Raw genomic sequence first — 96,885 nt, 5'->3', positions numbered from 1 at the left:
GGCGCCCTTTCCTGCCTTGGTTGCGGACTGCTTGGCTTCGGCCTTGGCGAGTTCCACTTCCTGGCGCATCAGGGTGGACAGGTCCCGGGTCACATCACCCAGCAGCTCACCCAGCGACGCGATATCCGCCTTCTGATGCGCCTCACTCGGAGGAGGCTCCGGAATCTGACTACTCATCAGAGCCCGCCTGACTGGCCGCCTGCGCGACGGTCGCGGGTCAGGGGATCGTTGGTCATCGGCTCGTCGGCGAGATCGCGGTCTCCCAAGGGGTCATTGGCGACCTGGTTTCCCGACCACGGTTCCTCGACCAGTTGCGGGCTGTCCAGCCCACTGGCCGGGCGCGCGGCCTCACCGTAGACGCTGCCGGGAGCGCCGCCGTCGAACCCTGCCGTGGTGGTAGCCGGGCCAGGGAGCTGAACCGGCGGGGGCGGGACGGTGCCACCGGCCGGTACGTAGGATTCGCTGTACTGGTCGCCGTAGGGGGTGCCGGAGTACTGTCCTGCCAGCCCGGCTGTGCGGGGCGTGGTGGTGGAGCTCTCCTGGGCGCCTGCGGTGAGTCCGCGGGTGAGGCGGCCAGCCAGGATGCCGGCTCCTGCTGCAAGGAGCAGGAAGGTGCCGGGGCGATTCCGTGCGAAGCGCTGGACCTCGCCGAGCAGGTCGCCCGGCTGCCTGTTCTCAAGCCAGGAAGCCATGGACTCGCTGCGCTCCGCGGCCTGCCGGATGAGGTCACTGGCCACGCCCTGCTGCTCAGGAGCATTAGCCATACTCTGCAGCTGGCTGGAAATGGTGCGAATGCCCTCGGCCGCCTTCTGCTGCTGGGTGCCGGCCTGGCTGCTCAGCCCGGACTTGGCCTGGTTGAGGAGATCCTTTGCGCTGTTCTTCGCTTCGTACGCAACGTTGGCCGCCTCTTCCTTGGCTGTTTGCGCCACATTCTGGGCGGAGCCTTTTGCCGTGCGGGCTACGTCTGCTGCTTCTTCCTTTGCCGCATCCTTTCGGGACGCCCCGGAGGTGTCACCGGTCTGTGTAACCCCGGTCTGTGTAACTCCTGTCTGAGGAGTAGCGGCGGGTGGAAAGGTGGAGGCAGTCCGCTCGCCCGGAATTCCCGTAGAGGCCGGGGGAGCCGTGTAAGCGGGATCCTCGGGCCATTGGTTCTCTGTCATCTTCGCTCTCTCTTTCCAAGAAGGCCGGTTGTTGATCAAGAACCAGCAATACTGGCCGTAAAATAATAAGCATGATTACTAATAAAAGGTAAGTACCCTTGCTAAGCGAGTTATAACGGTTCCAGAAGTCAGCCGGAATGGCGCAGGCCTGCACGGTCACATCGAGTGGAAAGTGGTGGGTAATTTGGAAACAGCTCCATGGGTTTGGGTGGTCGTCGCCATTGTTGTAGTGGTGCTGATTGTGCTGCTGCTGTTAACCGGAAGGCGCCGGAAGGCGTTGCAGCAAAAGCGCGATGAAGCGCACCGGGAAAAGGCTGCAGAAATTCGCCGCGAGGCGGAAAAGATGGAACTGGACGCCCGGGAGCGCGAGGCCAAGGCCACCCGTGCGCGTGCTGATGCGGAACAGGCCCAGGTGGACGCTGCGCGGCTCCGGCAGGAAGCAGAGTCGACCGCCAGGGAAGCCCAGTCTCTTCGCGCTGACGTGGCCAGCCATACCCGCAAGGCGGACGAAGTGGATCCCGATGTCCAGAAGGACGGCAGCAGGAGGAGTGCCGCCACCCGTGACGACGCTGTCAGGGACGCCGCAACGAACAGGGATGCAGGAACCGGCCCGGGTGCCGGAGTCGGCGGCGCCCTGGGCGGGGGGCTGCACGCTGACCGTGGCCGGATGGATGACGACAATGCCCGCCGCGGCGACGCTGCACGCCAGGACGGGCCCCCGGCTGAAACTGACGGGCGCAATCCGATCCGCAGCGACGCTGCCCGTGCCGAGGCTGCGCGGGAGGAAGCCGCCCGCAGGGACAGGGAAAACCCGCGAAATGGTATCTAGTCGCCGGTATCAGGCTTTCGTAGGGCCGGCCTGGCGCCGCTGAGGCCGTCAGGGCCGGCGCGGCTTGAGGAGGGGGGAAGGGCTGACACCCTTCCCCTTTCCCATGCCCTCGAGGACTTCCTTGACCGCATCGACGGATGAGGTTTTCGCTTCCCATCCCAGGATGCGGCGGGCCCGGCTGGTGTCCATGATGGGAGCCCCTGCCGCCATTTCCACCCATCCGGAGTCTGTAGGCTGCAGCCGCAATCTCCACGCGATGTCCACAACCGCATGGAGCAGTCCCATGGGGACGGGGAGAATCCTCCGTGCCCCCACGATCCGGGCGAGTTCCTGGGGTGTCAGTACAGGCTCGGCAGCAATGTTGAAGGCTCCTGACGCGCGCTGGTCGATGGCCCGCCAATAGGCCTCCGCCACGTCGTCGGCATGGACCGCCTGGAAGATCAGGTTGTCCGGGGCCGGCAGCAGCGGAACCCTAAGTTTGCCGGGCAAGAGCCGGGGTATGACCCGGCCCAGGAAGTACCTGCCGATCTCGCTCCCAGCCTCGCTTTGGAAGATGAGGCCCGGGCGGAGCCTTGCCACAGCAATGCCGGGCTCTGCTTCCGCAAAACGGTCCAGGATCTCTTCCTGCTCTGCCTTGTGCCGGCTGTAATGCGAGCCGGCCATGCCCCCTGCCGGCCACGACTCGTCGACGCGCCGGTCCTTGGGGGCTTTGCTGTAGGCGCCCACGGAGGAAGCACAGACGATCTGCTTGACGCCCGCGGTCCTGGCCGCTTCCAATACGCGCCTGGTGCCGTTGACGTTGGTCCGGTACAGCTGCTCCAGGTCCCGGTTGGGCTGGATCTGCCAGGCCAGGTGCACTACGGCATCCACTCCGGCCAGTGCCGACTCCAACAGTGGCCTGTCGCCATCAACGCCGATATCCAGGGTGTGCCACTCAACGCCCGCGTAGGGTTCCCGGGAGGTGTCGGGGAGCCTGCGGCTGATCCCGGTCAGCTGCAGGCTTCCGGGCTTTTTGGCCAGCTGGCCCTGAAGGTTGCGGAGAAGTGCGGTTCCTGCATTTCCACTGGCTCCGGTAATGGCGATGCGCATGAAAAATACTCCTTGGCGGGGTGGGTATTTCCGCTGACATGCCGAGCCTATAGCCAGGAAGGATTGTTTTATAAGCAGGCTTATGATTTCCTACTGCTAAGTCTTGCCGCAGGCTTTCGGAACCAGACCGGAGGTACCAACGACAATGCCCGACTCTCTTGCCGCACTTGCCGTGGATGTTACGCCAGTCCGCCAACAACAACCAGAACTTACGCACAGGAATGCTTCGACCGCCTCTTCGGGCCGGTTGCGGCAGGCCTTCGAGAACGACCTTGTCCTGGGCTACCTGGACCTCGCGGAGGCCCTTGCCGCGCGGTTTGAAGCCCGCGGCCGCGAACGCGCAGACCTGAACCAGGTGGCCTACCTGGGGCTGGTGAAGGCAGCCCGCGGCTTTGACCAGTCCAAGGGTGAAAGCTTTCCTGCCTATGCAGCCCCCACCATCACCGGTGAGCTGAAGAGGTACCTGCGCGACCGCACGTGGGTGGTCCGTCCTCCACGCCACATCCAGGACCTGAGAACCCGCATGTTCCGCGCAGAGCCGGAGCTGACCCAGGCGCTGGGAAGGAACCCCAGCGTGGAGGAGTTGGCCGGGGAGCTCGGGACGGACCCGGCGGAAGTGCAGGAGGCAATCTCGGCCTCCAGCAGCATGCACCCGGATTCGCTGGACGCCGTCAATCCGCACTCGGACGCGCCGTCCATCGGGGAATTGCTGGCGTGTCCGGATACTCCGCTCGAACGGCTGGAAGAGCTGGCCTGCCTGCGCGACGCGATGCAGGACCTGGACGCGGAGGACAGGGAACTGCTCTATCGCCGCTACTTCTGCGAGGAGACCCAGGTGCAACTGGGAAAGCGGCTGGGCATGTCGCAGATGCAGGTTTCACGGAGGCTGGCGCGTGTGCTGGTGGAACTCCAGCGGCGGCTTGAGAGCAGCTCGCGGCTTGGTGGAACTGCCGGTGACCACGGTGGCGGCGGAGGAGCGCGGCTCAGTGCCGGCGCTGGCCGTGCCGCCGGCTCCACGGGTTCCTGCCGGTCCGTCCGGAGTGTGAATGCCGGCGCAGCAGATGACGTTCCGGTCCGCCGGATCGGAGCCAGGGCAAGGACCAGGTAGCGGCCGGCAAGCCGCATTCCGCACGCCAAACCGCCCCCCGAAACCACCCCCGCGTACACCGCCCGAGCGGCCCTGAAGGAGCAGCAGCAGTCCCGTAATTCCTATCTTGCCTGTTCAACGGCTCGGAACTTCTCTGTCCGAAAGCCGAGAAAAGCGTCCGGCCCTGTTTAGGAGCAGGAGCAGTGGGGAACAGTGTGGATATGGGAAGCTCCGTAACCTCCAAGCTCCGGGCTGTCCTGTTCGACCGGGACGGGACCCTTGTGCTCGATGTGCCCTATAACGGGGACCCCGCGTTGGTCAGGCCGATGCCGGGCGCCAAAGCCGTGCTGGACAGCCTCCGGGCTGAAGGCATAGCAACCGGCGTCATCAGCAACCAGTCGGGTATTGCGCGCGGCCTGATCACGGAAGCCGACGTGGCAGGGGTCAACGCCAGGGTGGAAGAACTCCTGGGACCCTTTGATGTGTGGGAAGTGTGCCCGCACTCCGAGCAGGACGGCTGTACCTGCCGCAAGCCGGCACCCGGCATGGTCCACAGTGCCTGCAGGAAACTCGGCATCCGTGAATCGGAGGCAGCGCTGATCGGCGACATCGGGGCGGACGTCGGCGCTGCGGAAGCCGCCGGAGCAACAGGCGTGCTGGTTCCCACGCCGGTGACCCGGGCTGAGGAGGTGGCCGCAGCGCGGCTGGTCGCACCGGACCTGGCGGCCGCCGTCGGCCTGTTGCGGGGGACGCCCTGATGGGCCGGGTCCTGGTGGCGCGCCTGGACAGCATGGGCGATGTCCTCCTGGCGGGGCCTGCTGTCCGGGCCGTGGCGAACGGCCGGATCCCTGACGGCAGCGGTGCCAACCACGTGGTGATGCTGTGCGGCAGGCAAGGCGAGGCCGCCGCGGGATTGCTGCCCGGGGTGGCGGAGCTCTACAGCTGGGACAGCCCCTGGATCATGAATCCCGCGCCGAAGATGACCGGCCCGCACGCCGACAGGCTCATCGAATATGTCCGCAATTCCAGGATCACCGAAGCCGTCATCCTGACCTCCTTCCACCAGTCCCCGCTGCCGCTGGCACTGCTGCTCCGGCTGGCCGGCGTTCAACGGATCACCGGGGCGTCCACCGACTACGCCGGATCCCTGCTGGACGTCCGGCTCAAGCCGGGGGAAGACTTTCCGGAAGACCAGCCCGAGGCGGAGCGTGCCCTGGGCATCGCCGAGGCCGCAGGGTTCCGGCTGCCGGCGGGCGACGACGGCAAGCTCCGCGTGGCATCCGTCCCCGACGTCCGGGACCTCGTGGGACACGAACCCTACGTGGTGGTCCATCCCGGGGCTGCCGTCCCGGCCAGGGCCTGGCCGCCGCTGCACCACGCGGCCGCCGTCGAACTCCTCCAGGGTTCGGGCCACCGGGTGGTGGTGACCGGCGGACCGAATGAAACCTCCCTCACCGCAACCGTTGCCGGCCCCTCGGCCCTGGACCTTGGCGGGCGTACTGACCTCCAGACGATGGCCGGTGTCATGGCGGGGGCTGAGGCCGTGGTCACCGGGAACACCGGCCCGGCGCACCTTGCCGCCGCCGTGGGGACCCCCGTCGTCTGTCTCTTTTCACCCGTGGTGCCGGCCATCCGCTGGGCACCCTACGGGGTGCCGCTGGAGCTCCTCGGCGACCAGAATGCGCCCTGCCGGATGACCCGTGCCCGCGTCTGCCCCGTCCCGGGCCACCCCTGCCTTGACTCCGTATCCCCTGAGGAAGTGGTGGCAGCCGTGGAACGGCTGATGGGCGGAGTGAGCTCCTTCAGCACCCACGTCAGCACCCGTAGAAAGGCCCGCAACAGATGAAAATCCTGCTCTGGCATGTCCACGGTTCCTGGACGGACGCCTTCGTCCGCGGCCGTCATGAGTACCTGCTTCCAGTCTTGCCGGAAGGCGGTGCCTGGGGACTTGGTCGTGCCGGCAGGGACTGGCCGGCATCCGTGCGGGAGGTGGACCTGGCGACGCTCGACGCGGACGCTGTTGACGCCGTCGTCCTCCAACGCCCCGAGGAGATAGGGGAGGTCACCCGGATACTCGGCCGCACCCCCGGGCTGGACCTCCCGGCGGTGTACGTGGAGCACAACACGCCGAAGGGTGACTTCCCGTTCACCACCCACCCGCTCGCTGACCAGCACAACATCCCGATCGTCCACGTGACCCACTTCAACAGGCTGGCCTGGGACAACGGTTCCGCGTCCAGCACGGTCATCGAACACGGCATCCCGGACCCAGGGCAGCTTTACACCGGTGAGCTGGCGGAGCTGGGGGTTGTGGTCAACGAACCGGTCCGCCGCGGCCGCGTCACAGGCACCGACCTGCTGCCGGCATTCGCCTCGGTGGCCCCGCTGCAGGTCTTCGGCATGAAGACGGACGGGCTTGCCGCCGCCACCGGGATCGCGGAGACCCGCCTGACGGCGCGGGGAGACCTGCGGACGCAGGAACTCCACCGCGAACTGGCGCGCTGCCGCGTCTACGTACACCCGATGCGCTGGACTTCCCTGGGCCTGTCCCTCCTGGAAGCCATGCATCTGGGAATGCCGGTGGTGGCCCTGGCCACCACCGAAGCGCCGCGGGCGGTGCCGCCGGAGGCCGGCGCCGTTTCCGCCGATGTTGATGAGCTGCTCCGTTGTGCGCGGCGGCTGATCGCCAATCCGGATGAAGCCCGACGGCGGGGCGTTGCCGCGCGTGAGGCGGCACTGGAACGTTACGGCCTGGGCAAGTTCCAGGACCGCTGGGATGGGCTCCTGGCGGACCTGCGCAGCCTGCCCCGGCACTCCGTCAACGAGCACCCGGACGAGCGGATCCTTGTCCCGGCGCGAGAGAGGAAGACACCATGAAGATCGCCATGATTTCCGAGCACGCCAGTCCGCTGGCGGCGCTGGGCGGGGTGGATGCCGGGGGGCAGAACGTCCATGTTGCCGCGCTCTCCGAGGCGCTTGCCAAGCGGGGCCACCACGTCACCGTTTATACCCGCAGGGACGCGACGGGGCTTCCCTCCCGGGTCCGGGTGGGGCGCCGGTTCGAGGTGGTCCACGTCGATGCAGGCCCTGCCTGCCATGTTCCGAAGGATGAGCTGCTGCCGTACATGGGCGAGCTCGCGGACGGCGTGGCCGGGGACTGGGGCCAGCGGCCGCCGGATGTGGTGCACGGCCACTTCTGGATGTCCGGGCTGGCCGCACTGGACGCAGCAAGGCGGCCCGACGCCGGTTACCGCGTCCCGGTCATCCAGACCTTCCACGCCCTGGGCACCGTCAAGCGGCGCCACCAGGGCGCCGAGGACACCAGCCCGCAGGAACGCCGCTGGCTGGAACCGGGTGTGGGCCGCTCCGCGGACAGGATCATTGCCACCTGCTCGGACGAGGTCTTTGAGCTCAAAGCCATGGGCATCACCACCGGCAAGGTTTCCATCGCGCCCTGCGGCGTGGACCTCGGCTTCTTCTCCGCGGACGGCCCCATCGCCGCCAGGAATCGCCGCCACCGCATCCTTTCCGTGGGCCGGCTGGTGCCGCGGAAAGGCGTTGACCTGGTGATCCGCGCCCTGCCGTACCTGCGCGAGGCAGGGTTCGACGACGTCGAGCTGCTGATTGTGGGCGGCGGCGGGGACTCGGGGGCACTGCACGCCGACCCGGAGGTCCGGCGCCTGCTGGACCTGGCCGCCGAGCTGGGAGTCTCGGACCAGGTGTCCCTCCAGGGCCAGGTTTCCCGGGGCGAGATGCCGGGGATCTTCCGCAGCGCCGATGCCGTGGTGTGCGCGCCCTGGTACGAGCCCTTCGGCATCGTCCCCCTGGAGGCCATGGCCTGCGGCGTTCCCGTGGTGGCCGCCGCCGTGGGTGGCCTGCGGGACACGGTGGTGGACCACACCACCGGGCTGCATGTGCCGCCGCGTGACCCGGAAGCCATCGCGTCGGCGCTCACCTTGTTGCTCGGGAACCCGTCCCTGCGGGCTGAGCTCGGCAAGGCCGGCCAGCAACGTGCCCGGACCCGGTATTCCTGGGACCGCGTGGCCGCCGAAACCGAAAAGGCCTACCAGCTGGCAGTGGCGGAGGCCCCGGCCGGCGTGGTTCCCATGGAAGGAGCAGTGCTGTGACTGCTGAATGGTCCTTGAAGGAAGCCGACCTGCGGGCACTGGCCACCCCGCCTGCCCTGCCCGCTGCGATGCCTGGTGCCGCCTTTGTGGACCCGGCCAGTGCCGACGCCGTCCGCATCCACCTGGACAACGTGCTTCCGGCTCTGGATTCCCTGCGCAGCCAGTCCGGCAGGCTCGCCGCCTGGGGCGTGGAGCTGGCCCAGCGCCTGCTCCGCGGCCAGCGGCTCCTCGCTGCCGGCAACGGCGGTTCGGCTGCCGAGGCGCAGCACCTCACCGCGGAACTGGTGGGCCGGTTCGACGGCGAGCGCGTCCCGTTCTCCGCGATCTCCCTGCACGCCGAGTCCTCGGCCGTGACCGCAATCGCCAACGATTACGGCTACGACGACGTCTTTGCCCGGCAGGTGCGGGCTCATGCCCGCTCCGGGGACGTGCTGATGCTGTTGTCCACCAGCGGCAAGAGCCCCAACCTGCTGCGCGCTGCCGAGGTGGCGTCCCGCCTCAACGTGACCACCTGGGCACTGACCGGCGCGGGGCCCAACCCGCTGGCCGACGCCTGCGATCAGGCCGTGATGATTGACGCCCTCAACGCAAATGCTCAGGAGGGGCACCTGATCGCGCTGCACGCACTGTGCCGTGCCTTTGACATGGAGGTAGGCCGCCGCAGCCCCGCCGTTCCCGCCGGAGTTCCGGCATCGGGAATGCCCAAAGCCGGGCTGCCGGCAACCGGACTGCCCCAGGGAGGTGGCCGGCCATGAGGATCGTGGTGGTGGGCGACGTCATGCTGGATGTGGACCTCTCCGGGGAGGCCACACGGCTCAGCCCGGATGCCCCGGTGCCGGTAGTGGATGTCTCGGACGTCCGGCGTCGCGCAGGGGGCGCCGGGCTGGTGGCCCGGATGCTGGCTGAGGACGGCTGGCCCGTCACGCTGGTGACGGTGCTGGGCGACGACGACGCCGGGCGGCAGCTCCAGGAGCATCTCGCCGGAGTGCGCCTGGTGGCAGGGCCCAGTGGCTACCCGTCGCCGGTCAAGACCAGGGTCAGGGCCGGATCCCATCCCGTGGTCCGCTTTGACCAAGGATGCGAAAAGACGCCTGTTCCCGAGGTCAGCCCCGCCATGCTCCGTGCCGTGGAAGAGGCTGGAGTGATTATCGTCGCCGACTACGGCAGGGGAGTGGCGGCCAACCCCCGGCTGCGGGATCTCCTGGCCCGGCTTGCCGATGAGGTTCCCATCATCTGGGACCCGCACCCCGCCGGGCCGGATCCCGTCCCCGGCGTCGCCGTGGTCACGCCGAACCTGTCCGAAGCCGTCAGGGCCGCCCAGTCCCGGGCCCCGAAAGATGCTCGGACCGTAACGAACAAGCCCGAAGCGCACAGGCCCGAAGCACACAAGGACCAGACGCCGCAAGACCAGGCGCCGCAGGACCAGGCCGTCGAGGCCGGCCGGATCCTGTTGAACCACTGGCGCAGCAAGGCAGTCCTTGTCACCAAGGGCGAACAGGGCGCAGTCCTGCTGCAGGACCACAATGCAACACCGCACCCCGTTCCGGCCCCCCGGGTGGAGGCGGGCGATCCGTGCGGAGCCGGCGACCGCCTGGCGGCCGGGCTGGCCGTGCACCTCCTGGCTGGCCGGTCCCTCGAGGAAGCCGCGGAACTGGCAGTCCACGAGGCAGCGGATTTCCTGGCCGCGGGCGGCGTCTCAGCCCTCCCGGACCGCACCACAGAGCCTGCCGGCCGGAACAACGAATCCCCGGCGGCAGCCCGGCGCCGCTCCACCGAACCGCTGCTGCTTGCCCGTTCGATCCGGCAGGGCGGCGGCACGGTGGTGGCCACCGGCGGCTGCTTCGACCTGCTGCACGCCGGTCACGTCCGGTCCCTGACCGCGGCCCGCGAGCTGGGGGACTGCCTGATCGTCTGCCTGAACTCGGATGATTCGGTGCGGCGGCTAAAGGGCCCCGAACGCCCCATCATCGGCCAGCACGACAGGGCCGAACTGCTGCTCGCCATGGAATGCGTGGACGCGGTGCTGGTTTTCGACGAAGACACACCGGAAGCCGCCCTGGAGCGGCTGCGCCCGGACATCTGGGTCAAGGGCGGCGACTACAAGGGCGCCCGGCTCCCCGAAACGGAACTCGTGGAAAGCTGGGGCGGCCGCTGCCTCACCGTCCCCTACCACCCGGCACGTTCCACCACCGGACTGGCCGACGCGCTCGCCAAGGTGAGCTGACCTTTTTCCCATCCCGATCGACTTGTATTCCCCATCGAAAGGAACACCATGACTTCAGATTCCACAACACTTGGCCGCGTCCTCGTGACGGGAGGTGCCTCGGGACTGGGCGCCGCCGTCGTCGACGCCGTCCTGCAGGCGGGCGGCACTCCGGTGGTGCTGGACCGCGACATCAGCAGCGTGTCTGCCGTGAAGGCCTTTGAAGTGGACGTTGCCGACCGCCTGGCCGTGGAAAAGGCGGTGCGGGAAGCGGCCGAAACCATGGGTGGCCTGGACGCGGTGGTGACCGCGGCCGGCATCGACCGGTGCGGCAAGCTCGCCGACGTCGAAGCCACGGAATGGGAAAAGGTCATCGGGGTGAACCTCATGGGCACCGTGTCCGTGGTGCGCGCCGCCCTGCCCTACCTCAAGACCAGCCACGGCCGGGTTGTCACCGTAGCCTCCACGCTGGGCAAACGGGCGGTGGCCGACGCAACGGCGTACTGCGCCTCGAAGTTCGGTGTGGTGGGCTTCAGCCACGCGCTCGCCGCGGAGACCGGCGGCGAAATCGGCGTCACCACCATGATCCCCGGCGGCATGAAGACGCGCTTCTTTGACGACCGCACCGAGCAGTACAAGCCGCAGGACGATTCCCGCCTCAACGACCCCGGCAACGTGGCGCAGGCCATCCTGTTCGCGCTGCGGCAGCCCACCGGGTGCGAGGTCCGCGAGATGCTGATCTGCCACGAGGAAGAGGGCTCCTGGCCCTAAGCCCGCAAACGGACTAGAACGGAATCGTCGGGAGGAAAACCATGCCTACAACCGCCACCGAAGTGACCACAAGACGGGACCCAGCAGAAGGCTCCGGCATCACCATCCGGGACCCGCGCACCGGTGAGGTGCTGTGGACCGTACCGGAAGCAGAACCCGGCGCGGTGCACCATGCCGTGGAGGTGGCCCGCCGCGCCGCCGGTGAATGGGCCGCCACGGCACCGGCCGAGCGGGGCGCCGCGCTCCGCACAGCGGCCAAGGCGCTCGAGGCAGCAGCGCAGGAACTGGCGGGGCTCAACGCCAGCGAGACGGGCCGTCCGGTCGGGGAAGCACTGGCGGGAATCGCCGCCGGTGTGTCCACCCTTGAGCAGTACGCCGAACTGGGCCCCGTCCACCGCGGCCACAGCCTCCGCGGCAACCGGCTTGCCTCTGACTACACGGTGGCCGAACCGCGGGGCGTGGCAGTCCTCCTGACTCCGTGGAATGATCCGGTTGCGGTGGCCTGCGGCCTGATAGGCGCGGCACTGGTCACGGGCAACACCGTCATCCACAAACCCAGCGAGCGGTGCCCGCGCCTGGGTGAAGCGCTGGGTGAAGTCCTGGCGCCTGCCTTCCCGCCGGGCGTTTTCCTGACCATTTCCGGCGGAGCGGACGTTGGTGCCCTTCTATCCGAGGCGGACGTGGATGTGCTGGCGCACGTCGGTTCCAGTGCCTCCGGTGCCCGGATTGCCAGGGCGGGTGCGCTGACCGGTGCCCACGTCATCCGCGAAAACGGCGGCAACGATCCCCTGCTGGTGGACCGCGACGTGGATCCCGCCTGGGCAGCTGAACAGGCTGCCATCGGCGCCTTCAGCAACAGCGGGCAGATCTGCACCTCCGTGGAACGGATCTACGTCCACCAGGACATCGCCGCCGAATTCTGCGCCGCCCTTGAAGCCGAAGCGGCAGCGCGGAACAGCAACGGATCCGTGGCACCGCTGGTGGACCTGCGCATGCGGGACGAGGTGCACGCCCACGTCACGGCCGCCCTCAACCAGGGCGCGCGGGCGGTGGAGGGTGGTGTCCTGCCGGACGGGCCGGGCTCCTTCTACCCGGCCACGGTGCTGCTCGGCTGCACGGAGGGGATGCAGGTGATGACGGAGGAGACGTTCGGTCCCGTCGCCCCGGTGCAGGTGGTCGAAACGTTCGACGACGGCCTGCGCCTGGCGTGCAGCGGAAAGTACGGCCTCGCGGCCACAGTCCTGAGCGGCAACATTGCCCATATCCAGCAGGCTGTGGCGTCCCTGCCCGTGGGAACGGTCAAGGTCAACGAAGTGTTCGGCGGCGCCCCCGGCGGCGCTGCCCAGCCGCGCGGCGAGAGCGGCCACGGGTTCGGTTACGGCCCCGAACTGCTGGATGAGTTCAGCCAGGTCAAGGTGGTGCACATCGCGGCGCCGCCCGCCGGTGCCATGCGTTACGCCGGACCGGCTACGGAAGAACGGGCCGCTGAAGAACGCGCCGCTGAAGGGCAGGACCAGCCATGAGCATCTCTCCCGACGCCGTGGACCTCTCCACCCAGCGGGCCCTGTCCGAGTGGCTGCCCGGACGGCTCGCGGCTGAAGAACCGCGCATCCTGGTGATCGGCGACGTGATGCTGGACGGCTGGTGGAGCGGCAGCATCGAGCGGCTGTGCCGGGAGGCCCCGGCCCCGGTGGTGGACCTCCAGGCCCGCGACTCCGCGCCCGGCGGCGCCGCCAACACCGCCATGAACCTGGCCGCCCTGGGAGCCCGGGTTTCCGTGGCCGGGATCATCGGAACAGACGACGCCGGGGTGGACCTGAAAAACCAGCTCGTGGCCGCCGGCATCGACGTCCGGCACCTGCACTCCCACCCGGACATGGTGACCACCACCAAGATCCGGATCAGCAGCGGAGGACAGGTAATGCTCCGCCTCGACGACTCAGCCAAGACCGTCCCGGCCGACGCACTTGCCGCGCTCGCCGCCTCGGTGCGCGCCGCCGTCGAACGCCAGGACGCCGTGCTCGTGTGCGACTACGGCACCGGAGTGCTGGCAGACCCGGTGCGTGCCGGACTGGTGGAGGCGCTCGCCGCCGCGGAACAGGGGGACCGGGAAACGCGCCGGCAGATGGTGGTGGTCGATGCGCACGACCCGCGCCCCTGGGCGCCGCTGCACCCGGACCTGGTCACGCCCAACGCGCAGGAAACCGCGCGGCTGCTGGACCGCCGGCTCCCGGACGGCCAGGAACGGGTGGACGCCGTGGGTGGGCAGGCGGACGCGCTGCTGGCGGCCACCGGTGCCCGGGCCGTGGTGGTCACGCTGGACCGCGACGGTACAGTGCTCCTGACCCCCGACGGCGTGCGGCACCGGACGTGGGCACGCCCGGCCGCCGAGAAGCAGGCATCCGGTGCAGGCGACACGTTCGTGGCGGCACTCACGCTGGCCCGCTCGGCCGGCCTGCCGCTCACGGCCAGCCTGGACCTGGCGCAGTCCGCAGCGGACGTTGTGGTGCACCAGCCGGGCACATCGGTTTGCAGCACGGAACAGCTCAGCCGCTATTTGCGGGCATTCGCGGACACGGCGCTGGGCGCGGACGAACTGGAACGCCAGCTCACGGTGCACAGGGCACAGGGCCAGCAGATCGTCCTCACCAACGGCTGCTTCGACGTACTGCACAGCGGCCACACCCGCTACCTCAACCAGGCCAAGCAGCTGGGCGACATCCTGGTGGTGGCCCTCAACAGCGACGATTCCGTCCGCCGGCTCAAGGGCGCGGGCCGGCCCATCAACGGCGTTGCCGACCGGGCAGCCGTGGTGGCCGCCCTCAGCTGCGTGGACTACGTGACGGTCTTCGATACCCCCACCGCCGCGCCGCTGATCAAGCAGCTCCGGCCCGAGGTCTACGCCAAGGGCGGGGACTACACCCCCGAGATGCTGGCCGAGACCCCGGCGGTGGAGGAGTACGGCGGCCGGGTGGCAATCCTGGACTACGTGGCGGAGCGCTCCACCACCGCCGTAGTGAAGCGCATCCGCGAAGGCGAAGGAGCGGTGCCTACCAACTAGGGTTGAAGCATGACTGAAGCGGGGCACGGGTAATGGCGAAACGCGGAAGGTCAGGAGGCCGAGGCGGCCGTTCGACGGCGGGAGTCGTGGACGTGCCGAAGGGAACCAGGCCGGACGGTCCCGTGGAGGGCGTGTATTACATCGACACCGGTGACTGCGAGCTGATCGCGGACCAGGACAACTCCACCGGCTGGCTCCTGAAGATCAACGGCGTCATGAGCTCGCACATCGACCTCGCGGACCCGCTGTTCCTGGACTTCGAGTACATGCGCTGGATGGCGGCGCTCATCGAGTCCCGCTGGCCGCCGTCGTCCGCCTCTCCTGCCGGGCCCCCGCGGCTGCGCGGCCTCCACCTGGGTGGCGGCGCCTGCTCCCTGGCGCGCTACTTTGCCGCCGTCTACCCGGACGCGCGGCAGGTGGTGGTGGAGCTCGACGGGAAGCTCGCGGAATACGTGCGCGGCTGGTTCGACCTGCCCAAAGCGCCCCTGCTGCGGCTGCGGGTGGGGGAGGCGCGTGAGGTGACGGAGTCCCTCACGGCGGACACCCGGGACTTCATCATCCGGGACGTCTTTGCCGGCGCCCTGACCCCGCGCTCCCTGACCACCGCGGAATTCAACCAGCATGTGCGGCGGGTCCTGGCACCGGGCGGGCTCTATGTGGTGAACTCCGGCGATGCGCCGGACCTGAAGAACGCCCGGGAGGACGCCGCCACCATCGCGGCCGCGTTCGAACACACCGTGATCATCGCGGACCCCGCCATGCTGAAGGGCCGGCGCTACGGAAACATGGTGATGGCCGGCAGCGACGTTCCCTTCGGGGAGGACCCCCAGCTTGCGCGCCGGCTCCTCGGCGGTGCCGTTCCCGCGCACCTGTGGAACGACGCCCAGGTCCGCGCCTTCGCCGCCGGATCCCCGGTCCGCCACGATCCCGCGGCACCATCGATTGCTCCGTAACGGCCGTTTTCGAGCCCCAAAAAGGCCGTTACGGAGCACTCGATGAGGTTTTGCCCCTCCCCATAAGCGCTTCGTGGTGGGCTGCCATCTGTTCGCGCAGCGCCCCCACAACAGCGGCGACGGCCGGGCGCCGCAGTGAATCCGGCCGGAGCACCATCCAGTAGGGGAGCAGTTCGGCGATCTCGGTGGGTAGCAGCCGGACCAGGTCATCGTGGAGGTCGCCCATAAAGCAGGGCAGGAAGCCGATGCCCGCACCGGCCCGGGTTGCCTCCACGTGGACAAAGACGTTGGTGGACGTCAGCCCGTCCCGCATGGCCGGCACCAGCCGCCGCGGCGCATCGAGGTCGTCCACCTGCAGCATCGAGTCCACGAAGTACACCAGCGGGTGCTCATTGATTTCGGCGACCGTTGCCGGGGTACCGTGCTCGGCCAGGTAGGCCCGCGAGGCGTACATGCCCAGCATGTAGTCGCCCAGCCGGACGGCCTCGGCGCGGTGCACCTGCGGCTCGCCCACCACCACCTCGATGTCCAGCCCGGAACGCTGCTGCAGTGCCCGCCGGGTCATGGTCACCACTTCAACGCTCAGTCCCGGGTGCTCACGCCGCAGCCGGGCCACCGCCGGGGCGGCGATGTAGGCGCTGAAGCCGTCCGTCGCAGTCATGCGCACGACGCCGGCAATGGGGTCGTGTGCCTTGCCCGCCGGTCCCAGCGTGCCCAGCACCTCCTCCACCTGCTCGGCGACGCGCACGGCCTGTTCGCCCAGTTCCGTCAGTTCCCAGCCGCCCGTTGCCCGGGCCAGGACCCGTCCGCCCAGCGCCTTCTCCAGCGCGGCGATCCGGCGGGAAACGGTGGTGTGGTTCAGGCCCAACGCCTGGGCCGCCGTCGTAAATTTGGCGGAGCGGGAGACTGCGAGCAGCACCAGCAGGTCATCCGGGTTGGTGTTCATATCTGCAATTCTGCACACGTTTGGTGCCGGTTTGGTCATTGAAGCCGCAGGTTTGTGCAGCAATACTCAGGGTAGTCGTCAGTGCTGTGGATCACAGCACGTGTCAATGTGGACACCAAGGAGAAACAGTGAGCGTAGAGCAACGCCCGGCAGGCAACAATGCCGGGTCCGCAGCCAAAGGGTCGGGGCTGAAGAAGATCGTCGCCGCCTCCATGGTGGGCACGGTGGTGGAGTGGTACGAATTCTTCCTCTACGCCACCGCAGCCACCCTGGTTTTCGGAAAGTACTTCTTCCCGGCTACCGGCAACGAGCTGGACGGCATCATCCAGGCCTTCATCACCTACGCCGTCGGATTCGTGGCACGTCCGCTCGGCGGCATCGTGTTCGGCCAGATCGGTGACAAGCTGGGCCGCAAGCCCACGCTGCAGCTGACCATCGTCATTGTGGGCGTGGCAACGTTCCTGATGGGCTGCCTCCCCGGCTTCGCGGAGATTGGCTACCTGGCGCCCACCCTGCTGGTTGCACTGCGCTTCATCCAGGGCTTCGCACTGGGCGGCGAATGGGGCGGTGCCGTGCTGCTGGTTGCCGAACACAGCCCCAACAAGTCCCGCGGCTTCTGGTCCAGCTGGCCGCAGGCGGCAGTACCCGTCGGCAACCTGTTGGCCACGCTGGTGCTGTTCATCATGTCCTCCACCCTGAGCCCCGAGGCATTCTTGGGCTGGGGCTGGCGCGTGGCGTTCTGGCTGTCCGCGGTGATCGTTTTTGTTGGTTACTACATCCGGACCCACGTCACGGAGGCCCCCATCTTCCTCGAGGCCAAGGCCCTGGTGGAGAAGGAGCAGGCCGTCAGCTACGGCGTGTTTGAAGTGGTCCGCAAGTACCCCAAGGGCATCCTGCAGGCCATGGGCCTGCGCTTCGCCGAGAACATCATGTACTACCTCGTGGTGAGCTTCTCCATCGTCTACCTCAAGAGCGTTCACCAGTACGACACATCCTCGCTCCTGCTGGCGCTGCTGATCGCCCACGTCATCCACTTCCTGGTCATCCCGCAGGTGGGACGGCTCGTGGACACGCTGGGACGCAAGCCGGTGTACCTGATCGGTGCCATCTCCGGTGCCGCCTGGCCGTTTTTCGCGTTCCCCATGTTCGACACGCGCAGCGCCGTGATTATCGTCGCCGCCGTCACCATCGGCTTGTGCCTGCATGCCTTTATGTACGCTGGCCAGCCCGCCATCATGGCGGAACTGTTCCCCACCCGGATGCGGTACTCCGGTGTGTCGCTCGGTTCCCAGGTGACGTCCATTTTCGCCGGCTCGCTCGCCCCGCTGCTGGCCACGCAGTGGCTGAAGGACACCGGTTCCTGGGTGCCCACCGCCCTGTACCTGGTGGTTGCCTGCATCGTCACCTCCATTGCCGTGCTGAGCCTGAGGGAGACCAAGGGCATTGCCCTGGAGGACGTGGACAAGGCCGACGCCGCCCGCGAGGGACTGCTCCCGGCGGCCCGGCGCGGAGCTGCTTGAGCCGTTGGACAGCCAGTTGACTATGCATACGATGGGAAAAGTGATGGAACACGATTTGAACGGCCGGAAGGCACTTGTCACCGGCGGGGCCAGCGGCATCGGTGCCGCCTGCGTGCGGGAACTCGCCTCCCGCGGGGCAAAGGTAGTGGTGGCCGACGTCGACTCCGCCGGGGCCGCGGCCCTCGCCGATGAGGTGGGCGGCACGGCCTGGGTGGTGGATCTGCTGGACGTGGACTCGCTGGCCACCCTGAGCCTGGATTGCGACATTTTGGTGAACAACGCCGGGATCCAGCGCGTCAGCCCCATCGAGGAATTCGATCCACTCCAATTCCGGCGGATCCTCACCCTGATGCTGGAAGCCCCGTTCCTGCTGATCCGGGCAGCGCTGCCGCACATGTACGCCAACAACTTCGGCCGCATCATCAACGTGTCATCCGTGCACGGCATCCGGGCCTCGCCTTTCAAGAGCGCCTATGTTTCCGCGAAGCACGGCCTTGAGGGGCTGAGCAAGGTGACGGCATTGGAGGGCGGTGAGCATGGCGTGACGTCCAACTGCATCAACCCCGGCTACGTCCGCACCCCACTGGTGGAGAAGCAGCTTGCGGACCAGGCCCAGGTGCACGGTATCCCCGAGTCCGAAGTCCTGGCCAAAGTGATGCTCACCGAGTCCGCCATCAAGCGCCTGGTGGAGCCTGAAGAGGTGGCCTCCCTGGTGGGATGGCTGGCATCCGGCCATGCCGGCATGGTCACCGGCGCCAGCTACACCATGGATGGCGGCTGGTCGGCCCGCTAGCACTCTTTGGCAATCCGAGAGCTGGACTGGCCGCCTTCAGCGGCTAGTCCAGCTTCTTGAGTTGCCGGTGGTCGTAGAAGAAAACGCCCTCGGCGGTATCCACGCCCGCGGACAAGCCCTGCAGGAACACCACCACTCCCTCGCGGCGGCCCTTGAAGGGATCGTCCGCCACCACGGCGTCACCGATCCTGTAGGGGGACCGCGGCGCGAAGGGCCTCGCAATGCGGCTCCACGCCTGCGCCGCGACCGAGCCCAGGCTCACCGGTTTACCCATGCTCGACAGGTCCTGGACATATGCTTTCACCATGCGTACCAACTCCTTGCGGCGGCAGTGAGCCGCACACTGTCGGTGCAGGTAACCGGAACGCTCCCAGCGCGAGGACGGCCCTCCAATTCCGGCTGGCACCGTACGCCAAAGCTATTCACTATTCACATCAGTCACACCAGTAACATGTACTCAGATTAAAAATCGGCACTACTTGCTTTTAGTGCCGGGGACTTGCCCCGCGGTCCACCCATGCACCGGTCAGCGCTTGCCGAAGATGATTTCGTCGGCGTTGTCGAACGCCCACCCCACCAGCGGAACAAGCAGGCCGCTCAGCTCATAGCCCTTGTCGGTCAGGCTGTAATCCACCCGCGGCGGTATGACCGGCTGGGCCTTCCTGCTGACCAGGCCGTCCCGTTCAAGCGTCTTCAGCGTCTGGGCGAGCATCTTTTCGCTGATGCCCTCGGCCCGCCGTCGTAATTCGCTCCACCGCTGCTCACCTTCGGACAGGGACAGCAGGATCAGTACGCCCCACTTGCTGGTGATGTGGTCCAGCAGGGTCCGGCTGGGGCACCCGGCCGGGAAGACGCCGTCGGCAAAGCTCATGGGCAGGGGGAGCGGACGCGTGATTGCTTCCATGCTTCCACCTTACCGCTAGGTCAGTACCTTACTTCAAAGTGCGTACTCTCTTCTGGGAAGTAATCCGTCAGGGCGCTGGTTGTGCCTTTCGACAACCCAGTACTTCCCGAAAGGATTCATCGTGAGCATCGTTGTAACAGGAGCCACCGGACAGCTCGGCCGCCACGTCGTCGAGGCCCTGCTGGAGCGCAACGTTCCTGCAGGGGACATTGTGGCCACCGGACGTTCCATCGAGAAACTGGCGGACTTCGCCGCGCAGGGCGTCGATGTCCGCGCCATCGACTATGCCGACGCCGCCTCGGTGGCTGCTGCCCTCCAGGGTGCCCGCCGCGTGCTGCTGATCTCCGGCAGCGAGGTGGGCCAGCGGGTGGAGCAGCACCGTACTGTCATCGAGGTTGCCAAGGCTGAAGGCGTGGAGCTGCTGGCCTACACCAGCATTGCCAACGCCGACACCACCGGCATGAAGCTGGCGGCGGAGCACAAGGAGACCGAAGCCATCCTCCGCGAATCCGGCGTCCCCTTCGTCCTGCTGCGCAACGGCTGGTACCTGGAAAACTACACCGAGCAGCTGCCCGGAACCCTGGCGCAGGGTGCGATCGCGGGCAGCGCCGGAGACGGCAAGGTCAGCGGCGCGGCGCGGGCCGACTACGCGCACGCCGCCGTGGCGGTGCTGGTAGCTGAGGGCCAGGCCGGCAAGGTCTACGAGTTGGGTGGAGACGAGGCGTTCACCATGGCGGACCTCGCGGCCGAAATCACCGCAGCAACCGGCAAGGACATCAGCTACAACAACCTGCCCGCCGAGGACTACGCCGGACTGCTGAAGGGTGTTGGTGTTCCCGAGGCCTTTGCCGAGATCCTGGCTGATTCGGATCTGGGTATTGCCAGGGGTGATCTCCTGGTCAGCACAGGCGACCTGCGGACGCTGATCGGCCGCCCGGCCACGTCGCTCGCCCAAGCGGTACGCTCCGCCGCGGCTTCCGCCTAGTTTTCATGGAAAGTGCCCGGTTCCCTGGTGGGACCGGGCACTTTCTGTCTCTGGGATCGGCGGCACTGCCGCGGGCTCGGCCCTGAGGGCTGGTTCTCAGGACTTGCTGCCGGTGAGGGCGAGGGTGCCGCCGAGTCCGATCATCAGGGCTCCGCCGGTTGCCTCCACGGCTGAAACCCGCCGGGGCGAGCGGGCAAACCATTGCCTGGCCGTCCCTGCGGCGATGGCCCACATGCTGTCCGAGACCAGGGCGATCACCAGGAACACCGAACCGAGCAGTCCCAGCTGGAACGGGATGGCACCCGACGCGTAGTCCACGAACTGCGGCAGCACGGCAACAAAGAAAACCACGGACTTCGGGTTGGTGGCTCCAACCACTGCGCCCTCTCCCACCAGCCGCCAGGGCCTGGCATGGGCTGGTTGGTTTTCGGCCTCGATGCGGCTGTGGCGGTGCCTGATGGCTTGGATCCCCAGGTAAACGAGGTAAGCGGCACCGGCAAACTTCACCACGCTGAAGAGGATCACGGATTGTGCCACCACAATGCCCAGGCCCAGGGCCACTGCTGCCACCTGGACCAGTTGGCCGGTCGCATTGCCCAGGACGGTGAGGACTCCGCCCTTCCAGCCGAGAGCCAGCGAGCGGCCGATCACGAACAGGACGCTCGGCCCCGGCACGGCGATCAACACCACTGAAGCCAACGAAAACGCCAGCAGGTTGGAGAGGGGAACCATGCCTGATCTTAGCCCCGGAAGGACCGGGCGGGCTGGGTCTGGCCGCAGCCGCCCGATCGGGACCTAATCGCCGCCGCGGACCGCCGTGACCGCCGGCAGCGGTGAGGTCTCGTCCACAAGTTCGGCCCGCCGTCGTCCGTCACCCTTGATCCACAGCCGGTAGGCAAGGACCAGAGCAACCAGCCACGCGCCGCCCACGTAGAGCGCGATCCTCGTGTCCTCAAACGCGCCCAGGACGGCGATGACCAGTGCCATAAAGGCAATGGTGAGGACAGAGGCCGCCGGCCACCAGGGCGAGGGGAATTCCGACGCCGGCAGGCCGGTCCGTGCGATCTCCCGCTTCATTGCCACATGGGACGCGAGGATCATGATCCACACCCACACGGTGGCGAAGGTGGCGATGGAGGCGATGAGGATGAAGACATCCTTGGGAATGACAGCGTTCAGGACCACACCCACCAGAAGGATGGCCGTCATCATGACCACCGTCATCCAGGGGACCCCATGCCGGGACACCTTGCCGAAGACGGCCGGGGCGTGGCCCTGCCTGGACAGCCCGAAGAGGATCCGCCCGGCACCGAAGATATCGCTGTTGATCGCGGAAAGGGCGGCCGTTATGACGACGGCGTTGAGGATGTGCGGCGCCGCAGGGATGCCGAGTCCGCTGAAGATCTGCACGAACGGGCTGCCGTTGCTGCCGATCTCGTTCCAGGGGAAGAGGCTCATGAGGACACCCAGGGTCAGGACGTAGAACAACAGGACGCGCACCGGCACGGTGTTGACGGCCTTGGGGATGACCTTCTTCGGGTCTGCGGCCTCGCCGGCGGTAATGCCCAGGGTCTCGATCCCGCCGAAGGCGAACATGACCACGGCGAAGGATGCCAGGAGCCCTTCGAAGCCATGCGGGAACATGCCGCCGTGCTCAACGAGGTTTCCCAGTCCCGGCGCGACGCTGGAACCGCCCGCCTGGAAGCCGAAGGCGATGATCGCGGCACCGCCGGCGATCATGGCGATAATGGCGGCCACCTTGATCAGTGAAAACCAGAACTCCAGCTCCCCGAAGACCTTGACGCTGAGGAGGTTCAGGGCAGCCAGGAAGCAGATGATGGCCAGGATCCAGATCCACCGGTCCACCTGGGGGAACCAGAAGCCCATGTAGATACTGAAGGCTGTCACGTCCGCGATGGCGACAATTGCCATCTCAAAGACGTAGGTCCAGCCGGTGACAAAGCCGGCCAGGGGGCCAAGGTAACGGCTTGCATACTGTCCGAAGGAGCCGGAGACGGGGTGCCTCACGGCCATTTCGCCCAGTGCCCGCATCACCATGAACACGGCGGCGCCGCCGATGATGTAGGCCAGCAGGACGGCCGGTCCGGCTTTTTGGATGGCCGAGGCGGACCCGTAGAAGAGGCCGGTGCCGATGGCCGAGCCCAGGGCCATGAACCGGATGTGGCGGACGTTCAGTCCTCGGTTAAGGACGCTCCCGACGGCGGCTGCTGGGGTTCGCTGTCCGGCCGGACTTTCGTTCCTGGTGGGGTTTGGTGCTGCTTGCATGCAAATACCTTCTCGTCATTGGGAGGGGAACCGGTAACCAGCAGACCACTTTCGAGTGCGGGGTGATGAGCCTCACGGGAGGTTGGTGTCTTTTATCGCAGACTGGCTGGTTCTTCCCTGCTTCTTTCTGCTCGCTGGTACAGAACTATTGACGCGGTGTCGGGTTCTCTTTACGTTGGTGACGCCGCGCGGGTGGGGGTCACCCGCCAGACGTCATTGCCATCGAACAGGGCCGGTATTCGCCGTCGCTGGAGATGGCCTTCCAGATCGCCCACGTGCTCGGCGTATCGCTTGAGGACGTGTTCCAGTACCCGCAGCCAGAAGGAGATCAGCCATGGAAGCTATCGTGCAGGACGTTTATGGAGCGGCGGACGTGCTTCATTTGCGGGAGATTGCGCGGCCAGTGCCGGGTGATGGTGAGGTCCTTATCCGGGTGCGGGCCGCCGGCGTCGACCAGGGGGTCTGGCACCTGATGACGGGGCTGCCTTATCTGATCAGGCTCTTCGGTTACGGACTGGGGAAGCCCAAGACGCCTGTGCGGGGCCGGGAGGTGGCCGGCGTTGTGGAGGCTGTGGGAGCCGATGTTGACCGCTTCCGGGTGGGCGACGAAGTTTATGGAACCTGCGAGGGGTCCTTTGCGGAATACGTCTGCGGGAGGAAGGACAAGCTGGCGCGGAAGCCCGTGAACCTCTCATTCGAGGAGGCGGCGGCAGCTCCCATTTCCGGTGTTACGGCCCTTCAGGCTGTCCGCGACGCCGGCGAGGTCACCGTTGGGCAAAAGGTGCTGGTCATTGGGGCGGGCGGGGGAGTGGGCTCCTTCGCCGTGCAACTGGTCAAGGCCTTCGGGGCGGAGGTCACCGGGGTCTGCAGTACCGGCAAGATGGACCTCGTCCGGTCCCTCGGGGCCGATGCAGTTATCGACTATACGAATTCTGATATTGCCAGTGGCGGAAAGCTGTACGACGTCATCCTGGATACCGCCGGCAACCGGCCCCTGTCCGTCCTCCGGCGGGTGCTCGCGCCACAGGGAACGCTGGTGATCGTCGGAGGCGAAGGGGGCGGCAAGCTGACCGGCGGCTTTGAGCGGTCGATTGGGGCGCCCTTTGCTTCACTTTTCTCGCGCCAGAAATTCAAGGGGCTTGTCTCAAAGGAGACAAACCTGGACCTGGAAGCACTCTCATCGCTCATTGAAGCAGGCAGCGTGAAGCCTGCCGTCGACAAGGTCTTCCCCCTTGAGGAAGCTCCGGCCGCTGTCAGATACCTGCACGAGGGGCGGAGCCGGGGCAAGGTAGTGGTCGGGGTTTCATAACGCCAGAAATCCCGCGCTCTGACCCGGTCAAGCCACCGGGGCTGGTCCTGACTGCATTGTGCCGTCAGACGTCTCGGCACTATCTGGTATCCCGGACAGTGCCTAGGCTTACGCAGTGCTTCCGGGGGAACGAAGGGCGCAAGCTTAAGTACGGGATTCCGGATAGTGCCGGGCCGCACATGAGAAATGGAGGAGTTCCGGTGTTAGTTACGGAAGCGAGGCCGCTGGCCGGCAGCACATCAAAGGCGGCGTCCAAGGTTCCCGCCGCCGAAAACACCCTGCGCATCCTCAAACTGCTGGCCTCCCGCCGCGGTCCCATGGCAGCCTCGCAAATTGCTTCTTCCCTGGGCCTGCCGAGGTCCAGCGTTTACCACCTGCTGGGAGTGATGGAGGCCAACGGGTTTGTGCTCCACCTCCATGAAGAACAGCGGTACGGTCTGGGGATCAGCGCCTTTGAGCTCAGTTCTGCGTATTCCAGGCAGGAACCGTTGTCGCGGCTGGGCCGCCCTCTTCTTGCTTCCCTCGTGGACGCGCTGGGGGAGAGCGCGCACCTGGCCGTGCTGCACGGGCGGGATGTCCTCTACATTGTTGAGGAGCGGGCCAAGAACCGCCCGTCGCTGGTGACCGACGTCGGCGTCCGGCTCCCCAGCCACCTCACCGCCAGCGGGCGCGCCATCCTTGCCGCCCTGCCCAAATCCCAGGTCCGCGCGCTGTACCCGAATGCAGCCGCATTTACGGCCCGGCACGAGACCGAGTCGCCCATCATGAAGTACTCCGCCTTGTCCTCACACCTGGACCGGGTCCGGCAAAGGGGTTACGCCACTGAACACGGCGAGGTCACCCCCGGCTTCGGCTCCATCGCCGCCGCCGTGACCGACCACCTTGGCTGGCCCACCGCGGCCGTGGCGGTCACATTCCTTGAGGACAAATTGCAGCCGGAAGAGTGGCCCGTCCTGGCGGCGCGTGTCCAAAAGGTCGCAGACGAGCTCTCGGTCCGCATCCACGGCCGACCGGTCAAATAATCCTCGTTGCTCCATCACCTAAGGCTGCTAAAACCCCGGAGTGGAAGCCTTGAGTGATAGAGCAACCCGGCCCGCCGGGCTTGTCTGGAATGCCGGACAGCACCCACCCAAAACCCCTATAAAGCCTCTTCGTAACGGGCTTTAGTTGATACAGAACTTCTTCCACGCACAGACGCACAATGAAAAGGAGCCACCATGGCACCCGCCGATTTCACCACCGGTGCCCGCCCGGTCAAAGCAGCCCGCGGCACCGAGCTCACCGCCAAGAGCTGGCAGACCGAAGCGCCGCTGCGCATGCTCATGAACAACCTGGACCCCGAAGTGGCCGAGCGTCCGGATGACCTGGTGGTCTACGGCGGCACCGGCCGGGCCGTGCGCTCCTGGGCAGCGTTCGACGCCATTACCCGCACCCTCGAAACCATGGAGAAGGACGAGACCCTCCTGGTCCAGTCCGGCAAGCCCGTGGGCGTCTTCCGCACCAACGAATGGGCACCCCGGGTTCTCCTGGCCAACTCCAACCTGGTGGGCGACTGGGCCAACTGGCCCGAGTTCCGCCGCCTCGAGGCCGAGGGCCTGATGATGTACGGCCAGATGACGGCCGGGTCCTGGATCTACATCGGCACCCAGGGCATCCTGCAGGGCACCTTCGAGACGTTCGCGGCGATCGCCCGCAAGCTCACCAAAGATGAGAACGGCACCCTCGCCGGGACACTCACCCTGACCGGCGGCTGCGGCGGCATGGGCGGCGCGCAGCCGCTCGCGGTCACGCTGAACGAGGGCGCCTGCCTGATCGTCGACGTCGACGAGACCCGCCTGCGCCGCCGTGCCGGCAAGCGGTACCTGGACGAGGTGGAAACGGACCTCGACGCCGCCATCGCCAAGGTGCTCAAGGCCAAGGAAGAGCGCCGCGGCTGGTCCGTGGGCTACGTGGGAAACGCAGCGGAAGTTTTCCCGGAGATCCTGCGCCGCCACAAAGCCGGTGAGTTCACCGTGGACATCGTCACCGACCAGACCTCCGCCCACGATCCGCTGTCCTACCTGCCCGAGGGCATCTCCGTCGAAGAGTGGCACCGCGAAGCCGACGCGGACCCGGAAGGCTTCACCAAAAAGGCCCAGGCCTCGATGGCACGCCACGTCCAGGCCATGGTGGAATTCCAGGACGCCGGCGCCGAGGTCTTTGACTACGGCAACTCCATCCGCGACGAGGCCCGCAAGGGCGGCTACACCCGGGCGTTCGAGTTCCCGGGCTTCGTCCCCGCCTACATCCGGCCGCTGTTCTGCGAGGGTCTGGGCCCGTTCCGCTGGGTGGCACTCTCCGGAGACCCCGAAGACATCCGCGTCACCGACGAGGCCATCAAGGAACTCTTCCCCGGGAACAAGCACCTGCACCGCTGGATCGACGCAGCGCAGGAACGGGTTGAATTCGAAGGACTGCCGGCCCGGATCTGCTGGCTGGGCTACGGCGAGCGCGCCAAAGCCGGGCTGCTTTTCAACCAGCTTGTCAAGGAAGGCAAGGTCAAGGCGCCCATCGTGATCGGCCGCGACCACCTGGACTCCGGCTCCGTCGCCTCCCCCTACCGCGAAACCGAGGCCATGGCCGACGGCTCGGACGCGATCGCCGACTGGCCCATGCTCAACGCCCTGCTCAACACCGCTTCCGGCGCCACCTGGGTGTCGCTGCACCACGGCGGCGGTGTGGGCATCGGCCGCTCCATCCACGCCGGCCAGGTCTCCGTCGCCGACGGCACCGACCTCGCCGCCGAAAAGCTCGAACGCCTCCTCACCAACGACCCCGGCATGGGCGTCATCCGCCACGCCGACGCCGGCTACAGCCGGGCCCTCGACGTCGCCAAAGAACGCGGCGTCCGCATCCCGATGAACGAATCTTCAGGGACCAACTAGTCCATCGACTGCTCCGTAACTGTCGTTTAGAGCCCCGAAAACGACAGTTATGGAGCAATCGATCCCCGCACACCACAAAAAGTAGGAATCATGACATTGATAACCCACGAACCGCTGACCATCACCCTTGGCTCCAGCGGCGTCACGCCCGAGGATGTTGTCGCCGTCGCGCGCCACGACGCCAAGGTGGCCATCGCCCCGGAAGCCCTCGAAACAGTCGCCAAGGTCCGCGCCCACATCGACGGCCTCGCCTCCAGCGACGTCCCGGCCTACGGCATCTCCACCGGCTTCGGGGCCCTCGCCAACCGCCACATCCCCACCGAGCTGCGCACCCAGCTCCAGAAGAGCCTGATCCGCAGCCACGCCGCGGGCATGGGGCCCGAGGTGGAGCGCGAGGTGGTGCGCGGCATCATGTTCCTGCGCGCCAAGACCCTGGCGTCGGGCCGCACCGGGGTCCGGCCCGTGGTCCTGCAGACCATGGTGGACGTCCTCAACGCCGGCATCACGCCGGTGGTGCGCGAATTCGGCTCGCTCGGCTGCTCCGGTGATCTCGCCCCGCTGTCGCACTGCGCGCTGGTGCTCATGGGTGAGGGCGAGGCGGAAGGGCCCGACGGCGAACTGGTTGGCGCCGCCGGGCAGCGCACCGTTGCGGAGCTGCTCGCCGATCACGGCATCGAGCCGGTCACCCTCGCCGAAAAGGAAGGCCTGGCCCTGGTCAACGGCACCGAGGGCATGCTGGGCATGCTCCTGATGGCCATCGCTGACCTTCGCCGGCTGCTGACGACGGCGGACATTACCGCGGCGCTCAGCGTCGAGGCGCTGCTGGGCACCGACCAGGTGTTCCTGCCGGAGCTCCATGCCGCGCTGCGCCCGCACCCCGGCCAGGCTGCCAGCGCGGACAACATGCTCCGCGTCCTGTCCAACTCGCCCATCGTTGCTTCCCACCGGGTGGGCGATTCACGGGTGCAGGACGCCTACTCCCTCCGCTGTGCACCGCAGGTGGCCGGCGCCGTCAGGGACACTATCGACCATGCTGAACTGGTGGCGTCGCGCGAGCTGGCCGCTGCCATCGACAACCCCGTGGTGCTGCCGGATGGCCGGGTCAGCTCCAACGGGAACTTCCATGGCGCCCCGGTGGCTTACGTGCTGGACTTCCTGGCCATCGCCGTCGCGGACCTGAGTTCCATCGCGGAGCGCCGGACGGACCGGATGCTGGATCCTGCCCGATCGCACGGCCTCCCCGCTTTCCTTGCGGCGGATCCTGGTGTGGATTCCGGGCTCATGATCGCCCAGTACACCCAGGCGGGCCTGGTGTCCGACAACAAGCGGCTGGCGGTCCCCGCATCCGTGGACTCCATCCCCAGCTCGGCCATGCAGGAAGACCACGTGTCCATGGGCTGGCATGCAGCCCGGAAGCTGCGCAAGGCCGTCGAGAACCTGCGCCGCGTCCTGGCCATTGAGCTGGTTACCTCGGCCCGGGCCCTGGACATCCGGAGCCAGCTGTCCGGCGGCGTCCTGACGCCGGGGCCCGCGGGCTCCGCCGTCGTCGCTGCCCTGCGTGACGTCGTCGAGGGGCCGGGAACGGACCGCTTCCTCTCACCCGAGCTGGAAGCGGCGGACCGGCTGGTGGCGTCCGGGGAGGTGCGGAGGGCGGCCGAATCAGCAGTAGGCCCGCTTGCCTGACATCGAAGAATCTTCAGTATGCGGACAGCTCCTGTCCAAGGGGCGGAATTTTCGGCGACACGGCCAACCGTGGGCGGAAGAGTGTAGTAGAACTGAAGATGTAGTGAAAGTCACATCAACGAGGCTGTGGCGCAGAACGTATACAAAGGGGTAGAAGTTCAAATGAAAGCACGTGGGGCAGTCTTATCGAGGCGCAATGCCCATTCCGCTGTGGTATCCAACTGGAAGAGCCTTTCGGTTGGTGACCATGTCGAGATCATCAAGCATGCGCATGTGGTAGCGGCCGGGGAGGTGGAAGAGGTGTCGCAGAGCGGAAACGTCCTGTGGCTTGTGCCGGCGGGCCCGGCAGAAAAGCAGCTCTTCCTGAAGTCCGACGGCGTACAGGTCCGCCGCGGCTAGGAGCCCCAGCAGATACAGCAAATCCCCGCACTGCCGAAAGGCAGGGCGGGGATTTGTGCGTTTTGGCTTTCCGCGATGGGAAAATCAGGCTGCGAACGCCTCGTAGGTTTCCCCGAACGGTACTGATTCGTCCAGGGCTACGGTGTAGCGTCCCGGGTGGAGCCTCGTCACCAGGATGCCGCAGGCTGCATCCTTTGCCGCCACCTCGATCAGCTCTGCAACGGCCTCTTCCAGGCCGGCGTGTACTTCGCGGGCGCTGGAAAATTCCAGGTCGATGGACCGGCTCGCATGTGCTTCTGCGGAGTCCGCGGCGTCCGGGCGGCGCTCCAACGTGGCTGTAGTCATGTGCTGAACTTTCTGTGTTTCCTGCCTGAGGGCCCACCCAGTCTACCGGCCGCTCCGGGAGATGTCAGATGACTGCTGAATCCCCAGCACTCTACGGCCGCCGGACGAGCAAGCACAGAAGACTGCACGGCAGCCTGGCTCCGGTCACAATCGGTGCGTTTTGCGGCCGGAGGTGCCGCCGCGCCACGATAGGAAACAGTCCTCCACTCATCCCGGATCGAAGGAGATTCACCATGAAAATCATGCGCCTGGGCGAGGCCGGGAAGGAACAGCCGGCCGTGATGGTTCCTGCCGGCGATGGTTCCTCCCGGTACTTCAGCCTGCTGCCCCTGACGCGGGATGTGGACGGCGCCTTCCTGGCATCAGGAGGCCTCGACCGGGCGCGTGAGGCGCTGGCAGCGGGAACCCTTCCCGTCCTTGAGAACGCAGAAACGTTGCGCGTGGGAGCTCCCGTGGCCCGGCCGGGAACAGTGGTGGGCATCGGCATGAATTATGCGGCCCATGCAGCGGAGTCCGGTTCTGCGCCGCCGGAGATCCCTGTCATGTTCCTCAAGCCCAGCAACACAGTGGCCGGGCCCTACGACGCCGCCCCCGTTCCGCCCCTCTCCAGCAAGTACGACTGGGAGGTGGAATTGGGCATCGTTATCGGCCGGGAAGCCAGCTACCTCGCAACCACAGATGAAGCGGCCGCCTGCATCGCCGGGTACGTCGCGGCGAACGACCTCTCGGAGCGTGAGTACCAGCTGCCCGGGGCCGCCGGGCAGTGGACAAAGGGCAAAACGCTGCCAGGGTCAACACCCCTGGGTCCGTGGCTTGTCCCTGCGGAAGACGTCGACAGCGGGAACCTCCGGCTGCGCAGCTGGGTCAATGGGGAACCGCGGCAGGACTCCACCACATCAGAGCTCATTTTCGACGCTGCCACCCTGGTCCACCACTGCAGCCAGTACATGCGGCTGGAGCCCGGTGATGTCATCATCACCGGGACTCCGGAAGGGGTGGCCCTCAGCGGCCGCTTCCCCTACCTCCAGCCGGGCGATGTGGTGGAGGTAGAGGTGGAAGGGCTGGGCCGCCAGCGCCAGGAACTGTACCGAGCGGGATCCGGCGTACTAGCCGGCCTTCACCGCCAGGACGGGGCAGTCGGCCTCCAGCAGGATGCGCTGTGACACGCTGCCCATGATGAGCTTGCCCACCGGAGTGCGGCGCCGCAGGCCGATCACGATCAGCTCGGCGTTGTTCTCCTCCGCGGCGTCCAGGACCTCGGCGGCGGCATCGTGGCCACGGACCGGCTGCTTGATCACATGGTCGATGCCCTGGGTGGCCAGGCGGTCCTCGATGCTTTGGATGTCCGAATCCTGGGCGTAGCGGTTGTCCACCAAAGCGTCGCCCTTGGATGAGTTGATGACCAAAAGTTTGGTGTTGCTCTTCCGGGCTTCGTGGATGGCCTGGGTCAGGGCTGCTTCGCCCTCGGGTGTCGGGACGTATCCCACCACAATGGTCATGGTCGCTCCTTAATTGTGATGAATGTCGGTTAGTGATGGGCGGGCGGCGGCCCGGGAAGGTTGTCCTAGCCGTCGCCCTCGCCGTCGGCCATTCCGTCGGCGCGGTGGCTGCCGTGGCTCACGCTGCCGCCGGCCTCCCTCGGCACGGTTGCCCCGGAGTTGGCGGGGATCGCGGTGGTGGACGCCGGGCGGTTGCGCCGGATGAGTTTGAAGATGAACGGCCACACCAGGATGATGGCCACGATGATGTAGATGACGACGGCGATCGGCTCGCTGAACAGGCCGGCCGGGTCACCGGCGCTGAGCTGCAGCGTCTGCCGCAGTTGCTTCTCGATGCGCGGGCCCAGGATGACGCCGAGGATCAGCGGCAGGACCGGAAGGCCGAAACGCCGCATCATGAAGCCCAGCGCGCCGAGCGCCAGCAGGAGCACCAGGTCAAACGCCTGCAGGTTCACCGAGTAGGCGCCCAGGGTGGCGAAGAACAGGATGCCGGCGTACAGGTACGGGCGCGGGATCTGCAGGAGCTTCGCCCACATCGGTGCCAGCGGCAGGTTGATCAGCAGCAGCAGCAGGTTGCCGATGAAGAGGCTGGCGATCAGCGCCCACACCAGGGGGCCCTGGCTCGAGAAGAGCTGGGGACCGGGCTGGATGCCGTAGCTGGTGAACGCTGCGAGCATCACCGCGGCGGTGGCGTTGGTCGGCAGGCCCAGGGCAAGCATGGGGGTCAGGGTGCCGGCAGCTGCAGCGTTGTTGGCAGCTTCCGGACCGGCCACGCCTTCGATGGCGCCCTTGCCGAACTCCTCGGGGTGCTTGCTGAGGCGCTTCTCGGTGACGTAGGAGAGGAACGTGGGGATCTCGGCGCCGCCGGCGGGCAGTGCACCGAAGGGGAAGCCGTAGGCGGTCCCGCGGAGCCAGGGCTTCCAGGACCGCTTCCAGTCCTGCTTACCCATCCACGGGCGGCCCACGGGAATGATCTGCAGGGGGTTGCGGCGCAGGTGGGCGGCCACCCAGAGGGCTTCACCGACGGCGAAGATCGCCACCGCCACCACCACAATGTCCAGACCGTCGGCCAGGAGCGGCACGCCGAACGTGAGCCGGGCCTGGCCCGTGACCACGTCCAGGCCTACCAGGCCGATGGCGAGGCCAAGGCCCAGCGATGCGAAGCCGCGAAGGCGGGAGGAACCGAGGACCGCGGTGACGGCCAGCAGGGCCAGCACCATGATCGAGAAGTAGCTCGGCGCGCCCAGGCTGACGGCGAATTCCACCACGACCGGGGCGCAGACTGCCAGGAGGGCGGTACCGATGGTGCCGGCAACGAAGGAGCCGATGGCCGCCGTCGCAAGCGCCTGTGCCGCACGCCCCGCCTTGGCCATTTTGTTGCCTTCGATCGCCGTCACCACCGACGACGACTCGCCGGGTGTGTTCAGCAGGATGGAGGTGGTGGAGCCGCCGTACATGCCGCCGTAGTAGATGCCGGCGAACATAATGAAGGCGCTGGTGGGTTCCAGGGCGTAGGTGACCGGGAGCAGCAGGGCAACGGTCATGGCCGGGCCCAGGCCCGGAAGGACGCCGACGGCGGTGCCCAGGAGTACGCCGATCACGGCGTAGAGGAAGTTCATGGGGGTCAGGGCGGTGGCGAAACCGTCCATCAGTGAGGACCAGACGTCCATCAGAGGATTCCTTCCAGGAGTCCGGCCGGCAGTGCGATGCCGAGGCCGAGGTAGAAGCCGTAGAAGGTGAGCAGGGCCAGGGCCAGGGAAATGATCCCGTCACGGATGTAGTGGCGGCTGCCCAGGGCCAGGACGCTGCCCCAGAACAGTACCGTTCCGGAGATGACCCAGCCGGCCCAGTCGATGAGCAGAATGTTAAGGATGAAGGCGCCTGCCAGGGGCAGGACCGTCTTCCAGTCGGCGGGGTGGGTAAGGTCCACGTCCTCGCCGCCTTCCGCCTCGCCCTGGCCGCCGCGGAGGACGTTGACGGCCAGCAGGACGGCGCAGACCAGCAGCATGGCGCCCACGATGAACGGGAGGGTCTTTGGTCCTACTGGATCAGACTGGGAGTACGGGGTGGAGATGCGGGCCGCGTCCCAGATGACCAGGGCGCCGGCCGCGCCGAGCAGGAGGGCAACCCCCAGCTCGGCGCGGCCTTTCAGCCGTGAGGCAAGTGTTGGGGAGGAGCTCACGCCAAGCCAAGCTTCGTGAGGACGTCCGCCACCCGCTTGTCCTGCTCGGCGAGGAAGGTCTCGAACTCGTCGCCGGTGATGAAGGCGTCGGTCCAGCTGTTGGTCTTCAGTGCTTCCTTCCACCCTTCGGTGGCGTGCATCTTCTCAAGGGCGGCGATCAGGGATGCCTTGTCCTCGTCGCTGATGCCCGGAGGGGCGACGATGCCGCGCCAGTTGGTGAAGACCAGGTCGATGTTGGATTCCTTCAGCGTGGGGGCGTCCACGCCTTCCAGCCGCTCTTCGCCGCTCGTGGCCAGGACGCGGACTTCACCGGATTCGATCTGCTTGAGGTACTCACCGGCACCGGAGGCCGCGAAGCCCACCTTGTTGCCGAGGATGGCCGGGAGGAGGTCCCCGCCGCCGTCGTAGGAAACGAAGTTCACCTTGGTGGCGTCAATGCCCAGGGCGCCGGCGAGCTGCATGGGCAGCAGGTGGTCCGGGCCGCCCGGGGAGGAGCCGCCGCCGACGCTGATGGAACCGGGATCAGCCTTCCAGGCGGCAACCAGGTCATCGATGGTCTTGTAGGGCGAATCCTTGCTGACCATGATGGCGCCGGGCTCTTCGATGAGCCGTGCCAGGGGAGTGGTGGCCGTGAGCTTGGACTCGGACTTGTTGGTGTAGCTCGCGCCCACCACGCCCAGGCCCATGAGCATGGTGAGGTCGCCGTTGCCCTTTTCGTTCACGATGCGGGCCAGGCCCACGGTCCCGCCGGCACCGGCGAGGTTGAAGACTTCGGTGTTGGTGGCAACCTTCTCGTCGTCGAGGACCTTGGCGGCCACGCGGGCGGTGGTGTCATAGCCGCCGCCCGGAGTGTTGGGGACCATGATCTGCAGGCCGGAGATGGGCCCGGCGGCAGCGCCGGAGCTTTCCGTACCCGTGGAGCTTTTGCCGGTGGCACCGCAGCCGGTGGCCATCAGGGCGATGCCGGCGGCGACGGCGGCGATTCGCAATGCGCGGATCTGGCGCATGGTGTTCCTCTTCTCATGAAAAATGATCAGCAAGACTGACTTGTGCTTCGATGCTAGGTTCCGCCGTGATGCCGGTCACTCTTATGTACGCAGAGAAAGTTAAGTTCATTGCGTTCACGTTTCGGGAATCCCTCACCGCCGGGCGCCTCCGGGGTTGGGAGGCCCTGCCAGCCGTGCGCCTGCTCCGCCTGCGGTATAGTTCCCGTACCTCCGCCGGTGGCCGCAGGACCAGTGGCCCGGCCGGACATATTTGCTGAAACTTAAGGACCAACCACCGTGACTCGACGAAGAGGGATGTCCCTCGCGGGGCAGTACCTCGTGCTGCAGTTGCTGATTGTGTTGGCAGTCCTGGTGGCCGTGGTGGCCATCTCCCTGGCCCAGTCCGCGGCCGCCTTCGAGCGCGTCGAAGGCCGCCGTGCGCTGTCCGCCGCCGAAGCGCTCGGCAACAACCCCGCCGTCCGTGAATTGCTTCCCGCCGCCGAACCCCGCGTGGGCGCAGCACTCCCGGCAGTGGCCGAGTCCGTCCGGACAGTCTCCGGGGCGTCCCAGGTGGCGCTGGCGAAGCTGGACCGGACTGTGGTGGCCTCGTCCGACCCCGGGCTCCTGGGCCAGCACCTGGAACTGGGGGAGAGCCGGGTGATGGACGGCCGTGCCTGGACCGGAGTGGTGGCCGGGAGCGGCGCAGCCCTCCTGTCCGCCCACGTGCCGGTGCTGGACGACGCCGGGATAATGATCGGCATCGCCTCGGTCAGCAGGAACTATCCCACCACGCTGGAGCGGCTGGGCGATGCCGTCCCCAACCTGCTCACGTACGTGGGGGTGGCAAGCGTGCTGGGTGTCGCGGGCTCCCTCCTGTTGTCCCGCCGCGTCAAGCGGCAGACCCTGGGCATGGAACCCAGCGAGATTACCAACCTGGTGGAAAACCGTGAGGCCATGCTGCACGGGCTCAAGGAAGGCGTGGTGGCCCTCGATCCGAACGAGCGCATCACTGTGGCCAATGACAGCGCCCGGGAACTCCTGGGACTGCCTGCGGACTGCGTGGGCAAGAAGCTTGCATCACTTCCCGTGGATCCCGCACTGAAAGTGGTGCTGACCCGCGACCAGCCGGACCCTGACCAACTGGTCCTGGTGGGCGAGCGGCTGGTGGTGCTGAACCGGGTTCCCATCCGTTCCCGCGGCCGCGGGATTGGCTCCGTCACCACCCTGCGGGACAGGACCGAGCTGTCCTCCCTGGAAAAGGAACTGGGCGCCACCCGCACCGCCACGGACACCCTCCGCGCACAGGCACACGAGTTCGCCAACCAGCTGCATGTCATCTCCGGCCTGATCCAAATCGGCGACTACGATTCGGTGGTGCAGTTCGTCAACGGGGCAACGGTGGACCGGACCCGGCTCAGTGACGAGGTCACGGCCAGGATCCATGACCCTGCGCTGGCCGCGCTGCTCATCGCCAAGTCCAGCCTGGCGGCGGAACGCGGCGTGGCGCTCCAGCTGGATCCCGAATCATCGCTGCGTCCGGTCAATGATGAGCTTTCGCGCGACCTTGCCACCGTGGCGGGAAACCTGGTGGACAACGCGTTCGACGCCGTTGCCGGGGTTGGGCAGGCCTCCGTCCGGGTGCTTGTGGAGGAGACGGGCGGCGAGGTTACCGTCACCGTCCGTGACAACGGGCCCGGCGTTCCGGCGGACAAGGCGGAGGACATTTTCCGGCAGGGATTCACCACCAAGGATTCCAGGCGGGAGGGCGGGCGCGGGTTTGGCCTGGCACTCTCCCGCGTGGTCTGCCGCCGCTCGGGCGGCGACCTGACGGTGGCCAACAGCAACGGGGCGGTTTTTACCGCCCGCTTCAAAAGAGGTGCAGAAGCATGATCAACGTCCTGATAGTCGATGACGACTTTATGGTGGCCAAGGTCCACGCCGGGTTCATCCAGCGGACGCCCGGCTTCAAGGTGGTTGGTGCGGCCCATACCGGCGCCCAGGCGGTCATCGAAACCGAACGGCTGCAGCCGGACCTGGTGCTGCTGGACATTCACCTGCCGGACATTAATGGCCTGGACCTGATGCAGCAACTGCGTGAGGTGGCCCCGGAACTGGATGTGCTGGTGATCAGCGCTGCCCGCGAAGTGGAGACCGTCCGGAAGGCGCTCCGGGGAGGCATCGTCCACTACCTCATCAAGCCTTTTTCGCAATCGGACCTGCAGGAGCGGCTGGAGCATTACCGCAGCGCCTACCAGAGCCTCGACGCGTCCAAGGACATTGCGGAACAGTCAGACGTTAACCGGGTCTTCGGCCTGGACCGCAGCGAGCGGCCGCTGCCCAAGGGCTGCAGCGTGGAGACACTGAAGCTGGTGGAGGCTGCCCTGGGCGCAGCCCCCGGTGACCTTTCGGCCGCCGAGTTGGCAGAGGAACTCGGCACGTCCCGCGTCAGTGCCCGCCGCTACCTGGAGTACCTGCACGATGAAGGCACCCTGGACGTCCGGCTCAAGTACGGTGTGGGACGTCCCGAGCGCCGCTATGTCATGAAGGGCAAGTAGGCAGCGCCGGGAACCCGGCAGCCAGTCCTAGTGTTCGCCGCCAGGCGTGGGGCCGGGAAGGAATTCTGAGGGCAGCTCAGCCACCGGGACAATCACCATGTCCTGGACCTTCCAGTCCATGGCTACGCAGGCTTCGCGTGCGGCCTCAATTTGGTCCAGGGTGGGCATGGTCCCTGCCGCCGGAACCACGAACGACTCCACGTGGAACACGTGCCCCTCGTCCCGGATCCGTGACTTTGCCGTCTCTGCCCACGGGAGGCCGCGCAGGTAGGTGTCCACCTGCCGCCCGAGGGGGTGGGGCGCGCCGTCGTCGTAGGTCATGGCGCGTTTGTCCATCAGGGCCGAGACCGCTGCCCGGGTGTTCCGGACACCGTCGTGCAGGATGCTCGCAGAGATGACCAGGGCTGCGGCATAGTCCGCCCACCACCAGCCAATCCCAATGCCTGCCACTCCCACGGCAGCAGCAAGGGCGGTCATCCAGTCCGCCTTGTTCATGTCAGCGTCGGCGTACAGCACTTTGTCGTGCAGCTTCTCTGCAAGCTTCATCTTGACCCGGCCCAGCCAGATGGGCGGCCCTGCCGTGAGGACCATTGCCGTAATCATCAGCCAACCAAGCCAGATGGTCTGGCCAAAAAAGTCGAAGCCGCCGATCGTGGGATGTTCGGCGCTCAACAGCCCAATGGCGGAATCCACGATGAGATAGGTGCCCATGACGGTGAGGGCCACCGCCGCCACCACATGCGCAATGCCCACCGCCCGGTGGTAGCCGTAGGGATGGTCCTCGCTGGGGTGCCTGCGGATGACGCGTGTGGCGAAAAGGAAGGCAGCGGGCGGCAGGAAGGACAGGACGTCCTCCACCCATGCGGCCTTCATCGCCTGGGAGTTGCCGAGCACCCCAAACACAAGGGCTGTGGAGGCCGCCAGGAATCCGATGGTGATCCATTCGTACTTTTTGGCTTTGCGCAGGGCGTCCTGCTGTTCCTGCGGCAGTTCCGTGTGGCCGAACCGCACCGCAGTCCCGCTGCCGGGCGCGCTCATGCCGGGGCCGCCGCACTCTTCAGGAAGGTGTCCAGCTCCAGCAGGAACGCGTTTTCGCCCATCGGAACCAGCATGATGTGCTTGTGCAGTGATCCCCGCCCGTCCCTGGATTCAGTGTAGGGGCGCGTCAGGCCGGCATGCGTGGACCAAGGCGTCTTGTCATCCAGGCCACCGATCACCAGGTCCAGCCCGCCATGCTTGAGCTCCTCAGCCAGGACCTGCTCAGTCCCGATGGTCCACTCGACGTCCGCCCCCAGCGCCTGCGCGAATTGCCGCACCAGTTCCGCCTCCGAGCCCTGGACAGCATCTGTTCCAAGGGTGTCCTGCCCGGAAATCCGCACCCAGTCACCGTTCGGGCTGGCACCCACGCGAAGGGTACCGCCCCGGACTTTCTCCAGCGTGCCCTGCGGGTCCGCCGGGTACGTCCCGCAACCGGCAACAAGCATCACCCCGGCCAGCAGGACGGCCACTAACGTGTGACGCCGCATTGGCACTCTCCTTCCAGCAGGTACTTTCATCTTCATGATAGACAGCATGCTTACCATTCGATGAAATCTGTGGGGAACCTCGGCCGCATTCAGCGCAGCAAAGTGTCCAGCAGCCGCGCCGCAACCTTCGCTGTCCGGCCGTCGACGTCGAACGCGGGGTTGAGCTCCGCAACGTCCAGGTGGAGCAGTTTGCCGCTCCAGGCCACCTGGCGGCAGACAGCACTGATGACGGGCAGCGGCACGCCATATGCGGCAGGGGCACTGACCCCCGGAGCCACCGCCGCGGGAAGCACGTCCAGGTCGATGGTCAGGTACAGGACGTCGATGTCCGCCAGGAAGGAGGCCACGAAAGCCCGGACCCGCTCCGCGTCGCAGTCCTCATCCAGCAGGTAGCGCACGCCCAGCCGCCCTGCGGTGTCGAAAAGCGCCCTGGTGTTGTTGGCTTCGGAGATACCCACCACGGCGTACCGGAAGTCCCGCCCTGCGTCAGCTTCCGCCTTTGCCATCTGGAGGAATGGTGTCCCGGAGCTGGGAACCGGCTCGTCCCGAAGGTCAAAGTGGGCATCGAGGTTCAGCACGCCCAGCCGCTGGCCGCCCTGGACTGCCTGGGAAGCGCTGACGCCGAGGTAGCTTGCGTAGGCCGTTTCGTGGCCGCCGCCCAGCACCACGGTCAAGTGCCCGGCGTCGAGCAACTCCGTCACCGTATGGCCTGCGCGTTCCTGGCCGTTTTCCAGGTCGCCGCCGGACACCACAACGTCACCTGCGTCCGCGATGCTGCGGTCCAGGTGGAACGCCAGGGGACCCAAAGCCTTCCTCAGGGCGGCGGGTGCCGCGGACGCGCCGGTGCGGCCCTTGTTCCGGCGCACCCCTTCGTCGCTGGCAAAGCCCAGCAGGGCCACGGGCTTGGAAGCGTCACCGGTAGCTTGGGCGCCGCCGCCGGCATTCCCGGGGACTGCCCCCGGTCCTGCCTGGCCGTACTCTGCCACGGCCTGCCACCAGCGGCGGTGCTCCGGCCCGTCCCCGTCGAACCTTCCCGTCCAGGGCTGGGGCGGGACATCGACGGCGGGGCTCACGGCAGGCATGCCTCAAGCTCACCGCATGCAGGCGGCGAAAACCAGCAGCGCCGCCGTCGTCGTGTCTGGAATCCAAGAACCATGTCCAAAACGGCAGGGGCTATGGTGGAGCAATCCCGTTTGGGACCGCAGAACGTTTGCCTGCGCCGGACGGGCGCAATGAACAGTCCGGAGAGCACGCATGTTTGAAGCCCCCAACCTCCTGTTTGCCGCCGCCGGCGTGGCGGTGTTCATCGCCGCGGTGCTGCCCAAGCTGTTGCGCAACATGCCGTTTTCGATGCCCATGGTCTTCCTCGGAGCCGGAATGGGAGTGTTCGCCCTGATCCCCACGCTTCCCGATCCGGACCCGGTGGCGCACGGCGACTTCGTCCTGCACCTCGCCGAAATCTGCGTCATCATCTCCCTGATGGGCGCGGGGCTGGCACTGGACCGGCCGGTGGGGCGCAAGGAGTGGTCCACCACGTGGCGGCTCCTGGGGATCGCCATGCCGCTGTGCATTGTCGCCTTGACCTTGCTGGGGCTGTGGTTCCTGGGCCTGGGCCTCGGCGCTGCACTGCTGGTGGCCTCCAGCCTGGCTCCCACGGACCCCGTCCTGGCGTCGGAGGTGCAGGTGGGGGAGCCGGCAGACCACGACGACGGCGCCAACAAGGAGGATGAGGTGCGGTTCGGCCTCACCTCGGAGGCCGGCCTCAATGACGGACTGGCGTTTCCCTTCGTCTACCTGGCCATCGCCATCAGCATTGCTGGATCGTCCCCGTCCTCGTGGTTTCTGGAATGGTTCGGGGTGGACGTCCTGTGGCGGCTGGCCATTGGCCTGCTGCTGGGCTTCCTGATGGGCAAACTGCTGGGCCGGCTCTTCTTCTCGGCCCGGAAAGAAAGCCTCCGGCTGTCCAACCACTCGGAGGGCTTCGTGGCCCTCGCCGCGACGTTCCTGGCGTACGGGCTGACGGAGATGGTGGAGGGCTACGGCTTCATCGCGGTGTTCGTCTGCGCCGTCACCATCCGGGCCGCAGAGCATACGCACGGCTACCACCGCGTGCTCCATTCCTACGTGGAGCAGCTGGAGCGGCTCCTGACCGTGGTGATCCTGGTCCTGCTCGGCGGCGCCATTGCCCGCGGACTGCTGGCCGGCATCGGACTGGCCGAGGTGCTCGTGGCGCTGGCATTCCTGCTGGTGGTGCGCCCGCTGGCCGGGTGGGTGGGGCTGCTGGGCGGGAAAACCGGCCCGCGTGAGCGGATCGCCCTGTCCTTCTTCGGCATCCGCGGGATCGGGTCCCTGTACTACCTCGCCTACGCCCTCGGAAAAGGGCAGTTCGGCGGCCAGGCAGAGTGGCTGTGGGCCTTCGTGGGACTGGTGGTGGCACTGTCCATCGTGATCCACGGCGCCACCACCTCGCCCCTGATGAACCGGCTGGACCGGCTTCGCGAGAAGAAGGCCCGTGCCGTTTCAGGGGACGAAGGGCTCGCCCCCAACACCCCGGTATAGGCCGGGAACGGGCTACATCCCCAGGGCAGCCTCGATGGGACCCACCGCGAAGAACAGCAGGAAGGCTCCTGCCACAGCCCACATCAGCGGATGGATGTCCCTGACCCTGCCCTGGACAGTGCGGATCAGCACGTACGCGATGAACCCGGCGCCCAGGCCGTTGGCGATGGAGTAGGTGAAAGGCATGAGGGTGAAGGTGAGGAAGGCCGGGATGGCGATGCCCCAGTCCTGCCAGTCGATCTTGCCCACCTGGGACACCATCATGAAGCCCACCACCACAAGGGCGGGGGCGACGGCTTCGAACGGGACCAGGTTGATGAGCGGGGTGAAGAACATGGCCACCAGGAACAGCAGCCCGGTCACGATCGAGGCGATGCCGGTGCGTGCACCTTCGCCGATGCCGGCGCCGGCTTCCACGTAAATCTGGTTGGAGGACACGGAGGCGCCGCCGCCCACGATCGCGCCCAGCGCGTCCACCTGGAGGACCCGGTCCACGTTGGGAATGTTGCCGTGCTCGTCCACGGTGCCTGCCTCGTTCGCCAGGCCCACCATGGTGCCCATCGCGTCAAAGAAGATGCTGAGCAGGATGACGAAGGCCAGCAGGGTGGCGGCCACGAAGCCCAGGTTGTCGAAGGCGCCGAACGGGTTTGCCTTGCCGATCAGGGAGAGGTCAGGGGCGGCCCATTCCGAGAACGCGGGGGCCACCAGGGACCAGCCCTGCGGGTTGAATTCCTGGCCGGGAACCACGCTGGGTCCGATGTGCAGGGTGAGTTCGAGGATCACCGAGATGACCGTGGAGGTGATGATGCCGATCAGGATGGCGCCTTTGACCTTGCGCACCACCAGGGCGATGGTCAGGACCAGGCCGAACACAAAGACGGCGGTGGGCCAGCCCAGGAGCTTGCCGTCAAAACCCAGGCCCACCGGAACGGTGGTGCCGGCAACATCGGGGATGCGCCGGACAAAGCCGGCGTTCACGAGCCCGATCAGCGCGATGAACAGGCCGATGCCCACCACAATGGCGGTCTTGATCCCGTCCGGCACGGCCTTGAAGACAGCAGTGCGGAACCCGGTGAGGACCAGGATCAGCATGGTGACGCCGGAGAGGACCACCAGGCCCATCATGTCCGGCCATGTCAGTCCGGGGTTGGTGGCCACGGTGACGGCAACGAAGGCGTTAACGCCAAGGCCGGTGGCCAGCGCGAAAGGATGCTTTGCCCACGCGCCCATCAGGATGGTGAGGATGCCCGCCACGAACGCCGTGACCGCTGCAACCGCGGGAAAGCCGAGGGTGTTGCCGCTCGAGTCCGGGCCGGAAAGGATCAGGGGGTTCAGCACCACGATGTAGCTCATGGCGAAGAACGTGGCGAAGCCGCCCCGGATCTCGCGGGAGAGGTTGGAGCCGCGCTCGGTGATCTTGAAATACCGGTCCAGGGCAGAGCCTTGCTTAAGCATTAGTCCTCCGGGGAAGTCTGTGGGGATACCTGCATCCTATGGGTGTGACGGCGGGAGGGCCGGCAAATTCCCCTAGTCTGTAAGGAAGCCAACACAAGGAGCAGTCCCGCATGCGTTCCATCCGCCGCCAAATGCTGAGCCTCTTGCTCGGGTCCCTGGTATTTGCCGCAGGCCTGCTGGGCTTTGCCGGCCCGGCCGCTGCCCACGACGCCGCCGAGTCCAGCAGCCCCGCCCAGGGCGCGTCCGTGCCCAGCCCGCCCGCGCAGGTGTCGGTCACCTTCGGCAACAAACCGCTCGGCATCGGCGCCTCCTTCTCGGTCAAGGATGCCTCCGGTGCCGAATGGGCCGACGGGCCGGTTGAGATCGTGGACAACGTCGCGTCGCAGAAACTCCGGGCGGGCGGCCCGGCCGGTGAATACACGGTGTCCTGGCGGGTGGTCAGCTCCGATTCGCATCCCATCGAAGGCACGTTCGGCTTCACCGCGGCCGGCGCCGCGGAGGCAACGGCCCCGGCAACGGGTTCGACGGCGGCCGCAACAGTTCCGGGGATGGGCACCGCTGAGCCTGGCGTCACGGCGGAACCGTCCGTACCGGCAAACTCCGGGGAGCCGTTCCAATGGAGCATCGTCATTTTCGCCGCGGTGGCCGTGGGCCTGCTCGCGGTGCTGGCCATCCTGGCGAAGCGCCGCCTGTCCGCCGGCGGCGAAGAGCAGCCGGACGGGAAATAGCCGTACCGGCAGGGCAGGATCACTAGCAGGGCAGGATTGCAAAGCTTCCCGTCGGCGGGAAGGCGGTGCTGTCCGGGTGGACCTTGGCGGAGATGGCCTGGCCAACGGTCTTTGCCTGGCGGAGGACTTCTTTGGGTGACGGCGTGATGAGCTCGCCAACGCCCACCAGGTAGATGCCGATGGCCCGCATGGCGGCGGCAAGGTTGCGGCCGACGGCGATCCCGAAGTCATTGATCATCCGCCGGAGCTGGCTGTGGGCGCAGCGGGTGAGGACGATGTGGTCTGCCACCAGGATGCCGGTGGGGGTGTGGACTTCCCACTGTGGGCCGGCAGCGTCAGCCGGGGAGGGCTCCACCATGGTCAGCTGGACGGCGCGGGTGGTGTTCCGCACGTCCACGTGGTGGCTGGCGGCGTAGTTGCGCAGGTGCCGGAGGATCTCGTTCCGTTCCCGGAGGGTGGCGGAGTCCGCTGCATCGCAGCGCTGCAGTGAAGCTGTGTTGGCCGGCTGGGCCGCGCCCAGTATGTCGAGCCCGTCCACCACGATGGAGTCGATGCCGCGGCGGCGCAGTTCGGCGGCAACGGCCAGGCCGGAGAGGCCCGTGCCAATGATCACGGTGGTGGTCTGTTCGGTCCCGGCACTCCCAGGCATGCTTGACACTACAGTTTCCCTCCTTCGAAAGTTTCGGCAGGTGCCGGCGTCCTCGCCGGCGCGCGTTCCGTATCCCCCAAAGTCCGGCCGCAGCACGTTGGCGGGCAGCCCTGACAAGAAGTGGCAGTAGGCGTCCCGGACCAACAATGTCCTGAAGACTACAGAACAATCCGGGTCAGGCATAGCCCAAAACGCAAACATTCTTCTGCAGGTGAACGCGCTTTCCGCGGCACTGCCGTGAGCCTGTGGAAATCTTGTGGATAACCTGCGCTTCCATGGCCTGAACAGGCTTGCTATGGCACAGCGGACGGAGAATAGTGAGAAGTGGAGGCGGGTTGTTTCCCGGGCGGCTGCGGCTGCCGGCCGGGTGCTTGGGGAACGCCAGGCTTCTGGCAGAATAGCCGCAATATCAGGCAGTAGCGCAAGGAGGCGGCCCCATGGGCGCACGAGAGTTGCATCCGGACCCGGCACGGGACGGTGGTGGCACTTCTGCCGCGCCCGATGGAATCGTTGTGGGTGTTGATGGTTCGGACCATGGCCAGTGCGCCCTGGTGTGGGCAGCACGCGAGGCCCAGCGCCGGCGTCGTCCGTTGCACATCGTCACGGCATACTCCGTGCCGATCTTCGCTGCGTCCGGCCTTGACGGCGGCTACGCCACCGTGGATGACTCGGTGATCCGCGAGGGTGCAGAGGCCATCGTCAAGCAAGCACTTGCAAAAGTTGCCGGGTACGACATCCAGGTGAGCTCCTCCGTGGAGAACGGCGATGCCTCCGGAGTATTGCTGGAAATGTCCGAAACCGCGGAACTGCTGGTGTTCGGCACCAGGGGCCGGGGCGGCTTCGTGGGCCGGCTCCTTGGCTCGGTGAGCAGCGCCCTGCCCGCACACGCCAAATGCCCGACGGTGACGGTGCCGCTGATCTGTTCGGACCGGTTGGGCGAAACAACCGAGGACCGGCGCATCAAGGCTGAACAGGCCAAAGCAGGGCACCAGCGCGTGGAGAACGTGGTGGTGGTCGGCGTTGACGGCTCGGAACAGGCACGGGTTGCCGTGCTGGAAGCTGCAGACCAGGCTGAACGGCTGGGCGCGGCGTTGCGTGTGGTGTGCGCGGTGCCCCAGTACAGCGGATCGCTCGCCTGGGTGCCCGCTCCGATGGACCGCAAGGCCCTCTTCGCGGACATCCAGGTAACGCTGGACGCCGGCATGTCCTGGCTGCGGAGCCATTACCCCGGCCTTCCGGCGGAGTCGGAATTGCGGGACGGCTCGCCCGTGGACGTGCTGGTTGGGGAAAGCAGGCACGTTGAGCTTGTGGTGGTGGGCACCCGCGGCCGCGGCGGGTTCACCGGGATGCTCCTGGGGTCAACGTCCGACGGGGTGCTCCACCATGCCAAGGGCCCGGTGATGGTGGTTCCGGACCGCGAAGACCCCCGCCTCGCCGACCGCGCCCGCTTCGGGCCGATCCTCGGCGACGCCGCCTAAGACGGCAGGCACCCGGCCACCAGGGAAGGCACGCCCATGCAGCGGCCGGAGGAGGCTGAGGAGAGCGCCGGTGACGGCCTGGTCCGGAACCTGCGCTCCCTTGATGGTGGAATGCTCGCCCTCGTGGGAGGCAAGGCCGCCAACCTGGGCGAGCTGATGGCGGCCGGGCTGCCGGTGCCGGACGGCTTTTGCCTCACCACTGATGCCTACCGGCACATCACCGGGGCCCCGCACAACCTGCTCCCGGCGCTCGCCGGGATCCATGCCGCCCTGAAGCCGGGCTCCGGAAGTGGTGCGCCTGAGCTGCCTGCGCTTGCCGGCCTGGCGGCTGCTGCGCGCAGCGCCATCCAGGAGGCACCCATTCCGTCCGGCATAGCCGCCGCGGTGGAACAGGCCTACAACAGCCTTGGGCCGGAGGTGCCCGTGGCGGTAAGGTCCTCGGCCACGGCGGAAGACCTTCCCTTCGCCAGCTTTGCCGGGCAGCAGGACACCTACCTCAACGTGGTGGGCGCGGGTCCCGTCCTGGAAGCAGTCCGGAAGTGCTGGGCTTCGCTGTGGACGGACCGGGCCACCGCCTACCGGGCCAGCCTCGGGATTGATCCTGACGACGTCGCCCTGGCAGTGGTTGTCCAGCAGATGGTGGACGTGGAAGCGGCAGGCGTCCTGTTCACTGCCAATCCTGTGACCGGACGCAGGGGGCACGCCGTCATCGATGCCAGCCCGGGCCTGGGCGAAGCGGTGGTTTCGGGGGCGGTCAATCCGGACCATTACGTCGTGGACGCCGCTGCCGGCCGGGTTGTCGAGCGGAAACTGGGCGACAAACGGGTGGCTGTCCTGGCCCTTCGCGGCGGCGGGACCGAGACCGTTGACCTGCCACCCGCGCCGGATTCTTCCTGCCTTTCCGATGCCCAGGCGACCGGACTGGCCCGCCTGGGACAGCAGGCAGAGCAGTATTTCGGTGCGCCGCAGGACATCGAGTGGGCCATCGACCATAACGGCACCCTGTGGCTGACGCAGTCAAGGCCCATCACCACGCTGTATCCGGTGCCTGCACGCAACGGAACCACCCAGGCCAACGGCAACGGCAACACCGGCGGCACCAGGGCGTACCTCTGCTTCAGCCTTGCCCAGGGCCTGACCCGTCCCCTGACGCCGATGGGACGCGCCGCCCTGCGGCTCATCGCTTCCTCCATCGCCGGAGCGGCAGGCTTCCGGGTTCCCGACCCGAGGCGCGGACCGTCCCCGTATGCCGAAGCCGGGCAGCGCATCTACATCGATGCCACCACTCCACTGCGGAGCACGGTGGGCCGGCAGATCCTGCCCCGCGTCTTCGACATCATGGAGGCCCGCTCCGCCACCGTCCTGCGGCAACTTTTCAACGATCCGGCCTTTTCCGTGACGCGCAGGACCCCCTGGGGGCTGCTCCGCCACGTCGTGCCCGCAGCGGCCCGTGCCAAAGCTCCGGAAACGGTCCTCCGCGGACTGGTCCGGCCTGCTGCTGCCCTCCGGCGGATGGAGAGGTTCACGGCCGAATTCGACGCCGCGCTGGCGCTGCCGGGTGACGCCGGACCCGGGGAACGCCTCGACCACGCCGAAAGGCTCCTGCAGACGCGCTTGTTCGCGATCGTTCCCGCCATCCTGCCGTTGCCGGCGCTGGGATTCGCCATGCTGGCAGTGGCGGGCAAACTGCTGGGCGGGAGCCGGTGGGACGAACTCCAGCCGGTGCTCCGCGGCCTGCCCAACAACGTGACCACGGAAATGGACCTTGAGCTATGGCACCTTGCCGCGGCCATCAGGGACGACGCCGAATCCAGCGCGGCCCTGTTGACCCAGGACCCGTCCCGCCTTGCCCGGGAGTTCCTGGCCGGACGCGTGCCGCCACGCCTGGAGGCCGGCCTCACAAGGTTCCTGGACCGTTACGGGCACCGCGCCGTTGCCGAGATCGACGTCGGGATGCCCCGCTGGTCCGATGACCCTGCCCACATCCTTGGGGTCCTGGCCAACTATCTCCGGCTGGAGGATCCCGGGCTTGCCCCCGACGTCCAGTTCAGCAAGGCCGCAGAGGCTGCCGATGCACAGGTGGAACGCCTCGTCGCCCAGGCCCGGGCGCGCAGCGCCGTCCACGCCGTGCTGGTCCGCGGAGCCCTGCGCAGGGCGCGGCTGTTCGCCGGGCTAAGGGAGCTGCCCAAGTACCAGCTGGTGCTGGGCCTCGCCGAGGTCCGTCGGCAACTCGTGCACGTGGGCAGCACGCTCACCGCGGCCGGCGTCCTCGGGCAGCCGGACGACATCTTCTTCCTCGACTTCGACGAAGCCCGGACGGCAGTCACCCGGCAGGCGGGCACGGGCGAAACTGGCGGCACTGGCGCAACAGCCGAAGCCGGAAACATCCTGGACCTTGTGGCGGAACGGCGCGAGGCGTACGCCCGGGAACTCGGGCGGCGGCACATTCCCCGGGTGCTGCTTTCGGACGGCACGGAACCCGAAGCGCTGCGGCCTGCGGCCGCAAGCACTGTTGCCGGCGCGCTGGCAGGAAGCCCTGCCTCGGCCGGGTCCGTTACCGCTGCCGCCCGGGTCATCCTGGACCCGGTGGGCGCCCACCTGGAACCCGGCGAAATCCTGGTTGCCCCGTCCACGGACCCCGGCTGGACGCCGCTGTTCCTCACGGCGGGCGGGCTGGTGATGGAAATGGGCGGTCCGAATTCCCATGGGGCCGTGGTGGCGCGGGAATACGGCATTCCTGCCGTGGTGGGGGTCCCGGATGCCACGGCCAGGATCGCCACCGGTGAGAGAATAACGGTCGACGGCGGGGCGGGCACAGTAGCGCCTGAGTGACCTTCCGGAAGCCCTGAAGGTGGGGGATTGGCCCGCGTGTCTACCCGCCGTTGCAGGCGTACCCTTGAGCTATGGGCTCCGACAGCATGGGCTCCGGCGGCAGGTTCAACCGGCGGAATACGCCCGGCACCAGGCGTGCCTGGCTGCGGTGGGTGCCTGCCGTGGCAGCACCTGCAATAATCGCCGCCGGCGTCCTGGCGGGGACCATTCCGGCGCGGGCCGGTGATCCCCTGCCCGCCAAGACGCCCGCTGAAGTCCTGGCGCTGGTGGGCGGGCACGACGGAGGGCACAAACCGCACTCGTTCTCGGGCACCATTGAGCAGTCCTCCAACCTTGGCCTGCCGGAGCTGCCCGCAACCGGGCCCAGCTCAGGACCCGCATCTGCCGGCGGCGCAGCCTCGGTGTTCGAGTTGCTCTCCGGACAGCACACCGCACGGGTCTACATGGACGGTAAAACCAAGGTCCGCATCCAGGTCATGGACCGGCTGGCTGAACGCGACATCATCCGCCGGGACAGCGACCTGTGGTTCTACTCCTCCAGGGACAACTCCGCAGCGCACCTGACCCTGCCGGCATTCGCCCGCGACCTGCCGCTTGTTGATCCCGGACTTCCGGGAAGTCCGCCCCCGGACCAGTCTGTACCGGACGGCGCCATGCCGGCCACGCCCCAAGAACTCGCCGAGCAGCTGCTGGCCAAGGTGGACCCCACCACCGCGGTGCGGGTCGGGGACGACGTGGAAGTGGCCGGACGCGCGGCCTACAACCTGGTACTTGAGCCGCGCACGGACGCCACCCTGGTGGGCAACGTGGCCATCGCGGTGGACGGGGAAACCGGAATGCCGCTGTCCGTACAGGTGACCGCACGCGGTGCGGACTCGCCGTCCTTCCGGGCCGGGTTCACCAGCCTTTCCCTTGAAGCTCCGGACGATTCGCTCTTCACCTTCGTCCCGCCACCGGGCAGCACCGTGGAGGAACTGCAGGTTCCGGCCACCGGGTGGCCGCCCGGCATCCGCAACCCTGGCATGATGATCACCCCGGACCAACTCGATGCCATCCACCAGCGCCCGGACGGTGTCCACCAGCATCGGGCCCCGTTCACAGTGACGGGGAAGGGCTGGGAAACTGTGGTGGGAATCCCTGCCGCGGCAGCGGGCGGTAGCCTCGCCGGCGCCCTGCTGAAGGATCCACTCCTGTCCCAGGCCGCCGTCGTCGTGCCGGGCGGGCGGCTGCTGTCCACCACGCTCTTCAACGTTCTCATCACCGACGACGGCCGCATCTTTGCGGGCATGGTGCCGCCGGACAGGCTGCAGGCAGCCGCGTCGGCGGTTCCGTGAATCCTGCGGGCGGAAGCTCCCGCCCCGGGACTGACGGATTGGCCATTGAGACGCAGGGCCTGACGAAGCGTTTCGGCCAGCAGGTTGCGGTGGACGCCGTGGATCTGGCCGTGCCGCCCGGCTCCGTGTTCGGCTTCCTGGGCCCCAACGGGTCCGGCAAGACCAGCACTATCCGGATGCTGCTGGGCCTGGCGGCGGCGTCGGCGGGAACGGTCAACCTGCTGGGGATGGACATGCCGCGCCGGTTCCAGGACGTGCTGCCCCAGGTGGGCGCGCTGGTGGAGGGGCCGGCGTTCTACCCCTTTCTGTCCGGCGCGGCCAACCTCCACCGCCTGGACGCCGCCGGCCGCCACACCGTGCCGTCCACCCGCAAGGCCAGGGTGGACGGGGCGCTGGAACGCGTGGGGTTGTCGCACGCTGCAGGAAAAAAGGTCCACGCCTACTCGCTGGGCATGAAGCAGCGGCTGGGCATTGCCAATGCCCTGCTGTCCCACCGGGACCTGCTGGTCCTCGACGAGCCGACCAACGGGCTGGACCCGCAGGGTACGCGCGAAGTACGCAACCTGGTCCGGTCATTGGCCCACGACGGTGCCACTGTCTTTGTCTCCAGCCACCTGTTGGCGGAGGTGGAGCAGATGTGCACGCATGCCGCCGTCATGAGTGCCGGCAGGTTGGTGGCGCAGGGGCCGCTGGCCGACCTTCGGAGGGCGGGCAGCGCCCGGATCCGGCTGCTGACGCCGGACGCCGGGGCGGCCCGTCCGGTCCTGGCTGGGCTTGGCCTGGCAGTGGAGGCAGGCGGCGTCCAGGCCGACGGCGAGATCCTCCTGGCTGACCTGGCCTCCCCTGGAGGTGGTGCCGACGGCCGCCTTCCGGAGGACATTGTGGGGCACCTGGTGGCGGCGGGGGTCCGGGTCAGGGGATTCGCCGTCGAACGCGAAAGCCTGGAAGACCGCTTTGTTGCCTTGACGGGGGAGGGGTTCGACGTTGCCCAGTAGTGTCCCGGCGGACGTCCCGGGAGTGGCCTTGCGACCGGCAAGGGTGCCCCGCGGGTCCGGCTTTTCGCTGATGCTGTCTGAACTGAGGGTGTTGTTTGCGCGCCGCCGCACCTGGGCGCTGTTGCTGGCGCTCGCGGCCATACCTGTGCTGGTGGCCGTCGCGGTGCGGGTATCCTCCTCCGTCCCGCCGGGCCGCGGCCCTGCTTTCCTCGACCGGATCAGCCAGAACGGCCTGTTCGTCGCCTTTACCGCGATGCTGGTTTCGGTCCCGTTGTTCCTGCCGCTCACGGTGGGGGTGGTTGCCGGGGACACGATTGCGGGCGAAGCGAACCTGGGAACGCTGAGGTACCTGCTGGTCGCACCTGCCGGACGGGTGCGGCTGCTGCTGGTCAAGTACGCGGGGGCGCTCGCATTCTGCCTGGTGGCACCCCTCACCGTGGCCGTTGCCGGCGCGGCAATCGGCGCGGCGCTCTTTCCGGTAGGCCCGGTGACACTGCTGTCCGGCGACGTGATCCAACCGCCGGAAGCTGCCGTCCGCATTCTCCTGATTGCCGCCTACCTCGCTGTATCCCTGGCGGGCCTGTCCGCCATCGGGCTGTTCCTCTCGACCCTGACCGTCGTCCCGGTGGGCGCGATGGCCGCCACCGTGGTGGTCTCGGTGGTGTCCCAGGTCCTGGACCAGCTGCCCCAGCTGGAGTGGCTGCACCCATGGCTGTTCAGCCATTACTGGTTCGGCTTTGGCGATATGCTCCGCCAGCCCGTTCTATGGGACACGTTCGCCAGCAACGCACTGCTACAGGCCGGTTACATCACCGTGTTCGGGGCGCTCGCGTACGGTCGGATGGTCACCAAGGACGTCCTGAGCTGAGCCGCCCAGCCGTTTTGCCGCATCAGCCGTTTTGCAGAACTACGCGTGCTGGTGCGCCTCATGCTCGGAATGGCTCGCAGGTTCCAGCTGGAAGGTGCAATGGTCGGTGTCGAAATGCGAGCCCAGGCAGGTGATGAGCTTGTCCAGCAGCTGGTCGGCGCCACGGGCGTTGAGCACCCCGTCCTCCACCACCACATGGGCGGAAAAGACCGGCACCCCGGACGTGATGGTCCAGATATGGATATCGTGCACGTCGGTGACCCCGTCCACGGACAGGATGTGCTCGCGGATCATCTGCACCTCCACGCCCTTGGGGCTGGCTTCCAGCAGCACATCCACCACGTCACGCAGCAGGCTCCAGGCCCGGGGCAGGATCAGCAGGGCGATCACCACGGACGCGATGGTATCCGCGGCGTTGAACCCGGTCAGCATGATCACCACGGCAGCGGCGATGACGGCGAAGGAGCCCAGCAGGTCGCCCAGGACCTCCAGGTAGGCGCCGCGCACGTTCAGGCTCTCATGATGGGCGCCATGCAGGATCAGCAGTGACACGATGTTCGCGATGGCGCCGAGGATGGCCGCGAACAGCATGATGTCGGTCTGCACTTCCGGCGCGGACCCGATCCGCCGGATTGCCTCCGAAAAGATGACCACGGAGATCACGATCAGGATCAGCGCGTTGGCCAGCGCAGCGAGCACTTCGGCCCGCTGGTACCCGTAGGTGCGCTGGTCGCTGGCGGGCCGGCCGGCAATCCAGGAAGCGAGCAGGGCAATGGTCACCCCGGCCGCGTCCGACAGCATGTGCCCGGCGTCAGCAAGCAGGGACAGTGAACCGGACAGGATGGCACCGGCAACCTGGACCGCCACCACGGACAGCGTGATCACAAGGACGGCCACGAGCCGTCTGCGGTGCCGCCCGGTGGCGGTGATGCCGTGTGTGTGGCTGTGGTCGTGTCCCATGCCTACAAGGCTAGCCCCAGCCCAGCTCATGCAGCCGGTCATCCGAAATGCCGAAGTGGTGGGCGATCTCGTGGACCACTGTCACCGCCACTTCGTGGATGACGTCCTCCCGGGACGCACAGATCTCCAGGATGGGTTCGCGGAAGATGGTGATCCGGTCCGGCAGTGAGCCGGCGTCCCACCAGGAGTCCCGTTCGGTGAGGGGCACGCCTTCATAAACTCCCAGCAGGACTGTGTCCGGGTCCTCACCCGGCCCCGGCACGTAGTCGTCCTCGATGAACACGGCCACGTTGTCCATGGCACGGGCCAGCTTGTCCGGGATGCTGTCCAGGGCATCTGACACCGCGGCTTCGAACTCGTCGGCGGACATCCTGAAGCCGAGCGGTTCGTGGGGACCCTCCGGAATGATGGGGAGGCCGGGCGGGAGGCTGGCAGGCATACCTCGACTTTAGTCCCGAATGTGCCCCTGCCGGATCCGCGCCTTGTGCCCGCCGCCCGGGCGTGAACGGCGCCGGGTGAGGCTGACTCCCGCTAAGCAGATGAGGCCGCCCACCAGGCCCAGGGCGGTGGGGATTTCTCCCAGCAGGAGCCACGAAATCAGGACCGTGGTGCCGGGCACCAGGTAGGTGGTGGCGGCGAGCTTGCCCGCGTCAATGAGCGAGAGGGCGTAGGCCCAGGTGGTAAAGGCGATGGCGGTGGGGAAAATCCCCAGATACACCAGCCCGGCCGTCGCCCCGGGCGGGGCGGCCTGCACCTCGGCCACCAGTTGCCCTGCGAAGGGCAGGCAGCAGACCGCACCCACCAGGATCCCGAACCAGGTGGCCTGCGCCGCGGGGAACTTCCGCAGGACTGGCTTCTGGATGATGACGCTGACCGCGGCGAGTACGGCGGCCAGGAGGCAAAGCGCCACGCCCGCCATTTCCGCCGTCGTGCTTTCCCCTCCGCCGGACGCCGGCACGGATCCCAGCCCGGGCGCCGTCCCCTGCCCGGACCCCACGGCGATCAGCGCAACCCCGGCGAACGCCACGGTGCTTCCGATCAGCAGCCACCTGGGGAAGCCCTCCTTCAGGAAGATGCCGGCCATGATGGCCACCAGGATGGGATTGACGTTGATCAGCAAAGCGCTTGTGCCGGCGTCCAGGACATGTTCGGCGGCGTTCAGCGCCACGTTGTACCCGCCGAACCACATCACGCCATAGGCAAGGATGGGCCACCACTCGCGCCCCTGCGGCAGATGCCGGCTCTTCAGGAGCTGCGGCAGGACCAGCAGGGACAGTACGACGGCGGCAATCGCCAGCCTGCCAAGCGTCAGGGAGCCTGGGGAGAAGTGTGGGCCGATGGCCCGGATTCCCACGAAGGCGGATGCCCACAGCACCACGGTAACCACCATCGCTGCCACGCCCAGCGCCTTCAGCGGGGCGGCTTGGCCGGGAGGTGCGGGAACGGATGTGCTGGCGGGGGTGGTTGACGGCATGAAGCCAATGTATCCGGGCGCAGGAGCTGCAGGCTGGCGGAAATCGGCCACGTCTGGTCAACTTCCTGCCAAAGTTCCACGGCGCTTGCGCAGGGGCAGCTGCCGGCCTCGGTTAGGATGCGGGTTATGGTCTCAAACCCTGCTCCTCCCCGTGATGCCGCACGCCTCGTCAGGACAATCATCTGGATCGTCCTGGCCCTCGTCGTGGCAGGCGGCGTCGCCTGGTATGCCTTCTTTGGAGCCGGGAAGCCGCAACAGGCCGCCCCGCCGGCCCCCGGCTCGGAGCAGCTGGTCCGGGCGGACAGCCACCGGCTCACCACGCCGTCGGTGGAGAAGGCCCAGCTGGTGGAGTTCCTCGACTTCGAGTGCCCGTCCTGCGGCTCCATCCATCCTGTGGTGGAGCAGTTCAAGGCGGAGTTCGGAGACCGGATCACGTTCGTTCACCGGCATTTCCCATTGTCGATGCATCCGAATTCCGGGCAGGCTGCCCTGGCCGCCGAGGCCGCCGGGCAGCAGGGCCAGTACCAGCAGATGGCCAACAGGCTGTTTGAAACGCAGTCCCAGTGGGCGGGGAGCCAGCAGTCGCAGGCGCCGTTGTTCCGCACTTATGCCGAGGAGCTGGGGCTCGATCTTGCCCTGTTCGATGCCGCGGTGGCCGACCAGAAGACCGAGGACCGGATCCTGGCCGACATCGCCGACGGCAAGGCGCTGGGCGTGAGCGGTACACCCACTTTCTTCCTGAACGGGGAAAAGCTGACGCTGTCCACGCAGGCGGACTTCCGGCAGAAGCTGGCTGACGCGGCGAAGTAGCGTTCCTGTTCAGCGCCCGGTCACGTTGGGAAGCAGGTTACGTCGCGGCTGCCCAGTCCAACAGGCGGTCCACCGGCCAGGTGGTGATGATGCGCTCCGCCGGGACCTCGTTCCGTGCGGCCCGCTCCGCGCCGTACTGCAGGAAGTCCAGCTGTCCCGGCGCGTGGGCGTCGCTGTCGATCGAGAACAGGCACCCGGCTTCCAGCGCGAGCTGGATCAGTGCATCCGGCGGGTCCTGCCGTTCCGGCCGGGAATTGATCTCCACCGCCACGTTGTATTCGGCGCAGGCGGCAAAGACCTCCTTGGCGTCGAACTCGGACGGCGGGCGGGTTCCCCGCGAACCCTCAACCAGGCGTCCCGTGCAGTGGCCCAGGACATTGGTGTGCCGTGCCTGGATGCCTCCGAGCATCCGCCGGGTCATGGTCTTCCGGTCCGCCCGGAGCTTGGAATGGACGCTGGCCACCACGATGTCGAGGCGGTCCAGCAGGCCGGGATCCTGGTCCAGCTCGCCCGACTCGAGGATGTCCACTTCAATGCCGGTCAGCAGCCGCACCCTGCTGCCCGGGTTCCCGCTGCCGGACTGCCCGTCGGCATTGATCTCCGCCACCACGTCCAGCTGCCGGGTGAGCCGTTCCGGCGAGAGCCCGTTGGCGATGGTGAGGTTCGATGAGTGGTCGGTGAGCGCCAGGTATTCCCGCCCCAGCACCCCGGCGGCCGCCACCATCAGCTCAATGGGGGAGCCGCCGTCGGACCAGTCGCTGTGGCTGTGCAGGTCCCCGCGCAGTTCGTTCCGGATGGCGGCGCCGCCGGTTGCCAGGGGCTGGGCGCCCTTCTCCCGGAGGTCGGCCAGGTAGTCCGGGACCCCGCCGCCCACTGCCTGCTGGATGACCTGGTAGGTCCGGTCACCGATGCCCTTCATGGATTTCAGCCGCCCGGTTCGGGCACGCTCCGCCACCTCCTCCGGCGGCAGCGGGCTGATGGCCGCGGCGGCCTTGCGGAAGGCCTGGACCTTGAAGGTGGCGGCGCGTCCGCGCTCCAGCCAGAAAGCAATCTCGTTGAGTGCTGCAACGGCATCCATCAGTCCATCTTCACCTGTTATCCCTGTTCAGGCACGGTGTTTTAGGCCGATTTTGGAATATCCCGGACTAGGCCCTATAGTTTTAGAGTCCAGTTCGGAGAAACGCAAAGGACAAAGACGGAAAGCCTCGCTTTACGCCTTTTATTTTGTTCCGAACGGGTTCTGGCCCCCATCGTCTAGCGGCCTAGGACACCGCCCTTTCACGGCGGCGGCACGGGTTCGAATCCCGTTGGGGGTACGCAAGGAACTGGTCAAACAGACTAAAAAAGTCTGGTAGGCTGGAAGCCTTGAAAAAAGCGGTAGAGATACTGCAAATGCAAGAAACGCAAGGCCCTGTAGCGCAGTTGGTTAGCGCGCCGCCCTGTCACGGCGGAGGTCGCGGGTTCAAGTCCCGTCAGGGTCGCTCTGATTGTTGGAAGTAATTCCGGCTGTCATGGTGACTAGTCACCTAGGCTCTGTAGCTCAGTTGGTAGAGCGTTCGACTGAAAATCGAAAGGTCACCGGATCGACGCCGGTCGGAGCCACCACTGGGAAGCACCAGTTCTTCGGAACTGGTGCTTTTCTTCATTTAACACACCTCTCTTTATCGGATGAGCGGCCCTCCTAACGAGGGTTATAGGACAAAACGTGTGTAAATCCCGGGTGGGTCATGTAGCGGCCTTCCTAACGAAGCAGGGGCAGGGCGCCTGGGGCTGCTCCTTCCGGTGCTGGCAACCGGACCCCTGGCCCCGGCACGGCAGCTAAATCCCCCCTACACAGACAAATCCCCCTGGCGTTTCCGGGGGAGATGTCCATATGTGGGGGCATTTCGCTGCCTTAGCCGGAATTGCATGGACATACTCCTGTGAAGTGCCCCACAGAACCCGCGTGGCATGAACCACACGGCCCAGACCAGCCAAAAAAGATTCGACTGACCTTTGAAACATTTGACTCCTGCAAAACCGTTGTGGCACGCGCGCGCCTTGGAATGCGTAAGCGCTTGCACCCGACCCGGCAGGTGCGGAATCCGGGGCTTGCAACACGGTTTGGAGCGGGCCCGGCACCGTGCCTAGCGTGGACAGCGGCCCGGGATCTCCCCAGATACCGGGCCCGCATCGGGACCGCACCCAGGTCCCTCCCCTCGATACAACGGCGTCCTCGATGACGCCAACAGGGTTATCGAGGACTCCGGAGTGTGGGGAACAGGGCACCCGCCCGTCTTCCACGAACAGTTACAACTCCGCGAGAAGAGCAACAATGCACAAGCACCCCCAAACCCGCCGGCCGCTGCGGTGGCGTCCAGCCGCCGCAGCACTGGCGACGGCCGTAGCGGCCTCGGCCTTCCTGGCCGTGCCGTCGGCGCAGGCGAACGAGCCTGCAGACCCGCCGGCCGTTGAGCAGATGCCCGCGCCCACCCCTGGCTTCCCCCTCCCCACGGAACACAACCAGCAGGCCCACGACCCGGCGTCGGACTTCACCTCCAAGTGGACCCGCGCGGATGCCAAGCAGATCATGGCGCAGAGCGACTCTACCGTGGCTGCCGGCGAAAACTCCATGAGCCCCGACGTCACCATGCCGGAGATCCCCGAGGACTTCCCCGCCATGAATGACGACGTCTGGGTGTGGGACACCTGGTCCCTGACGGACGAGAACGCGAACCAGATCAGCTACAAGGGCTGGGACGTCGTCTTCTCGCTGGTCGCCGACCGCCACGCCGGCTACGGCTTCGACCAGCGGCACTGGAACGCCCGCATCGGCTACTTCTTCCGCAAGACCAACGCCGACCCGGCCAAGGACAAGTGGAACTACGGCGGACACGTCTTCGCTGACGGCGCGTCCATCGGAAACACCGAATGGTCCGGTTCCACCCGCCTCATGCAGGGCAACCAGGTCAACGTGTTCTACACCGCCACCACCTTCTACGACGTTGCCGAGCGGAACGCAGGCGGCGGCGGCATTGCCCCCGATGCTGCCATCGCCAAGGCCTTGGGAAAGATCCACGCCGACGAGAACGGCGTGACGTTCGACGGCTTCCAGCACACCAAGCTGCTGGAACCGGACGGCACGATGTACCAGACCAAGGAACAGAACCCGGGCTTCGCCTTCCGCGACCCCTACACGTTCGCCGACCCGGCCCACCCCGGCAAGACCTTCATGGTCTTCGAAGGCAACACCGGCGGAACCCGCGGGGAATACGAGTGCAAGCCCGAAGACCTTGGGTACCGTCCCGGCGACGCCAATGCCGAGTCCGTGGATGAGGTCAACAGCAGCGGGGCCTACTACCAGACCGCCAACGTCGGCCTGGCAGTGGCGGACAACAAGGACCTCACCAAGTGGTCCTTCCTGCCGCCCATCCTTTCGGCGAACTGCGTCAACGACCAGACTGAGCGTCCCCAGATCTTCATCCAGAACGAAGGCGGCAAGAACAAGTACTACCTGTTCACCATCAGCCACCAGTTCACCTATGCAGCGGGCATGCGCGGCCCCGACGGCGTCTACGGCTTCGTGGGCGACGGCGTCCGTTCCGATTACCAGCCGATGAACAACAGCGGCCTGGCACTCGGTTCGCCGACGGACCTGAACCTGCCGTCCGAATCACCGGAGGCACCCACGCCCAACCAGAACGGTCGCCAGTTCCAGGCCTACTCGCACTACGTGCAGCCCGGCGGCCTGGTGCAGTCCTTCATCGACAACGTCAACGGCGTCCGGGGCGGCTCGCTCTCGCCCACGGTGAAGATCAACTTCCGTGATGGTGTGTCCCAGGTGGACCGCAGCTTCGGCCAGAACGGCCTTGGGCCATTCGGCTACCTGCCCACCAACGTCCGCGTCGGCGGCGAAGGACACTACAAATAGACTGCGGCACCAGCCGTAACCGCCGCTGCTGAGCCAGCGGCACCGCTCAGGCGGGGATGTCCTTGGGGGCCTCCCCGCCTGGGTTCTTTTAACGTGGGCTCTTGGCGGTGCGCTGGCAGCCGGCCGGTGAGCGCGGCAAAAAAGCCGGCTGACAGGCATAACAGCACATCAGCGCCGGCTGGGGATAGGGTTGGAACAACAGAAGGGGGAGTGCCTGATGGAATACCAGAACCCACAACCCGGCCAGGGCAGCCACAGTGCCGCCGTGCCGGTTCCCGTCCCGGTCCCGGGACTGGGCCGGACAGTGATTTCCGAAACGGCGGTGGCCAAGGTTGCCGGTATCGCCGCCCGCGCCGTCCCCGGTGTCCATTCCCTGGGGTCGGGTTCCCGCGCGCTGGGGGCCATCCGCGATGCCGTAGGCAGCAGCACGGACCATGCTGCGGGGGTCCATGCCGAGGTGGGTGAAACGCAGGTAGCTGTGGATATCAGCCTGGTGGCCAGCTACGGCACGCCCCTGCACGCCCTCGCCAACCAGGTGCGGGCGGCCGTTTACCGGGCCGTCGAGGAACTGGTGGGACTGCAGGTCATCGAGGTGAACGTCGAAGTCACCGATGTCTTCGTTCCGCCTCCTGTTAAACCGACAACACCGGGCACTGCCGACAGGGAGGCGCTGCTGTGAATCTCACTGTTGCAGGAATCGCGATGGGGGCCTTTGTTGCCTTCATGTCCCTCCAGTTCGGGCTGTGGGGATTCCTGATCTCCCTGCTCTTTATGGCCATCGGGGCATTCCTGGGCCGCGCCGCCGAGGGGAAGCTGGACCTGCGCGGCGTCCTGGACGCCATCACCGGCCGGCGCTCATCCTCATGAGCACGCCTGCGCCGGCTGTGCGGGGGCAGGCGCGCAGCGGCCACAACCGGATCAGCACGCAGGCATTGACGAGCCTCGCCAAAGCGGCGGCCGCCCATGCCCTGGGTGTCGATGCCCAGGATGTCCGGGCGGATTGGACGGACGACGACGGCCTGCTGGCTTTGTCCCTCGTCACGCCCATCAGCATCCCGCCTTTAAAGGATGTGTCCCTGGACGCGGCACGGGTGGAGGTTTTTGGCGGCTCCATCTGGGACCGCACGGTCCGGGCCAAGGCCCGCATCCTGGAAACTGTCACCGACCTCAGCGGCGCACGACTGAGCCGGGTGGATATCCGGATCAGCGGCGCCAGGATCAGTGAAGGAGGGCGCGTCCAGTGAGCAGCAGGGTGGAGGCCGGGGACCGCAGGTCCCGGAGTCCGGAGGACCGTGACAACGGACGGCGTCCTGACATGCGCCGCGTGGTGTACCGCGAAACCCACTCAACACGGGCGGCTGTTGCGATCGCCGCTGCAGTCCTGGTCACGGTGTTCGCCGCCTACGGCCTCCTGGAAGCCGCCGTACACGCCATCGGCCAACCGGCCTGGCTCATCGAACCGCAGGTGGCAGCGCAGCGTATCGTCGCGTTGCCCGCCGGCATAACCCCGCTTCTGCTTGGCGCCATCGGGGCCGTGGTTGCCATGGTTGGCCTGGTCTTTCTCCTCAACGGGATACTTCCCGGACGGCGGGCCCGGCACCTTCTCTCCAGCCACGCCCCCGGAAGGCCCGCCGTCGTGGTTGACGACGAAGTCATCGCCTCGTCGCTGGCCCGCCGCGCCAGGCTGGCGGCAAACGTCACCCCCGAACAGGTCATGGTGGTGGTCTCGCAGCGCCAGGTCCTGGTGAACGTGAGGCCCACGTCCGGCGTACCCGTCGACGAGGGAACAGTCCTCAGCGCCATCCAGGACGAGCTGGACCAGATGGCGCTGGATCCGTCACCTGCAGCCCGTGTCAACGTGGCACCGTCAGGGGTGGTGGGCGCATGAACAGCACTCCAACCCTCCTCAACCGGATCCTGCTCACCATCCTGGGCCTGAAGCTCCTGGCGATCGGTCTCCTGCTGATGCTGCTGGCCACCGTGCCGGCAGTCGCGGCGTGGTGGCACTCCTGGTCCCCGGGCGTGTGGAACGGGATCAACCAGATGTTCAACGCCACCAGGTTCCCGGGCCGGACCCAAAGCTGGCTGTGGATCATAGTGGCGCTGGTCCTGCTGCTGCTGATCGGGCTCATGGTGGCCTGGATCGCCCAGCAGGGGAAAGGACGGTCCAACCTTCTGGCCTCCGAGTACGATCCCGGTGAGGTTCCCGGTGACGTGCGGATTGGCGGGGGAGTGGCCGAGCAGGCCCTCAAGCACGCCCTTGCCGGACGCCCGGACCTGGCCGGGGCCACCGTAACCACCTACGACGTCAAAGGAACCCCCGCCCTGAAAGTACGGCTCCTGCCGCGCCAGGGGGTGGCGCCGCATCTGCTGGCCGCCGAAATCTCCGAGCTGCTGGCTGCCCTCGAAACCGCCGTAGGCAGGGAAACGCCCGTCCTCATTCATATCGGCGCCGGTGCGCGGACCCGGTTCGGCCGGGCCGAGCGGGTCCGCTGACAGGTCACTTCCTGAGAAGGTAGACGGCGTAGTCCACGGGGACCTCCCGCATCGCTGCCCACTCTTCGGCGGGCTCAGGCCCGCTGGAGAGGGCTACGGCGTACCCCTCGGGAACCGGTGCGGAGGCGAATCCCATGTTGGCGAGGACCAGGACGTCCCCATTGTGGAAGGCCAGCAAGCCGCTGTCAGGCGCATGGACGCCAGCCCATGACACGGCGCCCCGGCCAAGTTTGTGTGCGGAACGGAAGGCAAGGGCGGCCCGGTAAAGCTCAAGCGTGGAGCCCTCCACGCCGTCCTGCCGGTCGGCAGCCAGGGGCCCGAAGCTCTCCGGCTGGGGGAGCCAGGGCTGCGTCGCCTGGCCATTGAGCCGGTCCGAGAACCCGTAGCCCGGCAGGTCGCCGGACCAGGGGAGCGGCACCCGGCAGCCGTCCCGCCCGGTTTCAGCACCGCGTGTCCGGAAAAAAGTGGGGTCCTGCCGGGCGGCGGCCGGCAGCGTGGTGTGTTCCGGCAGGCCCAGTTCCTCGCCCTGGTACAGGTAGGCGGAGCCGGGCAAGGCCAGCGAAACCAGCGTGGCAGCGCGGGCACGGGCCAGTCCCAGGGCGGCATCCGGCTGCTCGTCATCGGCGGCGATGCCCTTGGGAAAGGTTGTGGGATCGGACAGCCCGAAGCGGGTGGGATGGCGGACGGTGTCATGGTTGCTCAGGACCCAGGTGCAGGGCGCGCCAACGGACGCTGCGGCCGCAAGGGAGGCTTCCACAGCCTCCGCCAGGCGTTCAGCGTCCCAGCCGGCCAGCAGGAAATCGAAATTGAATGCCTGCTGCATCTCGTCGGGCCGGACGTAGAGTGCCAGCCGTTCCGCCGGCTCCACCCAGGCTTCCGCCACCATCATCCGGTCGCTGCCGTACTCTGCCAGGACCCGGTGCCAGTCACGGTAGATTTCGTGCACCCCGTCCTGGTCGAAAAACGGCGACGGCGGGTACACCGGAGACACAGCACGGTGCGGTTCTTCGGCGTCGGTATGGGCGCCGGGCGCGTCGCCGGGTGGTGTTGCACCAGGGCGCGTGCCGGCGGTGCCTTCCACCATGGCAGCCACGCCGTCCCAGTCGGGCAGGCCTTTTTCCTTGACCATGCCATGGGCTACATCCACCCTGAAGCCGTCAACGCCCCGGTCCAGCCAGAAACGGAGAACCGACCGCATCTCTTCCTGTACCTCCGGGTTTTCCCAGTTCAGGTCCGGCTGCTTGGTATCAAACAGGTGCAGGTACCAGTCGCCGGGGGAGCCGTCAGCGGCGGGGATCCTGCTCCAGGCAGGCCCGCCGAAGATCGACCGCCAGTTGTTCGGTGCCCGGTTGCCGTCCCCCGACCCGGGAACCTCGTCCCTGCCGGGGCGGAAGATGTAGCGCTCCCGTTCCGGTGACCCCGGCAGCGAAGCCAGGGCCTCCTGGAACCACACGTGTTCATCGGAGGTGTGGTTGGGAACCAGGTCCACAATGACTTTCATGCCCCTGCTGTGAGCATCCTGCAACATGGCGTCGAAGTCGGCCAGCGAGCCGAACAGCGGGTCCACCTGGCGGTAGTCCGCGACGTCATACCCGCCGTCCGCCTGCGGCGACTTGTAGAACGGGGACAGCCAGATCGCGTCTACCCCCAGGCGCTCCAGGTAGGGAAGGCGGGCCACTATGCCGCGCAGATCGCCCATGCCGTCGCCGTTTCCATCGGCGAAGGAGCGGGGGTAAATCTGGTAGACAACAGCGTCCGCCCACCATTCGGAACGGGCCGGGGCGGCGGCAGGAACGCTCAGGTTGGACATTTGGTTCCTCTCAGATAACTTTTTGATGTAAACGCTTGCATTACCCGCAGTCACATTACTAGTGTGATGGTCACCACAACAACCTCACCAAACAAGCGCACTGTCGACTTACTTGTCACTCAGCGAGGAGCTTCAAGCTAATGAAAACCCCTAGATTCCTTCTTCCGGCTGCCACTGCCGGTGTCCTTGCCCTGACCTTGTCTGCCTGTGGCGGCGGAGGCGGCGGCGGGACCACGGGCGGCGGCGGGACCGACGCCGAAGCAAACCTGGACAGCCGGGGCCCCATCACCTACGTACAGGGCAAGGACAACAGCAACGTGGTGCGTCCGCTGATCGAAAAGTGGAACGCTGCCCACCCTGACGAGAAGGTCACGTTCAAGGAACAGACCGACCAGGCCGACCAGCAGCACGATGACCTCGTGCAGAACTTCCAGGCCAAGAACGCGGATTACGACGTTGCCAGCGTGGATGTTGTGTGGACTGCTGAATTCGCAGCCAAGGGGTGGCTGCAGCCGCTCAAGGACAAGATGGCTGTGGAAACCGAGGGCATGCTCGAACCCACCGTTGAGGCCGGTTCCTATAAGGGCACCCTCTACGCGGCTCCGGTCTCCTCCGATGGCGGCATCCTCTACTACCGCAAGGACCTGGTGCCCGAAGCGCCCAAGACCTGGGCCGAGATGATGGAGATGTGCTCCATTGCCAAGGCCAACAACATCGGGTGCTACTCCGGCCAGTTCAAGCAGTATGAAGGCCTCACCGTCAATGCTTCCGAGGCCATCAACTCTGCCGGCGGTTCTGTCCTGGATGACGAGGGCAAGCCGAACCTGAACACCCCGGAAGCTGAAGAAGGCCTGAACAACCTGGTGGAAGCCTTCAAGAACGGGAACATTCCCGCTGAGGCGATCACTTACCAGGAAGAGGAAAGCCGCCGTGCCTTCCAGGAAGGCAAGCTGCTGTTCCTCCGCAACTGGCCTTACGTGTACAACCTGGCCACCACTGAAGGTTCCTCGCAGGTGAAGGACGTTCTGGGCATGGCTGCCCTGCCCGGCGCGGATGGCCCCGGTGCCTCGTCCCTCGGTGGCCACAGCGCAGCCATCAGCGTCTACTCCGACCACAAGGCGACCGCCCTGGACTTCGTCAAATTCCTGATCGAAGAGGAACAGCAGAAGTTCTTCGCAACCCAGGGGTCCCTGGCTCCGGTCTTCGGTGCCCTCTATGAGGACCAGGAACTGGTTGCCAAGCTGCCGTACCTGCCGGTCCTGAAGACCTCCATCGAGAACGCTGTTCCCCGTCCGGTGACGCCGTTCTACCCAGCTGTCACCCAGGCAATCCAGGAAAATGCCTACGCGGCACTGAAGGGTGAAAAGCCTGCCAAGGATGCGCTGTCCGACATGCAGAAGTCGATCGAGACCGCCGGCGCGGGATCGTAGCAAACCATGGCTACCGAATTGGGCCCGACGCCGGTCAAGCCGGCGTCGGGCGCCGCCCCGGTCCACCACGGACCTAAGGGTGTAGGCGAAGACAACAAGATCCTCAGCCAGGGCAAGTGGGCCACCTGGCTTCTTGCCCCGACCATCATTGCCCTGGGTATTGTGATCGTTTACCCGATCATCAGTGCCATCGTCATGTCCTTCCAGAAGGACGCGGGACTCGATCCGGTTACAGGTCTGTTTACGGCCGGCGGCCCGGCGGGCATCCAGAACTATGTGAACTGGCTGGGGCAGCAGTGTGCGGCCCAAGGGGGCGGCACGGTCGCTTGTCCGCCCGGCACCCTCGGAGGCCAGTTCTGGACGGCGACAGGCACGACGTTCCTGTTCACGGTAGTTACTGTGGCCTTCGAAACCGTCCTCGGTTTCTGGATGGCCATGATCATGTCCCGGACGTTCAAGGGCCGTGGGCTGGTCCGCGCGGCTGTGCTCGTTCCATGGGCTATCCCCACCGCCGTTACCGCCCAGCTGTGGCTCTTTATGTTCGATTTCAACGGCATCATCAATAAGCTGTTCAATGTCTCCATCCTGTGGACCGGCAGTGAATGGCCCGCAAAATGGGCGGTGATCATTGCCGACACCTGGAAGACCACGCCGTTCATGGCGCTGCTCATCCTTGCCGGCCTGCAGATGATCCCTGCCGAAGTGTATGAAGCCGCAAAGGTTGACGGCACCACCGCCTGGCAGCGTTTCCGGCTGATCACCCTGCCGCTTGTGAAGCCTGCACTGATGGTCGCCATCCTGTTCCGTACCCTGGACGCGCTGCGTATGTTTGACCTTCCGTACATCCTCACCGGCGGTGCCAACAACACCACTACGCTGTCCATCCTGGTGATTAACCAGATCAGGCAAGGGTTTAATTCAGCAGCCGCGTTGTCCACCATTACGTTCATCATCATCTTCCTGGTCGCTTTTATCTTCGTCCGGTTCCTTGGTGCGAATGTTGTGGAGCAAAGCGGAGCCACCGGCAAGGGGAAGAAATGACAACCACAGCTGCCTCAACGGCATTGCGGGCGGAGCAGGACAAGGGGCGTAAGGCTTCGCAGACCCGTGAAAAGTGGGCGAGCGCCAGGACGTACATCAGCGCCGCCGTCATCCTGGTCTGGTGCCTTGCACCTGCTTACTGGATGGTGGTGACGGCGTTCCGCGAGGTTGGCTTCACCTACGACACAACGCCGTGGCCGACGCACGTGACAATGGACAATTTCATCACTGCCTTTGATACCTCGTTCGGCAACAGGTTCGGCCAGGCGCTGCTGAACAGTATTTTCATTGGCGTCACTGTCACGGTGATCTCGCTGGTGATCGGTGTGTTCGCCGCGTATGCACTGGCGCGCCTGAACTTCCGGTTCAAGTACCTGGTTCTGGGCTTCATCCTGGGCGCTTCCATGTTCCCCGGCGTTGCCCTGATCACCCCGCTGTTCCAGCTGTTCACCAACATCGGCTGGATGGGCAGCTACCAGGCCCTGATCATCCCGAACATCTCCTTCGTCCTGCCGCTCACCGTCTACACCCTGACCTCCTTCTTCCGCGAGATGCCGTGGGAGCTCGAGGAATCAGCCCGTGTTGACGGCTGCACGCAGGGCCAGGCGTTCCGGAAGGTGATCATGCCCCTGGCAGCACCGGCCATCTTCACCACCGCGATCCTGGCGTTCATCTCCTCCTGGAACGAGTTCCTGATCGCCAGCCAGCTGTCGAATGAGGCCACGAAACCGGTCACGGTTGCCATTGCCAGCTTTGCCGGCGCGCAGCCCAACCAGATCCCGTACACGGCCATCATGGCTGCGGGCACCATCGTCACCATTCCGCTGGTGATCCTGGTGCTGGTCTTCCAGCGCAAGATTGTTGCCGGTCTGACGGCAGGTGCAGTCAAGTGACGGGCGATGCTTCCCGTTCCCGCTCCACGGGGGCGGGAAGCAGCCGCCGGCGTGCCAGGTCCGGGGAGGACTTCGACATCATCATCGGATTCCTCGGTTTTTGGGCCCTGGTTCTGCTGGTCGTCACCGTATGGATGGAGGTGACGGCCCAGCCCGCCCTCGGCTGGGCCCTTGGCCTGCTGGCAACGCTCCTGGCGCTGTACGGCATGGTGCGGCTGCGCCGCAAGCTCCCGGCACGCAGGTAACAGGTCACATCCCGCTGCGTTTAACGCCGCGCCTGGACGGGATGCAAAAATACGAAGGTTTGGGGTAACGCAGGGCGGAGCGCCTTACGCTGCAAGGAGTTATTGAGGGGACACCGTGGCACGCACAACTGAGAGGTCCCAACGGGGCGGCCACAACGGCGTCAGTATCGAGGACGTTGCTGCGGCGGCAGGTGTCTCAACTGCCACAGTGTCGCGGGCGGTCCGGGGACTGCCCCGGGTTTCGCCGGCAACCCGGGAAAAGATCCTCGAGGTTGCCGCGAACCTGGGCTACGTGGCGTCGTCGTCCGCCTCCGGCCTTGCCACCGGCCGCACCAAGACCATCGGTGTTCTGGCTCCGTTCGTCAGCCGGTGGTTCTTTTCCAAGGCCATAGAGGGGGCTGACCGGGAACTCCATGCCCGGCACTACAACCTCTCCCTCTTCAACCTGGGCGGGCACGGCAGCAACCGCGAACGGCTGTTCAGCAAGACCATGGTCTACAAGCAGATTGACGCCCTCCTGGTCCTGTGTATGGCGTTGACGCACGAAGAGCTGGACCACCTGCAGAAGATCGATATCCCGCTGGTTGTGGTAGGCGGCCATGTGGAAGAGTGCGCCTACATCGGCATCGATGACTACGCCGCCGCCTCAACAGCCGTCCGGCACCTCATCGACCTGGGCCACCGGGACATCGCCCTCTTGCATGGCGACGACGAGACTGACCTCAACTTCGATGTTCCCCGCGTGCGTATCCTGGCGTTCAAGGACGTGATGACGGCGGCCGGACTTCCCACCCGGCCGGAGTGGGACGAATGGGGCGACTTCACTGTACGAAGCGGGCAGGAAGCCCTTCGCAGGCTGTGGTCCAGGCCGGGCGACAAACCAACCGCCATCTTCTGCGCCTCGGACGAAATGGCCATGGGGGTCATCTTCGAAGCATCCCGGCTCGGTGTCAGGGTGCCGGAGGACCTCTCGGTGGTGGGCATCGATAACCACGATTTTGCCGATCCCATGGGCCTGACCACAGTAGGGCAGCGGCCGGATGAGCAGGCGGAGCTGGCCACCAAGATGCTCCTTGACGAACTGGACGGCCAACTGGGATCAGTCCAGTCCGCCGTCGCGCCCCACGAACTTATCGTGCGGCGCACCACGGCCCCGCCGCAGGGCTAACAGTCCTGCTACGTCCGAAGGCGCGCGGCCGTCAGGACGCGCGGGCCAGTTGCCGGATGGGGATCCACCGGGACGCCAGCCGGCGGTACGCGGCGGCCGCTCCGGTCATGTCGCCCTCCGCAAGGCACTCGATGCCCAGCCGGATGTCCATGGGGGAATCGTCCGGATACACCTTGTCCGCCACGGCGCCATAATCCAGTTCCACCATGGACTCCACGTGGAACTGTTCCAGCCACTCCGTGAGCTGGGCCAGATCGTCCAGCATGTCCAGGTCAGGTGCAGCCAGCGCCAGATTCGCCACCGCGTACCGGGCGCGTTCCAACGCTTCGGTGATGGGCGCCCACACCCGCACGGTCAGGATCCGCCCGGCGGCCTCCACAACGTCCTTGTGGTCCGACTCCATGAACAGCGAGAACCAGCTGAACGGGATTCCCCACGTGGACGCCCGCGTGTGCACCCGGATGGAACCGTCGCGGGCCTTGACCAGGTCGATCCGTTCCTGGTGCCGGTCCCGCTGCTCCTCGGGGATCAACAGTTCGGCCAGCGGACCGTGGATCCCTTCCATCAGGGCGTTGGCGGCCAGGCCCGCCCGCAGCACCAGCTGGCTGGGACAGTACAGGAGCACCGGCTCGGCAGCGGCGTCGTCGTCGGACGTTCCGCCCTGGGAAGCCGGCGCCGTGGTGACGCGGACCAGGTCGGTGCGGCCCGTGGGGAACGGATCACCGCCGGAGCGCGTGATGCGGCCCAGGGATGCCAGCAGTTCAGCGTTTTCGACGGCGGCACGCGAGGCGGTGCGTGCGCCGGCGGCCTGGATGGCCGGGCGTTGCTCTTCCGGGAACGCGTCGAGGGGTTCGTAGACGCGCAGGGTCGAGGAGAATGGCAGGCCGGCCTGGCCCCGGTAGAGGTTTCCGGTCATCACGGTCTCCTTGGAAGGGTCCAGGGGGCTGCCATCAGTCCGCCAGTTCCACCAGCACGGGGGCGTGGTCCGAGGCGCCCTTGCCCTTGCGTTCCTCGCGGTCGATCGAGGCGCCGGTGACCCGGCCGGCCAGGGCGGGGGACGCCAGGACGAAGTCGATCCGCATGCCTTCGCGCTTGGGGAAGCGCAGCTGGGTGTAGTCCCAATATGTGTAGACGCCGGGGCCCGGGGTGTAGGGGCGGACAACGTCCGTGAAGCCGGCGGATTCGAAGGCGTGGAATGCGGCACGCTCCGGCGGGCTGACGTGGGTGTACCGGTTGTTCACGAACAGGTCGATGTCCCAGACGTCGTCGTCGAAGGGCGCGATGTTCCAGTCGCCCATCAGCGCAACCTGGGCCTGGGGGTTCTCGGTGACAAGTCCCTGCGCGTGCGTCTTGAGGCTCTCCAGCCACTTGAGCTTGTACGGCATGTGTTCGTCGTCCAGCGAGCGTCCGTTGGGAACGTAGAGGCTCCAGATCCGGATGCCTGCGCACGTTGCTGCCATGGCCCGGGCTTCCTGCACGGGGTCCTTGCCGGCCTTGCCGAAGGAGGGCTGGTCAAGGAACGTACGCTCCACGTCTTCGAGCCCCACGCGGGAAGCGATGGCTACGCCGTTCCACTGGTTCACGCCGAAGTGGGCCACTTCGTAGCCCATCCGCTCAAAGAGTTCCCATGGAAAGTTGTCGTCCTTGCACTTGGTCTCCTGGATGGCCAGGACGTCGCAATCGCTGCGCTGAAGCCAGGCTTCAACGCGGTCGGCGCGGGCACGGAGCGAGTTCACATTCCAGGTAGCTATCTTCACAGTTCCTAACTTACCGTGGCGGCACCACCCCTGGTAAAGCGTGGCTGAAGCCTGCGCGGGCGCTTCCAGGGCCGGAAACGGCTGATGGAACTTAGTAGGAAGTCCGAGTATATTCGCAACCAAAGAGGACCTGGACCACATGCGAAGGAGCATCAGCCATGGTGCGCGAGCTCTCCCATTACGTCGGCGGTCAGCAGACCCCCGGAACTTCAGGCCGCTTCGGCGACGTCTTCGATCCCTGCACCGGACGCGTCCAGGCCCGGGTTCCGCTGGCGGACCGGGATGAGGTGCAGAACGCGGTAGCCACCGCCGGAAAAGCGCAGGCGGAATGGGCAGCCATGAACCCGCAACGGCGGGCAAGGATCCTGCTCGCCTTCGTGGACCTGGTCAACCGCAACATAGACGAGCTGGCCCGGCTCTTGTCCTCTGAACACGGAAAGACCCTCGCCGATTCCAGGGGAGACATCCAGCGGGGCCTGGAGGTGGTGGAGTTCGCGGCCGGAGCACCGCACCTGCTCAAAGGTGAGTTCTCCAGCGACGCAGGCGCGGGCATTGACATCCATTCGCTCCGCCAGCCGCTGGGCGTGGTGGCAGGCATAACCCCCTTCAACTTTCCCGCCATGATTCCGCTGTGGAAGTCGGGTCCGGCCCTGGCCGCAGGCAACGCGTTCATCCTGAAACCCTCGGAGCGGGACCCCTCGGTGCCGCTCCGGCTGGCGGAACTCTACAGCGAGGCGGGCGTGCCGGACGGGGTGTTCAACGTGGTCAACGGCGACAAGGAAGCCGTGGACGCGCTGCTCGAGGACCCCCGGGTCAAGGCGGTGGGCTTTGTGGGGTCCACACCCATTGCCCAGTACATCTACGCCACAGCTGCCGCGCACGGCAAACGGGCCCAGTGTTTCGGCGGGGCCAAGAACCACATGGTGGTCATGCCGGACGCGGATCTTGACCAGGCCGCGGACGCCCTGATTGGCTCCGGCTACGGCTCCGCGGGTGAGCGCTGCATGGCGATCTCCGTGGCCGTGCCGGTGGGCGAGGACACCGCTGACCGGCTGGTGGCCAGGCTCCAGGAACGCGTGAAGGCCCTCAAGGTGGGCCACAGCCTGGAGGCGGACACGGACTTCGGTCCCGTGGTGACGGCCGCCGCCAAGGAACGGATCGAAGGCTGCATCCGGGCAGGTGTGGACGACGGCGCCACCCTCCTTGCTGACGGCCGCGGGCTTCGCGTAGCGGGCTATGATGACGGCTTTTGGGTGGGCCCCACCCTCTTCGACCACGTCACCCCGGACATGGCCCTCTACCGCGAGGAGATTTTCGGCCCGGTCCTCAGTGTTGTCCGGGCGGCCGGTTACGACGAAGCCCTCCGGCTGTGCACCGACAACCCATACGGCAACGGCGTAGCCATTTTCACCCGCGACGGCGATGCCGCCCGCGATTTCGCCACCCGGGTGGACGTGGGCATGGTGGGGATCAACGTTCCCATCCCCGTACCCCTCGCCTATTACACCTTTGGCGGCTGGAAAGCCTCCGGCTTCGGCGACCTGAATCAGCACGGCGCGGACGCCTTCCGCTTCTACACCAAGACCAAGACCGTCACCACGCGCTGGCCGTCCGGAATACGCCACGGGGCCAGCTTCGTGATGCCGGAGGGAAGCTGATGGCCGGCACCTCCGGCCGTGCGGACACGGCGCAGGGGGATACGGGCAGTTCCGACGTGCTGTTCGAGCGCCGCGGCCGGCTCGCGGTGGCCACCCTCAACAGGCCCAGGGCAGTCAACGCACTGACCGCCGGCATGGTGGGCTTGCTCCTGGAGCAGCTGACCGCCTGGGCCGATGACGACGGCGTAGCCACCGTCCTGGTGCAGGGCGCCGGAGAGCGGGGCCTCTGCGCGGGCGGGGACATCGTGGCGATCTACGAGGACATCCCGCAGGGCGGCGCCCGGACCGCAGCTTTCTGGCAGACGGAGTACCGGGTCAATTCCCTGATTGCGCGGTACCCCAAGCCGTACGTAGCGCTCATGGACGGGCTGGTACTGGGCGGCGGGGTGGGAATTTCCGCCCACGGGTCCGTCCGCGTGGTCACCGAACGCACCCGGACGGGCATGCCAGAAACCACCATCGGCTTCGCCCCCGACGTCGGCGGGACATTCCTGCTGGCCCGCGCACCGGGGGAAGCGGGAACCCACGCCGCCCTGACCGGGGCGCACCTGACCGGTCCGGACGCGCTGCACCTGGGACTGGCGGACCACTACGTCCCGTCTGAGCGGCTGCCCGGACTCGTGGCCGCGCTGGAGAAGGAAAGCGCGGAAGACGCCGTCGGACGCTTTACTGCCGTACCTCCGCCCTCGGTGCTGGCCGGCCAGCGCGAGTGGATCGACGCCTGTTACGCCTTCGCCGACGCCGAGGACATCGTCCGGCGGCTCCGCAGCTGGAACGGACAAGGCACGGCGGACGCGGCACACGCCGCTGACACCATCGAAGGGAAGTCTCCCACGTCGGTCAAGGTCACGCTGGAATCCCTGCGGCGGGCCAGGACACTGGCGCTGGACGAGGCATTGGCCCAGGAGTACAGGGTTGGCCTGCGGTTCCTGTCCGGCCCCGACTTCCGCGAGGGCATCCGCGCGCAGGTGGTGGACAAGGACCGCACGCCCCGCTGGACGCCGCCAACGCTCGGGGAGGTGCTTCCGGAACACGTTGCCCGCTTTTTCGAACCGTTGGACGGCAGGGAACTGGACCTCCGTGCAGGCGGGGGACTGCAACTAGAGGAGACGGACCATGTCTGAAAAGTACACCGTGGCCTTCCTGGGCCTGGGGCACATGGGCGGGCCCATGGCCGCGAACCTGGTCAGGGCAGGCTATGGGGTGTCCGGGTTCGACGTGGTCCCGGCTGCCCTCGAAGCGGCCAGGGCCCAGGGAATTCCGGTTGCGGGCAGCGCCACGGAGACACTGAGGGGTGCTGACGTGGTGCTGACCATGTTCCAGAGCGGCCAGCAGGTGCTCGACGCCTACCGCGGAACCTCCGGGGAGCCGGGCCTGCTGGCAACAGCCGCTCCCGGGACCCTGTTCCTGGACTGCTCCACCATCAACGTTGACGAGGCACGCGAGGCGGCGCGTCTGGCTATCGAGGCAGGCCACCGCTCCGTGGACGCCCCGGTCTCCGGCGGCGTAGTGGGCGCCGAAGCCGGAACCCTCACCTTCATGGTGGGCGCGGACACGGAAGACTTCGAGACCGTCCGCCCGCTGCTGGAGGTGATGGGCAAACGCGTGGTGCACTGCGGGGCACACGGGGCAGGCCAGGCGGCCAAAGTCTGCAACAACCTCATCCTGGGTGTGTCCATGATCGCCGTCAGCGAGGCCTTCGTGCTCGGCGAAAAGCTGGGCCTGACCCACCAGGCCCTCTTCGATGTTGCCTCGGCCGCTTCCGGGCAGTGCTGGGCCCTGACCACCAACTGCCCGGTGCCCGGCCCTGTTCCCGGCAGTCCGGCCAACCGGGACTACCAGCCGGGGTTTGCCGGCGCGCTCATGGCCAAGGACCTCAACCTCGCGGTCAACGCACTCCGCAGCACCGGGGTGGCGGGTCGGATGGGCCCCCTCGCCGCCGAAATCTACGATACGTTTGCCGCGGAAGGCGGCGCCGGCCGGGACTTCTCCGCGATCATCACCGATATCCGTGAGAAATCCGGAAACCAGGGCGCGGATGCCCCGGGGAAGGCGCAGGCAACGCCTGCAGCGCCGGCCACGACAGCACACGACGACGGGAGCCCTGAATGACGGAGTACGCCAACATCCTGGTGGAGCAGCGGGGCCGGGTGGGCCTGGTGACACTCAACCGGCCGCAGTCGCTGAATGCGCTGAACAAGGCCACCATGGAGGAGCTGGTTTCGGCCGTGACCGCCATGGATGCCGATCCCGGGGTGGGAGCGGTGGTGATCACCGGATCAGGCAAGGCGTTCGCCGCCGGCGCCGACATCAAGGAGATGGCGTCCCAGGGCTATATGGACATGTACGCGGCTGACTGGTTCCGGGGGTGGGAGGATTTCACGCGGCTGCGCATCCCCACTGTCGCCGCGGTGTCCGGGTTTGCCCTCGGCGGAGGGTGCGAACTGGCCATGATGTGCGACCTCATCATCGCCGGGGACAACGCCAAGTTCGGGCAGCCGGAAATCAACTTGGGCGTCCTCCCCGGCATGGGCGGGTCCCAGCGGCTGACCCGGGCCGTGGGCAAGGCCAAGGCGATGGACCTGATCCTGACCGGCCGGTTCATCGGGGCGGAGGAGGCCGACCGGTGCGGCCTGGTATCACGGGTTGTTCCTGCCGAGGACGTTGTGGCCGAGGCGCTCAAAGCCGCCGATGTTATCGCGGGCAAGTCCAAGCCCGTGGCCATGGCGGCCAAGGAAGCAGTGAACGCCGCCTTCGAAACCGGGCTCGCCCAGGGGGTCCTGTTCGAGCGCCGGCTCTTCCATTCCCTCTTTGCCACGGAAGACCAGAAAGAAGGCATGGCGGCGTTCACGGAAAAGCGCCAGCCGGACTTTAGGCACCGGTAAGCGCCAGGGACTCCCGGTAGGCGCTGACGTCGCGGTTCAGTTCTTCAGCCATCAGGTGGTTGTTAATCACGACGGCGGTCCATGCCGCGGCCGCGGCGGACGCCAGCACCTGCGCCCTCAGGTCCGTGACGTTGCCCGCTGCCCAGACGCCGGGCACGGCGGTGGCGCCATCGGCGTCGGTTTCGAGGTAGTCACCGATGCCCATCGGGTGCGCCGTGGCGGACAGGCCCAGGCCGGAAAACGCCGCGAGGCGGGAATGGACCCGTGCTCCCACAACCACGGCGTCCACCGCCACCTCCGGTCCGCCCGCCAGCGCCACCCCGCGCAGGGCATCGTTTTCCACCCTCACCGCTTCCACGGCGCCGGCCACTACCTTGATCCCGCGGGCGGCCAGCTGTTCGTGCTCCCCGTCCGAGGGATCCGTCGTGTCATTGAGGAACAGGGTGATGTTGCTGCTCCACTGCCGGAACAGCAGGGCCTGGTGCACCGACCACGCGCCGTTGCCGAGGATGCCGATGGCCTGGTCCTGCACCTCCCAACCATGGCAGAAGGGGCAGTGCAGCACGTCCTTGCCCCACCGCTCCTGAAGCCCCGGAATGTCCGGCAGCTCATCCACCAGTCCGGTGGCGAGCAGGAGGCGCCGGCCGCGAAGCTGCCTCCCGTCGTCGAGCGTCACCTCGAAGCCCCGGCGCACATCGCCGCTGGTGGCCATTACCTCACCCCGCACAACCACGGCACCGTAGTGCTCCGCCTCGGCACGCCCGATGGCCAACAGCTCTGCCGGGTCGATGCCGTCACGGGACAAAAAGCCATGCACACCCCCTGCCGGAGCGTTCCGTGGCTGGCCGCCGTCCACCACCGCCACTGAACGTCGAGTACGGCCCAGCATCTGGGCTGCGCTCAAGCCGGCAGCACCGCCGCCCACTATCACGACGTCATACATGGAATCCGTACTCTTGATATTTCCCTTTTCAGTCATGGATTCATGATGTGCCCCGCGCGCATGTGTTGGCAAAGTAATTTGCCGGTATGGCAAAATTCGAGGATGGATGAAAACCTCGACGACGTGCTGGCGGCTGTTGGCCCGCGACTGCGGGCCCTCCGCCTCAGCCGCAATGTCACGCTGACCGCGCTGGCACAGGAAACCGGAATTTCGGTGAGCACGCTGTCCCGGCTCGAAGCCGGCCAGCGCCGGCCAAACCTGGAATTGCTCCTGCCGCTGGCAAAGGCACACCAGGTCCCCCTGGACGAGCTGGTGGGCGCGCCGGACACGGGCGACCCCCGCGTACACCTAAGGCCCATCGTGGCGAGGGGCATGACCATCATTCCGCTGACCCGGAAGCCTGGCGGCATCCAGGCCTACAAGCACATCCTGCCGGCCGGCCCGCTGGAGGAGCCCAACCCGCAGGTGCATGAGGGCTACGAGTGGCTGTATGTGCTCAATGGAAAGCTGCGCATGGTGCTGGGAACCCAGGACCTGGTCCTCGGCGCTGGGGAAGCCGCCGAGTTCGACACCCGGGTACCGCATTGGTTCGGCAGGGCCGACGGAAAGGCCGTGGAGTTCCTGAGCCTGTTCGGGACGCAGGGGGAGCGCATGCACGTGCGGGCCAAACCGGCCGCGCAACAGTAGGGGGCTTTCCAGGCTGCCAGCTTGCGCTCAGGACCGTAAGGTAGAAAAGACCGGCAGGGGTCGCGCAGGCGATGCAGCGGGAATCGGGGGAGAGTTGATGTTGGTTACAGCGACGGGGGCCGCAAGCCCGACTGACGGGCTGGGCGGACTGGTGGGCGTTGCCGCGCGGGCCATCGACAGCCTGGGCGAATGGGGCGTGGGCGCGTTCACCCTCGCTGAAACCGTGGTGCCGCCCATCCCCAGCGAGGTGATCCTGCCGCTCGCCGGGTACCTTGCCAAGCAGGGGTCCCTGAACCTGTTCCTCGTTTTTGTCACCAGTACCCTTGGGGCCTACCTGGGAGCGCTCTTGCTCTACTGGCTCGGAGCGAAGCTGGGGCTGGAGCGGTCCATCCGCGGCCTGTCCAAACTGCCCCTGGTGGACCGTGAGGACTTCGAGCATGCGGCCGGGTGGTTCCGCCGCCACGGCAGGTCCTCCATTTTCTTCGGCCGGCTCCTTCCGGGGGTGCGCAGCCTGATCTCCCTCCCCGCCGGTGCCGCGTCGATGCCGCTGGGAACTTTCAGCCTTTACACCCTGGCGGGCAGCGGGCTGTGGAACGGCGCCCTGATTGGCCTGGGGTACCTGCTGGGCACCCAGTACCGGCTGATCGAGCAGTACTCCCGGTTCCTCAACTACGCGGTGTACGCCGCCCTGGTGGTCACCGTGGTCCTGCTCGTTGCCAGGCGGGTCAAGCGGGCGAAGGCCCGACGCTGACCTCTGGTTGAGCATGGCCCTGACCCTGTGAAGGCTCCCGTCAATCGGCGAAGTCGCCCGCGTTCCGGCGGAAATCCGCGAGGATCCGGATCAACTCGTCAACATCGCCGGGACTGAACCCTGGATCGCTGAACACCTCATTGTTCAGGGCCGCCGTCGAACGCTTCGCCAGGCTGCGCCCCTCGCCGGTGAGCTCGATGAGAGTGGTGCGGCCGTCCGTGGGATGTGGTGAGCGGGCCACCAGGCCGGCCCGTTCAAGCCGGTCCACGGCGTTGGTGATGGAGGTGGGGTGGACCTGGAGCAGGGCGCTGGCCTTCTTCATGGGCAGCGAGCCCTTCCGCGCGAAGCTCAGCAGCGCCAGGAGTTCGTAGCGGGCAAAAGTGAGGCCGAACGGTTTAAGTGTTGCTTCGATCCTGGCCAGGAGGATCTGCTGGGTGCGCATCACCGCAGTTATGGCGGCCATGGGCGCGGCAACGTCCGGCCAGCCATGCTCTTCCCAGTTGCGCCGGGCGTCAGCAATGGGATCGCGGGACAACGGAGTACCCATGCCAGCCCCTTTCCGAAAAGCCTGTGAATATACTAGGACATCCAACGGTTTGGCGAGGGAAGGGACCAAAGCCCGTGCAGCCCCAAAGACGTGGCGGCGAGCCGCCGTTTCCCGATGCGGACCTGATGCACGTCGTGGAGCTCCTGCCGCCTGCGGAGCGGGAACGGTATGCCCGCATCCGGGAGTTCCTCCAGGGGTCCGTCCGCCAGGCATCCATCGAATACTGGAACCGCGAGGAATTTCCCTTCGGCCTGCTGGCGGACATGGGCAGGCATGGGCTGGGCGCACTGCAGGTGGACGGCAGCTCGGCCCTGTTCAAAGGGCTGATGTACGTGGAGCTGGCCCGCGCCGATGTATCCCTCTCGGCCCTGGCCGGCATCCATAACGAGCTTGTTGTCGGCATGGTCAGCCAGCTGGGATCCGACGAGCAGAGGCGCCGCTGGCTGCCCGGCCTCAGGAGCTTCGCCCAGCTGGGCGCCTTCGCCCTGACGGAGCCCGGCCACGGCTCGGACATCTCCAGGGGCCTGGCGGCTTCCGCCCGGCGGGCAGGGTCGGAATGGATCCTTAACGGGGCAAAACGCTGGATCGGTGCCGGAACCATCGCCGACTTCGCGCTGGTGTGGGCCCGGGACGAGGCGGACCAGGCCATCAAGGGCTTCATCGTGGAGACCGACCGTCCCGGCTACTCGGCCACCAAGATCTCCAACAAAATCGGGCTGCGCATCATGCAAAACGCCGACATCATGCTGGAGGATGTCAGGATTCCGGCTGCCAACCTCCTCCCGGGGGCCGCCGACTTTGCTTCAGCCAATGGGCTGCTGCGGGATTCGCGTGCCTGGGTGGGGTGGCAGGCGGCGGGGATCCAGCTGGCGGCCTTCGATGTTGCCCGGGAGTATGCGCTGGAGCGCCGGCAGTTCGGCAGGCCACTGGCGGGATTCCAGCTGGTCCAGCAACAGCTCGCGGACATCCTGGGCAACGCCTCGGCGTCGCTCTCGCTTATGGTGCAGCTGGCGCGGATCCAGGCGGATGGCACGCTGGAGATGGCGCAGGCCGCCATGGCAAAAGCCACCACCACCCGCCTCGCCCGTTCCTCGGTGGCGATGGGCCGCTCGCTGCTGGGTGGCAACGGCATCAGCAGCGACTACGAAATGGCCAAGCTGTTCGGGGACGCCGAAATCCTGTACACCTACGAAGGCAGCTACGAGATCAACTCGCTTCTGGTTGGGCGCGCGGTCACCGGCATCTCGGCGTTCACCTGACAGAGGCGCCTTCACCTGACAGCCTGCGTTCATCTGACAACGCTTAAGGGGTGGCCGGAACGTTGTCCCGCGGGCCGTGCCTCGCTAGCATCGAAGAGGTAAGCCTACTTAGTTTTCTGGCTCCACGTTCGGTGGGGGTGCGGGAAGGAATCATGATGCGGGTCAAGGATTCTGTGGTGGTTATTACCGGCGCTTCAAGCGGCATCGGCCGGGCCGCCGCACTTCGCTTCGCGGGCAAGGGTGCGCGGCTGGTGTTGGCTGCCCGCGGGGCGAAAGCCCTCGAAACAGTGGCCAGGGAGTGCAGGAAGCGCGGCGCCAAGGCCCTTGCGGTTCCCACCGATGTCACTGATCCTGACGCGGTGGAGGAGCTGGCGGCGCGGGCCGTCCGGGAGTTCGGACGCCTGGACGTATGGGTCAACAACGCGGCCGTGGGTGCCTTCGGCCGGCTGTCCGAGGTGCCGCCAAAAGAATTCCAGCGCGTCCTGGACATCAATATTTCCGGCTATGTCAATGGTGCACGCGCGGCACTGGCCCGCCAGATTGCCCAGGGATCGGGCACCCTGGTCAACGTTGCCTCGATTGTGGGGGAAATCCAGTTGCCCTACTCCGCGGCGTATTCCATCTCCAAGGCCGCAAACCGTGCCCTCAGCGTCAGCCTGCGTTCGGAACTGGCACGCGACGGAGTGTCAGGGGTCAAGGTGTGCACCGTGCTTCCAGCCACCATTGATACGCCCTTCTACCAGCATGCAGCCAACTACAGCGGCCGCCATGCCTCCGCGATGCCTCCCGTATATACCCCGGAGCGGGTGGCGAAGGCCGTGGTCAAGGTGGTAGCCCACCCGCGCCGCGAAACCGTCGTGGGAGGACTGACCGGACGGCTGCTCGTCCTGCAGCACCGCGTTACCCCCGGTGCCGTCGAGGCCGCCACTGCGCGCCAGGTGGACACGAGCCAGCTTTCCCGGCGGCGGTCCACCCCGGTCACTGCCGGAAACCTGCACCAGGCGTCGGAGGCACTGCGGAAGGGCTCCATCCGTGGAGGCTGGGGCGGCGGATGGCGGACTGCCGGGCGCAGGGCCATGGTCGCGGCAGCTCTCGCCGGCACCGTCGCAGTGGCCGGCAACCGGCTGGCCAGGCCGTTGCGGTAGTCAGCGCGGCCTGGACCGGAAAGATCAGCCAGCTTCCTACAGATTCCTTTCAGCGAAGATGCGCAGGGCATCCCGCACAAAGCCGGCACCCTCCTCACCTCCGTAATTGGCGGCAAAACGGGGGTCGGCAACGTACATGTCCGCGAGTCCGGTGACGTAGCCCTTGGTGTCCCCGCCGTTCTCCGCGGCAGGCGTACCGGGGATGCATTCCAACCATGCGACGTGCCGCCGGGCGAGGTCCTGCGCTTCAGGGCTCTCGGGGGCTGCGCCCGAACCGGCGGCGGCCAGCCAGTCCTTCCCCAGCTGTTCGGAGCGGGCCTTCCACTCCCGCTTCTCCGCCTCGCCCATTCCCCGCCACCAGGAATCACTCTTCGCGTAGGCTTCCTTGCCCCAGCGTTCCTCCACCTCGTCCTTGTACTGCGTGTGGTCGAAGCCGTCGAACATTTTTTCGGCCATAAGTTCGCCTCCTTCTTGTGCTGTTTCGATCGTTTGCCGGACGGACAGGATTTGCCGGGACAGCCTGTCCTGCTCCTGCCGCAACCATTCCAGGTGGCGGGTCAGCGCCTTCACGGCATCCGTCTGCTGGTGGAAGACCTCCGCGATGGCGGGCAGCCCCAGGCCCAGCCCACGAAGGAGCAGGATCCGCTGCAGCTGCACCAGGGCAGTGCCGTCGTAGTAGCGGTAGCCGTTGCTGCCCACCCGGCTCGGCTTCAGCAACCCGATGTCGTGATAGTGGCGGAGCGTCCGGCTGGTGGTGCCGGCCATCCTGGCCACGTCCTGGATGGACCAGTCCTTTCCTGTTCCGGTCCCGGTTTCTTCCATGATCCGAGCGTACGGGTTGACGCTGCGTCAAGGTCAAGGGGTGCGGCGGAAAGGGGGACGGGCCCTGTCAGCCGGCCGGGCGGTTCCGCGGCGTACCCTTCCGGGGCCGGCGGTTCCTGGCTTGGGCCACCAGCCGGCTGAACGCCAGGATGAAGACCGCTTCGATCAGGAGCATCAGGCCCACCAGCAGCCACTGTTCCTGGGAGATGAAGACAATGCAGCCGGTGAGCGCCAGGACCGTGCCCAGGGCAAGGGTGTAGGTGGCGAAACCGACGGCAACCCGGGCGCTGCGGACCCCCGTGCGGAAACCAAACCCCTGGGGTTCACCGCCGGGGTGCCCGGGAACCCGGTCCCGCGCGGCGGGCCCAAGGGAATCGAACTCTTCCCACGGATCCTTGTCCTGGCCTTGTCCGGTCATGCCTCAAGTATCCCAAAAAGGCGTCCGGTGCGGTCGGCAACGAAAGCCCGGGACGCAAAACAGCGGCCCCTCCAACAAGTGCTGGAGAAGCCGCTGGATGGTAGCTCCGGCAGCCGCCGGAGTTTTCCAAGTCTTAGAGCGGGCGGATGTTCTCTGCCTGCGGGCCCTTGGGGCCCTGGGTCACATCGAATTCGACCTTCTGGTTTTCGTCCAGTGAGCGGTAGCCGCTGCTGGCGATTGCCGAGTAGTGGGCGAAAACGTCAGCGGACCCGTCATCGGGGGCAATGAAGCCAAAACCCTTTTCGGCGTTGAACCATTTAACTGTGCCTGTTGCCATGGCTGCATTCCTTCATGTGACTCTGATTCTCTCTCCGGGTTTTCACCCCGGAGTGTGCGGAGAACGTCCCCCGCTGTCCCCAACGTACGGGGCTGGCGGCCTGCTTGCAAGGGTAAACACGGTTTCACCTGGTCAGCGCATGCCTTCGCGGCGTATTGCCGTCGCAATTGCGGCCGCCCTGGTTTCCACTCCGAGCTTGGCGTAGATGTGCGCGAGATGGGTTTTGACGGTGGCTTCGGAGATGAAAAGGCGCTGGCCCAGTTCGCGGTTGCTGAGGCCTTCGGTGAGGAGGCTGAGCAGTTCGGCTTCCCGGGGAGTCAGGATCTCGTCCGGGTTGCGCAACTGCTGGAACAGCCGGGACGCCACCGGCGGGCTCATCACGCTTTTGCCCTGGACGGCGCCGCGGATGGCCGCGAAAATTTCTTCCGGAGCGGCATCCTTCAGCAGGTACCCCATGGCGCCGGCATCCACTGCCCGCACAATGTCCGCGTCCGAGTCGTAGGTGGTGAAGACCAGGATCGCCTGCCGGCCGTTGCGTCCGCGGATTCGGCGGATCGCCTCGATGCCGTCCATTCCCGGGCCCATGGCCAGGTCCATGACCACAACGGCCGGAGAATGCTCCTGGACCTGTTCGAGGGCTTCCTCCCCGGAGGAGGCCTCCGCCACCACGTCGATATCCGGCTGGGTCCCCAGCAGGGCACGGAGGCCGCTGCGCACCACCAGGTGGTCATCCACCAGCAGTACAGTGATGGCGTTCATGCGCTGTCCTCCGCATCCTGCCGGGCGGCCGGCGCGGGGAGCTGGGCCGCCACGATGGTGCCTTCGCCCGGGGCGCTCTCCACCGAGAAGACGCCGCCCAGTTGCTCAACCCGCTGCCGCATCGCCCGCAGGCCGTAGCCTCCGGCGTCCGACGGCGGTGCTGCCGCCGCCGGATCAAAGCCGGCGCCGTCGTCGTAAATGTCCAGCGTGACGGCCTCCGGGAGGAAGCCGAGGGTCACGGTGGCGGCACTGGCGGAGGCATGCAGCCTGACATTGGAGGCCGCACTCTGGACCACCCGCAGCAGCGCGTGGCGGACGTCGGCGGAAACGGGCCGCGGCTCGCCGGTGACCAGGAGCCGGGCCTCCGGCACATACTGCCTGGCGGCAAGGAGAAGCGCCTCCGGCAGGGGCGAGGAGTCCAGGCCGGGGGAGGCAAGCTCGTGGACCAGGCTGCGGGTTTCGGACAGGTTCCCCCGCAACAATGTGGTGGCCTGCCGGAGTTCAGCCTGGGCGGCGGCGCTTGGCCAGGCCCGTCCTGCAGCCTCCAGCAGGAGCAAACTGCTCGCCAGTCCCTGCGTGACGGTGTCGTGGATTTCCCGGGAAACCCGTTCGCGTTCGGCAATGGTGCCGGCCCGGCGCTCGCTGGCGGCCAGCTGCCCCTGGGCGCGCGAAACCTCCGCGTGCAGGCGGCGCTGTGCCTCGGCGTCGTGCTGGATGCGGTCATAGACCAGGGTCAGCATGAGGCCAACGGCCAGCGGCCCCAGCAGCATGGCAAGGTCGGTGCCGCTGCTCATCTTGAACAGCCCGGCGGCAGTGGCGGCCGCCGTGGTTCCTGCCGCGACGTACGCAGCGGTTCCGGCCAGCGCGCTGCGGCAAAGGAAAAAGAGTGCGAACGAGCACCAGGCAAAGCTGGGTGCCGCGATCACCAGGACCGCCCAGACGGCCACCAGCGCGAACATCCAGGCCATCCCGGGCCTGCCGCGGCCGGCGAGCACGGCCACCGCGGCGTACAACAGGGAGGCTGCCGCAGCCAGGCCCAGGATCAGGAGATTGTCCGCGGGGCTGTGCCGCATGACATAACGGACCACGGATGCCACCAGGAGCACCGCGAAACCGAGATGCACCGCGGTGTCGATGCTGCCCAGCCCGGGGCGGCCTGGGTTCCGGGGGACCGGGTCTGCAGACGCGGCAGCGGCGGCCGGCGCAGCGCCGTGAACTCGGGTAGGCATGGGATGTCCCGTTCTGTGGTGGGGAACGCTCCCTCCCATGCTATTGCCCCCGCCGTTGCAGGGCTCTCAGCCATTTGGCTGATACGGCTGGCCTTTGGTCGGAGCAGTGTCCAGACGAAGGCCCGATGGCAGGCGCCGGCGCGGCCGGAAGGATTGATCCGTATCCACCCTGAAAGTTTGCCGATCCGAGGAGACACCATGAAGAAGTCCCACAAAGCACTTGCCGCAGCAGCCGCCGGCGCACTCGTCCTCACCGCCGGGGCCACTGCGGCCGCCAACGCCGGAACCGGCTCCGCGCCCGTGGCTGTCCCTGCCGTGGACATCGCGCCTGCGCCTGAGACCGTCGTCCAGCAGAACCGCATCAGCGTGGGGGCCTCGGCCACTGCCGTGAGTGCCGCACTGGCCAAGTGCCAGGCGGACAAGCTTCCCTTTGTCACGGTGGCCTTGGTGGACCGGTTCGGAACCGTCCAGGCTTTGCTCCGGGGTGACAACGCAGCAGAACACACCATCGAGGCCGCCAAGCAGAAGGCGTACACGGCCGCCGCCTTTGGTGCCCCCACCAGCGAACTCGCCAAGCGGATCAACGGAACCGGCCCCTCCATCGCCGACCTCCCGGGCACCCTCTTCCTGGCAGGCGGCGTTCCGCTGAAGGTCAATGGCGTGTCCGTGGCCGGCATCGGCGTTGGCGGGGCTCCCGACGGCGCCCTCGACGAAGCCTGCGCCACGGCCGGGGCGAACGCGATCCCCGGCGCCGGGACTGCCAAGTAGGCTTCCCGTATGAGGCGCTTGAGGGGTGCGGCTGTGGTGGTCGCCGGCGGGCTGGCGGTGTTCCTGGCCGCGTGCCAGGCACCGCAGGGCGGTCCGCAGGATGTGCCGTCCACTGCAGTTGCACCAAACCCGGCATCCACCAGCCAGGCACCTGTCCCGGAGCCCACGCCGTCACCGCCGGCTCCCGGCACGGTGTCCCCGCCGGCCCTGTCCGCAGAAGAACAGGCACAGCTGGACCAGGAGTTGATTGCCGCCGCGAAGGCCAACAACGCTCCTCTTGTGAAGGAGCTGATCAGCCGCGGTGGCAATGTCAATGCGAAGGATTCAATCCAGGACTCCGCGTTCCTCTATGCCGGCGCTGAAGGATTCAACGAGGTGCTGCAGTTGACCCTGGCCGCGGGTGCGGACGTGGCCAGCATCAACCGTTACGGCGGCACTGCCCTGATTCCGGCCAGCGAGCACGGCCACGTGGAAACGGTCCGCATCCTGATCGCCGCGGGCGTTCCGGTCAACCACGTCAACAACCTCGGCTGGACGGCGATGCAGGAGGCCATCCTCCTGAACGACGGCGGCCCGCGGCAGCAGGAGGTGGTGCGCCTGCTCCTCGAAGCCGGGGCGGACCCCGACATCCGCGATCCCGAAGGGCGTACCGCCCTGCAGAACGCCGAGCGGCTCGGTTTTGGGGAGATCGCTGCGCTGATCCGCGGCCGGTAGCTCCTGCCGGTAACAGCAACGCGGGGTCGGATATGGCCCGATAATCCGAGGTTTAAGGGCCGGATCTGACCCCGCGTTGCTTTTAGACGGCTTCGAGGATACTGACGTAGTTGGCGATGCCTACGCCGCCCATGTTCTGGACGGCGGCGCGGCGCGGGTTCCCCAGCTGCATATCGCCGGCGGTGCCGGTCAGCTGCATTGCGGCCAGGACGTGCTGGGATACGCCGGTGGCGCCGACCGGGTGGCCCTTGGACTTGAGGCCGCCGGAGAGGTTGATGGGCAATTTTCCGTCCTTGTACACCGACCCTTCCTCGAGGGCACGCGCGCCCTGGCCGGGTTCGGTGAGGCCCATGGCCTCATACATGAGCAGTTCGGCGATGGTGAAGCAGTCGTGGACTTCCGCGAAGTCCAGGTCCTGAAGTCCGACGCCGGCCATCGCCAGGGCGCGCTGCCAGGATACCCGCGTGGCTTCGAACGCCGTGGGGTCCCTGCGCGCGGCGGGGAAGAAGTCGTTGGCCTGGCCGAATCCGGCAAGCCGCACGGGCGCAGTTGCTCTGCCCGTGGGTGAGCTGGACAGCACGACGGCGGCGGCGCCGTCGGAGACGGGGGAGCAGTCGGTGCGGCGCAGCGGGTCGGCCACCATGGGGTTCTTGTCCGAGACAGTGCGGCAGAACTGCTCGCCGAGGTCCCTGCGGAGTTGGGCGTAGGGGTTGTCCACGCCGTTGCGGTGGTTTTTCGCGGCGATGGTTCCCAGCACGTCCCCCAGTTTCCCGTCGGCGTCGTAGCGCTTTGCGTAGTGCTTGGCCACCTCGGCAAAGAGGCCGGTGAATCCGGTGGTGGAGGCCTTGCCGGCCATGTCGTAGTCTGCGCCCAGCAGCCCGGCGCCCACCACGTCTGCTCCGGCGTGGGTCATCTTCTCTGCCCCGATGACCAGGACCGTCTTCGCGGTGCCCGCCAGCAGGGACTTAGTGCCCTGCTGGAACGCTGCAGATCCTGAGGCACAGGCGTTCTCCACCCGGGTGGCGGGCACGTTTGCCAGCTCCGGGGAAACCTGCAGCGCCAGGGAAGACGGGAAAGCCAGGGGCATCATGCCGGAGTTGAACTGGCCGATATAGATCTCGTCGATCTGCCCGGGCTCAACGCCTGCGGTGGTGATGGCGTCAGTTGCCACCTGGACAATCAGCGATTCGAGGGTCTCCTCGGTGAGCTTGCCGAATCGGCTGTGCCCCCAACCGGTGATCAGGACGTCCTTGCCGAACTGTTCCTGCAGGCTCATGCGATGGCTCCTTCGCGCTCAAGGGCGATGTCGAATTCCGCGTCGGTTTTGTCATGGATCTCGCCCAGCGTCACGCCCGGCGCCAGGCGGGTGAGCGTGAGCCGCCGCCCGCCGTCGTCCTTCTTGACGAGGTCGAAGACGGCAAGGTCGCTGATGATCCGGTCCACGCAGCTCAGCCCGGTCAGCGGAAGCGTGCATTCGCGCACGATCTTCGCGGTGCCGTCCTTGGCGTTGTGTTCGGTGAGGACCACTACCCGGGGCGTCCCGGCCACCAGGTCCATGGCACCGCCCATGCCCTTGACCATCTTTCCGGGGATGGTCCAGTTGGCCAGGTCCCCGTTGCCGGAAACCTGCATGGCCCCCAGGATGGCCACCTTGACGTGCCCGCCGCGGATCATGCCGAAGGAGGCGGCTGAGTCGAAGATGCTCCCGCCGGGCAGCACGGTCACGGTCTGCTTGCCGGCGTTGATGAGGTCAGCGTCCTCCTCGCCCTCGTACGGGAACGGGCCCATGCCCAGCAGGCCGTTTTCGCTTTGCAGGACCACGCGCACGCCCTCGGGAAGATTGTTGGCCACGAGCGTGGGGATGCCGATGCCCAGGTTCACGTAGTCGCCGTCGTTCAGTTCCTCGGCTGCGATTGCAGCCATTTCATCCCTGGTCCAGGCCATGGGTTTCTCCTTCAGTGTGTTGGGCGCTTAGACGGACAGTGCTTCGGTTTCAACGGCAACAGGGCGCTGCCGGACGGTGCGCTGCTCGATGTCCTTGGTCCGGGCTGTGGCCTGCACCAGGCGCTGGACGAAGACGCCCGGCGTCACCACGTGGTTCGGGTCCAGCCCACCGGGCTCCACAATCACCTCGGCCTCAGCGATGGTGAGCCTGCCTGCCGTGGCGACCACCGGGTTGAAGTTCCGTGCGGTGTACCGGTAGATCAGGTTGCCGTCCGTGTCGGCAGTGTGGGCGTGGACCAGTGCGACGTCGGCAGTGATGGCCCGCTCCCGGACGTACGTTTCGCCGTCGAACACCTCGTGCGGCTTGCCCTCCGCAACCAGGGTGCCCACGCCCGTTTTGGTGTAGAAGGCGGGAATGCCGGCGCCGCCGGCGCGGAGGCGCTCCGCCAGGGTGCCCTGCGGCGTGAAATCCACTTCGAGGCGGCCGGCAATGTACTGCTCAGCGAACAGCTTGTTTTCCCCAACGTACGAGGCAATGACCTTCCGGACCTGGCCGGCTTCGATCAGGACGCCCAGGCCCTTCCCGTCCACCCCCATGTTGTTGGACACCACGGTCAGGTCCTTGGCGCCGGAATCGCGGACGGCTTCGATGAGGTCGGCCGGAATGCCGCTCAAGCCGAAGCCTCCCACTGCGAGGGTCATACCGTCCTGCAGTGCGTCCCGGAGGGCATCAGCGGCGGATGCTTGGAGCTTGGTCATGGCGTCTCCTCATCGAGAATTTCGTTTGTCCACTTTGTGGATGGGTAATCTGGAAACTGAGGCTACGGGCGTCGCTTGATGGGTGTCAAGGGGGCAATTCGCACGCTCTTTACCGCTTTTTACACTGTGGACGATATGCTGATTGCTTTCCATATTATGGACATTAGGGGTGGAAAATGAGCAATCTTCCCGTGCAGGGCGCGCAGGTGGTCAGCCGCATCGCCGGATTGTTACGGCTGGTGGGACGGAGCGCTGACGGCATGTCACTGGCGGACCTGGTGCGCGAATCGGGCCTCACCCGGCCCACCGTCCACCGGCTGCTGTCCTCCCTGGCATCGGAAGGGCTGTTGGACCATGAGGCGGCGAGCGGCAACTGGGTGCTGGGACCGGAAATCCTCCTGATGGGTTCCGTGGCGTCCGCGCGGTTTCCCCTGGAGGACATCGCCCGCCCCAGCCTTCGCCGGCTGGCCGAAGCCACCGGTGAGAGCGCCTTCTTCTCGATCCGCCGCGGCGGGGAAACGGTCTGCCTGCTGCGGGAGGAGGGAAGCTTCCCGGTCCGTTCCTTCGTGCTGCACGAGGGGGTCCGGTTCCCCCTGGGCGTCGCCTCCGCCGGAACGGCCATCATGGCTTTCCTGCCGGAGGCTGAGCAGGAGGAGTTGCTGGACGGGTGGACGGCCCACGCCGGAGCCTTCGCTGCCGGCCACCCGCGCGAGCTGGTCCGGGAGACCCTCGCGCGGACACGCCTGCACGGCTACTCGGTGAATCCCGGGCTGGTGCTGGAGGGAAGCTGGGGCATGGGCGCTGCGGTGTTCGACCAGTCCGGCCGGCCCGCGTGGGCGCTGTCCCTGACCGGGATTGAGCCGCGCTTCCGGCCCGACCGCCAGGAAGAACTGGGCGGCCTCCTGATGGCGGAGGCCCACCGGATTACCCAGCAGCTGGGTGGGGAGGGAAAGGGGACGCGGCCCCGCTGAGTCTCCCCGCCTTTGCCAAGGAACGACGACGGCGCGCCCACCTTCCCGGTGCGGCGCGCCGTCGTTCGTCCCCAAAGGTGGGAATTTCAGCGACTTTCCAGCTGGGTTCCTACAGTCCGGCCCGCGGTTCCTCCGGGCCCTCGTGCTTCCACCAGGTGTCGAAAATGCTGACGGGAACGGTGCGCTTGTGCCGGGTGCGCAGGTATTTCTGTTCGATCAGTTCGGCAACGTCATCCGGAACCTCGCGGCCCTCCAGGTAGTCGTCGATCTGGTCGTACGTCAGCCCGAGTTCGTCTTCGTCTGTCCGGCCGGGCCGGTCATCCAGCAGGTCCGCGGTGGGCACCTTTTCCCAGACGCGTGCAGGGGCGCCGAGTACTGCCAGCAGTGCCCGGTTCTGCCGCTTGTTGAGGCCGAATAACGGAAGGATGTCCGCGCCGCCGTCGCCGTACTTGGTGAAGAAGCCGGTGACGGATTCCGCTCCATGGTCCGTGCCGATCACCAGGTAGTTATGCTCGCCGGCAAGGGCATACTGGGCGATCATCCGGGTGCGGGCCTTGGTGTTGCCCTTGTGGAAGTCCGAAATTTCGCTTCCCACGGTTTTCTCGAACTCATCCTCGAAACCGTCCACGGCGGCGGAGATGTTGAACGTCCACTCGGTCTTGGGCTGGATGAAGTCGAGCGCGGCCTGGGCGTCTTCCTCGTCATGCTGCACCCCGTACGGCAGGCGGACGGCTACGAAGTTGGCCTCAACGCCCTCGGCTTCAAGCTCCTCGACCGCCAGCTGGGCAAGCTTTCCGGCGAGGGACGAATCCAATCCGCCGGAGATGCCCAGGACGAAGCCCTTGGTCTGTGTGGCCTTGAGGTAGTCCTTGAGGAATCCGACACGTTTGCGCACCTCCCCTGCGGGATCGATCCGGGGCTGCACGCCCATTTCTTCGATGATGGTGGCCTGGAGTTCGCGCATGAGGTCCACACTAGCCAGCCGTGTCAACGCGGCTCAAGCATCCACACTGTCCGGCCGCTACTAAACTGGAGCGCATGACTTCCCACAGTGAGACTGCAGTAGACTTTGCAGCCGCCCGCGCCCGCCTGCTCGAACTGATCAAGGAACTCGCCGTGGTCCGCGGCAAGGTGATCCTCTCCAGCGGAGCAGAGGCGGACTACTACATCGACCTCCGCAGGATCACGCTGCACCACGAAGCATCCAAGCTGGTGGGACAGGTAATGCTGGCGCTCGCGGACCAGGCCGGGATCGATTTTGAGTGCGCCGGAGGCCTTACCATGGGCGCGGATCCCGTTGGAACTGCCGTCATGCACGCCGCCGCAGATTCGGGCCGTGCCGTTGACGCCTTCGTGGTCCGGAAGGCCCAGAAGTCCTATGGCATGGGGCGCCAGGTGGAAGGCCCCTCCGTGGAGGGCCGCAAGGTACTGGTCCTGGAGGACACCTCCACTACCGGAGGCTCTGCCCTCACCGCCGTGGAAGGCGTCCGCAAAGCCGGCGGCAATGTGGTGGCTGTCGCCGTGATCGTGGATCGCGATACGGGAGCCAAGGAAAAGATTGAAGCTGAAACCGGCGTGCCCTACCTGTTCGCCTTTGGCAAGGACGAACTGGGCCTCTCGTAGCCTTATTCTCCGCCGCAGCCGGATCCTTGCCGGTCCGGTTGCGGGGGCCAGGGGCCGGACTTTGTTGGATCCGAACTTGAGGGTGGCCTATTATTTGCGTTAACCCCCTTTAGTACCCGTTGGAGAACCTGCCCATGCTCACCCCCGAAAAACCTCTGAGCACCACGGACCAGGTCCAGAACCTCATCCTGGACAGCGCCGATTTCGAGGACTTCCTCAACGAGCTGGCGCGCTTCTCGGCACACCAGATGGCAGGCGACGGAGAGGACGCCCTCTGCGGCATCACCCTGCTCCGCGACCGCAAGGCCGCGACCATCGGCTGGAGCAGCGACTCCGCCCGGGAAGTGGACGAGATCCAGTACTCCCTGTCCCAGGGGCCGTGCCTGACGGCGGCCAAGGAGGAACGCGAAGTCCACGTTCCGGACCTTTTCGAGGAGAACCGTTGGGGCCCGGATTACGCGAACGCGGTGGCCTCGCACGGCCTCCGGTCGGTGCTTTCCCTGCCCTTCAACCTCCAGGGCGACGCCAAAGCGGCACTGAACCTGTACTCGGACGTCCCGCGCAAATTCGACGAGCGTGCTACCGCGAGGGCCCGTGGCTACACCCGGGAAATTTCGCAGGCGCTGCGGCTGGCGGTGCGGTTCTCGCTGCACACGGACAGTGCCGCGAACCTGCGCGCAACCCTCGAGTCCCGGACCATCATCGATATTGCCGTGGGCATCGTGATGGCCCAGAACCGGTGCAGCCAGGAGTCTGCGGTGAACATCCTCACCGAGGCGTCCAGCAACAGCAACACCAAGCTGCGGGACATCGCCAAATCGCTGGTGGATTCCGTGGGCGGCACGGGCACCCGGACCCACTACCAGGAACCCGGCCAGAGGCAATCGGACCAGACGGCCTGACATACGGGTTGTGCCCGCTCCCGCTGGAGGATACGCTTGCCGAGGTTGAGCCGTCGGCCATAGACACCCTTTTTTGGAGTACCTATGGACCGCGCACTGAATGCCATCGTTAACCTCGATGTCCCCGCCGATACCGTCTGGATCGACGTCCGGGGGAGCCTGAACCACGAATCGCGCCCCGACCTCATGCACATCATCCGGCGGGTCAGGCGCATGGGTATCCGTTCCCACGTCAGGGTGGACCTCTCCAACGCCGTGCTGGTGGAGTCCTCTGCCCTGGCCGGGCTCCGGACAGACCTCAACGCCATGGATTCCACGCTGCCGGCCCTGCACGGTGCCGGCGTGTCGCTTCACCTCACCCCCGCCACTGACAGCTGGACGTCCCCCTCAGACACGGGCGAATCCCGCGTGCAGCCCCTTGTCATCGTTGACGACGACGTTGCCCTCCTGGGGGCCGGGCATGATGCGTTCCCCGCCGCGCCGGCTGAACCGTTGGAGGAAATTTTCGGCCGGCCGCTGGCGGAGTACACCGACGAGGAACTCCTGGCGGCCAGCGACTCGCTGTTTGCCATGCTGGACAATCCGAAAGCCTTCGCCGGCGCCGATTTGCTGGGCCGCTACAACGACATTGGCCAGGAACTCTCGAGGCGCCGGCAGGAACCGGAAACACCATTCCCGGCAGCGGAGGATCAGGCAGCCAGCTGACGCGGCGTCACTGAATGGTTACACCCCGCTTCTTGCGGCGGTGTCTTCAGTTGTGCCTACGGTAGAGGCGTGCCGTATGAGGGGGACGTAAATCCGCAGAACCGGCGCGGGAGTTCCGCTGCCCGGCTGCTGGCGGAAGCTGCTGCCCTGAAACAGTTCTCGCGGCGCGGTTTCCTCACCGGAGCCGGCGCCTCCGGGCTGCTGGCCGCAGACATGCTGCTCACCCGGCAGGTCCAGTCGCAGCGCCGGACGGACAGGATCCTTACCGTTTCGGACGGTTTCGCGGACCTCTACTACCCGGACGCCAGCTGGTTCCTGTTCCCCGGCTACAAGACCAGCTGGGAAGAGGCGCAATGGATCCTCAACTCACTGCGCGGGTCCCTGAACAAGCGGGCCAGGCTGGCCGCCGTCGGTTACTCCAACCAGGGCCTGGACATCGACAGCATCGTGATCGCCCTGATCGAGCACGTCCGTGCCCAGAAGATCACCAAGCTGTTCTTCTACGGGCACAGTTTCGGCGGGATGGTCGCAACCCAGGTGGCTGCCCGGCTGCTGGAGATCCATGGTGTGGAGGTGGAGTTCATCGTGCTCGACTCCAGCCCCTACAGCAAGCACGATGTCCTGGACCAGAGCTGGTTCGACGGCGTGGTGTTCCTTTACGAGCGCGGATTCCGGTTCCCGTCCACCCTCCGCGGCGGCTACGAGCTGGGCGAACGGGTCATCCACAAGGATGAACGCAGCTGGCGCCAGATCCTGGACCAGACGATGGAACAGCTGTCCCCGATCGCTCCGTCCAGCGTGCTCGTCCAGACGGAGTCCGCGTACATCTACCACTTCGAAGGTGCCCGGTTCGCGGGCAAGATCGGCACGGCCAAGATGGCGTACGTCGGCAATCCCCGGGACCGGACCGTCCGCTACCAGACGGCAGCCGAAGCCTGGGCCGTGGCGTTTAAGGACAACATCGTGTCGACGGACCTGCAGACCACAGGTGCCGCCCCGGCGCATGCGAGCCCGGGCTGGAACCCCAACATCTACCGGCCAATACTGGACGAACTACTGGACGGGTTCTTCCCCCTGCCCCGCGGCGGCTCCAGGGTGACCGTGTTCTAGATCTGGTTCTTCAGGTCCGCCACGGAATTCAAGACCTGGTTGGGCCGGAACGGGTAGGCACCGATGTCCTCGCGCCGGGTGATGCCGGTCAGGACCAGGACCGTATGCAGCCCGGCCTCCATGCCGGCGATGATGTCCGTGTCCATCCGGTCACCGATCATGGCGGTGGTCTCGGAATGCGCATCAATCTGGTTCATGGCGGAGCGGAACATCATGGGGTTGGGCTTGCCCACCACATAGGGCTCCCGGTCCGTGGCCTTGGTGATCAGCGCGGCGATGGCACCGGTGGCGGGCAGGGGGCCGTCCTTCGACGGGCCGGTGGCATCCGGGTTGGTGGCAATGAAGCGGGCGCCGGCCAGGATGAGGCGGATGGCGGTGGTGATGGCCTCGAAGGAATACGTGCGTGTTTCGCCGAGCACCACGAAGTCCGGGTCCTGGTCGGTGAGGATGAAGCCTGCCTCATGCAGCGCCGTCGTCAGTCCTGCCTCGCCGATTGTGTAGGCGCGGTTGCCCGATCCTGAACCCTGCACCTGGTCCTTCAGGAACTGGGCGGTGGCCAGGGCGGAGGTCCAGATGTTCTCCTCCGGTACTTCCAGTCCGGAAGCGCGGAGCCGGGCGGCAAGGTCACGCGGAGTGAAGATGGAGTTGTTGGTCAGCACCAGGAACCGCTTGGACGTGTCAACCCACCGCTGGATGAGCTCGGCGGCCCCGGGCACCGCCTGGTTCTCGTGGACCAGCACACCGTCCATGTCCGTCAGCCAGCACTCGATGTCCTGGCCGCTGCGGTAGACCGCCGGGTTTCCCTTGACCGTGTCCGCTTCTGCCATGTTTTTCTCCTCCAGGTTCATCTGCCGGTTGCGGCTCCCAGTCTTTCATCCTTCTGCCCGAACAACCTGGACCCCTGGAGGGAAGGGCCCCGGCGGCCAGCCTGGCTGCCCGGTCCACTAGGCTCTTAGCTGGCACCAAGGTGCCAGCGGCTGCGGATCCGGGGATGTCCGCAGTGTTTGTTGCGCCGGCACGCGCCAGCACGTCCCTTTGAACAGAGACCACCTGGCACCGTGCGGGAACCGCAGGCTGCCACCAGCACCTGAAAGGGACCGCCATGAGCAACATCAACTACAGTGCCCCGCCACCGCCCAGGGATGCCGCCGGGGCCTACGCGCCGCCGCCGCTTCCCGGCCAGCACCCCAACCAGCAGTATTCCGGCCCGCAGTACCCCGGGCAGCAGTACCCCGGGCAGCAATACCCGCAACCTGGTGCCCCGCAGCAGCCCCAGCACGAGCCGCCCCGCAACAACAAGACACTGTTCATCGTCCTGGGGGCAGTTGCGGCAGCCGTTATAGCCGCGCTCGTCGCCGTTTTTGTGTGGGTGGTCCCGGTGTTCACCGCGCCGCGGGCCGCAGATTCCCCGTCCGCGGGGGCGTCCCCGGCGCCGGAGGAAAGCCCAGCGGGTGAAGAATCGGCTGCACCATCCGGCCAGGCTGCGGACGATGTGCCTGCCGGCGCCATTCCCCTTCCCCCGGGCTGGGCGGACCTGCAGGGGCCGGCCAACATCCCCGCCGAGGGCGATCCCCTGTTCAGCCGCTTTGTCACAGGAGAGTCCTCCTTCCAGTACCTCACATCCTGGACCGCCGATGACACCTTCGGAATCACCACGGATCCCACCACCGGTACGCCCATGCAGCAGAAAGCCCAGGGCACGGAGGAGCGCGACGGCGACGGCATCGCCCTGGCCTACGCGTTTTTCGCTGAAGCCGAGGAAGGCAAATACGGCAAGGAACCCGGGAAGGTGCAGGCGGCCATAGCGGAGATCCAGGCGAAGTTCGCCACCATGCCCGCAGCCGACCTGCCGCAGCACCTGGTGGGCCACAAATGCACGGGCAACTTCGAAACCACCACTCCGGAGACCCGCGAATTCCGCCGGACGGCCGCCGTGGTCATCGGTTTTACCTGCACCAACGCCCGCGGCGAAACCATCCGGGCCGTGAACCTGTTCAGCGTCACCCCGTGGGGAACTCCGCAGATGGTGGGCGTCAGCGGCCACGAGACGTACTGGAACGAACACCCGGACCTGCTGGAGCAGATCTCCAACTCGTACCGTGCCAACCGCTGGAAACTGGACGGCTGACCCGCGGCTAAAGTTGAAGCGTGACTGACCAGCCCCAGACTCCGCCGCCGTCCGATCCGCCGTCCGGCGAGGCAGCGCCGGGGGAGGACTCCGCGCCCAAGGCGGAGGTCGGCGTCGGGCCCTGGGAAGGGGAACTGCCGGAAGGCGACCACTGGGATCCCGACCTCCTGGCCGACGGCGACCGGCGCAACGTCCTGGACAAGTACCGGTACTGGAAGCACGAGGCGATCGTGGCGGAGCTGGACTCCCGGCGCCACAACTTCCACGTGGCCATCGAAAACTGGCAGCACGACCTCAATATCGGCACGGTGGTGCGCACCGCCAACGCGTTCCTCGCCAAGGAGGTCCACATCATCGGCCGACGGCGGTGGAACCGCCGCGGGGCCATGGTCACCGACCGCTACCAGCACGTCCGGCACCACCCCACCGTTGCCGACTTTGTCGAGTGGGCGCAGGGGGAAGGGCTGGCCATCATCGGGATCGACATCTTCCCGGACTCCGTCCCGCTGGAGACGTACGAGCTGCCGAAGGACTGTGTGCTGGTGTTCGGCCAGGAAGGTCCCGGGCTCACGCCGGAGGTTCACGAGGCGGCCGTCGCCACCCTGTCCATCGAACAGTTCGGCTCCACCCGGTCCATCAATGCAGCGTCCGCCGCCGCGATCGCCATGCACGCCTGGGTGCGGCGGCACGTCTTCAACCAGCTCACTTAGTACCGCCCCTTCCCGCGAGATGGCACTTAACGGCAGAACAAGCGGCCGGAACTGCCGTTAAGTGCCATCTCGCGCGGGGGAGGGCAGCCAGGCTGTGGATAACTCCTGTTCGGGCTCCGTGAACGAGCCAAAATGAAGGATGCGCAGGGCCATCCTCCCCGACCATCTGAACAATGGTTCATTCTCCCTTCGGGCCTCGGACAAGGCCGGAGTCACACGTACCCGCACGGCGGCAAAAGACCTGGTGACGGTTTCACGGGGTATCCGGGTGCCGGTGCAGTCGGGCGCCACGGGATCAGCAGCTTTGCGTGCCTACACGGACCTTGACGACACCTCCATCCTCACGTCGTTGTCGGCCGCCCGGGTCTGGGGCGCGCCGCTGCCCGCCAGGCACAGCGGCGATTGGCGGATCCACCTTGCCCGGCGGCGGGGCTTCAGCTTCCCGCGCCGCGTCAACGTCGTTGGGCACGTGCTGACATTCTTCCCGGACGAGGTGCTGGAGTACGACGGCGTCCGGCTCACGTCGCCTGCGCGGACGTGGCTGGACCTTGCTGGTCTGCTGACCGTGGAGGAGCTGGTAGCCGTTGGCGACTATTTGGTCTGCTGCCACGGGCCTGCATTTCCGATGCCCAGGGCCGCTATATGCAGTATCGATGACTTGCGGGACGTTATCGGGCGGCACCGTGGCATGCGGGGTGTCCGGACAGCACGGGAGGCAGTTGAGCTGGTCCGCGTGGGCAGCGACTCGGTCCCTGAGACCAGGATGCGCCTCGCGCTCGTTGATGCAGGTCTGCCCGAACCCGTCCTGAACCATGTGTTGTTTGACAGCCGGGGCGTCCCGGTCCTGTGGCCGGATGCGGCCTATCCGCGCTGGGGTATCGCGTTGCAGTACGACGGCGGACATCATGCCGGCACGGAACAGCATTTGAGGGACATCGATCGGCAGGACCGGCCCGAGATCCACGGCTGGCTGGAGGTCAGGATCGGCAAACATCATCTCGAGGGTGACCGTCCCGCCGTCGTACCCAGGGTCCGGCGGGCGCTGCAAAGCCGGGGCTGGACGCGAGATGACAGTTAACGGCAGACGCGCGGCCCGTCATTGCCGTGAACTGCCATCTCGAGTAAGCCCGGGCCCGGCCGGGCGGTGGGCCCACACCCGCAGGGTTCCCTGGCCGAGCTTGCGAGGCGAGGGTGCGGGCGGGGCGTAACCAGGAGCACACCCAGTGCGGTAATGACTAGGATGGTCCTAGCCGTACAGCGGTCTACGGGTTACCAGCCCCACAGACAAAACTCAGCATAGGAGTCAGCATGCCCATTGCAACCCCAGAGATCTACTCCGAGATGATCGACCGCGCGAAGGCAGGCGGCTTCGCGTTCCCGGCCGTGAACGTGACGTCCTCCCAGACGCTGAACGCCGCGCTGCGCGGGTTCGCGGAGGCTGAGTCCGACGGCATCGTCCAGGTCTCCACCGGCGGTGCTGCGTACTGGTCCGGGGCTTCCACCAAGGACATGGTGGCCGGTTCCCTGGGTTTCGCCGCGTTCGCCCGCGAGGTGGCGAAGAACTACAACGTCAACATCGCCCTGCACACGGACCACTGCCCCAAGGACAAGCTGGACGGTTTCGTCCTGCCGCTGCTGGCCGCGTCCGAGGCTGAGGTCAAGGCCGGCCGGAACCCGCTGTTCAACTCCCATATGTGGGACGGCTCGGCCGAGACCCTGCAGGAGAACCTGCGGATCGCCCGCGAACTGCTGGAGCGCACCGCGGCCGCGAAGATGATCCTCGAGGTTGAGATCGGCACCGTGGGCGGCGAAGAGGACGGCGTCGAGAACGAGATCAACGAGAAGCTGTACACCACCGTCGAAGACGCCCTGGCCACCGTCGAGGCCCTCGGCTCCGGGGAGAACGGCCGCTACATCACCGCGCTGACCTTCGGCAACGTCCACGGCGTGTACAAGCCCGGCGGCGTGAAGCTCCGCCCGGAGATCCTCAAGGACATCCAGGCCCAGGTGGGCGCCAAGATCGGCAAGGACAGCCCGTTCGACCTGGTGTTCCACGGCGGCTCCGGCTCCTCGGACCAGGAAATCGCCGACGCGGTA

At 66.7% G+C, this 96,885-nt stretch carries 98 protein-coding genes, 3 tRNA genes and 1 pseudogene; 65 read left to right on the top strand and 37 right to left on the bottom strand.

Annotated features, from left to right (window positions below):
• Together DXK94_RS20250 and DXK94_RS20245 are read right to left on the bottom strand one after the other, a co-directional pair.
• The coding region (locus DXK94_RS20250; protein ID WP_147294409.1) for a phage holin family protein at nt 1-177 on the bottom strand (177 nt) is incomplete at its 3' end.
• Nucleotides 177-1,160 carry a hypothetical protein gene (locus DXK94_RS20245; protein WP_115526307.1) on the bottom strand — a complete coding sequence of 328 codons (984 nt, stop codon included), beginning with the start codon at nt 1,158-1,160 and terminating at the stop codon, nt 177-179. The genes DXK94_RS20245 and DXK94_RS20250, both read right to left, overlap by 1 nt.
• 208 nt (nt 1,161-1,368) lie before the next feature.
• Between DXK94_RS20245 and DXK94_RS20240 the strand changes: the two genes are divergently transcribed.
• Nucleotides 1,369-1,989 (top strand): hypothetical protein, encoded by a 621-nt coding sequence (locus tag DXK94_RS20240; protein WP_115526306.1) that lies wholly within the window; start codon nt 1,369-1,371, stop codon nt 1,987-1,989.
• Nucleotides 1,990-2,037: 48 nt separating this feature from the next.
• On the opposite strand, the gene DXK94_RS20235 is transcribed toward DXK94_RS20240, so the two are convergent.
• Nucleotides 2,038-3,078: an NAD-dependent epimerase/dehydratase family protein gene (locus DXK94_RS20235; RefSeq protein WP_115526305.1), complete on the bottom strand. Its 1,041-nt coding sequence runs from the start codon at nt 3,076-3,078 to the stop codon at nt 2,038-2,040.
• Nucleotides 3,079-3,223: 145 nt separating this feature from the next.
• On the opposite strand from DXK94_RS20235, the gene DXK94_RS20230 reads away from it, so the two are divergent.
• From DXK94_RS20230 to DXK94_RS20180, 11 genes are all read left to right on the top strand, one after another.
• Entirely contained in the window at nt 3,224-4,186 is a 963-nt protein-coding gene (locus DXK94_RS20230) for a sigma-70 family RNA polymerase sigma factor (RefSeq protein ID WP_258868642.1), read from the top strand.
• A gap of 200 nt (nt 4,187-4,386) precedes the next feature.
• Complete coding sequence (locus tag DXK94_RS20225; protein ID WP_115526304.1) at nt 4,387-4,923, top strand: HAD-IIIA family hydrolase; 537 nt, start codon at nt 4,387-4,389, stop codon at nt 4,921-4,923.
• Nucleotides 4,923-6,011: a glycosyltransferase family 9 protein gene (locus tag DXK94_RS20220; protein WP_115526303.1), complete on the top strand. Its 1,089-nt coding sequence runs from the start codon at nt 4,923-4,925 to the stop codon at nt 6,009-6,011. The genes DXK94_RS20225 and DXK94_RS20220 overlap by 1 nt, the downstream gene beginning before the upstream one ends.
• Nucleotides 6,008-7,042 carry a glycosyltransferase gene (locus DXK94_RS20215; RefSeq protein WP_115526302.1) on the top strand — a complete coding sequence of 345 codons (1,035 nt, stop codon included), beginning with the start codon at nt 6,008-6,010 and terminating at the stop codon, nt 7,040-7,042. Before DXK94_RS20220 ends, DXK94_RS20215 begins: the two co-directional genes overlap by 4 nt.
• Nucleotides 7,039-8,292 (top strand): glycosyltransferase, encoded by a 1,254-nt coding sequence (locus DXK94_RS20210; RefSeq protein ID WP_115526301.1) that lies wholly within the window; start codon nt 7,039-7,041, stop codon nt 8,290-8,292. The genes DXK94_RS20215 and DXK94_RS20210 overlap by 4 nt, the downstream gene beginning before the upstream one ends.
• Nucleotides 8,289-9,047 carry an SIS domain-containing protein gene (locus tag DXK94_RS20205; RefSeq protein WP_258868641.1) on the top strand — a complete coding sequence of 253 codons (759 nt, stop codon included), beginning with the start codon at nt 8,289-8,291 and terminating at the stop codon, nt 9,045-9,047. The genes DXK94_RS20210 and DXK94_RS20205 overlap by 4 nt, the downstream gene beginning before the upstream one ends.
• Nucleotides 9,044-10,516, top strand: coding sequence for a PfkB family carbohydrate kinase (locus tag DXK94_RS20200; protein ID WP_115526300.1), 1,473 nt, complete (start codon nt 9,044-9,046; stop codon nt 10,514-10,516). Before DXK94_RS20205 ends, DXK94_RS20200 begins: the two co-directional genes overlap by 4 nt.
• Nucleotides 10,517-10,564: 48 nt before the next feature.
• Nucleotides 10,565-11,266 (top strand): SDR family oxidoreductase, encoded by a 702-nt coding sequence (locus DXK94_RS20195; RefSeq protein ID WP_079598357.1) that lies wholly within the window; start codon nt 10,565-10,567, stop codon nt 11,264-11,266.
• Between the two features lie 41 nt (nt 11,267-11,307).
• Nucleotides 11,308-12,789: an aldehyde dehydrogenase gene (locus tag DXK94_RS20190; RefSeq protein WP_115526299.1), complete on the top strand. Its 1,482-nt coding sequence runs from the start codon at nt 11,308-11,310 to the stop codon at nt 12,787-12,789.
• Nucleotides 12,786-14,327, top strand: coding sequence for a D-glycero-beta-D-manno-heptose 1-phosphate adenylyltransferase (rfaE2, locus tag DXK94_RS20185; RefSeq protein WP_115526298.1), 1,542 nt, complete (start codon nt 12,786-12,788; stop codon nt 14,325-14,327). The genes DXK94_RS20190 and rfaE2 overlap by 4 nt, the downstream gene beginning before the upstream one ends.
• Nucleotides 14,328-14,359: 32 nt before the next feature.
• Nucleotides 14,360-15,280, top strand: a complete 921-nt coding sequence (locus tag DXK94_RS20180) for a spermidine synthase (RefSeq protein WP_115526297.1) — start codon at nt 14,360-14,362, stop codon at nt 15,278-15,280.
• 28 nt (nt 15,281-15,308) lie between these two features.
• Here DXK94_RS20180 and DXK94_RS20175 read toward each other — a convergent pair whose 3' ends face one another.
• A complete protein-coding gene (locus DXK94_RS20175; RefSeq protein ID WP_115526296.1) occupies nt 15,309-16,226 on the bottom strand; it encodes a LysR family transcriptional regulator in 918 nt (305 codons plus the stop codon).
• Nucleotides 16,227-16,354: 128 nt separating this feature from the next.
• On the opposite strand from DXK94_RS20175, the gene DXK94_RS20170 reads away from it, so the two are divergent.
• Together DXK94_RS20170 and DXK94_RS20165 are read left to right on the top strand one after the other, a co-directional pair.
• A complete protein-coding gene (locus DXK94_RS20170) occupies nt 16,355-17,746 on the top strand; it encodes an MFS transporter (RefSeq protein ID WP_115526295.1) in 1,392 nt (463 codons plus the stop codon).
• Between the two features lie 43 nt (nt 17,747-17,789).
• Complete coding sequence (locus DXK94_RS20165; RefSeq protein ID WP_115526314.1) at nt 17,790-18,539, top strand: 3-hydroxybutyrate dehydrogenase; 750 nt, start codon at nt 17,790-17,792, stop codon at nt 18,537-18,539.
• Nucleotides 18,540-18,582: 43 nt separating this feature from the next.
• Here DXK94_RS20165 and DXK94_RS20160 read toward each other — a convergent pair whose 3' ends face one another.
• Nucleotides 18,583-18,846, bottom strand: coding sequence for a hypothetical protein (locus DXK94_RS20160; protein ID WP_115526294.1), 264 nt, complete (start codon nt 18,844-18,846; stop codon nt 18,583-18,585).
• Between the two features lie 219 nt (nt 18,847-19,065).
• Nucleotides 19,066-19,443, bottom strand: coding sequence for a helix-turn-helix domain-containing protein (locus DXK94_RS20155; protein ID WP_115526293.1), 378 nt, complete (start codon nt 19,441-19,443; stop codon nt 19,066-19,068).
• 121 nt (nt 19,444-19,564) lie between these two features.
• Between DXK94_RS20155 and DXK94_RS20150 the strand changes: the two genes are divergently transcribed.
• Nucleotides 19,565-20,428, top strand: a complete 864-nt coding sequence (locus DXK94_RS20150) for an SDR family oxidoreductase (protein WP_115526292.1) — start codon at nt 19,565-19,567, stop codon at nt 20,426-20,428.
• A 96-nt stretch (nt 20,429-20,524) separates the two neighbouring features.
• Here the strand turns inward: DXK94_RS20150 and DXK94_RS20145 are convergent, their stop codons facing one another.
• Both DXK94_RS20145 and DXK94_RS20140 read right to left on the bottom strand, forming a co-directional pair.
• Complete coding sequence (locus tag DXK94_RS20145) at nt 20,525-21,160, bottom strand: LysE family translocator (protein WP_115526291.1); 636 nt, start codon at nt 21,158-21,160, stop codon at nt 20,525-20,527.
• A gap of 63 nt (nt 21,161-21,223) precedes the next feature.
• Nucleotides 21,224-22,714, bottom strand: coding sequence for an amino acid permease (locus DXK94_RS20140; RefSeq protein ID WP_115526290.1), 1,491 nt, complete (start codon nt 22,712-22,714; stop codon nt 21,224-21,226).
• Between the two features lie 183 nt (nt 22,715-22,897).
• On the opposite strand from DXK94_RS20140, the pseudogene DXK94_RS20135 reads away from it, so the two are divergent.
• The 6 genes and pseudogenes from DXK94_RS20135 to DXK94_RS20110 all read left to right on the top strand — a co-directional run.
• Nucleotides 22,898-23,031, top strand: a pseudogene (locus tag DXK94_RS20135) (helix-turn-helix transcriptional regulator); the annotation flags it as partial.
• 17 nt (nt 23,032-23,048) lie between these two features.
• Nucleotides 23,049-24,023, top strand: a complete 975-nt coding sequence (locus tag DXK94_RS20130) for an NAD(P)-dependent alcohol dehydrogenase (RefSeq protein ID WP_115526289.1) — start codon at nt 23,049-23,051, stop codon at nt 24,021-24,023.
• Between the two features lie 179 nt (nt 24,024-24,202).
• Nucleotides 24,203-25,045, top strand: coding sequence for an IclR family transcriptional regulator (locus DXK94_RS20125; RefSeq protein ID WP_395930138.1), 843 nt, complete (start codon nt 24,203-24,205; stop codon nt 25,043-25,045).
• Nucleotides 25,046-25,240: 195 nt separating this feature from the next.
• Nucleotides 25,241-26,947 carry a urocanate hydratase gene (gene hutU, locus DXK94_RS20120; protein ID WP_115526288.1) on the top strand — a complete coding sequence of 569 codons (1,707 nt, stop codon included), beginning with the start codon at nt 25,241-25,243 and terminating at the stop codon, nt 26,945-26,947.
• A 90-nt stretch (nt 26,948-27,037) separates the two neighbouring features.
• Nucleotides 27,038-28,630, top strand: a complete 1,593-nt coding sequence (gene hutH / locus DXK94_RS20115; protein WP_115526287.1) for a histidine ammonia-lyase — start codon at nt 27,038-27,040, stop codon at nt 28,628-28,630.
• Between the two features lie 162 nt (nt 28,631-28,792).
• Nucleotides 28,793-29,029, top strand: coding sequence for a hypothetical protein (locus tag DXK94_RS20110; protein ID WP_079598373.1), 237 nt, complete (start codon nt 28,793-28,795; stop codon nt 29,027-29,029).
• 84 nt (nt 29,030-29,113) lie between these two features.
• Here the strand turns inward: DXK94_RS20110 and DXK94_RS20105 are convergent, their stop codons facing one another.
• Nucleotides 29,114-29,374: a hypothetical protein gene (locus DXK94_RS20105; RefSeq protein WP_115526286.1), complete on the bottom strand. Its 261-nt coding sequence runs from the start codon at nt 29,372-29,374 to the stop codon at nt 29,114-29,116.
• Nucleotides 29,375-29,607: 233 nt separating this feature from the next.
• Between DXK94_RS20105 and DXK94_RS20100 the strand changes: the two genes are divergently transcribed.
• Nucleotides 29,608-30,537, top strand: coding sequence for a fumarylacetoacetate hydrolase family protein (locus DXK94_RS20100; RefSeq protein ID WP_115526285.1), 930 nt, complete (start codon nt 29,608-29,610; stop codon nt 30,535-30,537).
• Here DXK94_RS20100 and DXK94_RS20095 read toward each other — a convergent pair.
• The 4 genes from DXK94_RS20095 to DXK94_RS20080 all read right to left on the bottom strand — a co-directional run bounded on the left by DXK94_RS20095 (nt 30,481) and on the right by DXK94_RS20080 (nt 34,062).
• Entirely contained in the window at nt 30,481-30,873 is a 393-nt protein-coding gene (locus tag DXK94_RS20095) for a universal stress protein (protein WP_115526284.1), read from the bottom strand. The two genes, DXK94_RS20100 and DXK94_RS20095, sit on opposite strands and share 57 nt — an antisense overlap.
• Nucleotides 30,874-30,938: 65 nt before the next feature.
• A complete protein-coding gene (locus DXK94_RS20090) occupies nt 30,939-32,543 on the bottom strand; it encodes a tripartite tricarboxylate transporter permease (protein WP_115526283.1) in 1,605 nt (534 codons plus the stop codon).
• Nucleotides 32,543-33,055, bottom strand: a complete 513-nt coding sequence (locus DXK94_RS20085; protein ID WP_079598378.1) for a tripartite tricarboxylate transporter TctB family protein — start codon at nt 33,053-33,055, stop codon at nt 32,543-32,545. The genes DXK94_RS20090 and DXK94_RS20085 overlap by 1 nt, the downstream gene beginning before the upstream one ends.
• The gene (locus tag DXK94_RS20080; RefSeq protein WP_115526282.1) at nt 33,052-34,062 is read right to left on the bottom strand and encodes a tripartite tricarboxylate transporter substrate binding protein; all 1,011 of its coding nucleotides are present in this window, start codon (nt 34,060-34,062) and stop codon (nt 33,052-33,054) included. Before DXK94_RS20080 ends, DXK94_RS20085 begins: the two co-directional genes overlap by 4 nt.
• A gap of 294 nt (nt 34,063-34,356) precedes the next feature.
• Here DXK94_RS20080 and DXK94_RS20075 point away from each other — a divergent pair, with 294 nt between their 5' ends.
• Complete coding sequence (locus DXK94_RS20075) at nt 34,357-35,931, top strand: sensor histidine kinase (RefSeq protein WP_115526281.1); 1,575 nt, start codon at nt 34,357-34,359, stop codon at nt 35,929-35,931.
• Nucleotides 35,928-36,596 (top strand): response regulator, encoded by a 669-nt coding sequence (locus DXK94_RS20070; RefSeq protein ID WP_079598381.1) that lies wholly within the window; start codon nt 35,928-35,930, stop codon nt 36,594-36,596. Before DXK94_RS20075 ends, DXK94_RS20070 begins: the two co-directional genes overlap by 4 nt.
• A 27-nt stretch (nt 36,597-36,623) precedes the next feature.
• Here DXK94_RS20070 and DXK94_RS20065 read toward each other — a convergent pair whose 3' ends face one another.
• The 3 genes from DXK94_RS20065 to hutG all read right to left on the bottom strand — a co-directional run bounded on the left by DXK94_RS20065 (nt 36,624) and on the right by hutG (nt 39,204).
• A complete protein-coding gene (locus tag DXK94_RS20065; RefSeq protein WP_115526280.1) occupies nt 36,624-37,634 on the bottom strand; it encodes a cation diffusion facilitator family transporter in 1,011 nt (336 codons plus the stop codon).
• Nucleotides 37,631-38,122 (bottom strand): ABC transporter substrate-binding protein, encoded by a 492-nt coding sequence (locus tag DXK94_RS20060; RefSeq protein ID WP_115526279.1) that lies wholly within the window; start codon nt 38,120-38,122, stop codon nt 37,631-37,633. The genes DXK94_RS20065 and DXK94_RS20060 overlap by 4 nt, the downstream gene beginning before the upstream one ends.
• Nucleotides 38,123-38,211: 89 nt before the next feature.
• Nucleotides 38,212-39,204 (bottom strand): formimidoylglutamase, encoded by a 993-nt coding sequence (hutG, locus tag DXK94_RS20055; protein ID WP_115526278.1) that lies wholly within the window; start codon nt 39,202-39,204, stop codon nt 38,212-38,214.
• 172 nt (nt 39,205-39,376) lie between these two features.
• On the opposite strand from hutG, the gene DXK94_RS20050 reads away from it, so the two are divergent.
• The gene (locus DXK94_RS20050; protein ID WP_079598385.1) at nt 39,377-40,681 is read left to right on the top strand and encodes a sodium:proton antiporter; all 1,305 of its coding nucleotides are present in this window, start codon (nt 39,377-39,379) and stop codon (nt 40,679-40,681) included.
• Between the two features lie 12 nt (nt 40,682-40,693).
• Here DXK94_RS20050 and DXK94_RS20045 read toward each other — a convergent pair whose 3' ends face one another.
• Nucleotides 40,694-42,136: an NCS2 family permease gene (locus DXK94_RS20045; protein ID WP_115526277.1), complete on the bottom strand. Its 1,443-nt coding sequence runs from the start codon at nt 42,134-42,136 to the stop codon at nt 40,694-40,696.
• 110 nt (nt 42,137-42,246) lie between these two features.
• On the opposite strand from DXK94_RS20045, the gene DXK94_RS20040 reads away from it, so the two are divergent.
• A complete protein-coding gene (locus DXK94_RS20040; protein ID WP_115526276.1) occupies nt 42,247-42,864 on the top strand; it encodes a copper resistance CopC family protein in 618 nt (205 codons plus the stop codon).
• A 22-nt stretch (nt 42,865-42,886) separates the two neighbouring features.
• Here the strand turns inward: DXK94_RS20040 and DXK94_RS20035 are convergent, their stop codons facing one another.
• The gene (locus DXK94_RS20035; RefSeq protein WP_115526275.1) at nt 42,887-43,513 is read right to left on the bottom strand and encodes an NAD(P)-binding protein; all 627 of its coding nucleotides are present in this window, start codon (nt 43,511-43,513) and stop codon (nt 42,887-42,889) included.
• Between the two features lie 437 nt (nt 43,514-43,950).
• On the opposite strand from DXK94_RS20035, the gene DXK94_RS20030 reads away from it, so the two are divergent.
• The 5 genes from DXK94_RS20030 (at nt 43,951) to DXK94_RS20010 (ending at nt 51,020) form a co-directional block, all read left to right on the top strand.
• Nucleotides 43,951-44,991 carry a universal stress protein gene (locus tag DXK94_RS20030; RefSeq protein WP_079598389.1) on the top strand — a complete coding sequence of 347 codons (1,041 nt, stop codon included), beginning with the start codon at nt 43,951-43,953 and terminating at the stop codon, nt 44,989-44,991.
• Between the two features lie 36 nt (nt 44,992-45,027).
• A complete protein-coding gene (locus DXK94_RS20025) occupies nt 45,028-47,823 on the top strand; it encodes a PEP/pyruvate-binding domain-containing protein (RefSeq protein ID WP_115526274.1) in 2,796 nt (931 codons plus the stop codon).
• A gap of 71 nt (nt 47,824-47,894) precedes the next feature.
• Nucleotides 47,895-49,157 (top strand): hypothetical protein, encoded by a 1,263-nt coding sequence (locus DXK94_RS20020; protein ID WP_258868639.1) that lies wholly within the window; start codon nt 47,895-47,897, stop codon nt 49,155-49,157.
• Nucleotides 49,158-49,195: 38 nt separating this feature from the next.
• Nucleotides 49,196-50,152 (top strand): ABC transporter ATP-binding protein, encoded by a 957-nt coding sequence (locus DXK94_RS20015; RefSeq protein WP_115526273.1) that lies wholly within the window; start codon nt 49,196-49,198, stop codon nt 50,150-50,152.
• Between the two features lie 70 nt (nt 50,153-50,222).
• Nucleotides 50,223-51,020 (top strand): ABC transporter permease, encoded by a 798-nt coding sequence (locus DXK94_RS20010; protein WP_115526272.1) that lies wholly within the window; start codon nt 50,223-50,225, stop codon nt 51,018-51,020.
• A 39-nt stretch (nt 51,021-51,059) separates the two neighbouring features.
• Here DXK94_RS20010 and DXK94_RS20005 read toward each other — a convergent pair whose 3' ends face one another.
• Genes DXK94_RS20005 through DXK94_RS19995 form a run of 3 tightly spaced genes read right to left on the bottom strand, consistent with a single transcriptional unit; the run spans nt 51,060 to nt 53,454 of the window.
• Nucleotides 51,060-51,980, bottom strand: coding sequence for a cation diffusion facilitator family transporter (locus tag DXK94_RS20005; RefSeq protein ID WP_115526271.1), 921 nt, complete (start codon nt 51,978-51,980; stop codon nt 51,060-51,062).
• Nucleotides 51,981-51,990: 10 nt separating this feature from the next.
• The gene (locus DXK94_RS20000) at nt 51,991-52,419 is read right to left on the bottom strand and encodes a metallopeptidase family protein (RefSeq protein ID WP_115526270.1); all 429 of its coding nucleotides are present in this window, start codon (nt 52,417-52,419) and stop codon (nt 51,991-51,993) included.
• A gap of 9 nt (nt 52,420-52,428) precedes the next feature.
• Nucleotides 52,429-53,454 carry a DMT family transporter gene (locus DXK94_RS19995; protein WP_115526312.1) on the bottom strand — a complete coding sequence of 342 codons (1,026 nt, stop codon included), beginning with the start codon at nt 53,452-53,454 and terminating at the stop codon, nt 52,429-52,431.
• Between the two features lie 126 nt (nt 53,455-53,580).
• On the opposite strand from DXK94_RS19995, the gene DXK94_RS19990 reads away from it, so the two are divergent.
• A complete protein-coding gene (locus tag DXK94_RS19990; protein ID WP_115526269.1) occupies nt 53,581-54,264 on the top strand; it encodes a thioredoxin domain-containing protein in 684 nt (227 codons plus the stop codon).
• 37 nt (nt 54,265-54,301) lie between these two features.
• Here the strand turns inward: DXK94_RS19990 and DXK94_RS19985 are convergent, their stop codons facing one another.
• Nucleotides 54,302-55,342 (bottom strand): PHP domain-containing protein, encoded by a 1,041-nt coding sequence (locus tag DXK94_RS19985; RefSeq protein ID WP_115526268.1) that lies wholly within the window; start codon nt 55,340-55,342, stop codon nt 54,302-54,304.
• A 165-nt stretch (nt 55,343-55,507) separates the two neighbouring features.
• On the opposite strand from DXK94_RS19985, the gene DXK94_RS19980 reads away from it, so the two are divergent.
• From DXK94_RS19980 to DXK94_RS19940, 9 genes are all read left to right on the top strand, one after another.
• A tRNA-Glu gene (locus tag DXK94_RS19980) sits at nt 55,508-55,580 on the top strand.
• A 91-nt stretch (nt 55,581-55,671) separates the two neighbouring features.
• A tRNA-Asp gene (locus DXK94_RS19975) sits at nt 55,672-55,745 on the top strand.
• A gap of 48 nt (nt 55,746-55,793) precedes the next feature.
• Nucleotides 55,794-55,869 (top strand) — tRNA-Phe (locus DXK94_RS19970).
• Nucleotides 55,870-56,578: 709 nt separating this feature from the next.
• Complete coding sequence (locus DXK94_RS19965) at nt 56,579-58,174, top strand: glycoside hydrolase family 68 protein (RefSeq protein ID WP_115526267.1); 1,596 nt, start codon at nt 56,579-56,581, stop codon at nt 58,172-58,174.
• 217 nt (nt 58,175-58,391) lie between these two features.
• On the top strand, nt 58,392-58,853 hold the full coding sequence (locus DXK94_RS19960; RefSeq protein WP_115526266.1) for an Asp23/Gls24 family envelope stress response protein: 462 nt from the start codon (nt 58,392-58,394) through the stop codon (nt 58,851-58,853).
• Nucleotides 58,850-59,041 (top strand): hypothetical protein, encoded by a 192-nt coding sequence (locus DXK94_RS19955; RefSeq protein ID WP_079598399.1) that lies wholly within the window; start codon nt 58,850-58,852, stop codon nt 59,039-59,041. Before DXK94_RS19960 ends, DXK94_RS19955 begins: the two co-directional genes overlap by 4 nt.
• Nucleotides 59,038-59,418, top strand: a complete 381-nt coding sequence (locus DXK94_RS19950) for a hypothetical protein (RefSeq protein ID WP_115526265.1) — start codon at nt 59,038-59,040, stop codon at nt 59,416-59,418. The genes DXK94_RS19955 and DXK94_RS19950 overlap by 4 nt, the downstream gene beginning before the upstream one ends.
• A complete protein-coding gene (locus DXK94_RS19945; RefSeq protein WP_115526264.1) occupies nt 59,415-60,062 on the top strand; it encodes a hypothetical protein in 648 nt (215 codons plus the stop codon). Before DXK94_RS19950 ends, DXK94_RS19945 begins: the two co-directional genes overlap by 4 nt.
• Nucleotides 60,059-60,670 carry a hypothetical protein gene (locus DXK94_RS19940; protein WP_115526263.1) on the top strand — a complete coding sequence of 204 codons (612 nt, stop codon included), beginning with the start codon at nt 60,059-60,061 and terminating at the stop codon, nt 60,668-60,670. Before DXK94_RS19945 ends, DXK94_RS19940 begins: the two co-directional genes overlap by 4 nt.
• 4 nt (nt 60,671-60,674) lie before the next feature.
• On the opposite strand, the gene DXK94_RS19935 is transcribed toward DXK94_RS19940, so the two are convergent.
• Nucleotides 60,675-62,480 (bottom strand): glycoside hydrolase family 13 protein, encoded by a 1,806-nt coding sequence (locus tag DXK94_RS19935; protein ID WP_115526262.1) that lies wholly within the window; start codon nt 62,478-62,480, stop codon nt 60,675-60,677.
• Nucleotides 62,481-62,620: 140 nt separating this feature from the next.
• Here DXK94_RS19935 and DXK94_RS19930 point away from each other — a divergent pair, with 140 nt between their 5' ends.
• The 5 genes from DXK94_RS19930 to DXK94_RS19910 all read left to right on the top strand — a co-directional run bounded on the left by DXK94_RS19930 (nt 62,621) and on the right by DXK94_RS19910 (nt 67,257).
• Entirely contained in the window at nt 62,621-63,910 is a 1,290-nt protein-coding gene (locus DXK94_RS19930) for an ABC transporter substrate-binding protein (RefSeq protein ID WP_079598404.1), read from the top strand.
• 6 nt (nt 63,911-63,916) lie between these two features.
• On the top strand, nt 63,917-64,951 hold the full coding sequence (locus tag DXK94_RS19925; protein WP_079598405.1) for a carbohydrate ABC transporter permease: 1,035 nt from the start codon (nt 63,917-63,919) through the stop codon (nt 64,949-64,951).
• Nucleotides 64,948-65,844 (top strand): carbohydrate ABC transporter permease, encoded by an 897-nt coding sequence (locus DXK94_RS19920; RefSeq protein ID WP_115526261.1) that lies wholly within the window; start codon nt 64,948-64,950, stop codon nt 65,842-65,844. The genes DXK94_RS19925 and DXK94_RS19920 overlap by 4 nt, the downstream gene beginning before the upstream one ends.
• Nucleotides 65,841-66,089 (top strand): hypothetical protein, encoded by a 249-nt coding sequence (locus DXK94_RS19915; RefSeq protein ID WP_079598407.1) that lies wholly within the window; start codon nt 65,841-65,843, stop codon nt 66,087-66,089. The genes DXK94_RS19920 and DXK94_RS19915 overlap by 4 nt, the downstream gene beginning before the upstream one ends.
• 115 nt (nt 66,090-66,204) lie before the next feature.
• Nucleotides 66,205-67,257 (top strand): LacI family DNA-binding transcriptional regulator, encoded by a 1,053-nt coding sequence (locus DXK94_RS19910; RefSeq protein ID WP_079598408.1) that lies wholly within the window; start codon nt 66,205-66,207, stop codon nt 67,255-67,257.
• Nucleotides 67,258-67,288: 31 nt separating this feature from the next.
• Here DXK94_RS19910 and DXK94_RS19905 read toward each other — a convergent pair whose 3' ends face one another.
• Complete coding sequence (locus DXK94_RS19905; protein WP_115526260.1) at nt 67,289-68,173, bottom strand: hypothetical protein; 885 nt, start codon at nt 68,171-68,173, stop codon at nt 67,289-67,291.
• Nucleotides 68,174-68,207: 34 nt separating this feature from the next.
• Entirely contained in the window at nt 68,208-69,014 is an 807-nt protein-coding gene (locus DXK94_RS19900; protein ID WP_115526259.1) for an exodeoxyribonuclease III, read from the bottom strand.
• Nucleotides 69,015-69,172: 158 nt separating this feature from the next.
• On the opposite strand from DXK94_RS19900, the gene DXK94_RS19895 reads away from it, so the two are divergent.
• The 4 genes from DXK94_RS19895 to DXK94_RS19880 are packed head-to-tail and all read left to right on the top strand — an operon-like array spanning nt 69,173 to nt 73,557.
• The gene (locus tag DXK94_RS19895) at nt 69,173-70,672 is read left to right on the top strand and encodes a CoA-acylating methylmalonate-semialdehyde dehydrogenase (protein WP_115526258.1); all 1,500 of its coding nucleotides are present in this window, start codon (nt 69,173-69,175) and stop codon (nt 70,670-70,672) included.
• Nucleotides 70,672-71,796, top strand: a complete 1,125-nt coding sequence (locus DXK94_RS19890; RefSeq protein ID WP_115526257.1) for an enoyl-CoA hydratase/isomerase family protein — start codon at nt 70,672-70,674, stop codon at nt 71,794-71,796. Before DXK94_RS19895 ends, DXK94_RS19890 begins: the two co-directional genes overlap by 1 nt.
• Nucleotides 71,789-72,784, top strand: a complete 996-nt coding sequence (mmsB, locus tag DXK94_RS19885; RefSeq protein ID WP_115526256.1) for a 3-hydroxyisobutyrate dehydrogenase — start codon at nt 71,789-71,791, stop codon at nt 72,782-72,784. Before DXK94_RS19890 ends, mmsB begins: the two co-directional genes overlap by 8 nt.
• Nucleotides 72,781-73,557 carry an enoyl-CoA hydratase gene (locus tag DXK94_RS19880; RefSeq protein ID WP_115526255.1) on the top strand — a complete coding sequence of 259 codons (777 nt, stop codon included), beginning with the start codon at nt 72,781-72,783 and terminating at the stop codon, nt 73,555-73,557. The genes mmsB and DXK94_RS19880 overlap by 4 nt, the downstream gene beginning before the upstream one ends.
• On the opposite strand, the gene DXK94_RS19875 is transcribed toward DXK94_RS19880, so the two are convergent.
• Nucleotides 73,544-74,536 carry an NAD(P)/FAD-dependent oxidoreductase gene (locus DXK94_RS19875; RefSeq protein ID WP_115526254.1) on the bottom strand — a complete coding sequence of 331 codons (993 nt, stop codon included), beginning with the start codon at nt 74,534-74,536 and terminating at the stop codon, nt 73,544-73,546. The genes DXK94_RS19880 and DXK94_RS19875 overlap by 14 nt on opposite strands.
• A gap of 66 nt (nt 74,537-74,602) precedes the next feature.
• Here DXK94_RS19875 and DXK94_RS19870 point away from each other — a divergent pair, with 66 nt between their 5' ends.
• Both DXK94_RS19870 and DXK94_RS19865 read left to right on the top strand, forming a co-directional pair.
• Nucleotides 74,603-75,187: a helix-turn-helix domain-containing protein gene (locus DXK94_RS19870; RefSeq protein ID WP_115526253.1), complete on the top strand. Its 585-nt coding sequence runs from the start codon at nt 74,603-74,605 to the stop codon at nt 75,185-75,187.
• A gap of 97 nt (nt 75,188-75,284) precedes the next feature.
• Nucleotides 75,285-75,938 (top strand): DedA family protein, encoded by a 654-nt coding sequence (locus DXK94_RS19865; RefSeq protein ID WP_115526252.1) that lies wholly within the window; start codon nt 75,285-75,287, stop codon nt 75,936-75,938.
• Between the two features lie 40 nt (nt 75,939-75,978).
• Here DXK94_RS19865 and DXK94_RS19860 read toward each other — a convergent pair whose 3' ends face one another.
• Nucleotides 75,979-76,485, bottom strand: coding sequence for a MarR family winged helix-turn-helix transcriptional regulator (locus tag DXK94_RS19860; protein ID WP_115526251.1), 507 nt, complete (start codon nt 76,483-76,485; stop codon nt 75,979-75,981).
• Nucleotides 76,486-76,610: 125 nt separating this feature from the next.
• Here DXK94_RS19860 and DXK94_RS19855 point away from each other — a divergent pair, with 125 nt between their 5' ends.
• Entirely contained in the window at nt 76,611-77,744 is a 1,134-nt protein-coding gene (locus DXK94_RS19855) for an acyl-CoA dehydrogenase family protein (RefSeq protein WP_115526311.1), read from the top strand.
• A gap of 152 nt (nt 77,745-77,896) precedes the next feature.
• Complete coding sequence (locus DXK94_RS19850) at nt 77,897-78,889, top strand: SDR family oxidoreductase (RefSeq protein ID WP_258868638.1); 993 nt, start codon at nt 77,897-77,899, stop codon at nt 78,887-78,889.
• A 36-nt stretch (nt 78,890-78,925) separates the two neighbouring features.
• Here the strand turns inward: DXK94_RS19850 and DXK94_RS19845 are convergent, their stop codons facing one another.
• From DXK94_RS19845 to DXK94_RS19825, 5 genes are all read right to left on the bottom strand, one after another.
• On the bottom strand, nt 78,926-79,711 hold the full coding sequence (locus DXK94_RS19845; RefSeq protein WP_115526249.1) for a MerR family transcriptional regulator: 786 nt from the start codon (nt 79,709-79,711) through the stop codon (nt 78,926-78,928).
• A gap of 67 nt (nt 79,712-79,778) precedes the next feature.
• A complete protein-coding gene (locus DXK94_RS19840; protein WP_115526248.1) occupies nt 79,779-80,129 on the bottom strand; it encodes a hypothetical protein in 351 nt (116 codons plus the stop codon).
• A 133-nt stretch (nt 80,130-80,262) separates the two neighbouring features.
• Nucleotides 80,263-80,466 (bottom strand): cold-shock protein, encoded by a 204-nt coding sequence (locus tag DXK94_RS19835; RefSeq protein ID WP_013599688.1) that lies wholly within the window; start codon nt 80,464-80,466, stop codon nt 80,263-80,265.
• Nucleotides 80,467-80,598: 132 nt separating this feature from the next.
• Entirely contained in the window at nt 80,599-81,225 is a 627-nt protein-coding gene (locus DXK94_RS19830) for a response regulator transcription factor (RefSeq protein WP_115526247.1), read from the bottom strand.
• Complete coding sequence (locus tag DXK94_RS19825) at nt 81,222-82,454, bottom strand: sensor histidine kinase (protein WP_115526246.1); 1,233 nt, start codon at nt 82,452-82,454, stop codon at nt 81,222-81,224. The genes DXK94_RS19830 and DXK94_RS19825 overlap by 4 nt, the downstream gene beginning before the upstream one ends.
• 198 nt (nt 82,455-82,652) lie before the next feature.
• Between DXK94_RS19825 and DXK94_RS19820 the strand changes: the two genes are divergently transcribed.
• Complete coding sequence (locus tag DXK94_RS19820; protein ID WP_115526245.1) at nt 82,653-83,222, top strand: heme-binding protein; 570 nt, start codon at nt 82,653-82,655, stop codon at nt 83,220-83,222.
• Between the two features lie 9 nt (nt 83,223-83,231).
• Nucleotides 83,232-83,936 (top strand): ankyrin repeat domain-containing protein, encoded by a 705-nt coding sequence (locus DXK94_RS19815; protein WP_258868637.1) that lies wholly within the window; start codon nt 83,232-83,234, stop codon nt 83,934-83,936.
• An 82-nt stretch (nt 83,937-84,018) separates the two neighbouring features.
• Here DXK94_RS19815 and DXK94_RS19810 read toward each other — a convergent pair whose 3' ends face one another.
• From DXK94_RS19810 to DXK94_RS19800, 3 genes are read right to left on the bottom strand one after another with little or no spacing between them, the layout of a single operon-like run.
• A complete protein-coding gene (locus tag DXK94_RS19810) occupies nt 84,019-85,212 on the bottom strand; it encodes an acetyl-CoA acetyltransferase (protein ID WP_115526244.1) in 1,194 nt (397 codons plus the stop codon).
• Complete coding sequence (locus tag DXK94_RS19805) at nt 85,209-85,880, bottom strand: CoA transferase subunit B (protein ID WP_115526243.1); 672 nt, start codon at nt 85,878-85,880, stop codon at nt 85,209-85,211. Before DXK94_RS19805 ends, DXK94_RS19810 begins: the two co-directional genes overlap by 4 nt.
• Before the next feature lie 27 nt (nt 85,881-85,907).
• Nucleotides 85,908-86,639 carry a CoA transferase subunit A gene (locus DXK94_RS19800; protein ID WP_115526242.1) on the bottom strand — a complete coding sequence of 244 codons (732 nt, stop codon included), beginning with the start codon at nt 86,637-86,639 and terminating at the stop codon, nt 85,908-85,910.
• A 176-nt stretch (nt 86,640-86,815) separates the two neighbouring features.
• Here DXK94_RS19800 and DXK94_RS19795 point away from each other — a divergent pair, with 176 nt between their 5' ends.
• Nucleotides 86,816-87,610, top strand: a complete 795-nt coding sequence (locus DXK94_RS19795) for an IclR family transcriptional regulator (protein ID WP_115526241.1) — start codon at nt 86,816-86,818, stop codon at nt 87,608-87,610.
• 109 nt (nt 87,611-87,719) lie between these two features.
• Here DXK94_RS19795 and nadE read toward each other — a convergent pair whose 3' ends face one another.
• A complete protein-coding gene (gene nadE / locus DXK94_RS19790) occupies nt 87,720-88,574 on the bottom strand; it encodes an ammonia-dependent NAD(+) synthetase (protein WP_115526309.1) in 855 nt (284 codons plus the stop codon).
• Nucleotides 88,575-88,648: 74 nt separating this feature from the next.
• Between nadE and pyrE the strand changes: the two genes are divergently transcribed.
• The 4 genes from pyrE (at nt 88,649) to DXK94_RS19770 (ending at nt 91,950) form a co-directional block, all read left to right on the top strand.
• Nucleotides 88,649-89,233, top strand: coding sequence for an orotate phosphoribosyltransferase (pyrE, locus tag DXK94_RS19785; protein WP_115526240.1), 585 nt, complete (start codon nt 88,649-88,651; stop codon nt 89,231-89,233).
• A gap of 134 nt (nt 89,234-89,367) precedes the next feature.
• Nucleotides 89,368-90,135, top strand: a complete 768-nt coding sequence (locus DXK94_RS19780) for a GAF and ANTAR domain-containing protein (RefSeq protein ID WP_079598430.1) — start codon at nt 89,368-89,370, stop codon at nt 90,133-90,135.
• A gap of 84 nt (nt 90,136-90,219) precedes the next feature.
• Complete coding sequence (locus tag DXK94_RS19775; protein ID WP_115526239.1) at nt 90,220-90,840, top strand: hypothetical protein; 621 nt, start codon at nt 90,220-90,222, stop codon at nt 90,838-90,840.
• A 69-nt stretch (nt 90,841-90,909) separates the two neighbouring features.
• Nucleotides 90,910-91,950, top strand: a complete 1,041-nt coding sequence (locus tag DXK94_RS19770) for an alpha/beta fold hydrolase (RefSeq protein WP_115526238.1) — start codon at nt 90,910-90,912, stop codon at nt 91,948-91,950.
• Here DXK94_RS19770 and DXK94_RS19765 read toward each other — a convergent pair.
• Nucleotides 91,947-92,777, bottom strand: a complete 831-nt coding sequence (locus tag DXK94_RS19765) for an HAD-IIA family hydrolase (RefSeq protein ID WP_104443630.1) — start codon at nt 92,775-92,777, stop codon at nt 91,947-91,949. The genes DXK94_RS19770 and DXK94_RS19765 overlap by 4 nt on opposite strands.
• Nucleotides 92,778-93,052: 275 nt before the next feature.
• Between DXK94_RS19765 and DXK94_RS19760 the strand changes: the two genes are divergently transcribed.
• The 4 genes from DXK94_RS19760 to fbaA all read left to right on the top strand — a co-directional run.
• Complete coding sequence (locus tag DXK94_RS19760; RefSeq protein WP_115526237.1) at nt 93,053-94,078, top strand: hypothetical protein; 1,026 nt, start codon at nt 93,053-93,055, stop codon at nt 94,076-94,078.
• A 20-nt stretch (nt 94,079-94,098) separates the two neighbouring features.
• Nucleotides 94,099-94,788: a TrmH family RNA methyltransferase gene (locus DXK94_RS19755; RefSeq protein WP_181884888.1), complete on the top strand. Its 690-nt coding sequence runs from the start codon at nt 94,099-94,101 to the stop codon at nt 94,786-94,788.
• 139 nt (nt 94,789-94,927) lie between these two features.
• A complete protein-coding gene (locus DXK94_RS19750; RefSeq protein WP_115526236.1) occupies nt 94,928-95,866 on the top strand; it encodes a hypothetical protein in 939 nt (312 codons plus the stop codon).
• Nucleotides 95,867-96,096: 230 nt separating this feature from the next.
• The coding region (gene fbaA, locus DXK94_RS19745; RefSeq protein WP_258868636.1) for a class II fructose-bisphosphate aldolase at nt 96,097-96,885 on the top strand (789 nt) is incomplete at its 3' end.

The organism is Arthrobacter sp. RT-1 (assembly GCF_003367205.1).
Classification (GTDB): Bacteria; Actinomycetota; Actinomycetes; order Actinomycetales; family Micrococcaceae; genus Arthrobacter.
Note: the sequence above shows the minus strand (reverse complement) of the source record. Positions and strands in the feature narration are given on the sequence as shown.

Excerpts from the sequence above, each read along its gene's own strand:
- DXK94_RS20245 (WP_115526307.1), bottom strand. The coding sequence starts at position 1,160 with ATGACAGAGAACCAATGGCCCGAGGATCCCGCTTACACGGCTCCCCCG.
- DXK94_RS20235 (WP_115526305.1), bottom strand. The coding sequence starts at position 3,078 with ATGCGCATCGCCATTACCGGAGCCAGTGGAAATGCAGGAACCGCACTT.
- DXK94_RS20230 (WP_258868642.1), top strand. The coding sequence starts at position 3,224 with ATGCCCGACTCTCTTGCCGCACTTGCCGTGGATGTTACGCCAGTCCGC.
- DXK94_RS20225 (WP_115526304.1), top strand. The coding sequence starts at position 4,387 with ATGGGAAGCTCCGTAACCTCCAAGCTCCGGGCTGTCCTGTTCGACCGG.
- DXK94_RS20220 (WP_115526303.1), top strand. The coding sequence starts at position 4,923 with ATGGGCCGGGTCCTGGTGGCGCGCCTGGACAGCATGGGCGATGTCCTC.
- DXK94_RS20215 (WP_115526302.1), top strand. The coding sequence starts at position 6,008 with ATGAAAATCCTGCTCTGGCATGTCCACGGTTCCTGGACGGACGCCTTC.
- DXK94_RS20210 (WP_115526301.1), top strand. The coding sequence starts at position 7,039 with ATGAAGATCGCCATGATTTCCGAGCACGCCAGTCCGCTGGCGGCGCTG.
- DXK94_RS20200 (WP_115526300.1), top strand. The coding sequence starts at position 9,044 with ATGAGGATCGTGGTGGTGGGCGACGTCATGCTGGATGTGGACCTCTCC.
- DXK94_RS20195 (WP_079598357.1), top strand. The coding sequence starts at position 10,565 with ATGACTTCAGATTCCACAACACTTGGCCGCGTCCTCGTGACGGGAGGT.
- DXK94_RS20190 (WP_115526299.1), top strand. The coding sequence starts at position 11,308 with ATGCCTACAACCGCCACCGAAGTGACCACAAGACGGGACCCAGCAGAA.
- rfaE2 (WP_115526298.1), top strand. The coding sequence starts at position 12,786 with ATGAGCATCTCTCCCGACGCCGTGGACCTCTCCACCCAGCGGGCCCTG.
- DXK94_RS20180 (WP_115526297.1), top strand. The coding sequence starts at position 14,360 with ATGGCGAAACGCGGAAGGTCAGGAGGCCGAGGCGGCCGTTCGACGGCG.
- DXK94_RS20175 (WP_115526296.1), bottom strand. The coding sequence starts at position 16,226 with ATGAACACCAACCCGGATGACCTGCTGGTGCTGCTCGCAGTCTCCCGC.
- DXK94_RS20165 (WP_115526314.1), top strand. The coding sequence starts at position 17,790 with ATGGAACACGATTTGAACGGCCGGAAGGCACTTGTCACCGGCGGGGCC.
- DXK94_RS20160 (WP_115526294.1), bottom strand. The coding sequence starts at position 18,846 with ATGGTGAAAGCATATGTCCAGGACCTGTCGAGCATGGGTAAACCGGTG.
- DXK94_RS20155 (WP_115526293.1), bottom strand. The coding sequence starts at position 19,443 with ATGGAAGCAATCACGCGTCCGCTCCCCCTGCCCATGAGCTTTGCCGAC.
- DXK94_RS20145 (WP_115526291.1), bottom strand. The coding sequence starts at position 21,160 with ATGGTTCCCCTCTCCAACCTGCTGGCGTTTTCGTTGGCTTCAGTGGTG.
- DXK94_RS20140 (WP_115526290.1), bottom strand. The coding sequence starts at position 22,714 with ATGCAAGCAGCACCAAACCCCACCAGGAACGAAAGTCCGGCCGGACAG.
- DXK94_RS20130 (WP_115526289.1), top strand. The coding sequence starts at position 23,049 with ATGGAAGCTATCGTGCAGGACGTTTATGGAGCGGCGGACGTGCTTCAT.
- DXK94_RS20125 (WP_395930138.1), top strand. The coding sequence starts at position 24,203 with ATGAGAAATGGAGGAGTTCCGGTGTTAGTTACGGAAGCGAGGCCGCTG.
- hutU (WP_115526288.1), top strand. The coding sequence starts at position 25,241 with ATGGCACCCGCCGATTTCACCACCGGTGCCCGCCCGGTCAAAGCAGCC.
- hutH (WP_115526287.1), top strand. The coding sequence starts at position 27,038 with ATGACATTGATAACCCACGAACCGCTGACCATCACCCTTGGCTCCAGC.
- DXK94_RS20110 (WP_079598373.1), top strand. The coding sequence starts at position 28,793 with ATGAAAGCACGTGGGGCAGTCTTATCGAGGCGCAATGCCCATTCCGCT.
- DXK94_RS20105 (WP_115526286.1), bottom strand. The coding sequence starts at position 29,374 with ATGACTACAGCCACGTTGGAGCGCCGCCCGGACGCCGCGGACTCCGCA.
- DXK94_RS20100 (WP_115526285.1), top strand. The coding sequence starts at position 29,608 with ATGAAAATCATGCGCCTGGGCGAGGCCGGGAAGGAACAGCCGGCCGTG.
- DXK94_RS20095 (WP_115526284.1), bottom strand. The coding sequence starts at position 30,873 with ATGACCATTGTGGTGGGATACGTCCCGACACCCGAGGGCGAAGCAGCC.
- DXK94_RS20090 (WP_115526283.1), bottom strand. The coding sequence starts at position 32,543 with ATGGACGTCTGGTCCTCACTGATGGACGGTTTCGCCACCGCCCTGACC.
- DXK94_RS20080 (WP_115526282.1), bottom strand. The coding sequence starts at position 34,062 with ATGCGCCAGATCCGCGCATTGCGAATCGCCGCCGTCGCCGCCGGCATC.
- DXK94_RS20075 (WP_115526281.1), top strand. The coding sequence starts at position 34,357 with ATGTCCCTCGCGGGGCAGTACCTCGTGCTGCAGTTGCTGATTGTGTTG.
- DXK94_RS20070 (WP_079598381.1), top strand. The coding sequence starts at position 35,928 with ATGATCAACGTCCTGATAGTCGATGACGACTTTATGGTGGCCAAGGTC.
- DXK94_RS20065 (WP_115526280.1), bottom strand. The coding sequence starts at position 37,634 with ATGAGCGCGCCCGGCAGCGGGACTGCGGTGCGGTTCGGCCACACGGAA.
- DXK94_RS20060 (WP_115526279.1), bottom strand. The coding sequence starts at position 38,122 with ATGCGGCGTCACACGTTAGTGGCCGTCCTGCTGGCCGGGGTGATGCTT.
- hutG (WP_115526278.1), bottom strand. The coding sequence starts at position 39,204 with ATGCCTGCCGTGAGCCCCGCCGTCGATGTCCCGCCCCAGCCCTGGACG.
- DXK94_RS20050 (WP_079598385.1), top strand. The coding sequence starts at position 39,377 with ATGTTTGAAGCCCCCAACCTCCTGTTTGCCGCCGCCGGCGTGGCGGTG.
- DXK94_RS20045 (WP_115526277.1), bottom strand. The coding sequence starts at position 42,136 with ATGCTTAAGCAAGGCTCTGCCCTGGACCGGTATTTCAAGATCACCGAG.
- DXK94_RS20040 (WP_115526276.1), top strand. The coding sequence starts at position 42,247 with ATGCGTTCCATCCGCCGCCAAATGCTGAGCCTCTTGCTCGGGTCCCTG.
- DXK94_RS20035 (WP_115526275.1), bottom strand. The coding sequence starts at position 43,513 with ATGCCTGGGAGTGCCGGGACCGAACAGACCACCACCGTGATCATTGGC.
- DXK94_RS20030 (WP_079598389.1), top strand. The coding sequence starts at position 43,951 with ATGGGCGCACGAGAGTTGCATCCGGACCCGGCACGGGACGGTGGTGGC.
- DXK94_RS20025 (WP_115526274.1), top strand. The coding sequence starts at position 45,028 with ATGCAGCGGCCGGAGGAGGCTGAGGAGAGCGCCGGTGACGGCCTGGTC.
- DXK94_RS20020 (WP_258868639.1), top strand. The coding sequence starts at position 47,895 with ATGGGCTCCGACAGCATGGGCTCCGGCGGCAGGTTCAACCGGCGGAAT.
- DXK94_RS20010 (WP_115526272.1), top strand. The coding sequence starts at position 50,223 with ATGCTGTCTGAACTGAGGGTGTTGTTTGCGCGCCGCCGCACCTGGGCG.
- DXK94_RS20005 (WP_115526271.1), bottom strand. The coding sequence starts at position 51,980 with ATGGGACACGACCACAGCCACACACACGGCATCACCGCCACCGGGCGG.
- DXK94_RS20000 (WP_115526270.1), bottom strand. The coding sequence starts at position 52,419 with ATGCCTGCCAGCCTCCCGCCCGGCCTCCCCATCATTCCGGAGGGTCCC.
- DXK94_RS19995 (WP_115526312.1), bottom strand. The coding sequence starts at position 53,454 with ATGCCGTCAACCACCCCCGCCAGCACATCCGTTCCCGCACCTCCCGGC.
- DXK94_RS19990 (WP_115526269.1), top strand. The coding sequence starts at position 53,581 with ATGGTCTCAAACCCTGCTCCTCCCCGTGATGCCGCACGCCTCGTCAGG.
- DXK94_RS19985 (WP_115526268.1), bottom strand. The coding sequence starts at position 55,342 with ATGGATGCCGTTGCAGCACTCAACGAGATTGCTTTCTGGCTGGAGCGC.
- DXK94_RS19965 (WP_115526267.1), top strand. The coding sequence starts at position 56,579 with ATGCACAAGCACCCCCAAACCCGCCGGCCGCTGCGGTGGCGTCCAGCC.
- DXK94_RS19960 (WP_115526266.1), top strand. The coding sequence starts at position 58,392 with ATGGAATACCAGAACCCACAACCCGGCCAGGGCAGCCACAGTGCCGCC.
- DXK94_RS19950 (WP_115526265.1), top strand. The coding sequence starts at position 59,038 with ATGAGCACGCCTGCGCCGGCTGTGCGGGGGCAGGCGCGCAGCGGCCAC.
- DXK94_RS19940 (WP_115526263.1), top strand. The coding sequence starts at position 60,059 with ATGAACAGCACTCCAACCCTCCTCAACCGGATCCTGCTCACCATCCTG.
- DXK94_RS19935 (WP_115526262.1), bottom strand. The coding sequence starts at position 62,480 with ATGTCCAACCTGAGCGTTCCTGCCGCCGCCCCGGCCCGTTCCGAATGG.
- DXK94_RS19930 (WP_079598404.1), top strand. The coding sequence starts at position 62,621 with ATGAAAACCCCTAGATTCCTTCTTCCGGCTGCCACTGCCGGTGTCCTT.
- DXK94_RS19925 (WP_079598405.1), top strand. The coding sequence starts at position 63,917 with ATGGCTACCGAATTGGGCCCGACGCCGGTCAAGCCGGCGTCGGGCGCC.
- DXK94_RS19920 (WP_115526261.1), top strand. The coding sequence starts at position 64,948 with ATGACAACCACAGCTGCCTCAACGGCATTGCGGGCGGAGCAGGACAAG.
- DXK94_RS19905 (WP_115526260.1), bottom strand. The coding sequence starts at position 68,173 with ATGACCGGAAACCTCTACCGGGGCCAGGCCGGCCTGCCATTCTCCTCG.
- DXK94_RS19895 (WP_115526258.1), top strand. The coding sequence starts at position 69,173 with ATGGTGCGCGAGCTCTCCCATTACGTCGGCGGTCAGCAGACCCCCGGA.
- DXK94_RS19890 (WP_115526257.1), top strand. The coding sequence starts at position 70,672 with ATGGCCGGCACCTCCGGCCGTGCGGACACGGCGCAGGGGGATACGGGC.
- mmsB (WP_115526256.1), top strand. The coding sequence starts at position 71,789 with ATGTCTGAAAAGTACACCGTGGCCTTCCTGGGCCTGGGGCACATGGGC.
- DXK94_RS19880 (WP_115526255.1), top strand. The coding sequence starts at position 72,781 with ATGACGGAGTACGCCAACATCCTGGTGGAGCAGCGGGGCCGGGTGGGC.
- DXK94_RS19875 (WP_115526254.1), bottom strand. The coding sequence starts at position 74,536 with ATGACTGAAAAGGGAAATATCAAGAGTACGGATTCCATGTATGACGTC.
- DXK94_RS19870 (WP_115526253.1), top strand. The coding sequence starts at position 74,603 with ATGGATGAAAACCTCGACGACGTGCTGGCGGCTGTTGGCCCGCGACTG.
- DXK94_RS19865 (WP_115526252.1), top strand. The coding sequence starts at position 75,285 with ATGTTGGTTACAGCGACGGGGGCCGCAAGCCCGACTGACGGGCTGGGC.
- DXK94_RS19860 (WP_115526251.1), bottom strand. The coding sequence starts at position 76,485 with ATGGGTACTCCGTTGTCCCGCGATCCCATTGCTGACGCCCGGCGCAAC.
- DXK94_RS19855 (WP_115526311.1), top strand. The coding sequence starts at position 76,611 with ATGCACGTCGTGGAGCTCCTGCCGCCTGCGGAGCGGGAACGGTATGCC.
- DXK94_RS19850 (WP_258868638.1), top strand. The coding sequence starts at position 77,897 with ATGATGCGGGTCAAGGATTCTGTGGTGGTTATTACCGGCGCTTCAAGC.
- DXK94_RS19845 (WP_115526249.1), bottom strand. The coding sequence starts at position 79,711 with ATGGAAGAAACCGGGACCGGAACAGGAAAGGACTGGTCCATCCAGGAC.
- DXK94_RS19840 (WP_115526248.1), bottom strand. The coding sequence starts at position 80,129 with ATGACCGGACAAGGCCAGGACAAGGATCCGTGGGAAGAGTTCGATTCC.
- DXK94_RS19835 (WP_013599688.1), bottom strand. The coding sequence starts at position 80,466 with ATGGCAACAGGCACAGTTAAATGGTTCAACGCCGAAAAGGGTTTTGGC.
- DXK94_RS19830 (WP_115526247.1), bottom strand. The coding sequence starts at position 81,225 with ATGAACGCCATCACTGTACTGCTGGTGGATGACCACCTGGTGGTGCGC.
- DXK94_RS19825 (WP_115526246.1), bottom strand. The coding sequence starts at position 82,454 with ATGCCTACCCGAGTTCACGGCGCTGCGCCGGCCGCCGCTGCCGCGTCT.
- DXK94_RS19820 (WP_115526245.1), top strand. The coding sequence starts at position 82,653 with ATGAAGAAGTCCCACAAAGCACTTGCCGCAGCAGCCGCCGGCGCACTC.
- DXK94_RS19815 (WP_258868637.1), top strand. The coding sequence starts at position 83,232 with ATGAGGCGCTTGAGGGGTGCGGCTGTGGTGGTCGCCGGCGGGCTGGCG.
- DXK94_RS19810 (WP_115526244.1), bottom strand. The coding sequence starts at position 85,212 with ATGAGCCTGCAGGAACAGTTCGGCAAGGACGTCCTGATCACCGGTTGG.
- DXK94_RS19805 (WP_115526243.1), bottom strand. The coding sequence starts at position 85,880 with ATGGCCTGGACCAGGGATGAAATGGCTGCAATCGCAGCCGAGGAACTG.
- DXK94_RS19800 (WP_115526242.1), bottom strand. The coding sequence starts at position 86,639 with ATGACCAAGCTCCAAGCATCCGCCGCTGATGCCCTCCGGGACGCACTG.
- DXK94_RS19795 (WP_115526241.1), top strand. The coding sequence starts at position 86,816 with ATGAGCAATCTTCCCGTGCAGGGCGCGCAGGTGGTCAGCCGCATCGCC.
- nadE (WP_115526309.1), bottom strand. The coding sequence starts at position 88,574 with ATGCGCGAACTCCAGGCCACCATCATCGAAGAAATGGGCGTGCAGCCC.
- pyrE (WP_115526240.1), top strand. The coding sequence starts at position 88,649 with ATGACTTCCCACAGTGAGACTGCAGTAGACTTTGCAGCCGCCCGCGCC.
- DXK94_RS19780 (WP_079598430.1), top strand. The coding sequence starts at position 89,368 with ATGCTCACCCCCGAAAAACCTCTGAGCACCACGGACCAGGTCCAGAAC.
- DXK94_RS19775 (WP_115526239.1), top strand. The coding sequence starts at position 90,220 with ATGGACCGCGCACTGAATGCCATCGTTAACCTCGATGTCCCCGCCGAT.
- DXK94_RS19765 (WP_104443630.1), bottom strand. The coding sequence starts at position 92,777 with ATGGCAGAAGCGGACACGGTCAAGGGAAACCCGGCGGTCTACCGCAGC.
- DXK94_RS19760 (WP_115526237.1), top strand. The coding sequence starts at position 93,053 with ATGAGCAACATCAACTACAGTGCCCCGCCACCGCCCAGGGATGCCGCC.
- DXK94_RS19750 (WP_115526236.1), top strand. The coding sequence starts at position 94,928 with ATGCGCAGGGCCATCCTCCCCGACCATCTGAACAATGGTTCATTCTCC.